98 protein-coding genes, 3 tRNA genes, 8 pseudogenes and 1 riboswitch (2 of these 110 only partly in view) are annotated in these 115,343 nt (G+C 69.4%); of the genes and pseudogenes, 49 read left to right on the forward strand and 60 right to left on the reverse strand.

Annotated features, from left to right (window positions below):
• The 3 genes from BN1555_RS15940 to BN1555_RS15950 form a co-directional block, all read right to left on the reverse strand.
• Window positions 1-227, reverse strand: the beginning of a protein-coding gene (locus tag BN1555_RS15940) for a hypothetical protein (protein WP_093800018.1). The gene continues 619 nt to the left of window position 1, outside the view; the window shows 227 of its 846 coding nt (coding positions 1-227); the start codon lies at window positions 225-227; its stop codon lies off the left edge, out of view.
• Window positions 155-1,057 carry a hypothetical protein gene (locus BN1555_RS15945; RefSeq protein WP_141662858.1) on the reverse strand — a complete coding sequence of 301 codons (903 nt, stop codon included), beginning with the start codon at window positions 1,055-1,057 and terminating at the stop codon, window positions 155-157. Before BN1555_RS15945 ends, BN1555_RS15940 begins: the two co-directional genes overlap by 73 nt.
• A 125-nt stretch (window positions 1,058-1,182) precedes the next feature.
• Window positions 1,183-1,265 (reverse strand) — tRNA-Leu (locus tag BN1555_RS15950).
• 413 nt (window positions 1,266-1,678) lie between these two features.
• Between BN1555_RS15950 and BN1555_RS15955 the strand changes: the two genes are divergently transcribed.
• The 6 genes from BN1555_RS15955 (at window position 1,679) to pknB (ending at window position 9,828) form a co-directional block, all read left to right on the forward strand.
• The gene (locus tag BN1555_RS15955) at window positions 1,679-2,539 is read left to right on the forward strand and encodes an FHA domain-containing protein (protein WP_093800020.1); all 861 of its coding nucleotides are present in this window, start codon (window positions 1,679-1,681) and stop codon (window positions 2,537-2,539) included.
• 10 nt (window positions 2,540-2,549) lie between these two features.
• Window positions 2,550-3,059 carry an FHA domain-containing protein FhaB/FipA gene (locus tag BN1555_RS15960; protein ID WP_093800021.1) on the forward strand — a complete coding sequence of 170 codons (510 nt, stop codon included), beginning with the start codon at window positions 2,550-2,552 and terminating at the stop codon, window positions 3,057-3,059.
• A 128-nt stretch (window positions 3,060-3,187) separates the two neighbouring features.
• On the forward strand, window positions 3,188-4,726 hold the full coding sequence (locus tag BN1555_RS15965) for a PP2C family protein-serine/threonine phosphatase (protein WP_093803427.1): 1,539 nt from the start codon (window positions 3,188-3,190) through the stop codon (window positions 4,724-4,726).
• Between the two features lie 22 nt (window positions 4,727-4,748).
• The gene (locus tag BN1555_RS15970; protein WP_093800022.1) at window positions 4,749-6,146 is read left to right on the forward strand and encodes an FtsW/RodA/SpoVE family cell cycle protein; all 1,398 of its coding nucleotides are present in this window, start codon (window positions 4,749-4,751) and stop codon (window positions 6,144-6,146) included.
• Window positions 6,143-7,606, forward strand: a complete 1,464-nt coding sequence (locus BN1555_RS15975; RefSeq protein WP_093800023.1) for a peptidoglycan D,D-transpeptidase FtsI family protein — start codon at window positions 6,143-6,145, stop codon at window positions 7,604-7,606. Before BN1555_RS15970 ends, BN1555_RS15975 begins: the two co-directional genes overlap by 4 nt.
• A gap of 167 nt (window positions 7,607-7,773) precedes the next feature.
• The gene (gene pknB, locus BN1555_RS15980) at window positions 7,774-9,828 is read left to right on the forward strand and encodes a Stk1 family PASTA domain-containing Ser/Thr kinase (RefSeq protein WP_093800024.1); all 2,055 of its coding nucleotides are present in this window, start codon (window positions 7,774-7,776) and stop codon (window positions 9,826-9,828) included.
• 354 nt (window positions 9,829-10,182) lie between these two features.
• Here the strand turns inward: pknB and BN1555_RS15985 are convergent, their stop codons facing one another.
• From BN1555_RS15985 to BN1555_RS16005, 5 genes are all read right to left on the reverse strand, one after another.
• Window positions 10,183-10,923: a class E sortase gene (locus BN1555_RS15985; RefSeq protein WP_093800025.1), complete on the reverse strand. Its 741-nt coding sequence runs from the start codon at window positions 10,921-10,923 to the stop codon at window positions 10,183-10,185.
• A gap of 48 nt (window positions 10,924-10,971) precedes the next feature.
• Entirely contained in the window at window positions 10,972-12,339 is a 1,368-nt protein-coding gene (locus tag BN1555_RS15990; RefSeq protein WP_093800026.1) for a class E sortase, read from the reverse strand.
• Complete coding sequence (locus BN1555_RS15995; RefSeq protein ID WP_093800027.1) at window positions 12,336-12,974, reverse strand: aminodeoxychorismate/anthranilate synthase component II; 639 nt, start codon at window positions 12,972-12,974, stop codon at window positions 12,336-12,338. The genes BN1555_RS15990 and BN1555_RS15995 overlap by 4 nt, the downstream gene beginning before the upstream one ends.
• Complete coding sequence (locus BN1555_RS38980) at window positions 12,971-13,141, reverse strand: hypothetical protein (protein ID WP_093800028.1); 171 nt, start codon at window positions 13,139-13,141, stop codon at window positions 12,971-12,973. Before BN1555_RS38980 ends, BN1555_RS15995 begins: the two co-directional genes overlap by 4 nt.
• Window positions 13,142-13,231: 90 nt before the next feature.
• Window positions 13,232-13,999 (reverse strand): DUF881 domain-containing protein, encoded by a 768-nt coding sequence (locus BN1555_RS16005; RefSeq protein ID WP_093800029.1) that lies wholly within the window; start codon window positions 13,997-13,999, stop codon window positions 13,232-13,234.
• Window positions 14,000-14,143: 144 nt separating this feature from the next.
• Here BN1555_RS16005 and crgA point away from each other — a divergent pair, with 144 nt between their 5' ends.
• Complete coding sequence (crgA, locus tag BN1555_RS16010; protein ID WP_093800030.1) at window positions 14,144-14,404, forward strand: cell division protein CrgA; 261 nt, start codon at window positions 14,144-14,146, stop codon at window positions 14,402-14,404.
• A 284-nt stretch (window positions 14,405-14,688) separates the two neighbouring features.
• On the opposite strand, the gene BN1555_RS16015 is transcribed toward crgA, so the two are convergent.
• On the reverse strand, window positions 14,689-15,534 hold the full coding sequence (locus BN1555_RS16015) for a rhomboid family intramembrane serine protease (protein ID WP_093800031.1): 846 nt from the start codon (window positions 15,532-15,534) through the stop codon (window positions 14,689-14,691).
• A gap of 142 nt (window positions 15,535-15,676) precedes the next feature.
• Window positions 15,677-16,204: a peptidylprolyl isomerase gene (locus tag BN1555_RS16020; RefSeq protein WP_093800032.1), complete on the reverse strand. Its 528-nt coding sequence runs from the start codon at window positions 16,202-16,204 to the stop codon at window positions 15,677-15,679.
• A gap of 268 nt (window positions 16,205-16,472) precedes the next feature.
• Here BN1555_RS16020 and BN1555_RS16025 point away from each other — a divergent pair, with 268 nt between their 5' ends.
• Window positions 16,473-17,177: a DUF5324 family protein gene (locus BN1555_RS16025; protein WP_093800033.1), complete on the forward strand. Its 705-nt coding sequence runs from the start codon at window positions 16,473-16,475 to the stop codon at window positions 17,175-17,177.
• Window positions 17,178-17,386: 209 nt separating this feature from the next.
• On the opposite strand, the pseudogene BN1555_RS16030 reads toward BN1555_RS16025, so the two are convergent.
• A pseudogene (locus tag BN1555_RS16030) lies at window positions 17,387-18,632 on the reverse strand (IS110 family transposase).
• A 339-nt stretch (window positions 18,633-18,971) separates the two neighbouring features.
• A tRNA-Ala gene (locus BN1555_RS16035) sits at window positions 18,972-19,044 on the reverse strand.
• A 161-nt stretch (window positions 19,045-19,205) separates the two neighbouring features.
• Between BN1555_RS16035 and BN1555_RS16040 the strand changes: the two genes are divergently transcribed.
• Both BN1555_RS16040 and BN1555_RS16045 read left to right on the forward strand, forming a co-directional pair.
• Complete coding sequence (locus BN1555_RS16040; protein ID WP_093800034.1) at window positions 19,206-19,754, forward strand: helix-turn-helix domain-containing protein; 549 nt, start codon at window positions 19,206-19,208, stop codon at window positions 19,752-19,754.
• A 31-nt stretch (window positions 19,755-19,785) separates the two neighbouring features.
• Entirely contained in the window at window positions 19,786-21,159 is a 1,374-nt protein-coding gene (locus BN1555_RS16045; protein WP_093800035.1) for a serine/threonine-protein kinase, read from the forward strand.
• A gap of 21 nt (window positions 21,160-21,180) precedes the next feature.
• Here the strand turns inward: BN1555_RS16045 and BN1555_RS16050 are convergent, their stop codons facing one another.
• The 3 genes from BN1555_RS16050 to BN1555_RS41610 all read right to left on the reverse strand — a co-directional run bounded on the left by BN1555_RS16050 (window position 21,181) and on the right by BN1555_RS41610 (window position 23,873).
• On the reverse strand, window positions 21,181-22,560 hold the full coding sequence (locus BN1555_RS16050; protein ID WP_176710047.1) for a hypothetical protein: 1,380 nt from the start codon (window positions 22,558-22,560) through the stop codon (window positions 21,181-21,183).
• A 265-nt stretch (window positions 22,561-22,825) separates the two neighbouring features.
• On the reverse strand, window positions 22,826-22,960 hold the full coding sequence (locus BN1555_RS39655; protein WP_003958712.1) for a DLW-39 family protein: 135 nt from the start codon (window positions 22,958-22,960) through the stop codon (window positions 22,826-22,828).
• A gap of 421 nt (window positions 22,961-23,381) precedes the next feature.
• Window positions 23,382-23,873, reverse strand: coding sequence for a WGxxGxxG family protein (locus BN1555_RS41610; protein WP_369688977.1), 492 nt, complete (start codon window positions 23,871-23,873; stop codon window positions 23,382-23,384).
• A 150-nt stretch (window positions 23,874-24,023) separates the two neighbouring features.
• Here BN1555_RS41610 and BN1555_RS16060 point away from each other — a divergent pair.
• The 3 genes and pseudogenes from BN1555_RS16060 to BN1555_RS16070 form a co-directional block, all read left to right on the forward strand.
• Window positions 24,024-24,233: pseudogene (locus BN1555_RS16060) on the forward strand (replication initiation protein); the annotation flags it as partial.
• A gap of 35 nt (window positions 24,234-24,268) precedes the next feature.
• Entirely contained in the window at window positions 24,269-24,454 is a 186-nt protein-coding gene (locus BN1555_RS16065; protein ID WP_093800038.1) for a helix-turn-helix domain-containing protein, read from the forward strand.
• A gap of 329 nt (window positions 24,455-24,783) precedes the next feature.
• A complete protein-coding gene (locus tag BN1555_RS16070; protein WP_255306052.1) occupies window positions 24,784-25,611 on the forward strand; it encodes a tyrosine-type recombinase/integrase in 828 nt (275 codons plus the stop codon).
• 55 nt (window positions 25,612-25,666) lie between these two features.
• Here the strand turns inward: BN1555_RS16070 and BN1555_RS16075 are convergent.
• The 9 genes and pseudogenes from BN1555_RS16075 to dnaA all read right to left on the reverse strand — a co-directional run bounded on the left by BN1555_RS16075 (window position 25,667) and on the right by dnaA (window position 37,900).
• Window positions 25,667-25,743: transfer RNA gene (locus BN1555_RS16075), tRNA-Ile, on the reverse strand.
• Window positions 25,744-25,804: 61 nt separating this feature from the next.
• Complete coding sequence (locus BN1555_RS16080) at window positions 25,805-26,392, reverse strand: DUF3566 domain-containing protein (RefSeq protein WP_093800039.1); 588 nt, start codon at window positions 26,390-26,392, stop codon at window positions 25,805-25,807.
• A gap of 93 nt (window positions 26,393-26,485) precedes the next feature.
• Entirely contained in the window at window positions 26,486-29,155 is a 2,670-nt protein-coding gene (gene gyrA / locus BN1555_RS16085; RefSeq protein WP_093800040.1) for a DNA gyrase subunit A, read from the reverse strand.
• A 49-nt stretch (window positions 29,156-29,204) separates the two neighbouring features.
• Window positions 29,205-31,286: a DNA topoisomerase (ATP-hydrolyzing) subunit B gene (gyrB, locus tag BN1555_RS16090; protein WP_093800041.1), complete on the reverse strand. Its 2,082-nt coding sequence runs from the start codon at window positions 31,284-31,286 to the stop codon at window positions 29,205-29,207.
• Between the two features lie 270 nt (window positions 31,287-31,556).
• A pseudogene (locus tag BN1555_RS16095) lies at window positions 31,557-32,101 on the reverse strand (DUF721 domain-containing protein).
• Entirely contained in the window at window positions 32,098-33,228 is a 1,131-nt protein-coding gene (gene recF, locus BN1555_RS16100) for a DNA replication/repair protein RecF (RefSeq protein WP_093800042.1), read from the reverse strand. The pseudogene BN1555_RS16095 and the gene recF overlap by 4 nt, the downstream one beginning before the upstream one ends.
• Window positions 33,229-33,258: 30 nt before the next feature.
• Window positions 33,259-34,137: a phosphogluconate dehydrogenase (NAD(+)-dependent, decarboxylating) gene (gnd, locus tag BN1555_RS16105; protein WP_093800043.1), complete on the reverse strand. Its 879-nt coding sequence runs from the start codon at window positions 34,135-34,137 to the stop codon at window positions 33,259-33,261.
• Between the two features lie 67 nt (window positions 34,138-34,204).
• Window positions 34,205-35,335, reverse strand: coding sequence for a DNA polymerase III subunit beta (gene dnaN, locus BN1555_RS16110; RefSeq protein WP_093800044.1), 1,131 nt, complete (start codon window positions 35,333-35,335; stop codon window positions 34,205-34,207).
• An 819-nt stretch (window positions 35,336-36,154) separates the two neighbouring features.
• A complete protein-coding gene (dnaA, locus tag BN1555_RS16120) occupies window positions 36,155-37,900 on the reverse strand; it encodes a chromosomal replication initiator protein DnaA (protein WP_093800045.1) in 1,746 nt (581 codons plus the stop codon).
• A 356-nt stretch (window positions 37,901-38,256) separates the two neighbouring features.
• On the opposite strand from dnaA, the gene rpmH reads away from it, so the two are divergent.
• From rpmH to BN1555_RS16165, 9 genes and pseudogenes are all read left to right on the forward strand, one after another.
• Window positions 38,257-38,394: a 50S ribosomal protein L34 gene (rpmH, locus tag BN1555_RS16125; protein WP_078606731.1), complete on the forward strand. Its 138-nt coding sequence runs from the start codon at window positions 38,257-38,259 to the stop codon at window positions 38,392-38,394.
• An 18-nt stretch (window positions 38,395-38,412) separates the two neighbouring features.
• A complete protein-coding gene (gene rnpA, locus BN1555_RS16130) occupies window positions 38,413-38,787 on the forward strand; it encodes a ribonuclease P protein component (protein WP_093800046.1) in 375 nt (124 codons plus the stop codon).
• Complete coding sequence (gene yidD / locus BN1555_RS16135; protein ID WP_093800047.1) at window positions 38,784-39,125, forward strand: membrane protein insertion efficiency factor YidD; 342 nt, start codon at window positions 38,784-38,786, stop codon at window positions 39,123-39,125. Before rnpA ends, yidD begins: the two co-directional genes overlap by 4 nt.
• Before the next feature lie 3 nt (window positions 39,126-39,128).
• Entirely contained in the window at window positions 39,129-40,373 is a 1,245-nt protein-coding gene (gene yidC / locus BN1555_RS16140) for a membrane protein insertase YidC (RefSeq protein ID WP_093800048.1), read from the forward strand.
• A 15-nt stretch (window positions 40,374-40,388) separates the two neighbouring features.
• Window positions 40,389-40,901, forward strand: coding sequence for a Jag family protein (locus BN1555_RS16145; protein ID WP_093800049.1), 513 nt, complete (start codon window positions 40,389-40,391; stop codon window positions 40,899-40,901).
• A gap of 105 nt (window positions 40,902-41,006) precedes the next feature.
• A pseudogene (gene rsmG, locus BN1555_RS16150) lies at window positions 41,007-41,722 on the forward strand (16S rRNA (guanine(527)-N(7))-methyltransferase RsmG).
• Window positions 41,723-41,975: 253 nt separating this feature from the next.
• On the forward strand, window positions 41,976-43,052 hold the full coding sequence (locus BN1555_RS16155; protein ID WP_093803429.1) for a ParA family protein: 1,077 nt from the start codon (window positions 41,976-41,978) through the stop codon (window positions 43,050-43,052).
• Window positions 43,049-44,146: a ParB/RepB/Spo0J family partition protein gene (locus BN1555_RS16160; RefSeq protein ID WP_093800050.1), complete on the forward strand. Its 1,098-nt coding sequence runs from the start codon at window positions 43,049-43,051 to the stop codon at window positions 44,144-44,146. Before BN1555_RS16155 ends, BN1555_RS16160 begins: the two co-directional genes overlap by 4 nt.
• A gap of 297 nt (window positions 44,147-44,443) precedes the next feature.
• On the forward strand, window positions 44,444-45,061 hold the full coding sequence (locus BN1555_RS16165) for a GNAT family N-acetyltransferase (protein WP_093800051.1): 618 nt from the start codon (window positions 44,444-44,446) through the stop codon (window positions 45,059-45,061).
• Window positions 45,062-45,135: 74 nt separating this feature from the next.
• Here BN1555_RS16165 and trxA read toward each other — a convergent pair whose 3' ends face one another.
• The 7 genes and pseudogenes from trxA to BN1555_RS16200 form a co-directional block, all read right to left on the reverse strand.
• Window positions 45,136-45,483: a thioredoxin gene (gene trxA / locus BN1555_RS16170; protein WP_093800052.1), complete on the reverse strand. Its 348-nt coding sequence runs from the start codon at window positions 45,481-45,483 to the stop codon at window positions 45,136-45,138.
• 46 nt (window positions 45,484-45,529) lie between these two features.
• Entirely contained in the window at window positions 45,530-46,504 is a 975-nt protein-coding gene (gene trxB / locus BN1555_RS16175) for a thioredoxin-disulfide reductase (protein WP_093800053.1), read from the reverse strand.
• Window positions 46,505-46,627: 123 nt separating this feature from the next.
• Entirely contained in the window at window positions 46,628-47,518 is an 891-nt protein-coding gene (locus BN1555_RS16180; RefSeq protein WP_093800054.1) for an anti-sigma factor family protein, read from the reverse strand.
• Window positions 47,515-48,218: pseudogene (gene sigM, locus BN1555_RS16185) on the reverse strand (RNA polymerase sigma factor SigM). Before sigM ends, BN1555_RS16180 begins: the two are co-directional and overlap by 4 nt.
• 28 nt (window positions 48,219-48,246) lie before the next feature.
• Complete coding sequence (locus tag BN1555_RS16190; protein ID WP_093800055.1) at window positions 48,247-49,965, reverse strand: protein kinase family protein; 1,719 nt, start codon at window positions 49,963-49,965, stop codon at window positions 48,247-48,249.
• A gap of 120 nt (window positions 49,966-50,085) precedes the next feature.
• Window positions 50,086-52,302, reverse strand: a complete 2,217-nt coding sequence (murJ, locus tag BN1555_RS16195) for a murein biosynthesis integral membrane protein MurJ (protein WP_093800056.1) — start codon at window positions 52,300-52,302, stop codon at window positions 50,086-50,088.
• 157 nt (window positions 52,303-52,459) lie between these two features.
• Window positions 52,460-54,763: a DUF6049 family protein gene (locus BN1555_RS16200; RefSeq protein ID WP_093800057.1), complete on the reverse strand. Its 2,304-nt coding sequence runs from the start codon at window positions 54,761-54,763 to the stop codon at window positions 52,460-52,462.
• 182 nt (window positions 54,764-54,945) lie between these two features.
• On the opposite strand from BN1555_RS16200, the gene BN1555_RS16205 reads away from it, so the two are divergent.
• Window positions 54,946-56,388, forward strand: coding sequence for a CCA tRNA nucleotidyltransferase (locus BN1555_RS16205; RefSeq protein ID WP_093800058.1), 1,443 nt, complete (start codon window positions 54,946-54,948; stop codon window positions 56,386-56,388).
• Window positions 56,389-56,483: 95 nt separating this feature from the next.
• On the opposite strand, the gene BN1555_RS16210 is transcribed toward BN1555_RS16205, so the two are convergent.
• The 3 genes from BN1555_RS16210 to BN1555_RS16220 form a co-directional block, all read right to left on the reverse strand.
• Complete coding sequence (locus BN1555_RS16210) at window positions 56,484-57,761, reverse strand: MFS transporter (protein ID WP_093800059.1); 1,278 nt, start codon at window positions 57,759-57,761, stop codon at window positions 56,484-56,486.
• Window positions 57,762-57,870: 109 nt separating this feature from the next.
• Window positions 57,871-58,953: an inositol-3-phosphate synthase gene (locus tag BN1555_RS16215; protein WP_093800060.1), complete on the reverse strand. Its 1,083-nt coding sequence runs from the start codon at window positions 58,951-58,953 to the stop codon at window positions 57,871-57,873.
• 50 nt (window positions 58,954-59,003) lie between these two features.
• A complete protein-coding gene (locus BN1555_RS16220) occupies window positions 59,004-59,690 on the reverse strand; it encodes a PadR family transcriptional regulator (protein ID WP_093800061.1) in 687 nt (228 codons plus the stop codon).
• 365 nt (window positions 59,691-60,055) lie between these two features.
• On the opposite strand from BN1555_RS16220, the gene BN1555_RS16225 reads away from it, so the two are divergent.
• Both BN1555_RS16225 and BN1555_RS16230 read left to right on the forward strand, forming a co-directional pair.
• A complete protein-coding gene (locus tag BN1555_RS16225) occupies window positions 60,056-62,770 on the forward strand; it encodes a transglycosylase domain-containing protein (RefSeq protein ID WP_093800062.1) in 2,715 nt (904 codons plus the stop codon).
• An 87-nt stretch (window positions 62,771-62,857) separates the two neighbouring features.
• Window positions 62,858-64,345 (forward strand): glycosyltransferase family 87 protein, encoded by a 1,488-nt coding sequence (locus BN1555_RS16230; protein ID WP_093800063.1) that lies wholly within the window; start codon window positions 62,858-62,860, stop codon window positions 64,343-64,345.
• A gap of 47 nt (window positions 64,346-64,392) precedes the next feature.
• Here BN1555_RS16230 and BN1555_RS16235 read toward each other — a convergent pair whose 3' ends face one another.
• The 3 genes from BN1555_RS16235 to BN1555_RS16245 form a co-directional block, all read right to left on the reverse strand.
• Entirely contained in the window at window positions 64,393-65,424 is a 1,032-nt protein-coding gene (locus BN1555_RS16235) for an alanine racemase (RefSeq protein WP_093800064.1), read from the reverse strand.
• Window positions 65,425-65,494: 70 nt separating this feature from the next.
• The gene (locus BN1555_RS16240; protein WP_093800065.1) at window positions 65,495-66,613 is read right to left on the reverse strand and encodes a lipid II:glycine glycyltransferase FemX; all 1,119 of its coding nucleotides are present in this window, start codon (window positions 66,611-66,613) and stop codon (window positions 65,495-65,497) included.
• Between the two features lie 111 nt (window positions 66,614-66,724).
• Window positions 66,725-67,039, reverse strand: coding sequence for a hypothetical protein (locus tag BN1555_RS16245; RefSeq protein WP_093800066.1), 315 nt, complete (start codon window positions 67,037-67,039; stop codon window positions 66,725-66,727).
• Between the two features lie 271 nt (window positions 67,040-67,310).
• Between BN1555_RS16245 and rpsF the strand changes: the two genes are divergently transcribed.
• From rpsF to rplI, 4 genes are all read left to right on the forward strand, one after another.
• Window positions 67,311-67,601 carry a 30S ribosomal protein S6 gene (gene rpsF / locus BN1555_RS16250; RefSeq protein ID WP_006604399.1) on the forward strand — a complete coding sequence of 97 codons (291 nt, stop codon included), beginning with the start codon at window positions 67,311-67,313 and terminating at the stop codon, window positions 67,599-67,601.
• 75 nt (window positions 67,602-67,676) lie between these two features.
• Entirely contained in the window at window positions 67,677-68,261 is a 585-nt protein-coding gene (locus tag BN1555_RS16255; protein ID WP_093800067.1) for a single-stranded DNA-binding protein, read from the forward strand.
• A 43-nt stretch (window positions 68,262-68,304) separates the two neighbouring features.
• A complete protein-coding gene (gene rpsR, locus BN1555_RS16260) occupies window positions 68,305-68,541 on the forward strand; it encodes a 30S ribosomal protein S18 (RefSeq protein WP_003949403.1) in 237 nt (78 codons plus the stop codon).
• A gap of 18 nt (window positions 68,542-68,559) precedes the next feature.
• Complete coding sequence (rplI, locus tag BN1555_RS16265; RefSeq protein WP_093800068.1) at window positions 68,560-69,006, forward strand: 50S ribosomal protein L9; 447 nt, start codon at window positions 68,560-68,562, stop codon at window positions 69,004-69,006.
• A gap of 80 nt (window positions 69,007-69,086) precedes the next feature.
• Here the strand turns inward: rplI and BN1555_RS16270 are convergent, their stop codons facing one another.
• Window positions 69,087-70,424 carry an MATE family efflux transporter gene (locus BN1555_RS16270; protein WP_093800069.1) on the reverse strand — a complete coding sequence of 446 codons (1,338 nt, stop codon included), beginning with the start codon at window positions 70,422-70,424 and terminating at the stop codon, window positions 69,087-69,089.
• 476 nt (window positions 70,425-70,900) lie between these two features.
• Here BN1555_RS16270 and dnaB point away from each other — a divergent pair, with 476 nt between their 5' ends.
• Entirely contained in the window at window positions 70,901-72,358 is a 1,458-nt protein-coding gene (dnaB, locus tag BN1555_RS16275) for a replicative DNA helicase (protein ID WP_176710278.1), read from the forward strand.
• A gap of 207 nt (window positions 72,359-72,565) precedes the next feature.
• On the opposite strand, the gene BN1555_RS16280 is transcribed toward dnaB, so the two are convergent.
• Window positions 72,566-73,132 (reverse strand): dihydrofolate reductase family protein, encoded by a 567-nt coding sequence (locus tag BN1555_RS16280; RefSeq protein WP_093800071.1) that lies wholly within the window; start codon window positions 73,130-73,132, stop codon window positions 72,566-72,568.
• A 770-nt stretch (window positions 73,133-73,902) separates the two neighbouring features.
• Here BN1555_RS16280 and BN1555_RS16285 point away from each other — a divergent pair.
• Window positions 73,903-75,279 (forward strand): serine hydrolase domain-containing protein, encoded by a 1,377-nt coding sequence (locus BN1555_RS16285; protein ID WP_093800072.1) that lies wholly within the window; start codon window positions 73,903-73,905, stop codon window positions 75,277-75,279.
• A gap of 134 nt (window positions 75,280-75,413) precedes the next feature.
• Here BN1555_RS16285 and BN1555_RS16290 read toward each other — a convergent pair whose 3' ends face one another.
• A complete protein-coding gene (locus tag BN1555_RS16290) occupies window positions 75,414-75,866 on the reverse strand; it encodes a GNAT family N-acetyltransferase (RefSeq protein WP_093800073.1) in 453 nt (150 codons plus the stop codon).
• 10 nt (window positions 75,867-75,876) lie between these two features.
• On the reverse strand, window positions 75,877-76,344 hold the full coding sequence (locus tag BN1555_RS16295; protein WP_093800074.1) for a MarR family winged helix-turn-helix transcriptional regulator: 468 nt from the start codon (window positions 76,342-76,344) through the stop codon (window positions 75,877-75,879).
• Between the two features lie 144 nt (window positions 76,345-76,488).
• Here BN1555_RS16295 and BN1555_RS16300 point away from each other — a divergent pair, with 144 nt between their 5' ends.
• On the forward strand, window positions 76,489-77,709 hold the full coding sequence (locus tag BN1555_RS16300; protein WP_093800075.1) for an MFS transporter: 1,221 nt from the start codon (window positions 76,489-76,491) through the stop codon (window positions 77,707-77,709).
• A 70-nt stretch (window positions 77,710-77,779) separates the two neighbouring features.
• Window positions 77,780-78,220 (forward strand): GlcG/HbpS family heme-binding protein, encoded by a 441-nt coding sequence (locus BN1555_RS16305; protein WP_093800076.1) that lies wholly within the window; start codon window positions 77,780-77,782, stop codon window positions 78,218-78,220.
• 30 nt (window positions 78,221-78,250) lie between these two features.
• On the opposite strand, the gene BN1555_RS16310 is transcribed toward BN1555_RS16305, so the two are convergent.
• Window positions 78,251-79,105 (reverse strand): GNAT family N-acetyltransferase, encoded by an 855-nt coding sequence (locus BN1555_RS16310; protein ID WP_093800077.1) that lies wholly within the window; start codon window positions 79,103-79,105, stop codon window positions 78,251-78,253.
• 4 nt (window positions 79,106-79,109) lie between these two features.
• Window positions 79,110-79,641: pseudogene (locus tag BN1555_RS16315) on the reverse strand (DUF2269 domain-containing protein).
• 77 nt (window positions 79,642-79,718) lie between these two features.
• On the opposite strand from BN1555_RS16315, the gene BN1555_RS16320 reads away from it, so the two are divergent.
• Together BN1555_RS16320 and BN1555_RS16325 are read left to right on the forward strand one after the other, a co-directional pair.
• The gene (locus BN1555_RS16320) at window positions 79,719-80,369 is read left to right on the forward strand and encodes an HAD family hydrolase (RefSeq protein WP_093800078.1); all 651 of its coding nucleotides are present in this window, start codon (window positions 79,719-79,721) and stop codon (window positions 80,367-80,369) included.
• Between the two features lie 398 nt (window positions 80,370-80,767).
• Window positions 80,768-82,198, forward strand: a complete 1,431-nt coding sequence (locus BN1555_RS16325) for a globin domain-containing protein (RefSeq protein WP_093800079.1) — start codon at window positions 80,768-80,770, stop codon at window positions 82,196-82,198.
• Window positions 82,199-82,236: 38 nt separating this feature from the next.
• Here BN1555_RS16325 and BN1555_RS16330 read toward each other — a convergent pair whose 3' ends face one another.
• The 4 genes from BN1555_RS16330 to BN1555_RS16345 all read right to left on the reverse strand — a co-directional run bounded on the left by BN1555_RS16330 (window position 82,237) and on the right by BN1555_RS16345 (window position 85,436).
• Complete coding sequence (locus BN1555_RS16330) at window positions 82,237-82,752, reverse strand: NUDIX domain-containing protein (protein WP_093800080.1); 516 nt, start codon at window positions 82,750-82,752, stop codon at window positions 82,237-82,239.
• A 71-nt stretch (window positions 82,753-82,823) separates the two neighbouring features.
• Window positions 82,824-83,720, reverse strand: a complete 897-nt coding sequence (locus tag BN1555_RS16335; RefSeq protein WP_093803431.1) for a LysR family transcriptional regulator — start codon at window positions 83,718-83,720, stop codon at window positions 82,824-82,826.
• 195 nt (window positions 83,721-83,915) lie between these two features.
• Window positions 83,916-85,055 (reverse strand): cystathionine gamma-lyase, encoded by a 1,140-nt coding sequence (locus BN1555_RS16340; protein WP_093800081.1) that lies wholly within the window; start codon window positions 85,053-85,055, stop codon window positions 83,916-83,918.
• Between the two features lie 3 nt (window positions 85,056-85,058).
• Complete coding sequence (locus BN1555_RS16345) at window positions 85,059-85,436, reverse strand: phage holin family protein (RefSeq protein ID WP_093800082.1); 378 nt, start codon at window positions 85,434-85,436, stop codon at window positions 85,059-85,061.
• A gap of 69 nt (window positions 85,437-85,505) precedes the next feature.
• Here BN1555_RS16345 and BN1555_RS16350 point away from each other — a divergent pair, with 69 nt between their 5' ends.
• From BN1555_RS16350 to BN1555_RS16365, 4 genes are all read left to right on the forward strand, one after another.
• Window positions 85,506-85,823 (forward strand): cupin domain-containing protein, encoded by a 318-nt coding sequence (locus tag BN1555_RS16350; RefSeq protein ID WP_093800083.1) that lies wholly within the window; start codon window positions 85,506-85,508, stop codon window positions 85,821-85,823.
• A gap of 133 nt (window positions 85,824-85,956) precedes the next feature.
• On the forward strand, window positions 85,957-86,169 hold the full coding sequence (locus BN1555_RS16355) for a DUF5326 family protein (RefSeq protein WP_093803432.1): 213 nt from the start codon (window positions 85,957-85,959) through the stop codon (window positions 86,167-86,169).
• Between the two features lie 284 nt (window positions 86,170-86,453).
• Entirely contained in the window at window positions 86,454-87,224 is a 771-nt protein-coding gene (locus BN1555_RS16360) for an IclR family transcriptional regulator (RefSeq protein WP_093800084.1), read from the forward strand.
• A 99-nt stretch (window positions 87,225-87,323) separates the two neighbouring features.
• Window positions 87,324-87,761, forward strand: a complete 438-nt coding sequence (locus tag BN1555_RS16365; RefSeq protein WP_093800085.1) for an SsgA family sporulation/cell division regulator — start codon at window positions 87,324-87,326, stop codon at window positions 87,759-87,761.
• A 62-nt stretch (window positions 87,762-87,823) separates the two neighbouring features.
• Here BN1555_RS16365 and BN1555_RS16370 read toward each other — a convergent pair whose 3' ends face one another.
• Entirely contained in the window at window positions 87,824-89,143 is a 1,320-nt protein-coding gene (locus BN1555_RS16370; protein WP_093800086.1) for a YibE/F family protein, read from the reverse strand.
• 71 nt (window positions 89,144-89,214) lie between these two features.
• Window positions 89,215-89,352: riboswitch (TPP riboswitch) on the forward strand.
• Between BN1555_RS16370 and thiC the strand changes: the two genes are divergently transcribed.
• Complete coding sequence (gene thiC, locus BN1555_RS16375; protein ID WP_093800087.1) at window positions 89,345-91,120, forward strand: phosphomethylpyrimidine synthase ThiC; 1,776 nt, start codon at window positions 89,345-89,347, stop codon at window positions 91,118-91,120. (Overlaps the previous riboswitch by 8 nt.)
• Window positions 91,121-91,359: 239 nt before the next feature.
• Here the strand turns inward: thiC and BN1555_RS16380 are convergent, their stop codons facing one another.
• The 3 genes from BN1555_RS16380 to BN1555_RS16390 form a co-directional block, all read right to left on the reverse strand.
• Window positions 91,360-92,190 (reverse strand): hypothetical protein, encoded by an 831-nt coding sequence (locus tag BN1555_RS16380; protein WP_093800088.1) that lies wholly within the window; start codon window positions 92,188-92,190, stop codon window positions 91,360-91,362.
• Window positions 92,191-92,372: 182 nt separating this feature from the next.
• The gene (locus BN1555_RS16385; RefSeq protein WP_093800089.1) at window positions 92,373-93,464 is read right to left on the reverse strand and encodes a metallophosphoesterase; all 1,092 of its coding nucleotides are present in this window, start codon (window positions 93,462-93,464) and stop codon (window positions 92,373-92,375) included.
• Window positions 93,465-93,640: 176 nt separating this feature from the next.
• Window positions 93,641-94,753 (reverse strand): LacI family DNA-binding transcriptional regulator, encoded by a 1,113-nt coding sequence (locus BN1555_RS16390; RefSeq protein ID WP_093800090.1) that lies wholly within the window; start codon window positions 94,751-94,753, stop codon window positions 93,641-93,643.
• Between the two features lie 349 nt (window positions 94,754-95,102).
• Here BN1555_RS16390 and hisC point away from each other — a divergent pair, with 349 nt between their 5' ends.
• From hisC to BN1555_RS16420, 6 genes are all read left to right on the forward strand, one after another.
• Entirely contained in the window at window positions 95,103-96,197 is a 1,095-nt protein-coding gene (hisC, locus tag BN1555_RS16395; RefSeq protein ID WP_093800091.1) for a histidinol-phosphate transaminase, read from the forward strand.
• A 228-nt stretch (window positions 96,198-96,425) separates the two neighbouring features.
• Window positions 96,426-97,931: a cytochrome ubiquinol oxidase subunit I gene (locus tag BN1555_RS16400; RefSeq protein ID WP_093800092.1), complete on the forward strand. Its 1,506-nt coding sequence runs from the start codon at window positions 96,426-96,428 to the stop codon at window positions 97,929-97,931.
• Window positions 97,932-97,951: 20 nt separating this feature from the next.
• Entirely contained in the window at window positions 97,952-98,953 is a 1,002-nt protein-coding gene (gene cydB, locus BN1555_RS16405; RefSeq protein ID WP_093800093.1) for a cytochrome d ubiquinol oxidase subunit II, read from the forward strand.
• Between the two features lie 15 nt (window positions 98,954-98,968).
• Window positions 98,969-102,571: a thiol reductant ABC exporter subunit CydD gene (gene cydD, locus BN1555_RS16410; RefSeq protein ID WP_093800094.1), complete on the forward strand. Its 3,603-nt coding sequence runs from the start codon at window positions 98,969-98,971 to the stop codon at window positions 102,569-102,571.
• Between the two features lie 61 nt (window positions 102,572-102,632).
• Complete coding sequence (locus BN1555_RS16415) at window positions 102,633-104,348, forward strand: GAF domain-containing sensor histidine kinase (protein WP_093800095.1); 1,716 nt, start codon at window positions 102,633-102,635, stop codon at window positions 104,346-104,348.
• Window positions 104,349-104,447: 99 nt separating this feature from the next.
• Window positions 104,448-105,560 (forward strand): M23 family metallopeptidase, encoded by a 1,113-nt coding sequence (locus BN1555_RS16420; protein ID WP_093800096.1) that lies wholly within the window; start codon window positions 104,448-104,450, stop codon window positions 105,558-105,560.
• Between the two features lie 44 nt (window positions 105,561-105,604).
• On the opposite strand, the gene BN1555_RS16425 is transcribed toward BN1555_RS16420, so the two are convergent.
• From BN1555_RS16425 to BN1555_RS16445, 6 genes and pseudogenes are all read right to left on the reverse strand, one after another.
• Window positions 105,605-106,489: an HAD family hydrolase gene (locus BN1555_RS16425; protein WP_093803433.1), complete on the reverse strand. Its 885-nt coding sequence runs from the start codon at window positions 106,487-106,489 to the stop codon at window positions 105,605-105,607.
• 414 nt (window positions 106,490-106,903) lie between these two features.
• A pseudogene (locus BN1555_RS41615) lies at window positions 106,904-107,032 on the reverse strand (hypothetical protein); the annotation flags it as partial.
• A gap of 347 nt (window positions 107,033-107,379) precedes the next feature.
• A complete protein-coding gene (locus tag BN1555_RS16430) occupies window positions 107,380-107,781 on the reverse strand; it encodes a DNA-binding protein (RefSeq protein ID WP_093800097.1) in 402 nt (133 codons plus the stop codon).
• Window positions 107,778-108,026, reverse strand: coding sequence for a type II toxin-antitoxin system CcdA family antitoxin (locus BN1555_RS16435; RefSeq protein WP_093803435.1), 249 nt, complete (start codon window positions 108,024-108,026; stop codon window positions 107,778-107,780). The genes BN1555_RS16430 and BN1555_RS16435 overlap by 4 nt, the downstream gene beginning before the upstream one ends.
• A gap of 55 nt (window positions 108,027-108,081) precedes the next feature.
• Window positions 108,082-109,290, reverse strand: coding sequence for a selenoprotein S family protein (locus BN1555_RS16440; protein ID WP_255306053.1), 1,209 nt, complete (start codon window positions 109,288-109,290; stop codon window positions 108,082-108,084).
• A 39-nt stretch (window positions 109,291-109,329) separates the two neighbouring features.
• Window positions 109,330-109,641: a hypothetical protein gene (locus BN1555_RS16445; protein WP_093800099.1), complete on the reverse strand. Its 312-nt coding sequence runs from the start codon at window positions 109,639-109,641 to the stop codon at window positions 109,330-109,332.
• A 100-nt stretch (window positions 109,642-109,741) separates the two neighbouring features.
• Here BN1555_RS16445 and BN1555_RS16450 point away from each other — a divergent pair, with 100 nt between their 5' ends.
• Together BN1555_RS16450 and BN1555_RS40380 are read left to right on the forward strand one after the other, a co-directional pair.
• Window positions 109,742-110,638, forward strand: a complete 897-nt coding sequence (locus BN1555_RS16450) for an LLM class flavin-dependent oxidoreductase (RefSeq protein WP_093800100.1) — start codon at window positions 109,742-109,744, stop codon at window positions 110,636-110,638.
• 89 nt (window positions 110,639-110,727) lie between these two features.
• Window positions 110,728-111,276, forward strand: a pseudogene (locus BN1555_RS40380) (maleylpyruvate isomerase N-terminal domain-containing protein); the annotation flags it as partial.
• Between the two features lie 176 nt (window positions 111,277-111,452).
• Here BN1555_RS40380 and BN1555_RS16460 read toward each other — a convergent pair.
• From BN1555_RS16460 to BN1555_RS16470, 3 genes are all read right to left on the reverse strand, one after another.
• Entirely contained in the window at window positions 111,453-111,995 is a 543-nt protein-coding gene (locus BN1555_RS16460; RefSeq protein ID WP_093800101.1) for an RNA 2'-phosphotransferase, read from the reverse strand.
• A gap of 123 nt (window positions 111,996-112,118) precedes the next feature.
• Window positions 112,119-113,111 (reverse strand): MerR family transcriptional regulator, encoded by a 993-nt coding sequence (locus tag BN1555_RS16465; RefSeq protein WP_093800102.1) that lies wholly within the window; start codon window positions 113,109-113,111, stop codon window positions 112,119-112,121.
• A complete protein-coding gene (locus tag BN1555_RS16470; RefSeq protein ID WP_093800103.1) occupies window positions 113,108-114,907 on the reverse strand; it encodes an SDR family oxidoreductase in 1,800 nt (599 codons plus the stop codon). Before BN1555_RS16470 ends, BN1555_RS16465 begins: the two co-directional genes overlap by 4 nt.
• A gap of 295 nt (window positions 114,908-115,202) precedes the next feature.
• Here BN1555_RS16470 and BN1555_RS16475 point away from each other — a divergent pair, with 295 nt between their 5' ends.
• Window positions 115,203-115,343, forward strand: the start of a protein-coding gene (locus tag BN1555_RS16475) for an ABC transporter ATP-binding protein (protein ID WP_255306423.1). The gene runs 903 nt beyond the window's last position; only the first 141 of its 1,044 coding nucleotides appear in the window; the start codon lies at window positions 115,203-115,205; its stop codon lies beyond the right edge, outside the window.

Raw genomic sequence — 115,343 nt, forward strand, 5'->3', positions numbered from 1 at the left:
CGCACCCGCCGCAGCGCCGCCCCCGACGCCCACAGGCCCGCGACCATCACCACCGCGCCGAGGTCTCCCGCCAGCCGGTAGGGGAAGACCGCCAGGTAGTAGACGAGCCCGTCACCCACGTACGCGCGATTGGCCTGCGACGTCGCCGAGAGGATCATCCCGAGCGGCCGCCCCGTCTCCCGCACGGCATGCACGAAGTGCGGTACGAGCCCGAGCGCCAGCAGCACGGCCGCTCCCGCCAGCCGCCGCCCCTGTGCGGCCCACGCGCGCGGGCCGTACGCGAAGAGCGCGGCGAGCCCCAGGGCCAGCAGGTTCCCACCACCCCGTAGCGCAGGCAGAACGCGGCCAGCGCGGCGGCCGGCACCCCCCACAGCGCCCGCGACCCCTCCTTCTCCTGCGTCCGCACCAGCAGGAAGACGACGATCAGCAGCAGCCCCGTCGCCCCGATGTCGTTGAGGTACTCCGGCACCCTGCGTAAAAACCCCAGCCCGCTCAACAGCACCAGCAGGACCACCACCGCCCGCCGCCGCGAGGTCCAGGCGGCCGCGACGAGATACGTCACCGTCAGCGTCCCCAGCACCAGCACGAGCGCCACCGCGCGCAGGGCGCCCTCCCCACCGCCGCCGCCGTGCAGCCACAGGGCGAGCGCGCCGAGCGCGGGAAGCCCCACGGGCCGGTAGACGCCCCAGCCCGCGTCGGGCGTCCCGTCCACCCAGGAGCGCGCCTTGTTCGCGTACACCGCTTCCTCGTGACCGAGGTACGGTTCGAAGTCCTGAAGCGCCGCCCACACTCCGGCGGCGAGCACCAGCACCCCCAGGACGTACGCCCGGGAAGGCACCCGCCGCAGCGCGCCCACCGCCGGCCGCGGGCCGGCGGAGACCCGCTGCGCCCACAGCGGCCGGGAAACCAGCCAGGCCGGCGCCGCGACAAGCAGGTACGGCCACGGCTGCCACCCCGGCAGCCACCCCCCGAACCCGGCCACCAGCAGCACCTGCTGCACACCTGCCAGAGCCGTGAACACCACGGCCACGACGAAGGCGGCCTTCCTACGGGTCACCACGAGATCCCCCCACCGCAGACGGCCCGCCGGACTCACCGCACGCCAGACCGCACGACGGACCGCAAAAAGAAACGGACCCCATCGTGGTCAACGATGAGGCCCGGATCATGGGTCCTGCTAAGTGCGCGAGGGGGGATTTGAACCCCCACGTCCCTAAGGACACTGGCACCTGAAGCCAGCGCGTCTGCCGTTCCGCCACTCGCGCATGAGTGGTGCCGTTCGAATCTCTCACTGGTTTGTGCGAGCGCCTGACGACATGCAGAAGATTAGCACGGCGGCGAGGAGGGATTCACACCCGTTGTTGCGGGGGACCTGGGAAGAAGCGGATCACGGGACGGAAGACGGATCCGAGGGCCGGACGGAGGCCGGACGGAGGCCGGACGGGGCAGTGAACGGGAGGGGGAACAGCGAGGGAACAGGGAGAGGGAACGACGACGCCCCTCACCCACTCCTCCAGAGTGCCGCCCGGGTGCGGGACACTGTCAGGAGGCCACCTCTACGATCCCTGTGAGAGGTGACACTCATCCACTGTGCAGACAAGGGGAACCAGCCGATTTCCCGACGCGTGGATACGATCAGTAAGCAGTACCAGGACGACAACGACGGAGGAGGTGCCCCATGGGAGTCCTGAAGCGTTTCGAGCAGCGTCTCGAAGGTCTGGTCAACGGCACCTTCGCCAAGGTCTTCAAGTCCGAGGTCCAGCCCGTCGAGATCGCCGGCGCCCTCCAGCGCGAGTGCGACAACAACGCCACGATCTGGAACCGCGAGCGGACCGTCGTCCCCAACGACTTCATCGTCGAGCTCTCCACCCCGGACTACGAACGCCTCAGCCCGTACTCCGGCCAGCTCGGCGACGAACTCTCCGGACTCGTCCGCGACTACGCCAAGCAGCAGCGCTACACCTTCATGGGCCCCATCAAGGTCCACCTGGAGAAGGCCGAGGACCTCGACACCGGTCTCTACCGCGTGCGCAGCCGCACCCTCGCCTCGAGTACGTCGCAGGCAGTCGCCCCCCAGTCCCCGGCCCCCGGCCGCTCCCCCTCCGCACCGGCCGCCCCCCGCGGCGGCGGCTACGGCTACCCGCCGTCGGCCTCCCCCGGAGTGCCCCCCATGCCCGTGGCCCCGCCCCCCGGCGTGAGGCCCGGACCGGCGGCAGCGTCCGCCAGGTCGGCCGGCGCGGGCCCCACGCCGGGCGCCCAGACGCGGCGCTGGATCGAGATCAATGGCACACGCCATCAGATGTCCCGCCCGACGCTGGTGCTGGGCCGCAGCACCGAAGCAGACGTGCGGATCGACGACCCCGGCGTATCGCGCCGGCACTGTGAGATCCGGACCGGAACGCCCCCGACGATCCAGGATCTCGGGTCTACCAACGGCATCGTGGTAGACGGACAGCACACCACCCGCGCTACGCTCCGCGACGGCTCGCGGATCGTCGTGGGCAGTACGACCATCGTTTATCGGCAAGCCGAAGGGTGAAGCGGGGGCAATGTCAGAGCTGACCCTGACGGTCATGCGGCTAGGTTTCCTGGCTGTTCTGTGGCTGTTTGTGATTGTGGCCGTCCAGGTCATCCGCAGCGATCTGTTCGGTACGCGGGTCACGCAGCGCGGCTCACGCCGTGCTGCGTCCGCCGACGCCAGGCCGCAGCAGACCGGACGCCAGCAGCAGGCTGCGGCACCGCCGCAGCAGCGCCAGCGCCGAGGCGCCCCCACGAAACTGGTGGTGTCCGAAGGCACGCTCACCGGCACGACGGTGGCCCTCCAGGGGCAGACCGTCACGCTGGGGCGGGCGCACGACTCGACGATCGTGCTGGACGACGACTACGCGTCCAGCCGTCATGCCAGGATCTACCCGGACCGTGACGGCCAGTGGATCGTCGAGGATCTCGGGTCCACCAACGGCACGTATCTCGACCGGACCCGTCTCACCACCCCGACCCCCATTCCGCTGGGCGCGCCGATCCGCATCGGCAAGACCGTCATCGAGCTGCGGAAGTAGTGCCACGTCATGATTGAGCGCGAGCGGAGCGAGCGAGCCGCGGCGGTCCCCACAACGGATCCCCGAAGGCTCCCGACCGGAGGGTGGGCACCGTGCGGATGTACCCGGAGCCGACGGGCGAGGTGCGCATGAGTCTGTCACTGCGCTTCGCCGCCGGATCGCACAAAGGCATGATCCGGGAGGGCAACGAGGACTCCGGTTACGCCGGCCCGCGCCTTCTCGCCATCGCCGACGGCATGGGCGGCCAGGCCGCGGGCGAGGTGGCGAGTTCCGAAGTCATCTCCACCCTGGTCACGCTGGACGACGACGTGCCCGGCTCGGACATCCTCACCTCGCTCGGCACCGCCGTGCAGCGTGCCAACGACCAGCTGCGCATGATGGTCGAGGAGGACCCCCAGCTGGAGGGCATGGGCACCACGCTCACCGCCCTCCTCTGGACCGGCCGGCGCCTGGGCCTCGTGCACGTCGGCGACTCACGGGCGTACCTCCTGCGCGACGGCGTGCTGACGCAGATCACGCAGGACCACACCTGGGTGCAGCGCCTCGTCGACGAGGGCCGCATCACCGAGGAAGAGGCCACCACCCACCCGCAGCGCTCCCTGCTGATGCGCGCGCTGGGCAGCGGCGACCACGTCGAACCCGACCTCTCCATCCGTGAGGTCCGGACCGGCGACCGCTATCTGATCTGCTCCGACGGCCTGTCCGGCGTCGTCTCCCACCAGACGATGGAGGAGACGCTCGCCGGTTACCACGGCCCGCAGGAGACCGTGCAGGAGCTGATCCAGCTCGCGCTGCGCGGCGGCGGTCCCGACAACATCACCTGCATCGTCGCGGACGTCCTCGACGTCGACGGCAACGACACCCTGGCCGGGCAGCTCAACGACACCCCGGTCGTCGTCGGCGCGGTCGCCGAGAACCAACTCCAGCTGAACGACGGCGGCGCCATGCAGACCCCCGCGGGCCGCGCGGCGGGCCTCGGCCGGCCCGTTCCCCCGCAGCCCGCGCCCGGGGGCTCCTTCGGCCCGCCCGGCAGCGGTGACGACAGCGGCTACGGAGCGGCCCCCGACGGCGCCTTCGGCGCGTACAGCGACGAGGACTTCGACAAGCCCCGCGCCGGCCGCAGGTGGTTCAAGAGATCGCTCTACATCGTGCTCGCGCTCGCCGTCGTCGGCGGCGGTCTGTACGGCGGCTACCGCTGGACCCAGACCCAGTACTACGTCGGCGCCAACGACGAGCACGTCGCGCTCTACCGGGGCATCAGCCAGGACCTCGCCTGGGTCTCCCTCTCGAAGGTCGAGAAGGACCACCCCGAGATCGAACTCAAGTACCTCCCGCCCTACCAGCGCAAGCAGGTGGAGACGACCATCGCCGAGGGCAGCCTCGCCGACGCGCGCGAGAAGGTCACCGAACTCGGCACCCAGGCCTCCGCGTGCAGGAAGGACGAGGAGCGCCGCCGGGCAGAACGCGCGAAAGCGGAACGCGAGCAGGCAGAACGCGGGAAGGACGCGCGTACGGGCGAGGGCGGGGCGGGCGGCACGACCGGTTCCGGCGCCACGACCCAGACCACCACGACCAAGAAGATTCCGACGGCCACAGCTCCGCCCACTCCTGGCCCCAGCCTCTCCGAGGAAGAGCAGAAGCTCGTCTCGCAGTGCGGTAAGCCGTAAAGCCGTAGGGGGCCTTACCACCATGAGCGTTGTCACCAACACGACCACCATCGGCGCGATCGAAGCGCCGAGCCGCCGCAACACCGAGCTCGCGATGCTCGCGTTCGCCGTCATCATCCCGGTCTTCGCGTACGCCAACGTCGGCCTCGCCAAGGACGGCAGCCTGCCCGCCGGCATGCTCGGCTACGGCATCGGGCTCAGCCTGCTCGCGGGCGTCGCTCACCTGATGGTGCGCAAGTTCGCGCCGTACGCCGACCCGCTGATGCTGCCGCTGGCCACCCTGCTCAACGGGCTCGGACTGGTGCTGATCTGGCGGCTCGACCTGGAACCGTCGATCACCACCGACGCCCTCGGCGGCGCGATGGCACCCAAGCAGATGATCTGGTCGGCGCTCGGCGTCGCCCTCTTCCTGGGCGTCCTGCTGTTCCTCAAGGACCACCGCGTACTCCAGCGCTACACGTACATCTCCATGGTCGTGGCCCTCGTGCTGCTGATCCTGCCGATGTTCTTCCCGGCCAAGTTCGGCGCACGGATCTGGATCACCATCCCCGGCGTCGGATCGCTCCAGCCCGCCGAGTTCGCGAAGATCATCATCGCGGTCTTCTTCGCCGGCTACCTGATGGTGAAGCGCGACGCGCTCGCCCTCGCCAGCCGCCGCTTCATGGGCATGTACCTGCCCCGCGGCCGCGACCTCGGACCGATCCTCGCCATCTGGGCGATCAGCCTGATGATCCTGATCTTCGAGACCGACCTGGGCACCTCGCTGCTCTTCTTCGGCCTCTTCGTGATCATGCTGTACGTCGCCACCGAGCGCACCAGCTGGGTCGTCTTCGGCCTCACCCTCAGCGCCGCCGGCGCCGTCGGCGTCGCCTCCTTCGCCGGCCACGTGCAGTCCCGCGTCAACAACTGGCTCAACCCCCTCGCCCTCCAGGACGGCGGCGTCACCGAGACCGCCCAGGCCGTGTACGCCTTCGGCTCCGGCGGCCTCTTCGGCTCCGGACTCGGCCAGGGCTACTCCCGCCTCATCGGCGGCATCGCCCCCAAGAGCGACTACATCCTCGCCACCGTCGGCGAGGAAATGGGCCTGACCGGCCTCATGGCGATCATCCTGGTGTACGGCCTCCTCATCGAGCGCGGCGTACGCACCGCCCTCGCCGCCCGCGACCCCTTCGGCAAGCTCCTCGCGATCGGCCTCTCCGGCGCCTTCGCCCTCCAGGTCTTCGTCGTCGCGGGCGGCGTCACCGGTGTCATCCCGCTGACCGGCATGACCATGCCGTTCCTCGCGCAGGGCGGCTCCTCCGTCATCGCCAACTGGGCGCTCATCGCCATCCTGCTGCGCATCAGCGACACCGCGCGCAGGCCCGCACCCGCACCCGCTCCCACCTCCGATGCCGAAATGACCCAGGTGGTCCGACCGTGAACAAGCCCCTGCGCCGGGTCGCCGTCTTCTGCGGCCTGCTCGTCCTCGCCCTGCTCGTACGCGTCAACTGGGTGCAGTACGTCAAGGCCGACGAACTCGCCAAGGACCCCAACAACCGCCGCGTCCTGATCGACCGCTACGCCCACAAGCGCGGCGACATCATCGTCGACGGCAAGGCGATCACGGGGTCCAAGGAGTCCAAGAGCGGCGACTTCAAGTTCCAGCGGACCTACAAGGACGGCCCGATGTGGGCGCCCGTCACCGGCTTCACCTCGCAGCGGATGGGCTCCAACCAGATCGAGTCCATCGAGGACGACATCCTCACCGGCACCGACGACCGGCTCTTCTTCGACCGCACGCTCTCCATGTTCACCGGCGACAAGAAGCAGGGCGGCCACGTCGTCACCACCCTCAACGGCGCCGCCCAGAGGGCCGCCTTCGAGGGACTGGGCAGCCGCAAGGGCGCCGTCGCGGCCATCGACCCGCAGACCGGCGCGATCCTCGCCCTGGCCAGCACCCCCTCGTACGACCCCTCGAAGGTCGCCGGCAACACCGACGAGGACGTGAAGAACTGGCAGAAGTACGAGAAGGACCCGGACAAGCCGACGACGAACAGGGCCCTGCGCGAGACCTACCCGCCCGGCTCCACGTTCAAGGTCGTCACCGCGGCCGCCGCCCTGGAGCACGGCCTGTACGACGAAGCCGACGAGAAGACCGACTCGCCGCTGCCGTGGCGCCTGCCCCTCTCCACCAAGAACCTGGTGAACGACGGCAACCACCCCTGCGAGAACGCCACCCTCCGGGTCGCCCTCCAGTGGTCCTGCAACACCGTCTTCGGCAAGATCGGCGCCGACCTCGGCAACGACAAGATGCTGGAGACCGCGGAGAAGTTCGGCTTCAACGAGCAGCAGTTCGTGCCCGTCCGTTCCAACGCGAGCGTCTTCTCCAAGGACATGGACGGGGCCCAGACCGCGCTCTCCTCCATCGGCCAGTTCAACACCGCCGCCACCCCGCTCCAGATGGCCATGGTGACCGCCGCCATCGCCAATGACGGCTCGCTCATGCAGCCGTACATGATCGACCGGCTCACCGACCCGAACCTGGACGTGCTGGAGAAGACGAGCCCCGAGGAGATGAGCCGCCCGCTCTCTCCCGAGAACGCCCAGAAGGTCCAGGAAATGATGGAGACGGTCGTCGAGGAGGGCACCGGCAAGAACGCCCAGCTCCCCGGCGTCACCGTCGGCGGCAAGACCGGCACCGCCCAGCACGGCGTCGACAACAGCGAGAAGCCGTACGCCTGGTTCATCTCATATGCCAAGACCGCCGACAACGGATCCCCCGTCGCCGTCGCCGTCGTCGTCGAGGACGACAACGCCAACCGCGAGGACATCTCCGGCGGCGGCCTCGCCGCTCCCATCGCGAAAGACGTGATGAAGGCGGTCCTGGAGAGCAGGAAGTGACACCGGTCACCTGACGACCGCGTACGCCCACGTCGTGGTACCGGACGGGTATCAGGTGACCGTCACGGGCCGACCAGGTACGGCGTGCCCGGTACCGTATGCGCGGACAGCACACCGCCGGACCACACACAGGTGCGGTCGGGACAGACGGAGAGGGCTGGAAAGCTATGGAAGAGCCGCGTCGCCTCGGCGGCCGGTACGAGCTGGGCTCGGTGCTCGGCCGTGGTGGCATGGCCGAGGTCTACATCGCGCACGACACCCGGCTCGGCCGCACCGTCGCCGTGAAGACGCTGCGGGTGGACCTCGCCCGCGATCCGTCCTTCCAGGCCCGGTTCCGCCGCGAGGCCCAGTCGGCGGCCTCGCTCAACCACCCGGCGATCGTCGCGGTCTACGACACCGGTGAGGACTACGTCGACAACGTCTCCATCCCGTACATCGTGATGGAGTACGTCGACGGGTCGACCCTGCGCGAGCTCCTGCACTCCGGCCGCAAGCTACTGCCCGAGCGCACCCTGGAGATGACCGTGGGCATCCTCCAGGCGCTCGAGTACTCGCACCGCGCCCAGATCGTCCACCGCGACATCAAGCCGGCGAACGTCATGCTGACGCGCACCGGCCAGGTCAAGGTCATGGACTTCGGCATCGCCCGCGCCATGGGTGACTCCGGCATGACCATGACGCAGACCGCCGCGGTCATCGGCACCGCCCAGTACCTCTCGCCCGAGCAGGCGAAGGGCGAGCAGGTGGACGCCCGCTCCGACCTGTACTCCACCGGCTGCCTGCTCTACGAGCTGCTGACGGTACGGCCGCCGTTCATCGGCGACTCCCCCGTCGCGGTCGCGTACCAGCACGTACGGGAAGAGCCGCAGCCGCCCAGCAACTTCGACCCCGAGATCACGCCCGAGATGGACGCCATCGTCCTGAAGGCCCTGGTCAAGGACCCGAACTACCGCTATCAGTCCGCCGACGAGATGCGCGCCGACATCGAGGCATGCCTCGACGGCCGACCCGTGGCGGCCACCTCGGCGCTCGGTGCGGTCGGCTACGGCGGCTACCCGGACGACCAGCCCACGACGGCGCTGCACGCGGCCGACGCGAGCGGCGGCCACACGTCGATACTGCCGCCGGTCAACCCGGACGACGGCGGCTACGGCTACGACGACCGCCCGGACCGCCGCAGGCAGCAACAGCAGAAGAAGAGCAGCCTCTCGACGATCCTGCTCGTCCTCGCGGGCATCCTCGTCCTCGTCGGCGCGATCCTGATCGGCAGATCGCTCTCCGCCGGCGACAACAGCACCGAGGGCGTCCCCGTGCCGACCCTGATCGGCGAGAACGTGGCCGATGCCAGGGGCCTGGCCAAGAACGCCGACCTGACGCTCGAGGTCGGCGACCGCAAGGAGTGCGAGGACCAGCCCGAGGGCAAGATCTGCGAGCAGACCCCGGCCGGCGGCGAGGAGGTCGAGCCCGGCTCGTCCATCAAGGTCGTCGTCTCCACGGGCGCTCCGAAGATCGAAGTCCCCGACGTCATGGACCAGTCGAAGGACAGGGCGACGGAGAACCTCGAAGCCAAGGGCTTCGACGTCGAGACCAAGTCGGTCGAGTCCGAGAAGACGGTCGGCACGGTCATCGACCAGGACCCCGAGGGCGGTACGAAGGCGGAGAAGGGCGAGACGATCACCATCTCGATCGCCAAGACCTCCAAGGCCGACGTTCCGGACGTGGTCGGCCAGGACTTCGAAGCGGCCAAGAAGCAGCTCTCGGACCTCGGCTTCGTCGTCGCCCGCGAGGAGGAGGAGTCGGCTCAGACCCCGAACTCGGTCCTCAAGCAGACCCCGGTGGGCGGCAGCCGGACCGACGAGGGCGGCACCATCACCCTGACCGTCGCCAAGGCCCCCGCCCAGGAACAGGTCGCGGTGCCGGGCGTGACCGGCCAGAAGCTCAAGGACGCCCGCAAGGCGATCGAGGACGCCGGTCTGACCGTCGGCACGATCACCGAACCGCAGGACGACGAGGCCATCGTCGTCCTCACCCAGCCCGCGGCCGGCCAGCAGGTCCCCAAGGGCACGCCGGTCAACTTCACCACCGCCGCTGCCCCGGGCGACAACAACGGCGGCGGAGACAACAGCGGCAACGAGAACGGCGGCGGCAACAACGGCGGCGGCAATGACGTCGGCGGCCTCTTCGGCGGCGGCTTCGGCCGCAACCGCGGCGAAGGCGACTAGCCCCTACAGCACCGGGAAGGGCCGTGGCTTCGGACGAAGTCCACGGCCCTTCCCGTTTCCCGTAGAACACAGCACAGCACCACACACAGATCCGGAAGCCGAGAGTGCCTTCAGGGGGCCGGCGGGATCCATCGCGGCCCAAAGGCCCTCTTCACGACCTCGGGCGAGCAGCGGAAGGAGCTCACCGCCCTCCGGCAGGGCGTGCGGCGGGACGAGCGGGAGCCGTCCGGCACGACGTACGGCTCCCGCGCCCGGAGCGCCGGCACGGTGCCGCACGTGCCGCGCTGACGCTTCGGCTTCGGCTTCGGCTTCGGCTTCGGGAGTGACGACGCGCCACTCCCGCTGAAAGGCAGGTCAGCGCAGCTCCGCCGGCGGCGTCCGCTTCGCGTCGACCTTCTCCGTACGCTCCAGCTCGCCCCACACGATGTACCGGTGCTCCGACGTGTAGACCGGCGTGCACGTCGTCAGGGTGATGTAGCGGCCCGGCTTCTTCTTCCCCGACTCCTTCGGGACCGGCTTCAGCACGTCCACGTTGTACTTCGAGGTCTCGGGCAGCTTCGCGTACACCTTGTAGACGTACCAGGTGTCCTTCGTCTCGAAGACGATCGTGTCGCCGTCCTTGAGCTTGTCGATGTTGTGGAACTTCGCGCCGTGTCCGTCGCGGTGCGCCGCCAGTGAGAAGTTGCCCTGCTTGTCCGACGGCAGCGCCGACTCGACCGGGTCCGTGTAGTAGCCGGCGACGCCGCGGTTGAGGCTCTTGGGGTCGGTGCCCTTCTTGACCAGCACCTCGCCGTTCCTCATCGCGGGTACGTGCAGGAAGCCGATGCCGTCCTTGGTGTCGAGGGCTCCGGGGCCGCTTGCCCAGCGGTCGCGCACCTCGTTGCCCTGCTTGTCGGCGTCGCGGTCGGCGAGCACGTTCGTCCACCACAGCGAGTAGACGACGAAGAGGCCGAGGATCAGGCCCGCGGTGATCAGCAGTTCGCCGAAGACGCTGACCGCTCCCGCGACACGTCCGCGCCTGCGCCGCGCCGGCGCGGGTGCCTGCGCGGGCACGGGCGTGCCGGTCTGCTCGTCCTGCTCGGTCCTGGCTGCCACCGCACTCGTCCCCGTCCCTCGGTACTCTTACGTCCGGCCGACCCCGTCTCAGCCGACGAGTGCGTCGGGCTGCCCCTCACTGCGCGGCCGTTCGTCGACCATCTTGCCCCACACGATCATTCGGTACGTACTCGTGAATTCCGGTGTGCAGGTCGTCAGGGTGATGTACCGGCCGGGCCCGGTGAAGCCCGACCCCGGCGGCACCGGCCCGATCACGCCCACGTTCGAGGGCGGGGTCTGCGGCAGGATGCTCGCCATCTCGTACGTGTAGTACGTGTCCTGCGTCTCGACGACGATCGGGTCGCCCGGCTTCAGCCGGTTGATGTACCGGAACGGCTCGCCGTGGGTGTTGCGGTGCCCCGCGACCGCGAAGTTGCCCTGCCTGTCCGACGGCATGGCCGTCCTGAGCTTGCCCTCCGCGTAATGGCCGACCATGCCGTTGTCGAGGACCTTCTCCTTGTCGATGCCCTCGGCGATCGGCACGACGACGTCCAGCTTGGGGATGTGCATGATGGCGAAGCCCTGGCCCGGCTCGAACGCCCCGGCGGGTTTCCTGCCCTTCGCCCAGCCGTCCTGGATCTTGTCCGTCTCGTTGCCGGCGAACAGATCGGCCCGGACGTTCGTCCACCACAGCTGGTACGTGACGAACAGCAGCATCAGCACGCCGAGCGAGATGAAGGCCTCTCCGAAGAAACGGCTGGCGATGACGCCGGGGCTGTCTTTCGCGGCGCGGGCGGCGCGCCTGGCCTCCAGGCGGGAGCGCGGCGCCTCGGTGTTCCCCGCAGGAGCGCCCTTCGCCGGGGCGCCCCCGGCCGGGGTCCGGCCGCGGCTTCCCCGCCCCTTGGCGGCTCTGCGGCGCTCCGCGCGGCCACCGGTGGCCTCGACCGGCGGGGCGGGCGGTGCGACGGGGTCCGGTCCGGCCCCTGTCCCGGCTATCCGCCGGGTGTCGTCCGTCCGCAGGGCCACGGTCTCGTCGTCGTACACGGGCGCGGCGACGGCGGTGGGGACCGGCGTGGGCTCAGGGGCCGGTGCGGGCCGCCGGCCGCCGTACCAGTCCTGCGGGTGGTCCGAGTGGGGGTACCACTCCTGGGGCTGCTGGAGGGCCTGCTGGGGCTGTTGTACGGGCTGCTCGTACTGCTGCTGGGGGTGCTGCGACTGTTCGTGCTGCGGATGCGGCGCCCGGGACGGGGCCGGGGCCTGCTGCACCGTCGCCGACCGGAACCACGGCGAGGTCGGTCCCGAAACCGGGTCCGGGTCCGGCCCCGGGCCCGGCGGCTTCGCCTGCCCCGGCAGCGGATCGTTCAGCGGATCCGCGAGCTGCTCCACCGCCGCCTCGAACGCGCCTGCCGCCTCGTACGCGCCTTGCTCGTACGAGGCTCCCTGGCCGGCGTCGGGTTCGGGGCGGAGCGCTGTCACGCGGCGGCCTTGCCCACCACCGGCGCGAGCCCGGCCGACCGCTCCACCGCTCCCGGATCCCCGCACCGGGCGAGCCAGTTGGCCAGCATCAGGTGCCCGTGCTCGGTCAGCACCGACTCGGGGTGGAACTGCACGCCCTCGACCGGCAGGTCCCGGTGGCGCAGGCCCATGATGATCCCGTCGGCCGTCCGCGCGGTGACCTCCAGCTCGGCGGGCAGCGCCGCCGGCTCGGCGGACAGCGAGTGGTAGCGCGTCGCCGTGAAGGGAGAGGGCAGGCCGGCGAAGACGCCGGCGCCCTCGTGCGTCACCAGGGACGTCTTGCCGTGCAGCAGCTCGGGGGCCCGTCCCACCACACCGCCGTAGGCCACCGCCATCGACTGCATGCCCAGGCAGACGCCGAAGACCGGCACGTCCGTCGCGGCGCAGTGACGCACCATGTCGACGCACACGCCCGCCTGTTCGGGGGCTCCCGGACCCGGCGAGAGCAGCACGCCGTCGAAGCCGTCCTGGGCGTGGCTCAGCTCCACCTCGTCGTTGCGCAGCACGTCGCACTCGGCCCCGAGCTGGTACAGGTACTGGACCAGGTTGAAGACGAAGCTGTCGTAGTTGTCGACGACCAGGATCCGCGCGCTCACCGGCCCGACCCCCCGTCGACCGTCACGTCGTTGAACGGGAGCAGTGGCTCCGCCCACGGGAAGACGTGCTGGAACAGTGCGTAGACGACCGCCAGGATCAGTACGAGCGCGATCATCGCCCGTACCCATGCGTTGCCCGGCAGATGCCGCCAGATCCAGCCGTACATGCTGTCCCTTCCGTTCGGTCGAAACCCAGAGTAAAGGGCGACGGCGGGGACATGTGGGTCAGCTGCGCAATGCGCGTGGCTACTCGGCGGCTATCCGGCCGGCTTCGCGTAGTGGAGGTCCACCGCGCCCGAGTAGCCGGGGAGAGTCGTGGCCTCGTGCTCGTCGACCTTCCAGCCGAGACCGTACGCCTTCACGTACAGCTGGTAGTTCTGGAGCGCCGTGGAGGCCGTGAGCGCGCGCTGGAGCTCGTCCCGGTCGCCGACCGCCGTGACCTTGTACGGCGGCGAGTAGACGCGCCCCTGGAGGATCAGGGTGTTGCCGACGCAGCGCACCGCGCTGGTGGAGATCAGCCGCTGGTCCATGACCTTGATGCCCTTGGCACCGCCCTGCCAGAGAGCGTTGACGACGGCCTGGAGGTCCTGCTGGTGGATGACCAGGTCGTTGGGCTGGGGCTCGGGGTAGCCGGGGTTGGCCGTGGCGTTCGGCGGGGCGTCGTCGAGGGTGACGGTGAGGCCGGAGCCGGTGAGCTTCTTGGTGCCCGCGGAGCGCTCCAGCGCGTCGAGCTTCGCGTCCTCGGCCTGCGTACTGCTGTCGCCGCGCTGCGCGAGGGAGTCGACCCGGTCGCGTACGGACGCTGTCGACTCGTCCAGTTCCTTGTTCTTGTGGCTGCGCTGATCAATGAGGTCGGAGAGCTTCAGCAACGAGGCGTCTGTGCGGATGTTGGTGCCCTTGGCAGTATTGAAGCTGGTGACGAAAATGAGCCCGGCGAGCGCGAAGACACCGGCCGTCAGCAGCCTGACCGGCCGCAGGGCGGGACGCCGGGCGGGTTCGGTGGAGGAGTCGGCGGAATTGCTCAACGTACCCTTATCTCCTTCGGCGCCTCGGAAGCACTACGCTAACGGACGCCCGGGGGAGGCAGTGTTGTTCCCCGTCGCTCCCGCCCCAAGCGCCCGCCACAGTTACCTGCGCGGTCACGCAGCGCATCGACAGGAGAGTCCCTCGTGCCGAAGTCACGTATCCGCAAGAAGTCCGACTTCACGCCGCCCCCGCCCGCTGCGAAGCAGGCGACGAGCATCAAGCTGACGAACCGCAGCTGGGTGGCCCCGGTGATGTTGGCGCTCTTCCTCATCGGACTGGCCTGGATCGTGGTCTTCTACGTGACCGAGGGCGACCTCCCGGTCCAGAGCCTCGAGAACTGGAACATCGTGGTCGGGTTCGGCTTCATCGCCGCCGGCTTCGGAGTCTCGACCCAGTGGAAGTAGGGCTGCGCAAGCCTTGACCAGAGGTTATCCACAGCGTTGTCCACACGGTGGGGAAAGGTCAGACGATCTGTGGATAACTCACGGAGACGCTGATCACGGCGTGACTGCCCGAACCTTCCGAAGGCATACGGCCTGCCTCCTGTCGCCCCTTGTCCTGTCTGGGAAAACCCAGTTCAGCGACGAGGGGCACAGCTGTTCCCAGGCTGCTTCCGGACGCTTCCGCAGGCTTCCGCCCGAGTGCACAAGCTTCAGCACCCACTGTGGACAACCGACGCTGCTGACGCTCAGGTGAGCGTCGCTGTTCTCGCCACGATCAGGCCGACGGACACGAGCAGCACCAGCCCGCAGGCGCCGTACTGCACCAGCGCCCGGCGCTCGCGCGGGGCGTGCACCAGGGCGATCGCGACGAGGGTGCCGGCGACGAGGCCGCCGACGTGGGCCTGCCAGGCGATGTTGGCCCAGGTGAAGGTGAAGAGCAGGTTCAGCGCGAGGAGCACGAGAACCGGCTTCATGTCGTAGTTCATGCGGCGCATGAGGACGGCGGTCGCGCCGAGCAGCCCGAAGACGGCGCCGGAAGCGCCGAGAGAGGGCTGGTTCGGGGCGGCGATCAGATACGTGAGCGCGCTGCCCGCCAGACCCGACAGCAAGTAGAGCGCCAGGAAGCGGACACGTCCCAGAGCGGCTTCCAGTGGCCCGCCGAGCCACCACAGGCCCAGCATGTTGAACGCGATGTGCCAGATCTCCTGGTGCAGGAACATCGCGGTGAGCAGGCGGTACCACTCGCCGTCCGCGACCCCGACCACCTGCGAGGCCGCAGGGTCGATCGCGAGCCCGACGAGGTCGAGATCGTGGACGAGGTTCTCGCGCGAGCTCACGGCGATGAACAGCACCACGTTGATGGCCAGCAGGATCTTGGTGACCAGCCGCGGATCGGCGGATACGGCGCCTCCCGCCAGCGTGCGCGGCCGGCTCGCGTCCGGGGCGTGGCCCGTACCCGATCCTTCGCGGACGCAGTCGGGGCACTGGAAACCGACCGACGCGCTGATCATGCACTCCGGGCAGACCGGTCGCTCGCAGCGCGTGCAGCGGATGCCCGTCTCGCGGTCCGGGTGCCGGTAGCAGTGATCCATCGGTCCGTCCCCAGTTCCCTAGGTGTGGCTCTTGTCGGCGCGGCTCCGCTCGGCGCGCCACCCCGCCTATCCAGTACGGACGGGCGGGGCGGTTTGGTTCCCGGCCCCCGGTACTCGGCGGTCTCCGTGGTCCCAGCGGGTCTCAGCGGGTCTCGACGACGACCGAATCGATGACGACGTCCGTGACCGGGCGGTGGGTGCGCGCGTTGGTCTCCGTGGCCGCGATGCCGTCCACGACCTTCCGGCTCGCGGGGTCCGTGACCTCGCCGAAGATGGTGTGCTTGCGCGTCAGCCACATCGTCGGCGACACGGTGATGAAGAACTGCGAGCCGTTGGTGCCCGGCCCCGCGTTGGCCATCGCCAGCAGGTAGGGCCGGTCGAAGGCGAGATCGGGGTGGAACTCGTCCGCGAACTCGTAGCCGGGGCCGCCCGTGCCGTTGCCCAGCGGGTCACCGCCCTGGATCATGAAGTCACTGACCACCCGGTGGAAGACAGTGCCGTCGTACAGCCGGTCCGTGCTCTTGTGACCGGTTTCCGGGTTTGTCCACTCCCGCTCGCCCCGGGCGAGTTCGACGAAGTTCCTGACCGTTTTCGGCGCGTGGTTCGGCAGAAGCCGGATCTGGATGTCGCCCCGGTTGGTCTTCAGGGTGGCGTAGAGCTGCTCGGCCACGTTCTGCCTTCCATAAGTCTTCGATGACGGCTCCCGATCCTCCCACGGGCCGGTTTGCTACGAGTAACCGCCGAACCGGCACGCGAGACGGCGAAGCGTGACATCGTCGTTCAGAGGTTCCCCTTGCTCGGCATTGCCCTGAGATCACCCGAGTCGCCACCCATGACCCGGATGCCCGCTCGCACGTGCCGTGATGGGCCCCGGAAGGCATGATTTCGACATGTGTGGATAGGCGATATAGCGAAACGCCACCAAGGAGGAGGATCCAGTGACCCGCATCGACAGCGTGCGCGCCGCATCCGAATCGGCGAAGGAAAGCGTGCTGCACGCCGCGGAAGTGGTGGCGCCCTACGCCGGTACGGCCAAGGAACAGGCCACGCAATACGCGAACGAAGCCCGCGTACGGCTCGCGCCCAAGGTGTCCCAGGCAGCTCGCCAGGCCCGTGTCCAGTACGGCGCGCATGTGGCACCGCGCGTGGAGCAGGCCCTTGCCCAGGTGCCGCCGAAGGTCGACGTGGCCGCGCACCGGGCCGCCGTACGCACCCGGCACGCGGTCCGGCAGGCCGCCGACTACACCGTGCCGCGCGTGGAACACGCGATGGCGGTCGCGCAGCCCGTACGCGAGCAGGCAGCCGCGCGCAGTGCGGCCGCCGTGGCCGCGCTGCGCGGGCAGATCACGCAGAAGGAACTCCGCAAGCTCGTCAAGAAGCATGAGCGGCGGGCCAGGGCCGGCCGGCTGGCCAAGGGGCTCGCGGTCCTCGGCATGGTGGCGGGCGGCGCTTTCGCGGCCTGGAAGTGGTGGGACAAGCAGGCCAACCCGGACTGGCTGGTCGAGCCCCCCGCCGCCACCGAGGTCTCGGACCGCGCGCCGCTGACGTCGGTCGACGGCAGCGGTGAGGCGGCGCTGGACCCGGAGGTCGAGGCCAAGCAGGCCGAGGCCGAGACGGCGGAGCGCGACAAGAAGGACAACTGACGTCACGGCCCTGCGGGCCGGATGTGCACACGCAGCGCACGGGTGCCGGGCGGCCTTCGGGCCGCCCGGCACCCGTGCGCTGCGGCCGAAGTGGCCCACGTATCAAAAAATGCCCCTCTGACGCGTAAATAGCAGCAGGTCAGGGTGGGTGTGGGCAGGACTGGGTGCCCGCTGGCCGTTGAGGGCTGGCGGGTGTCCGGGTCTGCCGGTCAGGCTGCGGTCTCCCTTGGGTTGAAAGTGACGGTGTAGCCGAGCTGGTTGAGCTGGGTGATGGCCCGGCGGGTGGCGCGTTCGGGGTCGCGGCGGGTGAAGTAGTCGCCGCCGAGCTCTTGATAGGCGACGTTGTCGGTGAGCATGTGCCAGATCGCGGTGATGATCGAGTGTTCGACGGCGACGAGGGCCCGCAGGGGGCCGCGGCGGGCGGTGAGCCGTTTGTAGCGGGCGGCGAGGTAGGTGTCCTTGGTTCTTGACCGCGCCGAACGCGGCGAGGCCGAGGGCGCCTTTGAGGTAGGGGTTGCCGGGCCGGACCTTGGTGTTCTTGGTGCGGCCGGCGGACTCGTGGTGGCCGGGGCAGACTCCGGCCCAGGAAGCGAGGTGCTTGGCCGTCGCGAACCGGGTCATGTCCCCGCCGGTCTCCGCGATGATCACCTCGGCGACGTGCTGATTGATGCCAGGGACGGTGTCGAGCAGGTCGAGGGCGCCACGAAAGGGTGCCATCGCCTCCTCGATGCGCCCGGTGAGCTGGTCGATCATGACGGTGAGCTGGTCGTACTGGTCCAGGTGGAGGCGGGCCAGGAACGCGTGGTGCTCGCGGAAGCGTCCGGTCAGGGCCTCGGTGAGTTCGGGGATCTTGTTGCGGAGCTTGCGTTTGGCCAGGTCCGCGAGGACGTGCGGGTCGGCTTCGCCGCGGATGAGGGCTTCGAGCATGGCCCGGCCGGAGACGCCCATGATGTCGGCGGCGACCGCGGAGAGTTTGATGCCGGTGTCTTCCAGCAGCTTCTCCAGCCGCTGGACCACACGGCTCCGTTCGCGGGTGGCGGTGGTCCGGGCGCGAGTGAGGTCCCGTAGTTCACGGACCGGTTCGGGCGGCACGAAGGAGGGCCGGACCAGGCCGTGGGCGCCGAGTTGGGCCAGCCAGGCCGCGTCCGAGACGTCCGTCTTGCGGCCGGGCAGGTTCTTGACCTGCCGGGCGTTGACCAGGATCACGTTCAAGCCCTCGGCCAGCACGTAGTAGAAGGGCTTCCAGTAGTCCGACGTCGCCTCGATCACCACCAGCGTCACCCGTGCGGCGAGCAGATGGTCCCGCAGATCCAGGACCGCGTTGGTCGTCGATCCCCACGTCGTGGTCTCCGTTGTGAAAGACCCCCGCCGCTTCGTACTCGGGGTACGGACACAAGCCTTGGCGTCTTTCTTGCTGATGTCGAGGCCGGCGCAGCGTTCGTGCAGCACGTCCACGGCACTTGCTCCCTCCCTGGCTGACGGACCCGTCGTATGCCGTTCCGGGAGGGCCAGGGTGAATCAGGAATTCTGACGCACGTGCTTCGCAGCAACACTCCACGGTTCCCGTGGACGGCCCCCAGCACCACGCTGACCTGCGAGCTCAGGGGCATCACAGAGGCATCGGTTTCGGCCGGAACGAACCCCACCACGATCCCGAACCGAGACCAGCCCGCGTCAGGGCAGACAGAAGCACCTCCGGCGCGCGCCACGGGATTTACCACGCCCCCGGCGCGCACCGAAGGTGCGCTGGATCGCTGACCTGCGGAAACAGGCCAGAGGGGCATATCTGCGACGTGGAGCCTAGGAGATTCGAACTCCTGACATCTGCCTTGCAAAGGCAGCGCTCTACCAACTGAGCTAAGGCCCCGGGACGGGTGGACGTGACCGGCTGAACCGCACCGTGACCACCGCCGCAGAACAGAGTACCGGGTCTCCCCCCGGATCCTGCAAAAAGATATGGGACTCCCCGTCCGCGACCACGCTCCGTAAGATGCTCGGCGAGGTTCGCAGCAGCGAAGGGGAGACGCAATGGATACAGCGCAGCAAGAGGCGACGGCCAGAGCCAGAGAGCTTCAACGCAGTTGGTACGGCGAGCCGTTGGGGGCGCTCTTCCGTCGGCTGATCGACGATCTGGGCCTGAATCAGGCCAGGCTCGCCGCGGTGCTCGGGCTGTCCGCGCCCATGCTGTCCCAGCTGATGAGCGGCCAGCGCGCCAAGATCGGGAATCCGGCCGTGGTGCAGCGTGTCCAGGCTCTGCAGGACCTGGCCGGCCAGGTCGCCGACGGCAGCGTCAGCGCCGCCGAGGCCACCGGCCGAATGGAAGAGATCAAGAAGTCCCAGGGCGGCTCCGTGCTCAACAACACCAGCCAGACCACCGCGAGTTCCGGAGCGCCGACCGTGCGCCGCGTGGTGCGCGAGATCCAGTCGCTGCTGCGCTCGGTGGCGGCGGCCGGCGACATCATAGATGCGGCGGACACCCTCGCCCCGACCCATCCGGAACTGGCAGAGTTCCTCCGGGTCTACGGCGCCGGACGCACCGCTGACGCGGTCGCCCACTACGAGGCACACCAGAGCTGATCCGAGCGGACCGGGGAGCGGGAGCAGCGCAATGGGTGAGGTCTTCGCCGGTCGGTACGAGCTGATCGACCCGATCGGACGCGGTGGAGCGGGAGCCGTCTGGCGGTCGTGGGACCACAGACGCCGCCGGTACGTGGCGGCCAAGGTTCTCCAGCAGAGCGACGCGCACGCCTTGCTGCGCTTCGTGCGCGAGCAGGCACTGCGGATCGACCACCCCCATGTCCTCGCCCCGGCCAGTTGGGCCGCGGACGACGACAAGGTGCTGTTCACCATGGACCTGGTGAGCGGCGGCTCGCTGGCCCATCTGATCGGGGACTACGGCCCGCTGCCGCCCCGCTTCGTCTGCACCCTCCTCGACCAGCTCCTCTCCGGTCTCGCCGCGGTGCACGCGGAAGGCGTCGTGCACCGCGACATCAAACCGGCCAACATCCTGCTGGAGGCCACCGGCACCGGGCGGCCGCACCTGCGGCTGTCCGACTTCGGCATCTCGATGCGCAAGGGCGAGCCCCGCCTCACCGAGACCGACTATGTGGTGGGGACGCCCGGCTACTTCGCGCCCGAGCAGATGACGGGCGCGGAGCCGGACTTCCCGGCCGACCTGTTCGCGGTCGGCCTGGTCGCCCTCTACCTGGTGCGGGGCCGGAAACCCGACTCCCGGGCCCTGGTGGAGCACTTCGCCGCGTACGGCACACCGGGCGCCCCGCAGGGCGTCCCGGAGCCGCTGTGGCAGGTCGTCGCCGGGATGCTGCAGCCCGATCCGCAGGCCAGGTTCCGGACGGCGACGGGCGCGCGCAAGGCGCTGACCGCCGCCGTCGAGATGCTCCCCGAACCGGCCCCCGACGAGGAGCCGGTGGAGGTCTTCGACCAGATCGGCCCGCTCCCGCCCGGCTTCGGCCCCCAAGGGCCTTCCACGCCCGCCCCCGGCCCCCAGGACTCCGTACAGGACAGCCACCGGGGCCACCAGCAGGCGCAGCCCGTACAGCGGCCGTCCTCCATGTCGGAGACGGGCAGCTTCCACCTGGCGCCTCCGCCGCGGCGGCAGCCCGCACCGCCGTCCCCGGCGGCGCAGCCGCCGGCTCCCCCCGGGCCGGTGCCCGTGCCGGCGTCCCCTTCCGCCCCCGCGTCCGCGCATGCGGCCTCCCCCCTCCCCGACGCGGCGCAGGGCCCCTCTCAGATCCCCGTGGGCGCGGCGCAGCACGAACAAGCCCTTACTCGTCCTTACACCGCTCGCGGTCCGGAGGTTCCCGCTCCGGCTCCACCTGCCCCGTCGGCCCCGCACGGCGCCCACGCCTTCGTCCAGACCCCGCGCAGGCGGCCGGGACCGCCCCCGAAGGTGACGGTCCCGGTGCTGCTGCTGGCACTGGCCTGTTTCGCGGTGGGCATCTGGGCCCTGGCGCAGAGCTGACCGGCTCAGGGCCGGGACCGCCTACCAGGCGGCAGGCAGCCCGTACCCCGCAGGCTCCTGGCTGTCCTGGCCCGGGCCACCGCCCGGCTCCGCGCCAGGGCCCCCACCGGGCCCCGCAGGCTGCGGCCCTGCCGCCGCGCGCCGCCTGGCGACGAGCGTCCACACCCCGAGCCCGAGCACCAGCACGGTGCCCGTACCGATCCCGGACACCCCGACGAGCCGCATCGTGGCGCTCCTCTCCGCCGCGGAGGTGCTCTGTCCGCTCTCCGCCGCGCTCAGGTCCTCGTCGGTGACCTGGAAGTCACCGGCAGGCCCCTCATAGGCGGGGGCGCCCTTCCCCCTGCCGCCCTCGACGTTCAGCCGCAGGGAGAGCCCGAGGGCTTGTGGCCCGAACTCCTTCTCCACCTCCGGACTCAGACTGACCCTCAGGTAGTACCAGCCCGCGAACCGCATCCCGTTGACGGAATCCGACGAGTCGAAGCGGTTCTCGTACGCCACGGGCGGCAGCGGATCCAGTACGGACGACTTCTGCCTGCCGTCGTACGCCACGTCGGTCGCACTGTCGACGAGCCCCCGCGCCGGGTTGTACAGCGCCATGGTGAGCGCGTGGGACACATACCCCTCGCCGGCCGCGCTGCCGAGGTCCGCACTGGCGAAGAGCTGCTGTCCCCAGTCGACCGGCACCTTGTAGAACAGCGTCTCGCCGGGCTTGATCCTGTCCTGCCATTCGCCCTGTTCGAGCCCGGGCGCGCTGAAGAAACTCGTCCCGCCCCTGCGCTCCCGGGGCCCGGCGCCGGGCGGCGCCGGCGAGCCGCTGGGCCAGTTCTCGGGTGCCGCCGTCGCTCCGCCCGCCTTCACCCGGGGTTCCGTCAGGTGGCGGATCTCCAGCTCCCACGGCTCGCTCGACGAGGTGTCCGCGCCGGTCCGCTCGACGAGCGCGTAGTACGTGTCGGCCCCCTGGCAGGAGGCGTCCTCCTCGACGGTCCGGTGGGCGTACGTCCCGATCGGCCGCGCGAACTCCGCGGAGCCGAACCGCGCGGTGTCGGAGCTGCACGAGTTGCCGTCGCGGTCCTGCAGCGTCACCTTGAGCTCGTCGGCGTACGCGACCTTCGTGCCCGTTCCCGGCACGGCCGTCGCCGACACATAGGCGTTGGACTCCGCGCCGAGTTCCAGCCGGTAGAAGAGCTTGCCGCCCGGCCCGATCGAGTCCCGGTACGTCCCGCCCGGCTCCAGCCGCTCGGCTTCGGTGCTGATCGCCGCGCCCTCGACCGGCTTCGCCGACGGTTCGTAGGCGTACGGGCCGGGCCCCTCCGCGGCCCCGGCCTGCGCCGGCAGCGTCACCACCGCGCACAGCGCCGCCACCGCGCCGAGCCCCGCCCTGCCCATGCTGCGCCGCCTCATCACGCGCCACCCCTCGTCGTCCGCAGTGCCCGACCATCCTGCCCCGCGGGCCCCGGTGCTGTCTGCGTGAGCCACCGGTCGCACCGCGCACACCCCCGGGCCGCTTGCTTTCGCACACAGGAGATGCGCTCAGGCGGGTTGAGGAGAAAGTGCGTCACGGCTCCGCGGCGACCCACGCGACCCACGCGACCCGTTCGGCCGTCCCCCGGACAGCACGAAGCCCCGGCCGCTCAGCGACCGGGGCCCGTGCTGGGACTACTGGGTCTCACACACCCGAACCTGCGGGCACGGAGTCAGTCGCCTCCGTCCACAGATCCTGCTCGGCGCGATCCGCCTGGATCTGGCGGTACACGAGGAGCCCGCCGATGGCGGCCAGTGCGACCAGGAGAAGCTTCTTCACCGCGCGACCTCGTCTTTCCTTGACGTAGGGGACTTCTGGCGCCCGACTATACACACCGACCGATATCGATCGGTTACCTAGTTCCCACCCAACTGAGGCGTGGCACACAGCAGTCAATCCGCCCCGCGTCGCCCCGACGCGTACACATCACCACGGCACGGGAGGGCGGAACGCGGAAGGCCCGGCAGATCTTTCGATCTGCCGGGCCTTCGACCTTTTCAGGTCCGTGGTGGGGCCAACAGGATTTGAGCCTGTGGCCTCGTCCTTATCAGGTCGATCATGAGGGCGGATCGACGCCGCTCGGCCTGAGCCACGCTGGTAAGAGCGGTGCACAGAGACACGTCGTCAACCGGCTCCATTCGCCCCTGTTGGTGTCAGGCACTGAGGACAGCCAGGAGGACAGTCCTGACGGGCGCCCGACTCAAGGACGATCATCCGGGTACGCGCCACCGGTCCCTGTGCCGCGACGGGTTCCCGTGTCGTGTGTCTTACGCCGACGGGGGATGAGACCGAGCAAACCCAGAAGACCGGTGAGACCCCAAAGACCCCACCCCCCATCGTCATCGTCCTTGTTGTCATCCTGCGCTTGACTCTGGGTGGCCTGCACGGTGGCCGCCTGGGCCACCACCGGCGTCTGCGCTTCCGCGGTGACCGCAGCGGGTCCCGCAAGAAGAGCGGCGGACAGGAGAGCACCGATAGTCACGCGACGCATAGTTCCTCCTTGAGTAACCCATAAGATGGGTCTTGTTCTCATATCACGTGATTTCGGAGAGGTGCGCAACCCCGGCAGGCACCACGGCTCCTTCCGAAGCGCGGTGGAGCCCATTTCCCGGGCCCTGCGTCCAGCAGGGCCATTCGGCCGAATGGGTGACCGAGTGGAGCGCCCCCGCCCACCACTCATCCCAGCTCCCATCCCGTCCACCGTCGACCCACACACCGTGGAGCGGGCGTGGTTCACAAGGGCGTCCAGGTGGAGCGCGCCACTGTACGAACGACCTGGACGCCCTGGGCCGCGTCTGCTCGGCTCTGCCTGGGTCGACGGCGGACGGGGTGGGAGCTTCCCCGCGCCGACTACCGCGCCGCCCAAGGGCGGCGCGAACGCGGCTTACCAGACCCGGACGACGACCAGGAGGGCTCCACCCTCGTGATCGCCCACTGGGCCTACGCCGGACACGGCCGCACACCCGGCGAATCCTGGCTCGCCGCCAGCATCGCCCGCGACATCGAGACCAACCGCGACACCGCACGGGGGGGCCACCGCACGGGGGCCTGAGGGACCTTCCCGAGCACGACGGCATGGGGGCTGGGATGACTGACGAACTGCTGACCGTCCCGGAGGTCATGGCTCGGCTCAAGGTCGGCCGCACGACGGTCCACGACCTGATCCGCACGCACCGCCTGCCCTCGCTGACGATCGGACGGAGCCGTCGCATTCCGGCTGAGGGCCTGCGGGTGTATCTCGCTTCGCGACTCCAGTACGAGGAGGCTGCCTGATGGCCAAGCGTCGCCCCGACGATGGGGAACGGTCACCAAGCGGAAGGACGGCCGCCATCAGGGAGCTGCCTACGTCACCAACACAGACGGCCACCGCGTCCGGAAGTTCGTCTACGGCGCCACGTATGACGAAGCCTCCGAGAAGCTCGGCACGTCGCAGGACCAGGAGCGGAACGGAATCCCTGTGCCCTCCCGCTCGTGGAGCCTCGGCGAGTGGCTGACCTACTGGCTTGAGCACATCGTAGAGCCGGAACGCGAGCACAACACCTACGTGAAGTACGAGTCCAAGGTCCGGCTCTACCTGATTGCCCCACCTTGGCAAGAAGCCCTTGGTCAAGCTCACGCCCGCCCGGATCCGTACGTTCATGGCGACGCCGAAGCGTCAGGAGGTCGGCGTCGCTACCCGCTTCGAGGTGCTGCGCATCCTCAGGAACGGGTTCAACCGGGCGATGCGTGAGGAGCTGCTGACGCACAACGTCGCACTGCTCGTAGACATGCCCAAGGTCAGTAAGGACAAGGCCAAGCCCTGGAACGCCCATGAGGCGATCACCTTCCTGCGGTCTGCTCGGGTTCACCGCTTCTACGCGGCCGGCGTCCTGGTGCTCGTCCTCGGGTTACGGCGGAGCGAGGTTCCCGGTCTGCGTTGGCAGGGCATCGACTTCGGGAATCGGCAGTTCACTCCGGTCAAGCAGGTGCAGCGCGAGAAGGGCGTGGGCCTGGTCCTCAAGGACCTCAGGACCGAGTCCTCACAGGCCGTTCTGCCCCTGCCCGAACTCTGTGCTCGCGCCCTGGAAGAGCGCCGGGAGCCGCAAGAACTGGAGCGGAAAATCGTAGGTGCCGACTGGACTCGGGAGCCGGACCATGACGTGATCTTCTCGTCGGAGCGTGGCGGCCTGACCGACCCGCTGGGCTTCTCCCGGACCTTCGACCGGTTGGTGACTCGGGCCGGTGTCCGCCGTATCACGGTCCGCCTCGCCCGGCACACCTGTGGCACTCTGCTCGCCTTGCTGAAGGTGCATCCCAAGGTCGCTTGGGCGATTCTGCGCCACACCCGGATCAGCATGACGATGGATGTCTACACCCATGGGGTCGGCGACGGGGAGCGGGAAGCCGTATCCATGCTCGCCGGGCTGCTGGAAGACCCACTCATCGGCTGATGTCAGCCGGAGATGTCAAAGACCCCCAACCGTGATCGGCTGGGGGTCTTTGCGCTGGTGGGGCTAACAGGATTTGAACCTGTGGCCTCATCCTTATCAGGGATGCGCTCTAACCAACTGAGCTATAGCCCCGCGCTGCCCCTGAAGATTAGCGCACCTCGGGGGCAGTACCAAAATCGGCTCCGTCGCCCGTCTACTCGTCCTCGGCCAGCGTCAGCTCGACGCCGCCCACGAAGCCCGCCGACAGGTTGTAGATGAACGCACCCAGCGTCGCGAGCGCCGTGGCGAGCACCACGTCGATCATCGCGATGACCGACGCGAAGATCAGCACGCGCGGCAGCGAAAGGAAGGACTGCAGGTCGAAGCCGTTGCTCTCGTTGGAGCCCGTCGCCTCGCTGATCGTCCCGCCCACCGTGGAGAAGACGCCCATCGCGTCCATGACCATCCACAGCACCGCGGCGGCCACCACCGTGCAGATGCCCAGCGCGATGGAGAGCAGGAAGCTCACCTTCATCACCGACCACGGGTCGGCCCTGGCCACCCGCAGCCTCGCCTTGCGCGTACGCGGCGTCGTACGCGCCCCGGTCCGCGGCAGGCGCACCGCGGCGGCGTCCGGCTGCTGCCCGCCCTGCGTACCGCCGCCCTGGGGCGACGGGTACGCCTGCGGCGGGTGATACGGCTGCGCTGTCTGGTCCTTCCCCTGCGGCTCGCGCTCACCGGGCAACGGCCCGCTCGCGTACCCGTCGTAACCCTGGGGCTGAGGCCCTCGCGTATCGGTCACAGTCCCCCCCTGGGAGTCCGTGGCAGAGCCACGGGCACGGGGTGCTCCAGATTCGGAAGCGGCCGCTCCGGCGCCCGTGGCTCCACTCACGCTTTACTCCTCGTGCTGCCCGGCCGAAGGCGCTGCGCCCTCGGCGGATGAGGGCACTGTGCCCTCGACGGATTCGGCAACCTCGACCGCGACACCTTCGGACCCGTCGACATCGGCCGCATCGACATCGGCCCCTTCGGAGCCTTCGACCTCTTCAGCCTCACGACCGGCCTCGGCGTTGCGCGCGATACCGACAACGGCATCGCGCTTGCCCAGGTTGATCAGTTGGACGCCCATGGTGTCACGGCCCGTCTCCCTGACTTCGTTGACTCGCGTACGAATCACACCACCGCCGAGCGTGATGGCGAGGATCTCGTCCGTCTCCTCGACCACCAGCGCGCCGACCAGCGAGCCCCGGTCCTCCACGATCTTGGCGGCCTTGATACCCAGGCCACCACGACCCTGAACGCGGTACTCGTCGACGGGAGTCCGCTTCGCGTACCCACCATCGGTGGCAGTGAAGACGAACGTACCGGCCCGCACGACATTCATCGAGAGCAGTTCGTCCCCTTCGCGGAAACTCATGCCCTTCACACCGGAAGTCGCACGCCCCATCGGCCGCAGCGCCTCGTCGGTCGCCGTGAACCGGATCGACTGCGCCTTCTTGCTGACCAGCAGAAGATCGTCCTCGGCCGACACCAGCTCCGCGCCGATCAGCTCGTCGTCGGCACCGTCCGCGGTCTCCCGCAGGTTGATCGCGATGACACCACCCGAACGCGGCGAGTCGTAGTCCTTCAGCGGCGTCTTCTTCACCAGGCCGCCCTTGGTGGCCAGGATCAGGTACGGCGCCGCGTCGTAGTCACGGATCGCGAGGATCTCCGCGATCTGCTCGTCCGGCTGGAAAGCGAGCAGGTTCGCGACGTGCTGCCCGCGCGCGTCCCGGCCGGCGTCGGGAAGCTCGTACGCCTTCGCCCGGTAGACCCGGCCCTTGTTCGTGAAGAACAGCAGCCAGTGGTGCGTCGTCGACACGAAGAAGTGGTCGACGATGTCGTCCTCCTTCAGCTTCGTCCCGCGCACACCCTTGCCGCCGCGCTTCTGCGACCGGTAGTCGTCCGTCTTCGTGCGCTTCACATAACCGCCACGCGTGATCGTGACGACGATGTCCTCCTCGGCGATCAGGTCCTCGATGGACATGTCACCGTCGAAGGGCACCAGCTTGGACCGCCGGTCGTCACCGAACTTGTCGACGATCGCGGCCAGCTCCTCGCTGATGATCTGCCGCTGACGCTCCGGCGAGGCGAGGATCGCGTTGTACTCGTTGATCTTCGCCTGAAGCTCGTCGTGCTCCGCGACGATCTTCTGGCGCTCCAGAGCCGCCAGCCGGCGCAGCTGCATCTCCAGGATCGCATTCGCCTGGATGTCGTCGATCGACAGCAGGTCCATCAGGCCCCCGCGCGCCACATCCACGGTCTGGCTGCGCCGGATCAGCGCGATGACCTCGTCGATCGCGTCCAGCGCCTTGAGCAGGCCGCGCAGGATGTGCGCCCGCTCCTCCGCCTTGCGCAGGCGGAACCGCGTACGCCGGACGATGACCTCGATCTGGTGCGTCACCCAGTGCCTGATGAAGGCGTCCAGCGACAGCGTGCGCGGCACACCGTCCACCAGCGCCAGCATGTTCGCACCGAAGTTCGTCTGCAGGTCGGTGTGCTTGTAGAGGTTGTTCAGGACGACCTTCGCGACCGCGTCCCGCTTCAGCACGATGACCAGGCGCTGCCCGGTACGCGAAGACGTCTCGTCACGGACGTCCGCGATGCCGCCGATCTTGCCGTCCTTCACCAGGTCGGCGATCTTCTGCGCGAGGTTGTCCGGGTTGGTCTGGTACGGGAGCTCCGTGACCACCAGGCACTGGCGGTTCTGGATCTCCTCGACCGCCACCACCGCGCGCATCGTGATCGAGCCGCGGCCCGTCCGGTACGCGTCCTCGATGCCCTTACGGCCCACCACCAGCGCACCGGTCGGGAAGTCGGGGCCCTTGATGCGCTCCATCAGCGCGTCGAGCAGCTCCTCGTGCCCCGCGTCCGGGTTCTCCAGGAACCACTGCGCGCCGGCCGCCACCTCCCGCAGGTTGTGCGGCGGGATGTTGGTGGCCATACCGACCGCGATACCCGCCGAACCGTTGATCAGCAGGTTCGGGAAGCGCGCCGGCAGGACCGTCGGCTCCTGGTTGCGGCCGTCGTAGTTGTCCTGGAAGTCGACGGTCTCCTCGTCGATGTCCCGGACCATCTCCATGGCCAGCGGCATCATCTTGCACTCGGTGTACCGCATCGCCGCGGCCGGGTCGTTGCCCGGAGAGCCGAAGTTGCCGTTGGAGTCCACCAGCGGCATCCGCATCGACCAGTGCTGCGCCAGGCGCACCAGGGCGTCGTAGATCGAGGAGTCGCCGTGCGGGTGGTACGTACCCATGACGTCGCCGACGACACGGGCGCACTTGTAGAAGCCCTTCTCGGGCCGGTAGCCGCCGTCGTACATCGCGTACAGCACACGGCGGTGCACGGGCTTGAGACCGTCCCGCACGTCGGGCAGCGCACGCGACACGATGACGGACATCGCGTAGTCGAGATACGAACGCTGCATCTCCGTCTCGAGCCCCACGGGCTCGACACGCATGCCCACGCCCTCGACGGCGGGCACCTCTTCGGGCGTCACAGGGGCAGGGGTGTTCTCGTCGGCCATTACTGGTCAAAGTCCTTTCGAGCTGCGGCTGGTGGCGTACACGGCCGACTCAGATGTCGAGGAAGCGGACGTCCTTGGCGTTGCGCTGGATGAACGAGCGCCGCGCCTCGACGTCCTCACCCATCAGCACCGAGAACAGGTCGTCGGCCTGCGCCGCGTCGTCCAGGGTCACCTGGCCGAGGACCCGGTGGTCCACGTCCATCGTGGTGATGCGCAGCTCTTCGGCGTTCATCTCGCCGAGACCCTTGAAGCGCTGGATCGAGTCGTCCCGCACCCGCTTGCCGTTCTGCTTGCCGAGCTCGACGAGCGCGTCGCGCTCACGGTCCGAGTACGCGTACTCGAAGTCGTCCCGGCCCCACTTGATCTTGAACAGCGGCGGACGCGACAGGTACACGTGTCCCGCCTCGACCAGCGGCCGCATGAAGCGGAACAGGAACGTCAGCAGCAGCGTGTTGATGTGCTGACCGTCGACGTCGGCGTCCGCCATCAGAATGATCTTGTGATAGCGGAGCTTCTCGATGTCGAAGTCCTCGTGCACACCGGTACCGAACGCCGAGATCAGCGCCTGCACCTCGGTGTTCTGCAGGATCTTGTCGATCCGCGCCTTCTCGACGTTCAGGATCTTGCCGCGGATCGGCAGGATGGCCTGGTACATCGGGTTGCGCCCGGACTTCGCCGAACCACCGGCCGAGTCGCCCTCGACGATGAAGATCTCGCACTGCGTCGGGTCGTTCGACTGGCAGTCACTGAGCTTGCCCGGCAGCGACGCCGACTCCAGCAGGCCCTTGCGACGCGTCAGGTCGCGCGCCTTGCGGGCCGCGACACGCGCCGTGGCCGCCTGGATCGCCTTGCGGATGATGTCCGCGGCCTCGTTCGGATTGCGGTCGAACCAGTCGTTGAGGTGCTCGTGCACGACCTTCTGCACGAAGGTCTTCGCCTCCGTGTTGCCCAGCTTGGTCTTCGTCTGGCCCTCGAACTGCGGCTCGCCCAGCTTCACCGAGATGATCGCCGTCAGGCCCTCGCGGATGTCCTCACCGGCGAGGTTGTCGTCCTTCTCGCGCAGGAACTTCTTCTCGCGCGCGTAGCGGTTCACCAGACCCGTCATCGCCGCGCGGAAGCCCTCCTCGTGCGTACCGCCCTCGTGCGTGTGGATCGTGTTCGCGAAGGAGTACACACCCTCCGTGTACTGCGAGTTCCACTGCATCGCGATCTCGACCGAGAGCATCCGCTCCTTGTCCTCGGCCTCGACGTCGATGACGGTCGGGTGGATCAGCTCACCCTTGCGCGAGTTCAGGTACTTCACGAAGTCGACGATGCCGCCCTCGTAGTGGTACTCCACCGTCCGCGCCGGCTGCTCCTCCGCCGCCTCGGCGTCGGGGTCGTCGGCGCCGACCGTGGCCTTCGCGGACTCGCGCTCGTCGGTGAGCGTGATCGTCAGGCCCTTGTTGAGGAAGGCCATCTCCTGGAAGCGGCGCGAGAGCGTCTCGAAGGAGTAGTCGGTCGTCTCGAAGATGTCCGGGTCGGCCCAGAACGTGACCGAGGTGCCGGTCTCGTCGGTCTCCTCGTGTTGCGCGAGGGGCGCGGTGGGGACGCCCATCTTGTAGTCCTGCGTCCAGCGGTGGCCGTCGGTCCTGACCTCCACCGAGACCCGGGTGGAGAGGGCGTTGACGACGGAGACGCCGACGCCGTGCAGACCGCCGGAGACCGCATAGCCGCCGCCGCCGAACTTGCCGCCCGCGTGGAGGACCGTCAGCACGACCTCCACGGCCGGCTTGCCCTCGGACGGGACGATGCCGACGGGGATGCCGCGGCCGTTGTCGACGACGCGGACGCCGCCGTCGGCCAGGATCGTCACGTGGATGGTGTCCGCGTGGCCGGCCAGGGCCTCGTCGACCGAGTTGTCGACGACCTCCTGCACCATGTGGTGCAGACCACGCTCACCGGTCGAGCCGATGTACATGCCGGGGCGCTTGCGGACCGCGTCCAGACCCTCGAGCACGGTGATCGCGCTGGCGTCGTACGGCGAGGAGCCCTGCGGTGCGGCCTCGCCGTTCTCACCGGCATCAGTGGACGGAATGTTCTCGTTGGGGTCGCCGGAATCGGCCACGAAGCGCCCTTTCTGGCACAGCACGAGCCGAAACCCCGACAAACGGGACCGGCCGCGTCGTTCTGTATAAGTCGACGTGTCCCGCAAGCGAGCGGGATTCCGTACCAGTCTACCGGTAGCACTGACACTCATGGGGGTTTGCCGGTACCTGAGTACCCATGTGCCGTCCTGAACCGGCGTCGTCCGACTCCCCATATCCAGGAAGGGGCTCCAAGAGGCTCACGCGGGCACCCAGCGCTTCCGGCTGTCAAGGACCCATCACCGTGAGGGACACCTCACGCGCGCACCGGCTACTCAGCCGTAGGTATCCCCGGGGCCCGTACTCCCCGGCGCCCTCAGCGCACCGAAACGACGCGGCGGACCACCCGGTCCCCAGATCTTGATCGTCCGCACCGTGTCCCGGCCCAGATCCTTGTTCAGCCGCGTCAGCAACTCCCGCTGCATGAGCCGCAATTGCGTCGCCCACGCCGTCGAATCGCACTGCACCGTGAGGACCCGCTCGTCCTCGTCGTAACGCTGCGGCACACAGTGATTCGCCAGGTCCCCGCCCACGATCTCCGGCCACCGGCCCATCACCCCGCCGACCGCCATCGGCATCTCCCAGCCGCGCTCCGTCTTCAGCCGGTCCAGCGCCGCACCCAGCGCCAACGGATCACGGCCGTCCGCCCCCGCCCCGACCGCAGCCCACCCCCATGCCTGGCCTGCGTCCTCTGCTGCGCCGCCGCGCCCCGGGCCCGCGCCTGCTCCTTCGCCGCCCGCAACGCCACCCGCGCCAGATCCACCCCGGACGGCTCGGGCACCTTCGGCTGCCGCGAAAACTCCCCACTCACACCCGTCATACCCGCGCCACCTCGCCACCGGCCACCACACACCGCGCGCCCGCCAGCACCCCCGGCACATCGTCGTCCACCGCAGCCGTCACCAGCACCTGCTCCCCCGGCGCCACCAGCTCCGCCAGCCGCTCCCGGCGCCGCGCGTCCAGCTCCGCGAAAACATCGTCGAGCACCAGCACCGGCTCATTGCCCTCGGACCGCAGCAAGTCGTACGAAGCGAGCCGCAACGACAGCGCGTACGACCAGGACTCGCCATGACTCGCATAGCCCTTCGCCGGCAGCTGCCCCAGCTTCAGCACCAGATCGTCCCGGTGCGGGCCCACCAGCGTCACACCCCGCTCGATCTCCTGCTTCCGCGCACCCGCCAGCGCCTCGATCAGCTGCCCGTACAGCTCCTCACGCGTCCGCGCCGACCCGACGCCCCCGCCGACCGAACTCCGGTACTCCAACGACACCGGCCCCCCGCCCGGCGCCAGCTGCTCGTACGCCTTGTCCGCCATCGGCTGCAGCGTCGCGATCAGATCCAGCCGCTGCGCCAGCAGCTCCGCACCGACCTGACCCAGATGCTGGTCCCACACGTCCAGCGTCGACATGTCCATCGAACGCCCGCCGTGCCTGCGCGCCATCGCCGCCGACTTCAAGAGCGTGTTCCGCTGCTTCAGCACCCGCTCGTAGTCCGATCGCACCCCCGCCATCCGCGGCGAGCGCGCCGTGATCAGCTCGTCAAGGAACCGCCGCCGCTCGCCCGGATCACCCTTCACCAGGGCCAGATCCTCCGGCGCGAACAGCACCGTCCGTACGATTCCCAGCACATCACGCGGCCTGACCTGCGAAGACCTGTTGATACGCGCACGATTCGCCCGACCCGGATTCAGCTCCAGCTCCACCAGCTGCTGCCGCTCGCCCTGCGTCACAGCGGCCCGTATGACAGCCCGCTCCGCACCCATCCGCACCAGCGGCGCATCCGAGGACACCCGGTGACTGCCGAGCGTCGCGAGATAACCGATCGCCTCGACCAGGTTCGTCTTGCCCTGACCGTTCGACCCCACAAAAGCAGTGACGCCCGGGTCGAGAGGAACTTCGACCCGGGCGTACGAGCGGAAGTCGGCCAGCGACAGATGCGTGACATGCATGGTGTACGCCGACCTTCTTCCAGCTCTGAACTACTTCTTCGACTCGACCGCGTGACCACCGAACTGGTTGCGCAGGGCAGCGATCATCTTCATCTGCGGGGAGTCGTCCTGACGCGACGCGAACCGCGCGAACAGCGACGCGGTGATCGCCGGCAGCGGCACGGCGTTGTCGATCGCGGCCTCGACCGTCCAACGGCCCTCGCCCGAGTCGGCGGCGAACCCGCGGAGCTTCTCCAGGTGCTCGTCGTCGTCCAGCGCGTTGACCGCCAGGTCCAGCAGCCAGGAACGGATGACCGTGCCCTCCTGCCAGGACCGGAAGACCTCGCGCACGTCCGTGACGGAATCGACCTTCTCCAGCAGCTCCCAGCCCTCGGCGTACGCCTGCATCATGGCGTACTCGATGCCGTTGTGAACCATCTTCGCGAAGTGGCCGGCGCCGACCTTGCCCGCGTGCACCGAACCGAAGTCGCCCTCGGGCTTCAGCGCGTCGAAGATCGGCTGGACCTTCGCCACGTTCTCGGCGTCGCCGCCGTACATCAGCGCGTAGCCGTTCTCCAGGCCCCAGACACCACCGGAGACGCCGCAGTCGACGAACCCGATGCCCTTGCGGCCCAGCTCCTCCGCGTGCTTCTCGTCGTCCGTCCAGCGTGAGTTCCCGCCGTCCACGACGACGTCGCCGGGCTCGAGCAGCTCGGCCAGCTCGTCCACGGTGGACTGGGTCGCGGCACCGGCCGGAACCATCACCCACACGACCCGCGGGCCCTTGAGCTTGGCCACAAGCTCCTCAAGGCTGTGGACATCGGCGACGTCCGGGTTGCGGTCGTAACCGATGACCGTGTGGCCTGCGCGGCGGATGCGCTCCCGCATGTTGCCGCCCATTTTGCCGAGGCCGACGAGACCGAGCTCCATCAGAGATTCCTTAAGCGTCGTGGCGATTCTTACCCGGGAACGAGCCTACGCCCGGCCCGCGAAGACCTCAGCCCGAGAGCCGCACCGGCATGATCAGGTACTTGTACGCCTCGTCCGCCTCGGCATCGACCGCGGGCCTGCCACTGAGCAGCGCCGGCTTGGTGGACGTCGTGAAGGAGAGCTGGGCGACCGGAGAATCGATCGCGCTCAGGCCGTCCAGCAGGAAGGTCGGGTTGAAGGCGATCGAGATGTCGTCGCCGTCGAGGTTCGCGTCGACCCGCTCCACAGCCTGTGCGTCGTCGCTCGATCCCGCTTCGAGGATCAGCACGCCCTGCTCGAAGCTGAGCCGCACCGGGGTGTTGCGCTCGGCGACCAGCGCCACACGCTTGACGGCCTCGACGAACGGGGCGGTCTCGATGACGGCGATCGAGTTGAACTCGGTCGGGAAGAGCGTCCGGTACTTCGGCAGGTCGCCTTCGAGCAGCCGCGTCGTCGTCCGACGGCCGGCACCCTCGAAACCGATCAGGCCCTCACCGGCACCCGAGCTGGAGAGCGCGATGGTCACCGTGTCACCGCTGGTCAGCGACTTGGCGGTGTCCAGCAGAGTCTTGGCGGGCACCAGGGCGACGGCGGAGGCCTCCGGGTCCTCCGGCTTCCACAGGAACTCGCGGACCGCGAAGCGGTAGCGGTCGGTGGAGGCCAGCGTGACGGTGTCGCCCTCGATCTCGATGCGCACGCCGGTGAGGACGGGCAGCGTGTCGTCGCGGCCGGCGGCGATGGCCACCTGGGCGGCGGCGGAGGCGAAGACCTCACCGGGGACGGTGCCGGTCGCGGTCGGCATCTGCGGCAGCGCCGGGTACTCCTCCACAGGCAGTGTGTGGAGTGTGAACCGCGAGGAGCCGCAGACCACGGTCGCCCGTACACCGTCTGTGGAAATCTCCACCGGCCTGTTCGGCAGGGCGCGGCAGATGTCGGCGAGGAGCCGGCCGGAGACGAGAACGGTGCCGTCCTCCTCCACGTCCGCCTCGACCGAGACCCGCGCCGAGACCTCGTAGTCGAAGCCGGAGAGGCTCAGCGCGCCCTCCTCCGCCTTCAGAAGAAGGCCCGCGAGAACGGGCACCGGCGGACGGGCCGGGAGGCTGCGCGCCGTCCAGGCCACCGCCTCCGCGAGTACATCGCGCTCAACCCGGATCTTCACCGGAACCGCCTCCTGCTTGTTGCTGGCTCGCCCTGCTGGCCGTCGTCGTCTGGCTGTGTTGCCGGGGACCAGTCTGACGCACCGCACCGACAGTCCGTGCGGCTCGGGGTCAAGTCGTGGCGAGAGGCGTCGCCGGCTCCGGGCCCGAGTTGTGCACAGGCCCTTCTTCCAAGCGATTTCCGAGCTATCTCTAAGTGGGAGTAGTAGTAGGGCCTGTGGAAACGGTGGATAACCCTGTTTCCACAGGTCAAGCCCACTTTTTTGTCCACCGGCCCTGTGGGCGGGCCCCGTGGAAAACCAAGGGGTTCTGTGGACACGCGAAAGTTCTGCACACCCCATGCACAGGCAGGAGTCACTTCTCCCCAGTGCTGTCCCCAGCTTTACCCGCGTTCCCCACAACCCAACCCAGCTTCTTGGTGTGACCGCTTTCACTCGATGCGGTGAGTGGGCGCGTTTCGTTGCCGAACAGTGGACAGGGGTGTGGATTAGCTGTGCACAACGTGGTCCTGCCTGTGGGTTTCCGGTGGACAACCAAGAGTGAACCCTGTGGACAGTTCCATTGTCCACAGGCTGTGGATGAAGGTTGGACACAAATCCACAACCACCTGACCTGGGGTGATGAGCCCCCACGATCCGCGCCTGTGGACCCGGTCTGGACAACCCGGGAGTCCCCAGGCTGTGGACAAGGCATTCCGCCCTCCTCTGTGGAGAAGAGAGCCGTGTGGCCCGGCATTCGAACACCACAGAGCCGCGGAGCCGCGAAGGGCGCCCCGGGAGTACGTCCCTGGGCGCCCTCCGGGCGGTGTTTCCGGTGCCGGGTCAGCCGTTCTTGATGCGGTTCGTGAGCTCGGTGACCTGGTTGTAGATGGAGCGCCGCTCCGCCATCAGTGCCCGGATCTTGCGGTCGGCGTGCATCACGGTCGTGTGGTCGCGGCCGCCGAACTGTGCGCCGATCTTGGGCAGGGAGAGGTCCGTCAGCTCACGGCACAGGTACATCGCGATCTGCCGGGCCGTCACCAGCACGCGGCTGCGGGACGAACCGCAGAGGTCCTCCACCGTCAGCCCGAAGTAGTCCGCTGTGGACGCCATGATGGCGCCCGCCGTGATCTCGGGAGACGCGTCCTCGCCACCGGGGATCAGGTCCTTGAGCACGATCTCGGTGAGGCCGAGGTCCACGGGCTGCCGGTTGAGTGACGCGAAGGCCGTCACACGGATCAGCGCGCCCTCCAGCTCGCGGATGTTGCGCGAGATGCGGGACGCGATGAACTCCAATACCTCGGGCGGCGCGTTGAGCTGCTCCTGCACCGCCTTCTTGCGGAGGATCGCGATGCGCGTCTCCAGCTCGGGCGGCTGTACGTCGGTGGTCAGGCCCCACTCGAAGCGGTTGCGCAGCCGGTCCTCCAGGGTCACCAGCTGCTTGGGCGGCCGGTCCGAGGACAGCACGATCTGCTTGTTGGCGTTGTGGAGCGTGTTGAAGGTGTGGAAGAACTCCTCCTGCGTCGACTCCTTGCTCGCGAGGAACTGGATGTCGTCGACGAGCAGGATGTCCACGTCGCGGTAGCGCTTGCGGAAGGCGTCGCCCTTGCCGTCGCGGATGGAGTTGATGAACTCGTTGGTGAACTCCTCGGAGCTCACGTAGCGCACGCGCGTGCCGGGGTAGAGGCTCCGCGCGTAGTGCCCGATCGCGTGCAGCAGGTGCGTCTTGCCGAGCCCTGACTCTCCGTAGATGAAGAGCGGGTTGTACGCCTTCGCCGGCGCCTCGGCGACGGCCACGGCGGCCGCGTGCGCGAAGCGGTTGGACGAGCCGATGACGAAGGTGTCGAAGAGGTACTTCGGGTTGAGGCGGGCGTGCGGTTCGCCGGGGCCCGGCGTCGAGGGCTGTGCGGCCAGGGGCCCGGGGGCGCCGCCGGCGGACATCATCGAGGAGCCGGGGCCGCCGCGGTGCGGGGCGGGCTGGTCCTGGTGGTCGCGGCGCTCGGGGCGGTCGGGACGCTCGTGACGCGGGGACTGGTCGTAGTGAGGCTGCTCGTACTGCTGGTGCTCGGGCGGCTGCTGCCGGTAGTCGTGCTGCGGAGGGCGCGAGGCGTACGGGTCGCGTTCCTGGAACCCGCCCAGCCGGGGCTGCTGCCAGCCGTGGTCGTCCTGCGGGCGGGGCCAGGAGCCCTGCTCGTGGCGGGGCTGCCGGTAGTCGGGGTAGGCGGGCCTGGCGGTCGGCAGGTCATCGGCCTGGGGCCGGTGTCCGTAGCTGTCGTACGACTCGTGCTGGGGCTGCTGCTGCGGGGCGGGCTCTCCCGCGGAGTCGTCGACGGTGATCGCGATCCGGATCGGACGGCCGCACTCGCGGCTCAGGGTCTCGCTGATGAGGGGGGCGAGCCGGCCTTCGAGGACACGCTTGCCCCACTCATTGGGGACGGCGAGCAGCGCGGTGTCGGCGACCAGTGCGAGCGGCTGGCAGCGCTCGATCCACTGTTTGTCCTTGGGTTCGATGCCCTGCTGGCCCTCTTTGAGGAGGTGCTCCAGCACTCGCGGCCACACTGCGGCAAGATCGGCAGGTACGTCAGCCACAGGGCACGCTCTCTCACAGGTCCCACGAATGTGTGGTTCTAGGGACGGGATGGAAGGACAGGCAGGAAAGGAATCCAAGTTCAGTCACGGTAGTCGCGGCGCCTCGCACGGTTCAAGTTGTTGTCCACAGGCTGTGCATAGTCACCCGGCAACAAGGTGTCGGTTTGACCGGATGGCGTAGCCGCGCGTACCGTGACCAGGTCGAGTTGTCGATGGCTGCTGCCGCCTGCCTCCGATGGGCAAAGATCACGGTCTGTGATCGTGAAGCGGTGCACACGGGCGTTGCGAGCTTCCTCGTGGGCGCACGGTGACAGCCAGGCGATGCCCCGCCACCACACCACTTCTGGAGCCCCCGAGTGAGCAAGCGCACCTTCCAGCCGAACAACCGTCGTCGCGCCAAGACCCACGGTTTCCGTCTTCGCATGCGGACGCGTGCCGGTCGCGCCATCCTGGCGACTCGCCGTGGCAAGGGCCGCACGCGCCTTTCCGCCTGATCACCTACAGGTCATGACGTGCTGCCTACCGAGAATCGGCTGAGGCGGCGCGAGGACTTCGCGACCGCGGTACGCCGAGGACGCCGGGCCGGACGCCCGCTCCTCGTCGTCCACCTACGCAGTAGCGGTGCAACGGACCCGCACGCGCCTGGGGAGAGCGTTCCCCAGCCGCGTGCGGGTTTCGTCGTCAGCAAAGCCGTTGGCAATGCTGTGGTGCGCAACGTGGTGAAGCGGAGGCTTCGCCACCTTGTCCGGGACCGTCTGCCGGAGCTGCCCCCCGGTAGCCTGGTTGTCGTACGGGCATTGCCCGGAGCAGGCGATGCCGACCATGCACAGCTGGCCCGAGACCTGGATGCCGCGCTTCAGCGGCTGCTGGGAGGGGGCGCGCGATGAAGTACCCGCTGCTGGCTCTGATCAAGCTGTACCAGTGGACGATCAGTCCGTTGCTCGGGCCTGTCTGCCGGTACTACCCGTCGTGCTCCCACTACGGGTTTACGGCCATCGACCGGCACGGTGCGGTCAAGGGCACGGCCCTGACCGCCTGGCGCATTCTGCGGTGCAACCCGTGGTCGCCGGGCGGTGTGGACCATGTCCCGCCGCGCAGACGTCCGCGTTGGCACGAAGCGCTGCGCAATGCGTGGAGCGGCAACCGCGGCAGCAAGGGCGGGCAGCACTCCGCCGCTGAGATCAGCCCGGCCGCAGAGACCTCGCCCAATGCTCAAGGAGCCTGATTAGTGGACACGATTGCCAGTCTCTTCAGCTTTATCACCACCCCGGTTTCCTGGATCATTGTCCAGTTCCACACGATGTACGGCGCGCTCTTCGGGCCTGACACGGGCTGGGCCTGGGGTCTGTCCATCGTGTCCCTGGTGGTGCTGATCCGGATCTGTCTGATCCCGCTGTTCGTCAAGCAGATCAAGTCGACGCGTGGCATGCAGGCGCTCCAGCCTGAGATGAAGAAGATCCAGGAGCGCTACAAGAACGACAAGCAGCGTCAGTCCGAAGAGATGATGAAGCTGTACAAGGAGACGGGTACCAACCCGTTGTCCTCGTGCCTTCCCATCCTGGCGCAGTCACCGTTCTTCTTCGCGCTGTACCACGTGCTGAGCAAGATCTCCTCGGGTGACGAGATCGGTGTTCTCAACCAGAACCTGGTGGACAGTGCCCGTGAGGCCCACATCTTCGGCGCCCCGATCGCGGCGAAGTTCATGGACAGCACGGAGAAGGTCGCTGCCCTGCAGGCTTCGCTGACCGATGTCCGCATCGTCACCGCGGTCATGATCGTCCTGATGTCGGCGTCGCAGTTCTACACACAGCGCCAGCTGATGACGAAGAACGTCGACCTGACGGTCAAGACGCCGTTCATGCAGCAGCAGAAGATGCTGATGTACATCTTCCCGGTCATGTTCGCCGTCATGGGCATCAACTTCCCGGTCGGTGTCCTCGTCTACTGGCTGACCACCAACGTGTGGACCATGGGCCAGCAGATGTATGTGATCCACGGCAACCCGACCCCGGGCAGCAAGGCGCAGGCTCAGCTGCTGGAGCGGATGCAGAAGTCGATCGTCAAGCACGGCAAGGTGCGCAGCAGGCGCGAGCGCAACGTGATCAAGCAGATTGCCGCCAAGGGCCGTGAGCGCAACGAGGCCGAGCGCAAGTTCGTCAAGGGTCTCGGCATGGCGCGCCTGACCGTGCAGCCTGACGGCACCGTGGTGAAGGGTGAACCCGAGGTCGTCGAGACCGAGGGTGGCGCTACGGCCGACTCCGGCCCGAAGCGGCAGCAGCCCAAGCGGCTGACCAAGGCACAGCGTCAGGCCGGCGCCGAGCCTGTGGCGGCGAAGACCTCGCTGCAGAAGGAAGAGCCGCAGCAGGCCGACAAGCCCAAGACGGCCGGCAAGCCTGCTTCCGGTTCCGCACGCCAAGCCAAGTCCGGGCAGCGCAAGGGCCAGCAGCGGCCCAAGCACCCGTCCAAGAAGTAATAAGGAGTCCATCCCGTGACGGAAGGCACCACCTCCGTGGCCGCTGAGGGTGTCGACACCCTGACCCGCCTCGAGCAGGAAGGGGAGATCGCGGCCGACTACCTTGAGGGTCTGCTCGACATCACCGACCTCGACGGTGACATCGACATGGATGTCGAGGCCGATCGGGCTTCGGTCTCGATCATCAGTGACACGGGTAGCCGTGATCTTCAGAAGCTCGTGGGTCGCGACGGTGAGGTGCTGGAGGCGCTTCAGGAGCTGACGCGTCTCGCCGTGCACCGTGAGACCGGGGACCGCAGCCGGCTGATGCTGGACATCGCGGGCTTCCGGGCCAAGAAGCGCGAAGAGCTCGCAGAGCTCGGCGCCAAGGCCGCGAATGATGTGAAGAGCACGGGCGAGCCGGTGAAACTGGACCCGATGACGCCCTTCGAGCGCAAGGTCGTGCACGACGCGATCGCGGCGGCGGGACTGCGCAGCGAGTCCGAGGGCGAGGAGCCGCAGCGCTTCGTCGTCGTGCTCCCGGCCTGACCGGTCCATCGCCTGTCGGCCCCGTCTGTTCGCAGGCGGGGCCGATCTTTGTCAGCCTGATAGTCAGCCACCAGTGCGGTAGTGCGGTACGGAAGGACGGTCCCCGTGACGGAGGAAGCAGAGCTTCCCCAGGCGCCTGAAGAGGCACGGGCGGTATTCGGTGAGTGCTTTCCAAAGGCCGTCCGGTACGCGGAACTGCTCGCGGATGCCGGAGTCGAACGAGGCCTGATCGGTCCGCGTGAGGTACCGCGATTGTGGGAGCGGCACTTGCTGAACTGCGCGGTGCTCTCCGAGGTCGTTCCCGAAGGGGTCACGGTCTGCGACGTGGGGTCGGGGGCCGGGCTCCCGGGTATCCCGCTGGCGCTGGTGCGTCCGGACCTGAAGATCACTCTGTTGGAGCCTCTTCTGCGGCGCACGAACTTCCTTCAGGAAGTGGTCGAGCTGCTGGGCCTGGAGCACGTGACGGTGGTGCGCGGCCGCGCGGAGGAAGTCCTCGGGAAGCTGCCGCCCGTTCATGTGGTGACGGCGCGGGCCGTAGCGCCGCTGGAGCGGCTGGCCGGCTGGGGGGTCCCCTGTTGCGTCCGTACGGGGAGATGCTGGCGCTCAAGGGTGACACCGCCGAGGAGGAGCTCAAGAGCACCCGCTCCGCGCTGAGCAAACTCGGTGTGGTGGAGACGGAGGTGCTGCACGTCGGTGAGGGTGTGGTGGACCCGTTGTCCACGGTGGTGCGCGTGGAAGTCGGGGAGAGCCCTGGCGGGGTGCGGTTCGCGGCCAAGCGGGCCAAGGCGGCACGGACAGGGCGTACGCGTCGGCGCCGGTGATCTGCGTTGTCTGTCAATAATGCTGCGCACGATCTGCCATATGTACGTATTTCGGAGTGTCGTGAGGGCGTAGCCGTGGAGCAGGTGCATCGTGTTTCACGTGAAACACCGCTCTCTGCTGCATGGAATCATCAGTCGCACCCGTGCGACTGCCGCGCCGCGCGACCGCAGGCCCGCCAGGGTTACGGAGTTGTTCACAGAGGTGGATTTCTCCACAGAAGAACAGGCCTCGCTGGTTCATGACCCCGGAAGCATGGCAGGCTCTGTGCATTGCGAGCCTGAAGTCGAGGAGAGTGAATCCTTGCGGTCCGACGCCAACATCGCGGGACCGATGACCGACCCGGTCCCCGGTCCCCGAACCGAATCGGCGGGGGAGGACGTTTCACGTGAAACGCCGCCCCCGATGGACGACACCCCCATTGGTCGTGCTGCTCAACTGGCGGTAGAGGCTTTTGGTCGCGCCGGTGAGGGGATGCCCCGGCCCGAGCAGACCCGCATCATGGTGGTGGCCAACCAGAAGGGCGGCGTCGGGAAGACCACGTCGACGGTCAACCTTGCTGCTTCGCTCGCGCTGCACGGCGCGCGTGTCCTGGTGATCGACCTCGACCCACAGGGCAACGCTTCCACGGCGTTGGGGATCGACCATCACGCCGAAGTACCTTCGATCTATGACGTCCTGGTGGACAGCAGACCGCTCTCCGAAGTGGTTCAGCCGGTCCCGGACGTCGAAGGCCTCTTCTGCGCCCCGGCCACTATCGATCTCGCTGGTGCGGAGATTGAGCTGGTGTCGCTGGTGGCGCGGGAGAGCCGCTTGCAGCGGGCCATCCAGGCGTACGAGCAGCCGTTGGATTACATCCTCATCGACTGCCCGCCTTCGCTGGGTCTGCTGACGGTCAATGCCATGGTCGCCGGTGCGGAGGTACTGATCCCCATCCAGTGCGAGTACTACGCGCTCGAAGGTCTGGGACAGCTCCTTCGGAACGTCGATTTGGTGCGGGGGCATCTCAACCCGGACCTGCATGTGTCGACGATTCTGCTGACCATGTACGACGGAAGGACGCGACTCGCCTCCCAGGTGGCTGACGAAGTGCGTACTCACTTCGGCAAGGAGGTGCTCAGGACGAGCATCCCGCGGTCCGTGCGTATCTCCGAAGCACCGAGTTACGGGCAGACCGTGCTCACCTACGACCCGGGATCCAGTGGGTCACTGTCGTACCTCGAAGCGGCCCGTGAGATCGCACTGCGGGGCGTCGGGGTGCACTACGACCCGCAGCATGCCCACTCGGGCAGCCAGAACAGTCAGCAGAGCATGTCGGAGGGGATCCAGTGAGTGACCGCCGTAGAGGATTGGGGCGTGGGCTCGCCGCGCTGATCCCGCCCGCTTCGCCGGAGAAGCCGAGCGTGTCCGTAGGGCTGGCTTCGACGTCTCCCGGGGCAGTGCCGGTGCTGACCGCGGAGCGGGGAGTGGCTGCCGCGAAGGTGGCTTCGCTTCCTGCGGCTTCTGTTTCACGTGAAACAGAAGCTCCCGTGCAGGAGCAGGAGCCGGCGGAGCTTGATGAAGTCGCCGGGGTTCATTTCGCTGAGCTGCCGCTGGACCTCATCAAGCCGAATTCGAAGCAGCCCCGCAAGGAGTTCGACGAGGAAGCCCTCGCCGAACTGGTCACCTCTATCAAGGAGGTGGGTCTCCTTCAGCCTGTCGTCGTACGGCAGCTGGGGCACGAGCGCTATGAGCTCATCATGGGTGAGCGCCGTTGGAGGGCCTGCAAGCAAGCAGGGCTGGAGAGGATCCCCGCGATCGTCCGGGCCACAGAGGACGAGAAGCTGCTCCTGGACGCGCTGCTGGAGAACTTGCACAGGGCTCAGCTCAACCCGCTGGAAGAGGCGGCGGCATACGACCAGCTGCTCAAGGACTTCAGTTGCACGCATGACCAACTGGCCGACCGGATCGGGCGCTCACGTCCGCAGGTCTCCAACACGCTGCGCCTGCTGAAGCTGTCGCCTTCGGTGCAGAGCAAGGTTGCGGCGGGTGTGCTGTCCGCCGGCCATGCGCGGGCCCTGCTCGGCGTGGAGGACTCGGAGGAGCAGGACCGCCTGGCGCACCGCATCGTGGCCGAGGGGCTGTCGGTGCGTTCGGTCGAGGAAATCGTCACTCTGATGGGCTCACGTCCAGAGGGCTCTCCCAAGGTGAAGAGTCCGCGGGCGGGTGCCAGGGTGTCGCCCGCCCTGACCGGTCTCGCTTCCCGGCTCTCGGACCGGTTCGAGACCCGGGTGAAGGTCGACCTGGGGCAGAAGAAGGGGAAGATCGTCGTCGAGTTCGCGTCGATGGACGATCTGGAGCGGATTCTCGGGACGCTTGCCCCCGGTGAGGGGCGGGTCCTGCAGAAGGGCCTCACCGAAGAGAACGCGGAGGACGGCGAGAGCTGAGCTCTCGGCCGGGCCATTGCAGGGCGGGTCGTGTTCCGGAACACGACCCGCCCTTTGCTTTCCCACGGTGTCCGTCCGATCGCATGGTGGATACGATGTGTCCTGGTATGGCATATCCACCTTGGTTCACTTGAGAGGGAGGTTGGGGGTCATGCGATCGGTGAGCCGCAGCCGGCTGGTGACAGCAGGGCTGAGTGTCGGGGCAGTCGGTGGGTTCGTCGGCAGTCTGCTCCGGGAACGGGGCGCGCTGGCAGCCGCCCGCGATGCGGCAGGCGAAGGAAGCGAGGAACATCCTTCATGGGGCGTCGGCTCGTACCGCTCACGCTGGACAATCTTCCGGACCTTCCCAAGCGCTGCCGGTCCTGTGTCTTCTGGGAGCTTGATCCGGTCAGTGGAGAAGCAGCCGTAAAAGCAGGCACTCCCGAGCTGGAGAAGGAAGCCTGGATTTCGGCCGTTCTGCTGGAGTGGGGGTCCTGCGGGCGGGTGGTCTACGTCGACGAGGTCCCGGTGGGCTTCGTTCTGTACGCGCCGCCGGCGTATGTACCGCGGTCGACGGCGTTTCCCACCAGTCCGGTGTCCCCGGACGCCGTACAGCTGATGACGGCCTGGATCATGCCCAGTTATCAGGGTCAGGGGCTGGGGCGGGTGATGGTGCAGACCGTTGCCAAGGACTTGCTGCGGCGGGGATTCAAGGCCATCGAGGCATTCGGCAACGCCCGCTGGACGGAGCCCGCGTGTCTGTTGCCGGCAGAGCACCTGCTGTCGGTCGGCTTCAAGACCGTCCGCCCTCATCCGCTGCATCCCCGGTTGCGACTGGAGTTGCGTACGACGCTGTCTTGGAAGGAAGACGTCGAGCTTGCTCTCGACAGGTTGCTGGGGGCAGTCCAGAAGGAGCCGGTGCTGCGTCCGCTGTGAGAGCAGGAAGACGTGTGGGGTCCATCCCTCACAGGGATGGACCCCACACGTTTCACGTGAAACAGGAGATGCGATCAGGCCTTGGAGCCCTCGTCGCCGATGAAGTCACCGAGGTCGCGAACGATCGCGGCCTTCGGCTTGGCACCGACGATGGTCTTGGCGACCTCGCCGTTCTGGTAGACGTTCAGCGTCGGGATGGACATCACGCCGTACTTGGCAGCGGTGGCCGGGTTCTCGTCGATGTTGAGCTTGACGACCTCGATCTGGTCGCCGTGCTCGGCCGCGATGGCCTCGAGCGACGGAGCGATCTGGCGGCACGGACCGCACCACGCGGCCCAGAAGTCGACCAGTACGGGCTTGTCGCTCTTGAGGACGTCCTGTTCGAAGGATGCGTCAGTCACGTTCTTCAAGGTGCCGGCCACGGCAGCCTCCTTAACTTCGGGTGGGGTGTGGGGTGGGGAGGGAAGGTCAGACGGTGGCGGTCTTCTCGGGCTCGGCCACCTTCTCGGTGTCGGCGAGAGAGGCCAGGAAACGCTCGGCGTCGAGTGCGGCCGAGCAACCGGTGCCCGCAGCCGTGATGGCCTGCCGGTAGGTGTGGTCGACGACGTCACCGGCGGCGAAGACGCCGGTGAGGTTCGTGCGCGTCGACGGCGCGTCGACCTTCACGTAACCCTCGTCGTCCAGCTCCAGCTGGCCCTTGAACAGCTCGGTGCGCGGGTCGTGGCCCACGGCGATGAACAGTCCGGTGACGGGCAGCGGCGTGGTCTCACCGGTCTTGGTGTCCCGCAGCGTCACACCCGCGAGCTTCTGATCGCCCTGAAGGTCGGAGACGGCGCTGTCCCAGGCGAACTTGATCTTCGGGTCGGCGAAGGCGCGGTCCTGCATGGCCTTGGAGGCGCGCAGAGTGTCCCGACGGTGGACGATGGTGACGGACTTCGCGAAGCGGGAGAGGAAGGTTGCCTCCTCCATCGCGGTGTCGCCACCACCGACCACGGCGATGTCCTGGTCCTTGAAAAAGAACCCGTCGCAGGTGGCGCACCAGGAGACACCACGCCCGGAGAGCGCGTCCTCCTTGGGCAGGCCGAGCTTGCGGTGCTGGGAGCCCGTCGAGACGATGACCGCCTTGGCGCGGTGGACCGTGCCGGCGGTGTCGGTGACGGTCTTGATGTCGCCGGTGAGGTCGACGGACACGATGTCGTCCGGGATCAGTTCGGCGCCGAAGCGCTCGGCCTGGGCGCGCATGTTGTCCATCAGGTCGGGCCCCATGATGCCGTCGCGGAACCCGGGGAAGTTCTCCACGTCGGTGGTGTTCATCAGAGCACCGCCTGCGGTCACCGCACCTTCGAACACCAGCGGCTTCAACGACGCACGCGCTGTGTACAGCGCGGCGGTGTAGCCGGCGGGCCCGGAGCCGATGATGATCACGTTTCGGACGTCGCTCACGGGTTTTTCCTCGTCTCTGCGGACTGCCTGCTGTCTACTGGGGCCTGTCTAGGACTCTCACCCCACCCAACGGATCCTACGGGGCATGCATTCCCGAGGTGTCCGGCCCGTTCCACCGTGATGTCAGCGGCGGGAATAGGCGTGCGTCAGCAGAATCTCACCCTTGGCAGGGGGATCCGCCTCGACACAAGAGGCGTCGACGACATAGGCCTGCACCCGGGTGGTGTCGGTGGCGTGCGGCAGTACGACGAGGAAGGCGCTCTTGCCGTTGTACGTGCCCTTCTCCGCGGCAAGCGGCACGGTGTTGCGGCCGGTGCCGTCCTGGACGCACTGAGGCACGATCGTCTCGATCGCCCGTTTGGGAGAGTTGGACTCGATATCCATGGACGGGCCGTTCTCGGCCGTCTCGCGCTGAGACATCGGCTGCTTGGTGATCAGGTCCCGCACCCGGTCCTCGAGAGGGGTCTTGGAGAACTTGTCCTCCGACCTTTTCGTTGCGGAGACGCCACTGTCGGCGGAGGCGTCCTTGTCGTTCGATGACTGGAACGGCTGCAGCAGGAGTACACCCATGCCGAGGGTGGCCGTGCCGAACACCGCGCCGATGACGGCATTGCGCCGACGACGCTTGGCCCGACGGTCACGGCCGGGACCGGTCGTCGCACGGGGGCGGCCGACGGGGCGGTCCGTGACGGAGGTTTCGGCGACTCGCGGTGCGGGCGGTGTTTCACGTGAAACATGCGCGCTCTCTTCGGGCGCGGTGCAGTCCAGGAGTGCTTCGGCGGCCAGAGTGGCGTCGATGCGGCCTGCGACATCGACAGGCATGTGCAGCGGGCCGGGCAGGGTGCCGAGCAGCCCGCGAATCTCGTCCAGAGAGGCCTGTACGCCGGCGCACAGCACGCACGCGTCCAGATGGCGGCGTACCTCTTCCGTGCGGGAAGGCGACAGGAGGCCCTCGGCGAGATCGGAGATCTCCGAGACGTCCGGGTGCTGAGTCGTGCCGGCCGTTGATGTCATGCGCGCCCACCTCCGCCCTTCACAGCAGCAGGATCACTCGGCCCTGCGTCCTTTGGCCCCGATGCCGGTGGGACGGATGCCCCGGGCGTCCGGTTCCTTTCCCCACCGAGGTGATTGCTATCCCCGCCACCGGTGCGCAGATGGGTGAGAAGCGGCAGCAGTCGGGCGCGGCCGCGTGCGCAGCGGCTCTTCACCGTCCCTGCCGGTACACCGAGGACGTCGGCGGCTTCCGCCACCGGGTAGCCCTGCATGTCCACGAGCACCAGGGCGGCCCGCTGCTCGGGGGCAGGGTGGCCAGGGCCGTGATGAGTTCTCGGTGGAGGTCCTGGCGCTCCGCGGGGGCCTCGGCGGACTCGTGGGGCTCCAGGAGCTGGTCGAGGCGGTCGGCGTCGTCGACCGGTGCGGTCTTGCGGGAGGCCGCTTTACGGGCCCGGTCGAGGCAGGCGTTGACGGTGATGCGGTGCAGCCAGGTGGTGACGGCGGACTGGCCGCGGAAGGTGTGAGCGGCGCGGTAGGCGGACACCAGGGCGTCCTGGACCGCGTCGGCGGCCTCCTCGCGGTCGCCCAGCGTGCGCAGGGCCACGGCCCACAACCGGTCGCGGTGGCGTCGTACGAGCTCACTGAAGGCGTCCGGGTCGCCTTTGACGTGGGCGGCCAGGAGATCCTGGTCGCTTGTGGCGCTGAGCGTGACGTCGTCCAACGGTGAGCCCCCTCCCCTGCTGTACAGGTCAGCCGCTGATCCTGATCTCCGAGATTCCGCCACGGAAGGCGCTGGGTGATCCGTCGGTCGGCAGTGCCGTGATGTGGATCAGGATGTACCGGGTGCGGACCGGCTTGTCGAGCGTGGCTTCCAGCTTGTCTGCCACCGGCTCGAGTTCGGTCATCTGCTGGGGGAAATCGGAGACGGCGGACGGGGCCGAGGCGTCTTCGCCGGCGGCGAGCACTTCGACGGTCTGCCCGCTGCGGTACATGTCGATGTCGATGCCGGACACGTCCTTGACGCTGCCGAGATCGACGATGATCCCGCTGCCGTCCTTGCGCTGCGGGAGATTGCCGAAGTTGGCGAAGCCCCGGTACTGCCCGGTGATCCAGGCGGTACTGGTTTCGCCGTCGGTGGCGTTCGGTACGTCTTCCGGCTCTATGCCGGAACCGTTCGGGGCGAACACCGTGGCGCCGGAGATCCGGAGCGGCTTCGGGTCCGGCTTCTTCCGGGAGGCCTCGTCGTCGTTCGGCTGCGAGGTCTTCGTGTCGCCGAAGTCCTTGTTGCGCTCCAGGAGCGTGTCGGCGAGCTGCCAGCTCCCGAGGCCGAGCGCGGTGATGAGCAGCGCGGCGACGCCCCACTTGAGGGCTCTGCCGGTGCGGCTCTGGAGCGGGCGGGGCGGGGCGGCGGCGATGTTCTGGGTGACGGGCGTGCCCGGGTGCGGGCCCGGCCTGCCGTAGGTGCCCTGCTGGTAGGTGGTGCGCTGGTACTCGGGCGGCGCCGTGAAGGCGGGCTCCGGCGGGCGGATGCGGGGCATCGCGGCGACGGCCTTGGCCAGCTCGTCGGGGGTGGTGCAGGGTGGTTCCTGGCGTGAGGCGGTGGCGCCGTCGTTGACCAGGGCCCGCATGGCGAGCTCCGAGAGGCCCCGGTGGATGCCGGCCCGTACCTGGTCGGGGGCGATCAGTCCGACGCCCTTGGGCAGACCGGAGAGGCCGTAGGCGTCCCTCTCGTACGGCCAGCGCTGTGTCAGGGCGGCGTACAGCAGCGCGCCGATCGCCTCGGTGTCGGTGCGCTGCGGACGGTCGGAGGTGATGCCGCGGAGGGCGGCGTTCACCGCGAGACCGCGGATGCGGTACTGGCCCGAGGAGGTCCGCAGGATGGCGCTCGGGGTGAGCCTGAGGTGGGCGAGGCCCTCGCGGTGGGCGGCGGCCATGGCCTGGGAGATCTGGCTGACGAGCTGGTACGCCTCGTGGGCCTCCAGGGGGCCCGCTGCGAGGAGCGCCGTCAGTTCGGTGGCGTCGGGCAGCCACTCGTGGACGACGTAGACGAGGTCGTTCTCCTCCACGGCGTCCAGGACCTGCACGAACCGGGGGTCGCCGAGCAGTGCCGAGGAGCGGGCCGCGGCGAGTACGGATCTGGCCCGCGGGTGGTCCGCGGGCAGCAGGTGCACGCCCACGGCGCGGCGAAGCTTCTCGTCGACCGCGCGCCAGCTGCTGAAGCCGTCTAGGCGGGTCACGCATTCTTCGAGCCGGTAGCGCCTGGCGAGCTTGTGCCCGCTGTGCAGCTCGGGTGTGGCGATGGGGGATTCGGCGCCTTGGCGCTCGCCGTCCGCGTCGTCCTTGTTCTTGTCCGCTGGCTCCTGGGCTTTTGCCACCCCGTCGGCCGTGGCCTCGTCCGCCTTGGCGGCCAGCGGTTCATCACCGCTGTTGTCAGCCACGTCGACGGCAGCCGTGCTACGTTCCGCCACCGTCGTTCCTGCCTCCCCATCCGTTGCGCGCTGTTGAACAGCCATGCCAATTGTGCCCACAGTCCGGCGCTATGCACGACACGCGGCGGCCGGTGATGGTTGTGCGGGGTCGCCGGACCGTCAGCGACCGAGACGTCCGCGCACCATGCCGACCATGGCGTTGAGTTCCACGATCCGCATCCTCTTCGCGGCGAGGAAGAAGACGCCGAGGAGCACGATGCCGCCCACGACCAGCGCGGCGAGCGACCCGAGGGCGTCGCTGCCCAGGACCCGCATGATGCCGAAGGCCGCTGCTCCACCGAGGATCGCCGCCGGTACGGAGGCACCGGAGAGCCTGGCGTACGTACGCAGGACGTGTGTGCCGTCCAGGTCGCCCCCCAGCCGGTTGCGCAGGCGCCGCCAGGCCACACCGACACCGATGGCGTAGGCCAGTCCGTAGGAGGCGGCCATGCCGACCACGGCCCACTGGGCGGGCAGGACGAAGTAGCAGACGGCGGAGGCCGCGGCGTTGACCGCGGCGACGATGACGGTGTTGTAGAAGGGGGTCCGGGTGTCCTCGTACGCGTAGAAGCCGCGCAGGATGACGTACTGCACGGAGTACGGGATGAGGCCGAGCCCGAAGGCCATCAGGGTGAAGCCCATGGCCTGGGCGCCCTCGTGGCCGGTGGAGGCGAACAGCAGGGTGCACATGGGAACGCCGAGCGCCAGGAACGAGAAGGCGACCGGGACGATCGCGACGGCCGAGTTGCGCAGTCCCTGGGAGATGTCGTCGCGGACGGCGCCCGGGTCGTTGTCGTGCGCGGCGCGGGAAATGCGGGGCAGCAGGGCGGCCATGACGGAGACCGTGATGATGGCCTGCGGCATGCCCCAGATCAGCTGGGCGTTGGAGTAGGCGAGGATGCCCGCGCCGTCCTTGTCGGAAGCCTTGCCCGCCGCGGTCGCGAGCTGGGTGACGACGAGGACGCCGGCCTGGTTGGCGAGGACGAACAGGACGGTCCACTTGGCGAGCTTGACGGTCTTGCCGAGCCCGTGGCCCTTCCAGTCGAAGCGGGGACGGAAGCGGAAGCCGGTCTCACGCAGGTACGGGAGCATGGCCAGGGCCTGGACGGCGAGGCCGAGCAAGGTGCCGATACCCAGCAGTCTGATGCCCTCGTCCGGGATCGTCTGCACGCCCATCCGGGTCTCGGCGGAGGTGCCGTAGACCCAGATGAACAGGCCGAAGGTGACGATCATGACGATGTTGTTGAGGACGGGTGTCCACATCATCGCGCCGAACTTGCCACGAGCGTTGAGGATCTGCCCCATCACGACGTGCACGCCCATGAAGAAGATCGTGGGCAGGCAGTAGCGGGCGAAGGTGACGGCGACGCTGTTCGCCGCCTCGTCGTCGGCGATCGGCAGGGACATCAGACGGACCAGCAGCGGCGCCGCGAAGACCGCGACGGCCACGATCACGCCGAGCGCCACCATGACGAGGGTCAGGAGGCGGTTGGCGAACGCCTCGCCGCCGTCCTCGTCGTTCTTCATCGCACGCACCAGCTGCGGCACGAAGACCGAGTTCAGGCCGCCACCGACGGTGAGGATGTAGATCATCGTCGGCAGGGTGTACGCCACGGTGAAGGTGTCACCGAGGAAGGAAGCGCCCAGAGCCGCGGTGATCACCAGGGAGCGCACGAAGCCGGTGAGGCGGGAGACCAGCGTGCCCGCGGCCATCAGCGCGCTCGACTTCAGCACGCTCGCCGCGCGGCCGGCGGGCTTCTTCGGCGGGGCGGGGGCCGGGGCCGGTTCGGGGGCGGCCACGGGGGCGGGCTGCCCCGGTGCCTGCTGGTCGCGGTAGAGGTGGGCGAAAGCGTCCTGCTCGGCGGGTTCCTCGCCCGCCTTGGTGACCAGTTCGTCCACGCCCACGAACTCGGTGGTCGCGGCATCGTCCCCGTACGGCAGGCGGCGCGAGAAGCCTTCCGGCTCGGGCGGCGGGGTCTGCGCCCACACGTGCGGATCCGGCGCGTACTGCGGCGCGGACGGCTGCTGGTACAGCGGCTGCGGCTCCTGGTAGGTGCCGGGCGGCGGCGGGGGGTGCGAGGCGCGGTCGTAGAGCGCCTCCGTCACCGGGTCCTGCGCGGTGAGGTCCTGGGAGCGGTACGGGTCGTAGCTGTAGGCGTCCTGGACGTACGGGTCCGGGGCGGCATAGGGCTCCTGGCCGGACTCGGGGTGCAGGGCGGACTCGGGATGCTGCGGCGATGGCACATGGCCTGCTGCCGAGGGCTCCGGGGGCGCCCCCCGGAAGGGCGTGGTGCCACCCGCGCCCTGTCCACGGTCACCGTCGTACGGCGCGTTCACTGGTGCTCCCCTCGAGCTTCCTGTTCCGGCGAGCTGTGCCCCGCTGGCCGGCCATGCTGATCCTGTGGGCCGGCCGGAGATCCGGGGACTCTCTCCCGGGAAGACGCTGCATTGCAACCCCACCTCATCGTCCCCGGCCGCCCGGTCACGGTGTTGCTCAACGGTCCACTTTCTCACCCGTGCCCGACGGGTTGCTGCTTTCGGGACCGGTGTCCGGTGTCGGGTCACTCGGCTGCTCGGAGTCGTCGCCCTCGCCGTCGCCCCCGTCGGCGGCCTCACGGGCCGCCGCGCGCTTGCGCTGGGTGTACATCCTGATGCCGGCGAGAACCAGCAGCAGCACACCTCCGGCGATGACAAGCATCACGGTCGGGGTGAACTCGTTGACGTCGACCGTGAACACCATGCTGCGGCCGTACGGCGTGCCGTCCTCGGTGTAGAGCTGGGCGATCACCGGGACGGGGCCGTTGGCGTTGGCGGTGGCGGTGAACTTCACCGACTGGCTGTGGCCGCCCGCGACCTTCACCGGCTGCTCGGCGACGGTCTGCCCGCCGTCCATGTTGAGCCGGGTGGGTTTGGTCGACGTGAGCCGCAGCACCAGGTGATCGACCCCCTGCACCAGCTTGTTCTGAACGGTCACCGGCACCGTCGCGCTGCGCCCCGACAGGGTCGCGTCGGACTTCTGGATGAGCTGCACTTCGTCGGTGAGGCTCGCCAGGTAGCTCTGCACCCCGGTGCGGTACGTCTGGGCCTTCGGCCCGTTCCCGCGCCAGGACGCCGACATCGCGCGGTTGATCGCGTTGCCGAAGGGGGTGACCACCCGGTCGGGAGCGGTGAGTATCACCTTGAAGTTGTCCAGCTTGGCCTGCGTGGCCTTGATGTCCTGGAACGCCTTGGCCGCGAGCTCCTGCTTGCTCAGCGACCGGGGGTACGAGGACGGGCCCGGCACGTCGGTCGTGGCACGGGCGTCGGGCTTGGTCTTCGACGCGGCCTCCAGGTCCAGCGGCTGAGACCAGCGCTGGGCGTCGAGGCTGTGCAGGGCGCGCGCCATCGACTGCGCCTGGCTCGCGGACGGAAGCCGCTGCGGGGCGACCACGACGCTGCGTTGCTTCTCCTCGTCCTGGAGCGTCACCGCCAGGGTCTGGGCGAGGAACTTCTGTATGGCGAGGGTGGACTCCCCGGCCTTCGACATGTCGCCCTCGAAGGCGGTGGAGAGCCGGGCGTCGGCGACCACCGCGGTGGTGCCGCCGCCGATCGGCCGGGCCGCGGTGGGCGTGTACGGCAGGCCGCTCGTCTCCTGGAGGCTGTCGCTGCGGGCGATCACGTTGTGTGCGCCGGCCGAAGTGGCGACATCGACGACCGACGGGTCGACGGCGCCGTTCACCGGCCAGGAGAAGTCGGTGGAAGGCTCCGTGTGGAGGATCGACTTCACGGTGGTGGCGGCGACATCGGTCGCGCGCCGCAGGTGGCTGAGAGAACCGGGCACGTCCTTGCCGCGGTGCGCCAGCGAGGCCAGGTCGGGATCGGCGAACGGCAGGGCGACGACCTTTTTGCCTTCCACCGCCTTCTGGAGATCGTTCAGCCACCGGTTGGCGACGGCCTGGTTCTTGCCGGCGACGGTTGTTTCGCCGTCCTCGGACTTGACGTCGTAGCTCTCGGTCATCGCGTTGACCGTGGCGAGCAGGTCCGGGTCGATGACCCAGGTCACCGGCAGTTCCCTGCCGAGCGAGACGAGCTGTTCCAGCCGCCCGCCCGGGGCGAGCTCCGCGCCGAGGTCGTCGTTCTCGAAGACCGGGGTCTGCTGCTCGTCCGAACCTGTCTCGGCGGTGAGATGCGTCGAGGAGATCAGCGGCCAGAGATAGGTGAGCTGGGTCTTCTTCTCCGTGGCTTCGGGCTGCCAGGGGAGGAAGGTCCGCTGGATGCCCAGGGTCTGCTCGTACGGCCGGCTCGGGGTCTGTCCCGACAGGGACACCCCGAGCCGGTAGATGCCCTGATCATCGAGGTCCAGTTTGTCGATCGGCACGGTGATGCTGAAGCTCTCGCTGATGCCGACGGGGAGGGTCGCGAACTTTTTGGTGAATTTCCCGCCGAGCTCCGCGCGGTCGCGGACGTTCGCATCCCGGCTGTGCCGGTCCGCGGCATCGATCGCCGCTCTGCCCGACAGGCGCGGCCCCACGCTCAGGCCGACATGCGCGTCGGTGACGGCTTCCTTGCCCCGGTTGGTGACCGTGCCGGAAACGGTGATTTCCTCACCCTCCACCGGGGCGCCGGGGGTCAGTGCGTCGAGGGACACATCGACCGTGTGCTGGCCGGCGGCCTTCTCGGTGGCCTGCGCGGGCGCGGCGGCCGGGAGGTACAGAAGGCCCGCCACCAGCGGGGCGCCGGCGAGCAGTCCTGCCGTGCGCCGCAGCCACCGGCGGGCAGGTGAGGGAATCATCCCCTGAAAGTCTGCCGCCTTGGCCACGCTCTCGCCCGTCCCTCGTCATCGTCTGCTGCCGGTGTTGGTTGTCGGTTCCTGCGTCCACGCATGGTAACGAGGTGTGCTGTGGCAAAGTGCTGCCGAGTGCTCCACGTGACCGGAGGGCTCTTCGGGGTGGCGGTAAACAGGGACGCTCCGGCCGGCCGGGGCACGTACTCTTTTCTGTTGTGCCGAACGCCAACGAAGACAATCCCAGTGCCCTGAATCAGGTGCAGCGCCGCGCGGTCAGCGAACTGCTGCGGGTCTCTCCTGTCGCCGACGATCTCGCGCGCCGTTTCCAGGAGGCGGGCTTCACCCTCGCGCTCGTCGGCGGATCGGTCAGGGACGCGTTGCTCGGCCGCCTCGGCAACGACCTGGACTTCACGACCGATGCCCGCCCCGAGGACGTACTGAAGATCGTCCGCCCGTGGGCGGACTCGGTGTGGGAGGTCGGGATCGCCTTCGGCACGGTGGGGTGCCAGAAGGCGGGCTACCAGATCGAAGTCACGACGTACCGCTCCGAGGCGTACGACAGGACCTCCCGCAAGCCGGAGGTGTCCTACGGCGACTCCATCGAGCAGGACCTCGTACGCCGCGACTTCACCGTGAACGCGATGGCTGTCGCGCTTCCGGAGAAGGAGTTCATCGACCCGCACGGCGGCCTCGACGACCTCGCGGCCCGCGTGCTGCGCACTCCCGGGACCCCCGAGGAGTCGTTCTCCGACGACCCGCTGCGCATGATGCGCGCCGCGCGGTTCGCCGCCCAGCTCGACTTCGAGGTGGCCCCCGAGGTCGTCGCTGCGATGAAGGCGATGTCCGAGCGCATTGAGATCGTCTCGGCGGAGCGGGTACGGGACGAGCTCAACAAGCTGATCCTCTCCACGAACCCGCGCAAGGGCCTGAGGCTGCTCGTCGACAGCGGTCTCGCCGGACACGTGCTGCCCGAGCTGCCGGCGCTGCGCCTGGAGAGTGATGAGCATCACAGGCACAAGGACGTCTACGAGCACTCGCTGACCGTTCTGGAGCAGGCCATGGACCTGGAGCAGGACGGGCCCGACCTGGTGCTGCGGCTCGCTGCGCTGCTGCACGACATCGGGAAGCCGCGGACGCGGCGCTTCGAGCAGGACGGCCGGGTCTCCTTCCATCACCACGAGGTGGTGGGCGCGAAGATGACCAGGAAGCGCATGACCGCCCTGAAGTACTCCAACGACATGATCAAGGACGTCTCGACGCTGGTGGAGCTCCACCTGCGCTTCCATGGGTACGGCACCGGCGAGTGGACCGACTCCGCCGTGCGCCGGTACGTACGCGATGCGGGCCCTCAGCTGGAGCGGCTGCACAAGCTGACCCGCTCGGACTGCACCACGCGCAACAAGCGCAAGGCGAGCGCGCTGTCGCGGGCGTACGACGGGCTCGAGGAGCGCATCGCGCAGCTTCAGGAGCAGGAGGAGCTGGACTCCATCAGGCCGGACCTGGACGGCAACCAGATCATGGAGGTCCTTGGCACCGGCCCTGGTCCGGAGATCGGCAAGGCGTACAAGTTCCTGCTGGAGCTGCGGCTGGAGAACGGGCCGATGGGCCACGACGCGGCGGTCGCGGCACTCAAGGAGTGGTGGGCGACGCAGAGCTGAGGTCATGTTTCACGTGAAACATGACGGTGGGCGAAGGCGGTGAGGGGGCGGTGTTTCACGTGAAACACCGCCCCTTCGCGTGTCCGCTGCTCCCGCTACAGAGTGCTTTTGATCCGGCTCCAGCGGAACATGGCCGCGGCAACCGCCGCATAGAGGAGGGCGACCGCGACCACCAGGGCGGCCGAGCGGCCGTCAGCAGGCAGCACCACCGCGGCTGTGGCCGCGGCGCCCACGAACGCGACGTTGAACAGCACGTCGTAGACCGAGAAGATCCGTCCGCGAAAGGCGTCGTCGACCGACGACTGCACCACCGTGTCCGTGGCGATCTTCACGCCCTGTGTCGTGAGGCCGAGCACGAAGGCGGCGATCATCATCGGGACGGGTGCGAACGGCAGGGCGAGGGCCGGCTCCAGCACGGCGGCCGCCCCCGCGCACATGACCGTCCACCCGTGCGGTCCGAACCGCCTCGCCCCCCACGGTGTCAGTACCGCGGCCGTGAAGAACCCCGCCCCCGAGATCCCGACGGCGATGCCGAGCAGCGCCAGTCCCTCGGACCCGTCTCCCGGACCGTCGGCCCAGGCGTACCGGCACAGCATCAGCACCATGACCGTCAGTGCGCCGTAGCAGAAGCGCATCAGCGTCATCGCGGCCAGCGCGCGTGCCGCGGCCCGGCGCTCGGCCAGGTGCCGCAGGCCGTCGGCGAGACCCCGCGCGGTGGAAGCCAGTGCGGCACCCAGTCGCGGCTGCACCTGCTCGGGGTCGGGGCCGAGCAGCTCGCGGCTCATGAGCAGCGACGACAGGGCGGCGCAGAGATAGAGGGCCGCTCCCAGGAGCACCACCGCCGCATCGGAGTCCGGCCCCACCAGCCGTACGGCGAACGCGAGACCGCCGCCCGCGGTGGCGGCGAGCGTCCCGGCGGTCGGAGAGAGCGAGTTGGCCACGACGAGCCGGTCGGTGTCGACGACGCGCGGCAGTGCGGCCGAGAGCCCGGCCAGTACGAAGCGGTTGACGGCGGTGACGGAGAGGGCCGAGGCGTAGAAGAGCCAGTCGGGCACGGACGCGAGGATCAGCAACGCCGTGCCGCAGGCGAGCACGGCCCGCAGCAGGTTTCCGTACAGGAAGACCTGGCGGCGCTGCCAGCGGTCGAGCAGTACGCCCGCGAAGGGGCCGACCACCGAGTAGGGGAGCAGCAGGACGGCCATCGCCGAGGCGATCGCGCCGGGCGAGGTCTGTTTCTCCGGGGAGAAGACGACGTACGCGGCGAGCGCGACCTGGTACACGCCGTCCGCGCACTGGGAGAGCAGCCGGACCGCCAGCAGGCGGCGGAAGTCGGTCAGGCGCAGGAGTACGCGCAGATCACGTACGACGGACATGCGAGCAAGCGTCACACACGTCGAGGGTCCCCGGGCGGAATTGCCCGGGGACCCTCGACGATCGGCCTGCGGTGGAGCTTCGGACGCGGCAGGCGCGCCAGGCGGAGCTCTAGCGCTCGACCTCGCCCTTGATGAAGCTCTCGACGGCGCGGTGGGCCTCGTCGTCGAAGTACTGGACCGGCGGGGACTTCATGAAGTACGAGGACGCGGAGAGGATCGGGCCGCCGATACCGCGGTCCTTGGCGATCTTCGCGGCGCGCACGGCGTCGATGATGACACCCGCGGAGTTCGGGGAGTCCCAGACCTCGAGCTTGTACTCCAGGTTCAGCGGAACGTCACCGAAGGCGCGGCCCTCGAGGCGTACGTACGCCCACTTGCGGTCGTCCAGCCAGGCCACGTAGTCCGACGGGCCGATGTGGACGTTGTCCGCGCCGAGGTCGCGGTCGGGGATCTGCGAGGTGACGGCCTGCGTCTTCGAGATCTTCTTGGACTCCAGGCGCTCGCGCTCGAGCATGTTCTTGAAGTCCATGTTGCCGCCGACGTTCAGCTGCATCGTGCGGTCCAGGACGACGCCCCGGTCCTCGAACAGCTTCGCCATGACGCGGTGCGTGATGGTGGCGCCGACCTGCGACTTGATGTCGTCGCCGACGATCGGGACGCCCGCCTCGGTGAACTTGTCCGCCCACTCCTTGGTGCCGGCGATGAAGACCGGGAGAGCGTTGACGAAGGCGACCTTGGCGTCGATGGCGCACTGCGCGTAGAACTTCGCAGCGGCCTCGGAACCGACGGGCAGGTAGCAGACGAGGACGTCGGCCTGCGTGTCCTTGAGGACCTGGACGATGTCGACCGGCGCCTCGGCGGACTCCTCGATGGTCTGGCGGTAGTACTTGCCCAGGCCGTCGAGGGTGTGACCGCGCTGCACGGTGACGCCGGAGTTCGGCACGTCACAGATCTTGATGGTGTTGTTCTCGCTGGCGCCGATGGCGTCCGCGAGGTCGAGGCCGACCTTCTTCGCGTCGACGTCGAAGGCGGCGACGAACTCGATGTCCTTCACGTGGTAGTCGCCGAACTGCACGTGCATGAGACCCGGCACCTTGCCCGCCGGGTCGGCGTCCTTGTAGTACTCGACGCCCTGCACCAGCGAGGCGGCGCAGTTGCCCACGCCGACGATGGCTACGCGAACCGAACCCATTGGCGGTTGCTCCCTGTGTTCTCGACGAAGCCCTGCGGATGCGCAGGACTTCACTTTGCGGTGTCGTCGGACGGATCCGGCCCGGTGTCGTCCCGGTGCGGGAGCAGGCCGTCCGTCTTCTCTTCAGATGTGATGTCGTGACGAGCCGGGCTTTCGGGGTCGGATCGTCGCTGATCCCTCCCCGCCCGCTCGCTCTCGATGAGCTCGTTCAGCCAGCGCACTTCGCGCTCCACGGACTCCATGCCGTGACGCTGCAGCTCAAGCGTGTAGTCGTCGAGCCGCTCACGGGTACGGGCCAGGGAGGCGCGCATCTTCTCGAGACGCTCCTCCAGCCGGCTCCTGCGGCCCTCGAGGACCCGCATCCGCACTTCGCGCTCCGTCTGCCCGAAGAAGGCGAAACGAGCGGCGAAGTGCTCGTCCTCCCAGGAGTCCGGGCCCGTGTGGGAGAGCAACTCCTCGAAGTGCTCCTTACCTTCGGCCGTCAACCGGTAGACGATCTTGGCCCGGCGTCCCGCGAGCGAAGCGGCGAGCGCGTCCTCCGGAGCACTGCCGGTCTCTTCGATCAACCAGCCGTTCGCCACGAGCGTCTTGAGGCAGGGGTAGAGCGTCCCGTAGCTGAAGGCGCGGAAGATCCCCAGCGAGGTGTTGAGGCGCTTGCGCAGCTCGTAACCGTGCATCGGGGACTCGCGCAGCAGACCGAGCACGGCGAATTCGAGGATGCCTGAGCGCCTGCTCATCCTTCGCCTCCTCAGTCGCCGTCGGTCTTTATGCCGAGCTGATGTATCGACTCGATACATCCAGACGATAGAACGGGAGCTTCGATGCGACAAGGGGGGTCATGGTGAACGGCGTCACATCACCATTTCGATGCGCGTAACTTGCCTGTTTTGAGGCGAACCTCGGCGCTGGGCGGGTTTTGACGGTGCGTAGTCTGTGCGGCATGCAGACCACCGGGAACCAAGTGACGCCAGGGAGCGTCCTCGTCCTGGATGTACATGAGGCCGTACGGATGAGCCCCACCCCGGGTTGTTCCGTACTTCGGGGGACCGGAACTCACCTGCCGCTTCCAGGCGCTCTCGCCTGCCCGAGGAGTAGTCGTTCGATGAGCGAGCACCGTCGCAAACCGTCGCAGCCGCAGGACGGCGGACGCGCCGCGGCCCGGCGAGCCGCCCAGCAGCCATCAGGCCGCCGCGCGGCACCCACGCGGGACACCCACGCCAGTACCACCGAGTCGCCCTCCGGTCCGTACGGAGACGAGCGGCCGCCCGGGGGCAGGGCCGAAGCCCGCCGTGCCGCCCAGCGCGGCGCGGCCGGCGGTTCACGCCGGCGCGGCGCCGAGGCCGGCGGCCGCGGCGGCGCCGGGCGGGGGCGCGGAGGACCGCCGGCCAAGAAGCGGTTCATCGACTACCCGCGCTCGGACAAGTACGGGTGGCGGCGGTTCGTACCGTCCTGGAAGCTGATCGGCGGTACCTGCCTCGGCTTCTTCGCGGTCCTGGTCGCGGGGACGGGGGTGGCCTTCGCCTGGGTCGATACGCCAGACCCGCAGAAGATGGCCCAGGCGCAGAACAACGTCTTCTACTGGTCCGACAAGTCGCAGCTCGCCGCGACCGGCGGTGAGCGCAACCGCCAGAACGTCACCATCGAGCAGATCTCGAAGTCCATGCAGGACGCGGTGATCGCGGCGGAGAACGCCTCCTTCTACGACGACTGGGGCGTCGATCCCATGGGCATCGGCCGGGCCGTGTTCAACATGGCCACGGGCGGGGAGACCCAGGGCGGCTCGACCATCACCCAGCAGTACGTGAAGAACAACTACCTGGACCAAGAGCAGACGCTTAAGCGCAAGTTCACCGAGCTGATCATCTCGCTCAAGGTCGGTGTGCAGGAGGACAAGAGGAAGACCCTCGCCGGTTACCTGAACACCGCGTACTACGGCCGTAGCGCCTACGGAATCCAGGCCGCGTCCCAGGCGTACTTCGGCACGGACAGCAAGGACCTGAAGCCGGACCAGAGCGCGTTCCTCGCCCAGATCCTCAAGGGGCCGAACCTCTACAACCCCGACGGCGGCATCGGCACCAACGCCACCCCCGAGGCCAACACCGAGCGTGCCAAGGAGCGCTGGGAGTGGATCCTCGACCGTCAGGTGGAGGTGGGCCTGATGACGAAGGAGGAGCGGGCGAAGTACACGACGTTCCCCGAGCTCGAGGACTCCGCGGAGGCCACCGGCCTCACCGGCCAGAAGGGCTATCTGGTCGAGACCGCCAAGAAGTACGTGATGAAGCAGACCGGCCTCAGGGTCGAGGACCTGGAACGCGGCGGCTATCGCATCTACACGACCTTCGACAAGGAGAAGGTCAACGCGATGGAGAAGGCGGTCAACAAGACCCGCAAGGAGTTCCTGGACACCAAGGAGCGTCCGGAGAAGGACAAGTTCGTCCAGTTCGGCTCTGCTTCGGTGGACGTGAAGTCCGGCGCGATCGTGGCCCTCTACGGCGGTGAGGGCTGGGACAAGAAGCACTTCACCAACAACGCCGACACCTCCGGCGTCCCCGTCGGCTCGACGTGGAAGCCGTATGTTCTCGCCGCGGCGATGCAGCACGGCACCCAGAACACCGCCGAAGGCGAAGGACTCTCGCCGGACAGCAAGTACAACGGCAACGACCTCACCGTCATCAAGAACCGCGACGGCGATCCCCTGATGAACAACAAGGGGCAGCCGTTCAGGCAGAAGAACGAGAGCCCCACGCCGTACGGCTACGTCACGCTCACCGAGGCGATGGAGAAGTCCATCAACACGCCCTTCGCCCAGCTCGGCCTCGACGTCGGCCTGGACAAGGTGCGCAAGGTCGCAGAAGACACCGGCATCCTCAGGGATTCCATGGATCCCAACAACAACGCCTCGTTCTCCCTGGGTACGTCCACCCCGAGCGCCATCCGCATGGCTGACTCGTACGCGACGTTCGCCGCCTCGGGCAAGCACCACGAGCCCTACTCCGTCGTGAGCGTCGTCCGCAACGGCCAGGAACTGGCCGGCTTCGAGGCGCCCAAGGGCCAGCAGAACCTGGAGAACGACGTCGCGGACAACGTCACCAAGGTCCTCGAGAACGTCATCGAGAACGGCACCGGAACCAAGGCCAAGAAGCTGGGCCGCCCGGCCGCGGGCAAGACCGGCACCACCGACAAGAACAAGTCGGCCTGGTTCGTCGGCTACACCCCGCAGCTGTCGACCGCGGTCACCCTCTTCCGCACGGACCCCGAGTCCCGCAAGCTGCTCTCCATGAACGGCACCGGCGGTGTCCCGTCCATCCACGGTGGTGACATCCCCACCGAGGTGTGGACGAACTACATGAAGGAAGCGCTCAAGGGCACACCCGTGAAGGACTTCCCCGAGGCCGGACCGATCGGTGAGAAGGCCGACTCGGTCGGTGCGCCGAGCCCGACGCCTACGCCCACGCCGTCCCAGACGCCTTCCGAGACACCGTCCCAGACGCCCTCCGCGACCCCCTCCGAAACGGAAACGGTCAAGCCGTCCGAGTCCGTCACCCCCTCCAGCGACGAGACCTGCTCACCGCTCGACTGGGCCTGCGACGGCGGTGACAACAACGGCGGCGAGAACAACGGCGGCAACGGCAACGGCGGCACGGACGCAGGCGGTACCGATACAGGCGGTACGGACGTGGGCGGCACCGACACGGGCGGTACGGACGCAGGCGGCACCGACACGGGCGGGACCACCGACGGCTCGACCACCGGCGGCAGTACCGAGGGCAACGGCAACGGCAACAACGGTGGCCTGTTCGGAGGAGGCGACGGCTGACGCCACGCGCCACCCCCACCACCCCTGACGAGGGCCGTCGCACCCGGTGCGGCGGCCCTCGCCGCATGCACAGCCCCGTACGGCAGGATGACCCCCATGACGAGCGTGCACGAGGACCGGCCCGTAGTACGGCCCACGCAGCAGGACGGAGTCGCCGCGGCGGGCAGCGAGCTGATCGGCGGGCCCGCCGGCCGGTGGGCCGGGCTCGGCGCCGGACGCCTCACGCCGGTCCGCGTCGTCGCCCTGGTCGCGCTCGGCATGTTCGCGCTCGGCATGGTGCAGAAGATCCCCTGCTACGAGTGGGCATGGTTCCGCGGCACCAGCTCGCAGTACACGCACGCCTGCTACTCCGACATCCCCCACCTGTATCTGGGACGGGGCTTCGCCGACGGCCTCGTACCGTACTTCGACCGCTTGCCCGGCGACATGCAGTTCCTCGAGTACCCCGTCCTGACGGGGCTCTTCATGCAGGTCGCGGCCTGGCTGACCATGCCCTTCGACGGCTCCGTGCAGGAACGCGAACAGGCCTACTGGATGGTCAACGCGGGCATGCTGATGATCTGCGCCGCGGTCATCGCCGTCTGCGTCGCCCGTACGCACCGACGACGCCCCTGGGACGCGCTGCTCGTCGCTCTCGCTCCGGCCCTCGCCCTCACCGCCACCATCAACTGGGACCTGCTCGCCGTCGCCCTCACCGCCGCCGCGATGCTCATGTGGTCCCGGGGACGTTCACTGGCCTTCGGTATCCTCATCGGGCTCGCCACCGCCGCGAAGCTCTATCCCGTACTCCTCCTCGGACCGCTCCTCGTACTGTGCTGGAGGGCGGGCAGGTACCGCGAGTACGGGGCCGCGCTGCTCGGCGCGGTGGGGGCCTGGCTCCTGGTGAACCTGCCCGTCATGCTCTTCGCTCCCGAAGGGTGGAAGAAGTTCTACACCTTCAGCCAGGAACGGTCCGTCGACTTCGGGTCCTTCTGGCTGATCATCACGCAGCGCACCGGGAAGCCGCTCGACGTCGAAGCCGTCAACACGTACGCGACACTGCTGATGATCCTGCTGTGCGCGGGCATCGCGGCCCTGACCCTGACGGCACCCCGCCGGCCGCGCTTCGCCCAGCTGGCCTTCCTGGTCGTCGCCGCGTTCATCCTCACCAACAAGGTCTACTCGCCGCAGTACGTCCTGTGGCTCATCCCCCTCGCCGCCCTGGCCCGGCCGCGCTGGCGCGACTTCCTGATCTGGCAGTCCGGCGAGGTCATGTACTACCTCGGGATCTGGATGTACCTCGCGTACACCACCAGTGGCGACAAGCAGCGCGGGCTGCCCCCCGAGGGCTACCAGCTCGCCATCGCGCTGCACCTGCTGGCCACGCTCTACCTGTGCGCCGTCGTCGTACGCGACATCCTCGTGCCGGACCGGGACCCCGTGCGGCGCGACGGAACGGACGACCCCTCGGGCGGTGTCCTCGACGGGGCCCAGGACACGTTCGCCCTGGGCCGGGCTGCGCACCCGCCGCGGCATGCCGCGCACCACTCCGAGGCGCCCCAGGTGGAATGGGGCGCCACCGCGTCCGGCGGCTGACGCCGCGGGCCGTCAGCGGTCGATCCGGCGGCTGACGCCGCGGGCCGTCAGCGGTCGACGAGACGGTCGAACTGCGTGGTCGTGTGCCGCAGGTGGGCCACCAGCTCGTCGCCGACCTTCGGCTCCTGGGCGTCCGCGGGGACGAACAGGATCGACACCTGCATGTGCGGCGGCTCGGCGAACCAGCGCTGCTTGCCCGCCCACACGAACGGCGCGAGATTGCGGTTCACCGTGGCGAGTCCGGCCCGCGCCACACCCTTCGCGCGCGGCATCACACCGTGCAGCGCCTTAGGAGCCTCCAGCCCGACACCGTGCGACGTACCACCGGCCACCACCACCAGCCAGCCGTCCGATGCCACCTTCTGCTGGCGGTAACCGAACCGGTCGCCCTTGGACACCCGGGTCACATCCAGCACCGCTCCCCGGTACTGCGTCGCCTCGTGGTCGCCCAGCCACAGCCGGGTACCGATGCGCGCGCGGAAACGGGTCTGCGGGAACTGCTGCTGCAGCCGCGCCAGCTCCTCGGCCTTCAGGTGGCTGACGAACATCGTGTGCAGCGGAAGCCGGGCCGCCCGCAGCCGGTCCATCCAGCCGATGACCTCCTCGACCGCGTCCGAACCGTCCATGCGGTCCAGCGGGAGGTGCAGGGCGAAGCCCTCCAGGCGTACGTCCTCGATGGCCGCGTGGAGCTGCCCGAGCTCCTCCTCCTTCACTCCGTGACGCTTCATCGAGCTCATGCACTCGATGACGACACGGGCGCCGACCAGGGCGTGCACCCCGTCGACGGACGACACCGAGCGGACCACCCGGTCCGGCAGCGGAACCGGTTCCTCGCCACGCCGGAACGGCGTCAGGACGAGCAGGTCACCACCGAACCAGTCCTTGATGCGGGCCGCTTCGTAGGTGGTGCCGACGGCGAGGATGTCCGAGCCGAAACGGGTCACCTCGTCCGCGAGCCGCTCATGGCCGAAGCCGTAACCGTTGCCCTTGCAGACCGGCACGATTCCCGGGAACTGATCGAGCACGGACTTCTGGTGCGCCCGCCAGCGCGCGGTGTCGACATAGAGGGTGAGCGCCATGGCCGGTCCGGAACCTTTCTCGGGGCTGCGGTGTGTCAGAGGTATGAAGGGGTGCGGAGACGAGCGGGAATCAGCGGCGCGACATGTAGATGTCGAGCGCCTTGTGCAGGAGCTTGTTGAGCGGGAAGTCCCACTCACCGAGGTACTCGGCGGCCTGCCCGCCCGTACCCACCTTGAACTGGATCAAGCCGAACAGGTGATCCGTCTCGTCCAGCGAGTCACTGATGCCCCGCAGGTCGTAGACGGTCGCGCCCATGGCGTACGCGTCGCGCAGCATCCGCCACTGCATCGCGTTCGAGGGCCGGACCTCGCGCTTGTGGTTCGCCGACGCACCGTAGGAGTACCAGACGTGACCACCGACGATGAGCATCGTCGCGGCCGCCACGTTCTCGCCCTCGTGGCGCGCGAAGTACAGCCGCATCCGGTTGGGGTCCTCGGAGTTGAGGGCCGTCCACATGCGCTCGAAGTACGAGAGGGGACGCGGCCGGAAGCGGTCGCGCTCCGCGGTGATCTCGTACAGCCGCTGCCACTCGGCCAGGTCTTCGTAGCCGCCCTGGACGACCTCGACACCGGCCTTCTCGGCCTTCTTGATGTTGCGTCGCCACAGCTGGTTGAAGCCCTTGTGGACGTCCTCCAACGAGCGGTTCGCCAGCGGCACCTGGAAGACGTAACGGGGCTGCACGTCACCGAAGCCGGCGCCCCCGTCCTCGCCCTGCTGCCAGCCCATCTTCCGCAGCCGGTCCGCGACTTCGAAGGCGCGCGGCTCGATGTGCGTCGCCTCGATGTCGCGCAGGCGCTTCACGTCCGGGTCCTGGATGCCCGACTTGATCGCCGTCGCGTCCCAGCGGCGGATCACGACGGGCGGCCCCATCTTCACGGAGAACGCGCCCTGGTGCTTCAGGTGCGCCAGCATCGGCCGCATCCAGTCGTCCAGGTTCGGTGCGAACCAGTTGATGACCGGGCCCTCGGGCAGGTACGCGAGGTAACGCTTGATCTTCGGCAGCTGGCGGTAGAGCACCAGGCCCGCGCCCACCAGCTGGTCGCTTCCGTCGAACCAGCCCAGGCTCTCCGCGCGCCACTCCGCCTTGACATCGGCCCATGCCGGGACCTGCATGTGGCTTGCCGCGGGCAGGCTCTGGATGTACGCCAGATGCTGCTCTCGGCTGATGGTCCTCAGGGTCAGGCTCATGCGGGGCGCTCCTCGGCAGGTCTGTCCCCATGGGATCAGGGGCTCCGGCTCTCGCGCCGAAGCCTACTGCGCCATGGGAGCGCCCCGACTGGCCCTCCGGCCGAGCCGGCCCTATCCCAGCACTCCGCCGAACAGTCCGCCGTGCGCCATACCGAGGTAGAAGCCGATCGCGGACGCTCCCAGACCGAGGGTCAGCAGGGTCCGCTCGCGTGTCGTGGCCGAGATGAACTGGCCGTACGCACCCGTGAGGATCCCCACCAGCCCCGCCCACGAACTGAGCAGGTGCAGGTCGTGGAACATCGCCGAGACAAAGGCGACCAGGCCCAGCACCAGTGTCACCGCGAGCAGCGTGTCCTGGAGCGGATGGGGCTTGCCGTCCGTCTCGAAGAGGGAGGACGAGGAGCGTCGTCGCATTGCATGTGCCATAAGGCACCTCCTGCTGCTCGAAGGCGGCGAACCGTGATGCCGCACACACCCGATGTGTACAGATTGCGGCCCTTCCCGGCCGGATTTCAACCGGAAGGCGGTGAGCAGGTAGTCTGTACGGTCTGCACCGGTGTCTGCCCACCCCAGAAAGCAAGCCTCTTCCCTCGAAGAAGCCGGCTTGTCAGTGGCGGCCGATACCGTTGCGTACGCATCACGACCCTCCTGCCACGGAACGACCGTGGCCGCTGAGTCCAAAGGAGGTGGGTTCCACATGCGTCACTACGAAGTGATGGTCATCCTCGACCCCGATCTCGAGGAGCGCGCTGTCTCCCCGCTGATCGAGAACTTCCTCTCCGTCGTCCGTGAGGGCAACGGAAAGGTCGAGAAGGTCGACACCTGGGGCCGTCGTCGTCTGTCCTACGAGATCAAGAAGAAGCCCGAGGGCATCTACTCGGTCATCGACCTCCAGGCCGAGCCTGCGGTCGTCAAGGAGCTCGACCGACAGATGAACCTGAACGAGTCGGTCCTCCGGACCAAGGTCCTCCGTCCCGAAACCCACTGAGCTCAGTAGCTCAGCGGTAATCGGGTCCGAGTAGCAACAAGCAGCCAGCAGCAATCCCCGCCGAGAGGTTCACCCATGGCAGGCGAGACCGTCATCACGGTCGTCGGCAATCTCGTCGACGACCCCGAGCTGCGCTTCACCCCGTCCGGTGCGGCGGTCGCGAAGTTCCGTGTCGCGTCCACTCCCCGCATCTTCGACAAGCAGACCAATGAGTGGAAGGACGGCGAAGGCCTGTTCCTCACCTGCTCGGTCTGGCGTCAGGCGGCGGAGAACGTCGCGGAGTCGCTCACGCGAGGCATGCGCGTCGTCGTTCAGGGCCGGCTCAAGCAGCGGTCCTACGAAGACCGCGAGGGCGTCAAGCGCACGGTCTACGAGCTGGACGTCGAGGAAGTCGGCCCCAGTCTCAAGAACGCCACGGCCAAGGTCACCAAGACCACCGGCCGAGGCGGACAGGGCGGGTACGGCGGCGGTCAGCAGCAGGGCGGCGGCAACTGGGGCGGAGCCCCCGGCGGCCAGCAGCAGGGCGGCGGCGCTCCCGCCGACGACCCCTGGGCCAGCAGTGCACCGGCCGGCGGCGGTCAGCAGCAGGGTGGCGGCAACTGGGGCGGAAGCTCCGGTGGTTCCGCCGGCGGCGGCTACTCGGACGAGCCCCCCTTCTAGGGCGGGCCCGTACCCCACTTCTTGATCACACAGGAGAAACACCATGGCGAAGCCGCCTGTGCGCAAGCCTAAGAAGAAGGTCTGCGCGTTCTGCAAGGACAAGGTCACGTACGTGGACTACAAGGACACGAACATGCTGCGGAAGTTCATTTCCGACCGCGGCAAGATCCGTGCCCGCCGCGTGACCGGCAACTGCACGCAGCACCAGCGTGACGTCGCCACGGCAGTCAAGAACAGCCGTGAGATGGCGCTGCTGCCCTACACGTCCACCGCGCGATAAGGGAAGGGTGACCGAAAAATGAAGATCATCCTCACCCACGAGGTCACTGGCCTCGGCACTGCCGGCGACGTCGTTGACGTCAAGGACGGCTACGCTCGCAACTACCTGGTCCCGCGTGGTTTCGCGATCCGCTGGACCAAGGGTGGCGAGAAGGACGTGGCGCAGATTCGCCGCGCCCGCAAGATCCACGAGATCGCGACCATCGAGCAGGCCAACGAGATCAAGGCCAAGCTCGAAGGCGTGAAGGTGCGCATGGCCGTTCGCTCCGGCGACGCCGGCCGCCTCTTCGGTTCCGTCACCCCGGCCGACGTCGCTTCGGCGATCAAGGCCGCCGGTGGCCCCGAGGTCGACAAGCGCCGCGTTGAGCTGGGCTCCCCGATCAAGACCCTTGGTTCGCACCAGGTCTCCGTGCGTCTGCACGCCGAGGTCGCCGCGAAGCTGGACGTCGAGGTCGTCGCCGCCTAAGCGCTGCGCATCGCAGAGCAGTCAGAAGGGCCGCACCCCACGGGGTGCGGCCCTTCGCTGTTTCACGTGAAACGCAGCTCTCAGCGCGTGGCGCCCGTGACGACCCACCGGCCCGAGCGGGTGCGCAGCAGGAGCGTCACCATCCGGACCGCCATCATCAGCGTCATCGCCCACCACAGAGCGGTCAGCCCGCCGCCGATCACCGGCACGAGAAGAGCGACCGGTGCGAAGACCGCCAGCGTCACCAGCATGGCCCACGCCAGATAGGGACCGTCGCCCGCTCCCATCAGTACACCGTCCAGTACGAAGACGATGCCCGAGACCGGCTGGGACACGGCCACCACCAGCAATGCGGGCAGGAGCATGTCCCGTACCACCGGATCGCTGGTGAACAGAGGGATGAACAACGGCCGTGACACCACGACCAGCACCCCGAGCACCACCCCGGAGACGATGCCCCACTGCACCATCCGCCGGCATGCCTCCTGCGCACCCTTGGCGTCATTGGCGCCCAGATAACGCCCGATGATCGCCTGACCCGCGATGGCGATCGCGTCGAGGGCGAAGGCCAGCAGACTCCACAGGGACAGGAGGATCTGATGGGCCGCGACATCCGCGTCACCGAGCCGGGCGGCCACCGCAGTGGCGATCATCAGGACGGCGCGCAGCGAGAGTGTACGGATCAGCAAGGGTGCGCCGGCCTGTGCGCAGGCCCGTATGCCTGCGGCGTCGGGACGCAGGGACGCGCCGTGGGCCCTGGCACCCCGCACCACCACCGCGAGATAGGCGGCAGCCATTCCGCACTGGGCGATCACGGTGCCCCACGCGGAACCGGCGATGCCGAGCCCGGCGCCGTACACCAGACCCACATTGAGGGCCGCGTTGGCGGTGAAGCCACCGATGGCGACGTAGAGAGGGGTCCTGGTGTCCTGGAGACCGCGCAGAACGCCTGTGGCCGCAAGTACGACCAGCATGGCGGGGATGCCGAGACTGGAGATCCGCAGATAGATGATGGCGTACGGGGCCGCCGTGTCGGAGGCGCCGAAGGCGTCGACGAGCCAGGGGGCGGCGGGCAGGGCGACCGCGACCACTGCGGCACCGAGGAGCAGTGCGAGCCAGATGCCGTCCATGCCCTGACGGATGGCGGACGCGAGGTCGCCCGCACCGACACGACGGGAGACCGCGGCGGTGGTGGCGTAGGCGAGGAAGACGAAGACACTCACGGCGGTCATCAGGAGTGGGGCGGCGATGCCGAGGCCGGCGAGCTGCGGGGTGCCGAGGTGGCCGATGACGGCACTGTCGACCATCACGAAGAGCGGCTCGGCGACCAGGGCGCCGAAGGCCGGGAGGGCGAGTGCGATGATCTCGCGGTCATGTCGGCGTCGGCTGGTCCCGGCTGCCGTGGAGGCCTGAGTCATGCGTCTAATCTAATCTTCCACAGGTAAGTGATGCAATGGCACTGCGATCCTTACGTGCGGGCGCTTTCCGGATCCGGGTGTGTGCCGTTTGTTCTGATCTTGAACCGGATGGCAAAGTTTTTCTTCCCCACAGCCAGTGGATGGAGAAAAGGCAGGTCAAGGTGGTGTGGGCGGGGCCGTTATGAGTTTGTCCACAGTGCTGTCCCCCGGTCCGTGCACAGGTTCTGGGGAGTTCTCCACAGCAACTGGTCTTTCTTCCACAGGGCCTGTGGATAACCAGATTGGCTGAGGCTGTCCGCGGGCCTACCGTGGTGCGGCGCCCGCCTTCTGTTCCGGCCCTGGACGCGCGTCGAACTCGATGCGCCGGAACTGGAGTCGGGCATCTCATTTGTCAGAGCCGTGCCGTAAGAAAGAGTGGCACAGCGAGGTCCGCGAAGCGGACGGGAGGAGGTGGCCCGGTGAGTATTTCCGAGCCATTGGACGACCCCTGGACCGACAGCGGTCCCGGTGACCGTCTGCCTTCCCGTCGGCGCCGTGGCGAAGGCCGGGGCCGCGACGAGCAGCACGACCGCGGCGGCGAGAGCGGTGGCTGGGAGGGCGGCTCCCCCGCTTTCGAGCGGGTGCCCCCGCAGGACCTCGATGCCGAGCAGTCCGTTCTCGGCGGCATGCTGCTCTCGAAGGACGCCATCGCCGACGTGGTGGAGATCCTCAAGGGCAACGACTTCTACCGCCCGGCCCACGAGACCGTCTATACGGCGATTCTCGACCTCTACGCCAAGGGCGAGCCGGCCGACCCCATCACGGTGGGCGCCGAGCTGACCAGGCGCGGCGAGATCACGAAGGTCGGCGGCGCCTCGTATCTGCACACCCTGGTGCAGACCGTGCCGACCGCGGCCAACGCGGAGTACTACGCCGAGATCGTCCACGAGCGGGCGGTGCTGCGCCGGTTGGTCGAGGCGGGCACGAAGATCACGCAGATGGGATACGCGGCCGACGGCGATGTCGACGACATCGTCAACGCCGCCCAGGCCGAGATCTACGCCGTCACCGAGCAGCGCACGAGCGAGGACTACCTGCCGCTCGGCGACATCATGGAGGGCGCGCTCGACGAGATCGAGGCGATCGGTTCCCGCACCGGCGAGATGACCGGCGTGCCGACCGGTTTCACGGACTTCGACTCGCTGACCAACGGCCTGCACCCGGGCCAGATGATCGTCATCGCGGCCCGTCCCGCCATGGGCAAGTCGACGCTGGCGCTGGACTTCGCGCGGGCCTGCTCGATCAAGAACAACCTGCCCAGCGTGATCTTCTCCCTCGAAATGGGGCGCAACGAGATCGCGATGCGCCTGCTGTCGGCCGAGGCCCGGGTGGCACTCCACCACATGCGTTCGGGCACGCTGACGGACGAGGACTGGACGCGGCTGGCACGGCGTATGCCGGATGTCTCCCAGGCGCCGCTCTACATCGACGATTCGCCGAACCTGTCGATGATGGAGATCAGGGCGAAGTGCCGTCGGCTGAAGCAGCGCAATGATCTGAAGCTGGTGATCATCGACTATCTGCAGCTGATGCAGTCCGGTGGTTCGAAGCGGGCGGAGAGCCGTCAGCAGGAGGTCTCGGACATGTCCCGAAACCTCAAGCTGCTGGCGAAGGAGCTGGAGCTCCCGGTGATCGCGCTGTCGCAGCTGAACCGTGGTCCCGAGCAGCGGACCGACAAGAAGCCGATGGTCTCCGACCTGCGTGAATCAGGTTCCATCGAGCAGGACGCCGACATGGTCATCCTGCTGCACCGCGAGGACGCGTACGAGAAGGAGTCGCCGCGCGCCGGTGAGGCGGACCTGATGGTCGCCAAGCACCGCAACGGCCCGACGGCGACGATCACAGTGGCGTTCCAGGGCCACTACTCGCGCTTCGTGGACATGGCGCAGACGTGACGTACCCGTGTGCAGGGTCTCAGGTCTCGCGGCACCATCTCATCTCCGATGGCACATAGGCGGCACATATGCCGTCTTAGCATCCCCCTCCGGCCACGCGGCGGAGCCAGCCACCGGACCGCCCTACGCGCCGCTGACGAAGCCGAGGCTCTTCCCCATTCCTCCGCAAGCCTTCACCGGCCCCTACGCACGACAGCGGGAAGCTGCTCAGCGCCTCGTCTCGTACCTGGTCAGGACCACGCCGCCGGGAAACGTCCGCGTCTCCACCAGGTTCAGGTTCACCCAGCTGTCCAGCGCGGTGAAGAACGGCGTGCCGCCGCCCACCAGGACCGGATGGGTGGCGATCACGTACTCGTCGATCAGCCCGGCGCGCAGGGCCGCCCCGGCGAGCGTTGCGCCGCCGATGTTCATTGGGCCGCCGTCCCCGGCCCTGAGCCGGGTGATCTCGGCGATGGCGTCGCCGGTGACCAGGCGGGTGTTCCAGTCGACCTTGTCGATCGTCGAGGAGAACACCACCTTCGGCGTGTCCCGCCAGTTCCGCGCGGACTCGATCTCCACCGGGGTGGCGTTGGGCTGCTGGTCGCCGGTCGGCCAGTAGGAGCTCATGGTCTCCCAGAGCTTGCGCCCGTACAGCGACAGGCCACTCGCCTGCTCGTGGTCGAGCCACCACTGGAACAGCTCGTGGCTCGGCGGTCCGCTCCAGCCGATGTCATCGCCGGCCGCGGCGATGTAGCCGTCCAGGGTCAGGTTCATGCCGTAGATCAGTCTCCGCACGGCCCAGCCTTCCGTGCGTGGGTGTCCGACGTAGAGACCAGCGCGGCGCGGGAAACTCATCGGTGCGCGATCTGGGCTCGCCGGTAGTCCTCGTGCTCGGGGCTCAGCGTGGTGTACTCGGCCGACACGGGCAAGCCGCCTGATCTCGACCTCGCCCTCGCGAGGAAATGCCACGGATTTGAGACTGATCATGGGTGACAAGACTGTAGGACAGCCAGGAACGCCCAGGTCACGCAAGATCGACATGCCACGAGCGGCGAGACCCCACAACCCGTAGGTCCTCAAATGCCGTGTCATTTTCTCAGGCGCGATGTCATCTGACCGGCCTGACTGGCACGGGACGGAGAATCGCCGGCCTTTGCCACCACTCGTTCAGGTGGCATTGCCCCCGGTCCGGCATGGGCAGTAGCCGCGAGACGCCCGAGGAGGCCCGGTGCCTGCGCCGGCCGAGTCCCAGCTGACACGCGCCTGTGACGTGCTGGAACAGCTGATCGTCGACGCACCGGACGACTCCTACGCGCGGCTCCTGCTCGGCCGCACCCTTCAGCGCCTGGGGAGGGAAGGCGAGACGGATCCGCATCCGAAGACGGCCGCCGCCATGACGCCCGAGTTCGCCCGGCCGACCGGTGCCGGCGTCGAACGGTGTCGCGGCGTCCGCCGGGCCGGGCACGTGTTCACGGGCCCGTCCTGCGGCAGCGAAATGGTGAACGCGCAACCGAACCTTCTGAAAAGAGGTCGACGGGGTGAGACCGTGCCGGTAGGTCTTGACCATGACCTCACCGCTCGAAGAGCTGCTTCCCGGTACGCAACGTGCCCTTCTGCACCGCATCGCCACCGCACAGGCCGAAGGCAGGGCGCCCTCGCTCGTCGCCGCGGTGGCCCGTGGCGGGCAGACCGTCTGGACGGGCTCTCGTACCTCGGTCGACGGGCACGGGCCGGATGCCGGTACGCAGTACCGGATCGGTTCGATCACCAAGACGTTCACCGCTGTGCTGGTGATGCGGCTGCGTGACGAAGGCCTGCTCGACCTCGGTGACCCCCTGGAGAAGCACCTCCCGGGGACGGGGGTGGGTGAGGTGACCGTTGCCCAACTGCTGAGCCACACCGCGGGGTTGGCGGCGGAGACTCCGGGACCGTGGTGGGAACGGACCCCGGGTTCCCTGCGTCCCGAACTCGGTGATGTGCTGGGCGAGCAGCCGCGCATGCATCCCGTCGGGCGTGTTCACCATTACTCCAACCCGGGCTACACGCTGCTCGGCCGGCTCGTCGAGGCCGTACGCGGGGATTCCTGGGCCGACGTCCTGCGGCGCGAGGTTCTTGAGCCGCTGGACATGCGCCGTACGAGTGTGCAACCCGAGGCCCCGCATGCCGGTGGCTGGGCCGTGCATCCGTGGGCGGACGTGATGCTGCCCGAACCGGCCGTGGATCTCGGGGTGATGGCTCCGGCCGGTCAGCTCTGGTCGACGACCGCCGATCTCTGCCGCTTCGCCGCGTTCCTCGCGGCGGGCGACGAGAAGGTGCTGAGTGCCGAGTCCGTACGGGAGATGCGCACGCCCGCCGCTCCGGCGGGTCCCGGAGAGGCGGGCGGCGGTTACGGGCTGGGGATGCAGATCGTCCACGGCGGTGGACGGACGCTGGTGGGGCACACGGGTTCGCTGCCGGGCTTCGTCGCGGGTCTGTGGATGAGCGTGGAGGACGGGGTGGCCGCGGTCGCGCTCGTCAACGCCACGTCGGGGGTGTCCGCGCCGGCGGTGGCGGCCGACCTGATCCGTATCGTCGTCGAGGCCGAGCCGCGCATCCCGGAACCTTGGCGGCCGCTGGCCGAAGTCGACCAGGAGCTGCTGACGCTGACAGGCCCATGGTTCTGGGGCACGTCGTCGTACGCCCTCTCCCTTGGCGCCGACCGCGCGCTGGAGCTCCAGCCGCTGCGGGGCAGCGGCCGGGGCTCGCGCTTCGCCGCCCGGCCGGACGGGACCTGGACCGGTCTCGACGGCTACTACCTGGGGGAGACGCTCCGGGTGGTACGGCGGGAGGACGGCTCGGTGAGCCATCTCGACCTGGGATCGTTCGTCTTCACGCGTGAGCCGTACGAGCCGGGGGATGTGGTTCCCGGGGGTGTGGACGAAGGCGGCTGGCGTGCGCTGTGATGTTTCACGTGGAACCGGGCTGTGGGTCCTGGATTCCAGCAGGGTGAATTCGTCGGCTCTCTGACGCGTCTCCTTCTGAGCCCTCGGGTCCGTTCGAGCGGGACGACGAGCCGAATCGGACAAAAGAACGGTTGTCAGATGCTCATCTTGAATCCGACATGGGAGGCTTCGAAGCCGAGCCGCTCGTAGAAGCGGTGGGCGTCGGTGCGGGTGGCGTCGGAGGTCAGTTGCACCAACTGGCAGTTCTGGCGTCGGGATTCGTCGATCGCCCACTCGATCAACTGTGTCCCGAGGCCGCTGCCGCGCTCGTCGGCATGGATGCGTACGCCTTCGACGACCGAGCGGGTGGAGCCGCGCCGGGACAGTCCGGGTATGACGGTGAGCTGCAGTGTGCCGACGACTCGGCCCTCGCGTACGGCGACGACCACGTGCTGGTTCGGGTCGTCGGCGAGCCGGGCGAGGGCGGCGGTGTACGGGGCGAGGTCGTCGGGGGACTCGCGCCGGGCGCCCAGTGGGTCGTCGGCGAGCATGGCCACGATCGACGGGAGGTCACCGGGGGCTGCGGGGCGTATCTCAAGATCGCTCATGGAGCGCAGATTACGCAGTCGGCACGGGCATCCGCAGTTCTTCGACGGCCTTGACCAGGGGGGCCAGCTCGGGGTTTTTCGCGGCCTCGTCGAGAGCCTCCCGCAGTGCGGCGTCGTTGGTGGGCCGGGCCTCGGCGAGCAGGGCCAGGCCGGCTTCGGTGACGTCGGTGTAGATGCCGCGCCGGTCGGTGTCGCAGAGGTAGCGGGTCAGCAGGCCGCGGTCCTCGAGGCGGGTGACCAGGCGGGTGGTGGCGCTCTGGCTCAGTACTACGGCGTCGGCGACCTGCTTCATCTGCAGGTGTCCGCCGGTGCCGTTGTGCTGGCGGCTGAGGACGTCGAGGAGCGAGTACTCGCGCACGCTCAGGCCGTGGCGGCTCTGAAGGGCCTTTTCGATGTGGGCGTCGATCCTGCCGTGCAGCAGGGAGAGGGCGCACCAGCCCTGGGAGAGCGCGGTCAGGGCGGGGTCTGTCGCTGTCATGGATCTCTCCTTGTCCGGAGCCGCTGGAGCCCGGAAACCAGGATAGACGACAAGCGCAATAGCCCGCGCTTGCACTTATCCCGCGTCTGCAATTATTGTGGACGCTCTTAAGGTGCATGTGCAATCTATTCGGAAGGTCTGGCCATGCCACTCGCGCTCCTCGCCCTCGCCATCGGGGCGTTCGGGATCGGCACCACAGAGTTCGTGATCATGGGCCTGCTGCCCGAGGTCGCCATCGACTTCGGTGTCTCGATCCCCACCGCCGGCTACCTGGTCAGCGGCTACGCCCTCGGTGTCGTACTGGGTGCTCCGCTGATGTCGGTCCTCGGCACCCGGATCTCCCGCAAGCGCATGCTGATGCTGCTGATGGGACTGTTCATCGCGGGCAACCTGCTCTCGGCGCTCGCTCCCTCGTTCGGTGTGATGCTCACCGGCCGTGTGGTCGCGTCCCTCGCACACGGCGCGTTCTTCGGCATCGGGTCGATCGTCGCGGCCGACCTGGTGGCCCCGGAGAAGAAGGCCGGAGCCATCGCCATGATGTTCACCGGCCTCACCGTCGCCAACGTCGTGGGCGTCCCGCTCGGCACGTTCATCGGCCAGAGCTACGGCTGGCGGCTCACCTTCGCCGCGGTGGCGGCGCTGGGGGTGCTCGGTCTCGCGGGCGTCGCCCGGCTCGTACCGGAGACGCCGAAGCCCGAGGGCGTACGGCTGCGCCACGAGCTGGCCGCCTTCCGCAATGTGCAGGTGCTGCTCGCCATGGCGATGACCGTGCTGGGCTTCGGCGGTGTCTTCGCCGCGATCACCTACCTCGCGCCGATGATGACCGGCGTCGCCGGCTACTCGGCCGGGTCCGTCACCTGGCTGCTGGTTCTCTTCGGGCTCGGCATGGTCGGTGGCAACCTGGTCGGCGGCAAGTTCGCGGACCGTGCGCTGATGCCGCTGCTGTACGTGTCTCTGGGCGCTCTCGCCGTGGTCCTGGCCCTCTTCACGGTCACCGCGCACCACCAGATCGCGGCGGCGGTCACGATCGTGCTGATCGGCGCGCTGGGCTTCGCCACCGTTCCGCCGCTTCAGAAGCGCGTACTGGACCAGGCCGCGGGCGCTCCCACTCTCGCCTCCGCCGTCAACATCGGCGCGTTCAACCTCGGCAACGCGCTCGCCGCCTGGCTCGGCGGCCTCGTCATCGCGGCAGGACTCGGTTACACCGCTCCCAACTGGGTCGGCGCGGTGCTCGCCGCCTCGGCTCTCGGCCTCGCGTTCCTGTCCGGCGCCCTGGAGCGCCGCACGGAGGACCGCAGCCGGATCGTCGCGGGATCAGCCTCCGGACCGGCCGCCGCCACCGCTGCCGCTGACGCCCTTCACTGAACCAGCCGGCCGGCCGGACCAGCCGGACCAGCCGGCCGAACCACCTCCCGAACAACCAAGGAGTTCCCTCATGGGCACCACGACCACCGCGACCGCCACCGCCGTCGTCCCGCTGACCATCCAGGACGCCGAAGCACTCGTCGATGCGGCCCGACGCGCGGCAGAAGAGGCCGGTATCACGGTCGCTGTCACCGTTCTCGACGCGGGCGGTCACCTGCTGGCCTTCCGGCGCGACGACCGGGCCGTGCTGATCGCCGGTGAGACCAGCACGCGCAAGGCGTACACCGCACTCCAGCTGAACGCCCCGACCGCCGGTCTGGTCGACGCGGTCCAGCCCGGCGGGCTCTTCCACACCTTGCCGACCGCGCTGGAGCGCCCGCTCCTGTTCATCGCCGGAGGAGTACCCGTCCGCCGTGACGGCCGTCTGATCGGTGCGGTCGGTGTGGGCGGCGGAGCGCCCGACCAGGACCACGGGTTCGCGACCGCCGCCGTCGAGGCCCTCGGCCGGTAGCCGGACCCGGCCCCGGACACGGGCCCGCCGTCAGCCCGCCGCGACTGTCAGGGGGGCGAAGCGGCGGGTCCAGTCGCCGGGGAGGGCGGGGATCTTGCAGGTCATCACGTCGTTGAAGGCGACCGGTTCCAGGCCACAGGCCTTCACCCACGCCAGCAGTTCCTCGTGGCGTACGTCGATGTCGGTGCGCAAGGGGCGGTCCGTGCCGGCGGCCAGGGAGGTGACCAGTGCCTTGGCGGTCTGCGTGTCTCTGGCGATCAGCGGACCCACGACATGGGTGTGCATGTTGGGCCAGGCGGCGGCGTACCCGATGATGCCGTTCTTGTCCTCGGCGACCCGGATCTGGTCGGCGAAGGCGGGCAACCGTGTGAGCACGGGGGTGCGGTCCAGGCCGAAGACCTCGGTGTCCAGGCGCAGGATCGCGGGCAGGTCGTCGGCGGTGGCGGGGCGGGTCGGTACTCCGGCCGGGGAGCCGGACGGACGGAAGTGGCCGCAGACCATTTCGGCCCTTCCGGTCACGGTGAAGCCGAGCTCCTCGTAGAGCGGGCGGCCGTTGGGGGTGGCGTGCAGAGTGAGGGGGGTGTCTCCGGCTTCCGCGACGAGGTGGCGCATCACGCGGCGGCCGACGCCCTGCCGTGAGTGACGTTCGGCGACGAGCACCATGCCGATCGCGGCGAGTCCGGGTCCGTACGAGGTGAGGACGCTCGCGGCGACGAGGCCTTTTCCTTCCGGTGCGTCGATGCCGTAACCGGCGCCGGAAGCGAGCAGCAGGCCCCATTTGTGCTCCTCGCGCGGCCAGCCCCGGTCTTCCGAGAGGTCGGCGCAGGCGGTGAGATCGCCCAGGGTCAGGCGGCGGACAGGCAGATCGGCGAGGGAAGTCGGCATTGGATCAGGCTGGCTGACGCATCGATCGCGCGTCCACCGCTTTACGTGAAGAGGAGGAGACGGCTCGGAGAAGTCGACCGCGGCGAGTGAGCCCCCCAGGGCTTGAGGACCGAGATCGCGGTCATGAAGAAGTAGGCCGTGGAGGCGACGGCCGGTGCGGCGACCAGGCTGATGTCGGGAAGGCCCAGGGCCGCGGCCGCACTGATCCCGGGGCGCAGCACGAAGATCGTCGCGGCGCCGGTGACGAGAGTCGGCCAGGACTTCACCCACACCCGGCGGTGCCTGACCAGACCCCACGGCGTACCGAGGGAGAGCACCAGCCCGGTGGTCAGGGACAGCAGCGCCGCCGGTGTGACCAGCCATTCACCGAAGACCTTCATGGAGGTGCAGGCGGTCCGCGTCATGGCAGCGGACCCGGTCGTCCAGGCGGTGATGCCGAGGGCGAGCAGTCCGACGCTGAGGCCGAGCCGGCCCACGGAGGCGGCGACATGTGTGGCGAGGAGCGCCCGGCGTGCGGGGCGTGAGAGTGGTTTCACGTGAAACACGGTGCCGGGTGAGGGGCCGGTCCGGCGTCTGGCAGAGGGAGTAACCGCGCGTACTAGCCTCGGCGTACATGACGCGACTTCACCTCTTCGATCTCGACGGAACGCTGATGCGAGGCTCGGCGGCGGCCGTCGAGATCTCCCGTCAGCTGGGTGTGAGCACCGAGATCGCCAAGCTGGAACGGGATTTTCTGCTGTACGGCCTGGCGCCCGACGAGTTCGCCGTACAGGCCAGAGCGCTGTGGGCACAGCTCACGCAGGCGCAGGTGACGGCGGCCTTCGAAGGTGCGCCGTGGCTGTCGGGCATCGAGGAGGTGTGGTCGGACATCCGCTCGCGTGGTGAGTACTGCGCCGTCATCTCCCTTTCGCCGGACTTCTTCGTGGAGCGGCTGCTGGCCTGGGGCGCGCATGCCGCGCACGGTTCCCGCTGGCCCGCGGTGCCTTTTCTGGAGCCGGTGGAACGGGCGGGCATCCTGAACGCGTCTGCGAAGGTGAAGATCGCAGACCGGCTCTGCGAAAAATTCGGGCTGGGGCGGAGCGACTGCGTCGCTTACGGGGATTCGATGTCGGACGCGGAGATCTTCGCGGCGGTTCCGCTTTCCGTGGCCGTCAACGCGGATCACCACGTTTCGGACCTTGCCGTACTCACCTACCGGGGTGGAGATCTGCGCGAGGCGTACGCACTGGTAACTGATGCGGTCCTGCCGGTAATTCCGGAATAGCCGTGGGGGAGCGCGAATTGGAGGGTACGAGCAGCAGGGCAGGGGGCTTGTGTGCCGGGCTACCGCCGGTAGGGTCGACTCCGGTTTACTCCCTGTGCCTTGGTGTCCTAAGACGTGGGGGCAAAGCAGCCTAACCGGAGAACGGGCTCGGATGCCCGGACTTCCTGGTCTTTGTCCGATGCGAGAGCGGTGCCTGCCATGCTGCAACAACGGGAACTGCGGTCAATGTCACATTTTTGCCCGGGTCACCCCGAATGGTGACAGCGGCGCGATTAATGTGGGCAGTCGACATCGGCAGAACTGAAGCACAGGCCAGTAGCAGAGCGGGGAATTGCGAGCACGTTCCGGTCCCGGAAGTGCAAAGACCGACCGAGAGATGTTCGAGGCGAGGCACATCTATGGACGCTCCGACCACCACGTCGGCCGACAGCGGCACCTCCAGTGACGGCGGCGGCTGGTTCAAGCCGCGCAAGAAGCCGGACGCGGGGCTTCGGCAGCCGCCCGGCCAAGGCTCCGAGACCGGCCAGGGCCGGATACCGGGTCCCAGCCGTCCGGTGTCCACGATACGCCCGGTGGGTACCGGCGCATCGCGCCCCCAGCCCGCCCACGTCTCCGCCCCGGCCTCCGACGTCCCGCCCGCAGCGCCGGTAGCCTCCGCGGCGCCGGCGGCCCCCGAAGTGCCCACTGCGCCCACCGTGCCCGCGGCGCCCGCCGCCCCCGTTTCTCCTGACGCCGCCCTCATCCGCCGCACCCTCGCCGACATCGGCCCCGACGCCGGCAAGGTCACGTCGTACTTCTACGCACTCCTCTTCACCCGCCATCCCGATCTGCGCGTGCTCTTCCCCGCCGCCATGGACACCCAGCGCGACCGCCTCCTCAAGGCGCTGCTCACCGCCGCCGAGCACATCGACAACGGGCCCGTGCTCACCGAGTACCTCAGCAACCTGGGACGCGGGCACCGCAAGTACGGCGCCCAGGCCGTCCATTACCCGGCGGTCGGCGAGGCCCTCCTCGGCGCGCTGGCCCGTTACGCGACGACCACCTGGGACGACGAGTCCGAGGCCGCGTGGATCCGTACGTACACGGCGATCTCCCAGGTCATGATCGACGCGGCCGCCGAGAACGAGCTCCGCGCGCCCGCCTGGTGGCAGGCCGAAGTCGTCTCGCACGATCTACGCACCCCCGACATAGCCGTCATCACCCTGCGCCCCGACCAGCCCTACCCGTTCCTGGCCGGCCAGTACACGAGCCTGGAAACCCCCTGGTGGCCGCGGATCTGGCGGAACTACTCCTTCGCCGCGGCCCCCCGACCCGACGGCCTGCTGTCCTTCCACGTCAAGGCGGTCCCGGCCGGCTGGGTCTCCAACGCCCTGGTCCACCGCGCCCGCCCCGGCGACACCGTGCGCCTCGGCCCCCCGGCCGGTTCGATGACCGTCGACCACACCACTGACAACGGCCTGCTCTGCCTCGGCGGAGGCACCGGCATCGCCCCCATCAAGGCGCTCGTCGAGGACGTGGCCGAGCACGGCGCGCGCCGCCCCGTCGACGTCTTCTACGGTGCGCGCAGCGACGACGACCTGTACGACATCGACACCATGCTGCGTCTCCAGCAGTCGCACCCGTGGCTGTCCGTGCGCCCGGTGGTCGACGGCAGGACGCAGTTCCCGGACGCGGTGATCGAGCACGGCCCGTGGAACTCCTACGACGCCTATCTCTCCGGCCCGCCCGGCATGATCCGCAGCGGCATCGACGCACTCAGGAAGCTCGGGATCCCCGGCGACCGCATCCGCCACGACTCCCTCGAAGAGCTGGTGGCGGCGGGCGACTAGCCCGGACCCGGGGCCGGGCCCTCAAGTCCCCGGGCCCGTCACCCCAGGTCGTGGGCGTGCATCGCCCGTACGCCCTCGATGTTGCCGTCCAGGTAGTGCCGCAGCGACAGCGGTACGAGGTGCACCGCCGCGATCCCGACCCGGCTGAAGGGCACCCGCACGATCTCGTACTCTCCGCGCGGTTCGTCGACTTCGGGCCCGTGTCTGCGCGCGGGGTCCATGGACTCCAGCCGGCAGACGAAGAAGTGCTGCACTTTCACGCCCGTCACCCCGCCGTCCGCGATGTGCTCGACCGTGTCGACGAAGCAGGGCACCACGTCGGAGATCTTCGCGCCGAGCTCCTCGTCGACCTCGCGGTGCAGGGCGTCGACGACAGTGGCGTCCTCCGGTTCGACGCCGCCGCCCGGCGTGAGCCAGTACGGGTCGACGCCGGGCTTGGTGCGCTTGATGAGGATCAGGTCGTCACCGTCGAGCAGGATGGCACGTGCGGTGCGCTTGACCACGGGCCTCGGCGGCGCGGGGGTGGTTCCCTCGGGAAAAGAGGTGCCGGTCATGGCAGTACAGTGGCCCGCTCCGCCCGTTCTGAAACTCCCGCACCGCTGTTGTCCGCCGGGTACGGGCCCGCTCAGCACCAGTCGGTGGCGGCGCGCAGCAGCCACTCGTGTGCCCGCGCGATGTGCGCAAGGGTGAGAGTGCCGGTGCGCACCACCAGGAAGTAGGTCCGCAGCGGCGGCACCGGCGGGTCGAGGAGCGCCACCACTTCCCCCCGCTCCAGGGCCTCCTCGCACAGATACCTCGGCAGGACGGCGAGCCCGGCGCCCGCGGCCGTGGCGTGCAGCACCGCCCGCAGGTCCGGCGCGATGACGGTGCCCGCCGCGGCCGGCCGGGCGTCGAAGACGGTGGTCCAGTAGCGGGTGACCAGCGGCAGCGACTCGTGGACCTCCACCACCGGCAGGTGCTCCAGCACCTGCGGCCCCTTGCGGCGCAGCAGTCCGGGGCCGATCCTGCCGGCCCAGCGCGGAGCGGCCACCAGGACGTGCTCCTCGTCGCAGAGCGGGCTTCCGGTGAGCAGGGTGCCGCGCGGCCGGTCCGTCGAGATGGCCAGGTCGTGGTGGCCGGCGGCGAGGCCCTCCAGGGTCTCCTGGGCGTTGCCGAAGGAGATGCGCAGCGCGAGGCCCTGGGCGATGAGCGGGGAGAGCGTGGGCAGGACGCGTACGGACGTGAACTCCGGCGGCCCCGCGAGGTGCAGGGTCCGTACGCCGGACTGTTCGTCGAGTCCGGCCTCGGTGATCTCGACGAGCGCGTCCAGGTGCGGCGCCGCCCGGTGCGCCAGCTCGTCGCCGACGGTCGTGGGCGTGACGCCGCGGGCCTGGCGGAGGAACAGCGGGCGCCCCAACTGGCGTTCCAGGGTGCGTATCTGGCTGGTCACCGCGGGCTGCGACAGTCCGAGGAGGGCGGCGGCGCGGGTGAAGGAACCGGCCCGGTGCACCGTGACGAACGTGCGGAGCAGAGCCAGGTCCACGGCGCGCCCTCCCGTCCCGGCGAAGTCGCCGACGGTCACAACTATAAATATGTCGATAGGTCTCTGCCGTTACTGTGATTGGACACTGACGCAGAGTCAACTAGTTTTGATTGCGCGGTTCTTCGCGTGTGGAACCGGGACGGTCCGAGTCATGAGGGGGGAGACTCGGACCGTCCGCCGTACGCAGGGGACGCGTCAGGGGGCGGCCGCGTCGAGTGCGCGCAGTACGTCCGCCACCAGGTCCTCGGGGTCTTCGGCCCCGACGGAGAACCGGACGAAGCCCTCCGGCACGGCGTCGCCGCCCCACCGTGCGCGTCGCTCGGCGGTGGACCGCACCCCGCCGAAGCTGGTCGCGTCCTCGGCCAGCCGCAGTCCGTCCAGGAAGCGCTCCGCGTACCCGCGGTCGGGCAGCGTGAAGGACACGACGGAGCCGAAGCGGCGCATCTGGCGCGAGGCGACGGTGTACGACGGGTCGCCGGGCAGCCCGGGGTGGCGCAGCCCGCTCACGGCGGGGTGCTCGCGCAGCGCCTCGGCGAGGGCCAGCGCGTTCGCGCCCTGCTTGTCGGCGCGCAGCTGGAGAGTGGCCAGGGAACGGTGCGCCAGCCAGGCCTCCATCGGCCCGGGGATCGCCCCGACGACCTTGCGCCAGCGCCGTACCCGCGCCGCGAGTTCCGCGTCGCGGCAGGTCACGTAGCCGAGCAGGACATCGCCGTGGCCGGTGAGGCCCTTGGTGCCGCTGGCCACGGAGAAGTCCGCGCCGAGCTCCAGGGGGCGCTGGCCGAGCGGGGTGGCGAGGGTGTTGTCGACGGCGACCAGGGCCCCTGCGGCGTGCGCCGCGTCCGCGAGTCTGCGGACGTCGCACACGTCGAGCCCGGGGTTGGACGGCGTCTCGATCCACAGGAGCCGGGCCCCGTCGAGTACGCCGAGCTGCGCGTCACCGCCGGTCGGCGCGGTGCGCACCCGCACGTCGTACGCCTCCAGCTGTTCGCGTACGAGCGCGAGTGCCTGGTAGCCGTCGGAGGGCAGGACCACCGTGTCGCCGGCCCGCGTCTGCGAGAGGAGGACCGCGGAGACGGCGGCCATGCCGGAGGCGAAGACGACCGTCTCGACGCCCGTCTCCTCCGGTGCCTCCAGCTCGCCGATGGCCCGTTCCAGATGCGTCCAGGTGGGGTTCTCGTCGCGTCCGTAGGTGTACGGTCCGGTCGGCTCGCCGGGCAGGTGGTAGTGCGCGGCGAAGACCGGCCCCGGGAGGGTCGGTTCGTACGCGACGGGGTCGGGCAGTCCGGCCCGTACCGCCCGGGTGCCGTCGCCGGTGCGGCTGTTCATGGTGCTCATGGTTCAGTCCTTGTCGGGCAGGATGACGTTCATCGCCCACGAGACGACGCTGATGACGAGGGCGCCGAGCAGGGCCGTCCAGAACCCCTCGACGCGGAAGGCGAGGTCGAACGTGTCGGCCAGCCAGGAGGTCAGCAGCAGCATCAGCGCGTTGACCACCAGTGTGATCAGGCCGAGCGTGAGGATGAAGAGCGGCAGTGTCAGCAGCTTCACGACGGGCTTGACGAGGAAGTTCACCAGGCCGAAGAGGAGCGCGACGACGATCAGCGTCAGCACCTTGTCGCCGGTGCTGTCGCCGGTCAGCGTGATGTCCTGGAAGAGCCAGACGGCTACCGCCAGGGCCGCCGCGTTGGCGATCGTCTTGACTACGAAATTCATCATGTGTCTGATCGTGGCAGACATGATCGGCGCCGGACACCGGCGTACGACGGGCCGAGGGGCGGACGGACGATGAAGGCATTCCGGCTGGACGAACTGGAGGCGGAGCGCGCCGCCAACGAGGGTGCGTATCTGCAGTTCCTGAGGGAAAGGAACATGTCGGTCGGGCTGTACGCCCTGGACGCGGGCGAGAGCGACCCGCAGCAGCCGCACCGTGAGGACGAGGTCTACTTCGTCGTCAGCGGGCGCGCGTCGATCACCGTCGGCATGGAGACGACGCAGGTGGGGCGGGGCAGTGTGGTGTACGTACCGGCCGGGGTGCCCCACAAGTTCCACCACATCAGCGAGGACCTGCGGGTGATGGTCGTCTTCTCCCCGCCCGAGAGCTGATCCGGAAGTCGGGGTTCCCTAGGGGGCCGATCAGGGGTCTTCAAGGGCTCCGGAGCCTTCGTGGGCCGTCCTTCCGCCCCTAGCATCGGGGTCAGGAAGAAAGCTTCGAGCGGGAAGAGGCAAGGCGATGGCCGTGCGGGAGATATTCGCGGGGATGCCGTGGTGGGTGAAGTGGGTCGCGGTGCCCGTCATCGCTCTGGTGGTGTTCGGCGGCGCCATCCTGAGCGCGATCGGTCTGTTGATCGGTCTTCTCTTCAAGGTGCTGGTCTTCGTCGCCCTGGTCGGTGGCCTGATCTACGTCGTGCGGAAGTTCATGGCGTCGTCCTCGTCGGGCGGCGACCGGTAGACCGAACGCGCCGTACGGTACGCCTCCCGAACGCCGTGCGTACGCCGTTCGGGCGCCCTCCGCAGGGCCGTTAGCCCACTCGGGGGACCCGGGTGGCAAACCTCCTGCGCGCCCGGGGCGGGCGGTTAGGGTAACGATTCTCCGCCGCCCCTGGGACCCGTGGCCCGGCAACCGCGCCGGCCAAGGGCGATCCCCACTCCATCGGCCCAGGCCCGCGGCGAACTCGCGGGGGCGGCCCCCGCAGGCGGGCGCACAGCCCGTCACCACGCCTGGGGGTGAGTCCTGTGGCCACGGCACACACCGCCGCTGCCCCGACCCTGATCGGTTCGGTGCAGCGCGCCCTTCGTCTGCTGGAGGCGGTGGGCGCCCATACCGACGGGGCCCCGGCCAAGCAGCTGGCCAGGGAGGCCGGCCTTCCCCTCCCGACCACCTATCACCTGCTGCGCACGCTGGCGCACGAGGGCTATCTGCGCCGCCAGCAAGGGGTGTTCGTCCTCGGCGAGGCGGTCGGGCGGCTGACGTGCTCGGGCGCGCGGCAGAATCGTCGCGGCATGATCACGGACTCGCTGGAGCACTGGCGGGACGCGATCGGCGTCGCCGTCTACTTCGCCCTCTACCGCGAAGGCGAGATCGAACTCGTCGCGGTCGCGGAGGACCCGTCGTCACCCGCCGTGGAGGAGTGGGCCGACTTCCGTGCGACCTGTCACGCCCACGCGCTGGGCCAGTGCCTGCTGAGCCAGCTCGACGAGAGGTCCCGCCGGGACCACCTGGCCCGTCATCCGGTCGAGCCGCTCACACCGCATTCGGTGCGTGACCGGGAGACCCTGCTCGACCGTCTGGCAGCGACGGAACGGATGCGCCCGGTCGTGGAACGCCAGGAGTACGCGGTCGGATCCGTCTGCGCGGCCATTCCGATCACCGTCGGTTCCACCGCCGCCACGATGGCCATTTCCCTCCCCGTCGACCAGGAGCACCGGTTGCTCTGCGCGATCACACAACTACGCAGTGCGGTGGAAGTGTTGCTCGGCTCGTTCGCGTTCTCTATCAGTATCTGAAATATCACTCCTTGTGATCTGGTACTGCTTCGAGCACCATGGCGTCAAGAGGGCCAGGGGGAACGATTCCTGGCCAGTCTCACTAGTGCGGGGTTGAGCATGCGCGAGTCGGTTCAGGCAGACGTCATGATGAGCTTCCTTGTCTCGGAGGAGCTCTCCTTCCGGATCCCGGTGGAGCTCCGGTACGTGACCAGGGATCCGTACGCGGTGCGGATGACGTTCCACCTGCCCGGCGACGCCCCCGTCACCTGGGCGTTCGGCCGGGAGCTGCTTCTCGACGGTCTCAACATGCCGTGCGGCGAAGGTGATGTGCACATCGAGCCGACCGGTCCCGACGGGCTCATGGACGTGCACATCCGGCTCCAGGTCGCCGGGGACCGCGCGCTGTTCCGGGCGAGCGCGGCCCCGCTGGTGGCGTTCCTGGACCGTACGGACCGGCTCGTGCCCCTGGGGCAGGAGTGCACCCGCGGGGATTTCGACGGGGACCTGGAGGACGCGCTCGACCGGATCCTCGCCGAGGAGCAGAGCGCCGGCTGAAGGCGCCGGCAGTGGGCTCCGGCCGCAAGGGGCGCAAGGGCCGAAAGGGGCGCAGGGCTGCTTCAGCGCTTGCGGCGCCGGCCCTTGCCGCCGCCACGTGCGGGGAGAGCCGCAGCGGTCCCGCCGGACCCCGGCCGGTCGGCCGAGACGACCAGCGCCGCGAGCGCGGTGGTCACCGGCACCGACGCGACCAGGCCGATCGAGCCGACCAGTGTCCGTACGATCTCCTCCGCGACCAGCTCGCTGTTGGCGACCGTGCCGACACTGCTCTGTGCGATCGAGAAGAGCAGCAGCAGGGGCAGTGCGGCGCCCGCGTACGCCAGCACGAGCGTGTTGACGACGGACGCGATGTGGTCGCGGCCGATGCGGATGCCGGCCCGGTACAGGGCGCGCGGGCCCATCGACGGGTCCGCCTGGTGGAGTTCCCAGACCGCCGACGTCTGGGTGACCGTCACGTCGTCGAGCACGCCGAGCGAGCCGATGATGACGCCCGCGAGCAGCAGGCCGCTCATGTCGATGTCCGGGTAGAGGCCGTGGATCAGCCCGGTGTTGTCGTCCGTGTTGCCGCTCAGGAACGCCCACCCGATGAAGAGCGATCCCAATAGCCCGATCAGCAGCAGTGAGATGAGCGTGCCGACGACGGCGACGGACGTACGGGCCGTCAGGCCGTGGCAGGCGTAGAGCGCGATGAGCATGATGGCGCTCGCCCCGACGACCGCGACGATCAGCGGATTCGATCCCTGGAGGATCGCGGGGAGGATGAACAGCGTCAGGATCGCGAAGGACACGGCGAGCGCGATCAGTGCCATCAGGCCCTTCATCCGGCCGACGACGATCACCGCGAGCGCGAAGATCCCGGCCAGCAGGGCCATCGGGATTCCGCGGTCCACATCGGTCACCGAGTACTGGAGGTCGCGGGGCGCGTCGGGCGCGTACGCCACCACCACGCCCTGACCCTCGTTCAGCTGTCTCGGCGCGTCGGGCTGGACGATCTCGGTGAACGTGCGGCCTTCGTCCTTGCCGGACGTGACCTCGATCGTGGCCCGCTCGCAGGTGCCCTGCTGGGCCTGCTGGGCCTCGCGACCGGACGGCGTGGACGTGTCGCCGGTAGGGGGCACCTGGGCGGCGTTCACGTCCTTGCAGTCGACCTGCTGCACATCCGTCACCTTGCCCGACACGGTCTGCCGGTCGAAACCGACACCCGTGCGCTCGTGCTCGGGCGCGCCGCCCGGCCAGAGCACGACGAGGCCGACGAAAACGGCCGTGGCGAAGGGGATCAGCACGGCCGCGATGACCTTGCGCAGGTGCTGGGAGACGGGCGCGGCGGGCCCGTGGCTGTGGGTGTGGCCATGGATTTCGGGCGTTGGCTGGGGGGACGTCACCGACCGATCATCGCAAGAACGGAGGGGGCCCTCTGGTCAGCGCGCCAGAGATGACGCTAGCGTGGGGGCACCTTTGCACACGCGGGAGCTCGGAGCACCGGGCTGAGAGGGCGCTGACCTCCGTACGGACATACGTACGGAAGCCGCTGCGCCGACCGCCGAACCTGTTACCGGGTAATGCCGGCGTAGGGAGTAGGTCTCATGACCACAGCGGATGCACACACGCCTGCCACCGGCCAGGACGGCCGCAAGCCGGGCTGGCACAAGGGGTACGTCGCGGGGCCCGAGGGCTCGCGTTCGGACCTCCGCGTGCCGGTCCGTCAGGTGCACCTCACCAACGGGAAGGACGTGACGCTCTACGACACGTCCGGCCCGTACACCGACCCGACCGTCGAGACGGACGTACGCCGCGGACTCGCGCCACTGCGCGAGAACTGGATCATCGGACGCGGCGACACCGAGGAGTACGCGGGCCGCCCGGTCCGCCCCGAGGACGACGGGATCAAGCACACCTCGCCGCGCGGGGGCCTCAAGAACCTCGACGCGGTCTTCCCGGGCCGTCCGCGCCAGCCCCGCCGGGGCCGCGACGGCCAGGCGGTCACACAGCTCGCGTACGCCCGTCGCGGGGACATCACGCCCGAGATGGAGTTCGTGGCGATCCGGGAGAACGTGGCGCCCGAGGTCGTACGGGACGAGATCGCGGCGGGCCGCGCGGTCCTGCCGGCGAACGTCAACCACCCGGAGATCGAGCCGATGATCATCGGCAAGCGGTTCCTGGTGAAGGTCAACGCCAACATCGGCAACTCGGCGGTCACCTCCTCCATCGAGGAGGAGGTGGACAAGATGACCTGGGCGACCAAGTGGGGCGCCGACACGGTCATGGACCTGTCGACCGGCCGCAACATCCACACCACCCGCGAGTGGGTGCTGCGCAACTCCCCCGTGCCGATCGGCACCGTCCCGCTCTACCAGGCCCTGGAGAAGGTCGACGGCCGGGCGGAGGAGCTGACCTGGGAGATCTACAAGGACACGGTCATCGAGCAGGCCGAGCAGGGCGTCGACTACATGACGGTCCACGCCGGCGTGCGCCTGCCGTACGTCCCGCTGACCGCCCGCCGCAAGACCGGCATCGTCTCGCGCGGCGGCTCGATCATGGCCGCGTGGTGCCTGGCGCACCACAAGGAGAGCTTCCTGTACGAGAACTTCGAGGAGCTCTGCGACATCCTCGCGGCGTACGACGTGACGTACTCGCTCGGCGACGGCCTGCGGCCCGGTTCGATCGCGGACGCCAACGACGAGGCGCAGTTCGCCGAGTTGAAGACGCTCGGGGAACTCAACACGATCGCCAAGCGGCACAACGTGCAGACGATGATCGAGGGTCCGGGCCACGTCCCGATGCACAAGATCAAGGAGAACATCGACCTCCAGCAGGAGATCTGCGAGGAGGCCCCCTTCTACACGCTCGGTCCGCTCACGACGGACGTGGCCCCGGCGTACGACCACATCACCTCCGGCATCGGGGCGGCGATGATCGCGTGGTGGGGCACGGCGATGCTCTGCTACGTCACGCCCAAGGAGCACCTGGGTCTGCCCAACCGGGACGACGTGAAGACCGGTGTCATCACGTACAAGATCGCGGCCCATGCCGCGGATCTCGCCAAGGGGCACCCGGGGGCACAGGAGTGGGACGACGCGCTGTCGGACGCCCGCTTCGAGTTCCGCTGGGAGGACCAGTTCAACCTGGCCCTGGACCCGGACACGGCGCGGGAGTTCCACGACGAGACGCTGCCCGCCGAGCCGGCGAAGACCGCGCACTTCTGCTCCATGTGCGGGCCGAAGTTCTGCTCGATGAAGATCAGCCAGGACATCCGGCGTGAGCACGGCGGCACGCAGGACGAGATCGAGGCGGGTATGGCGGAGAAGTCCAAGGAGTTCGCCGCCGCCGGCAACCGGGTGTACCTGCCGATCGCCGACTGAGTGCCCGGCGGGCCCCTGTCGGGGGCGGGGCCCGCCGGCCGGGCGGCAACAGAACAGGCAGGAGCGTTCCGCCACGTGACCTTTTCCGCCCGTGCTCCCCGGCACGGGAGGAATCGATGTGGCCGATGGAGTGGTGGGCGCCGCCGGTCCCGGCGCTGTTCCACCTGGTGCTGGTCCGTGTCCACGGCCCTGCGTCGGTGGAACGCGCGGAGGCGCAGGCGGTGCGCCGGCTGTAGGGCTCACTCGGGTGTGTGGCCCGGGCTGCCGAAGTCGGGGCCAGAGAAGTCCGGGCTGGAGAAGCTCGGGCGCGGCCCCGGCGTGGTGCCGCCGTGCGGGCCCGGACTGCTGTAGTCGGGCCGTGAGTACCCCAGGTCGGGGGTGCGGCCGGCGGACCGGTGCGGCCCCGGGCCGGGCGGGTCCGGCGCCGCACAGGCCAGGGCTTCGCGCAGGAACGGTACGACGCCCCGTTCCAGCAGGGCGTGCCGCCAGGCTTCCCTGGCCCGGGCGACCTCTTCGGGCAGCCCGTTTCCCCGGTCTTCGGAGAACGCCGGCGAGCCGTTGCGCAGAGCTGTCAGCAGCAGTCCGGCCGCGGCGACCAGGATGCCCACCGCCGTGAGCGCTCCGAAGAGCCAGCCCACCGTCAGCAGTGTCCGGGCGAAGGCGGGTTCGGGCGTGAGCAGTGTGAGCAGGTAGCCGACGATCAGGAAGATCGCCGCGGCGGTCCCCGCGAGCAGCGGCGTCAGGACGGCGACGACGGCGACGGCGCCCGCGCCCGTCGTCTCGGCGCTCTCCCCCATGGTGAGGACGGGGCCGGCGCGGCCGGCCGCCGCCGGAGGTGTGCGTACCTCCTCGCGGACCCTCACGTAGTGGTCGTACTCGGCGGCCGCGGCGGCGGCGATGAGCGCGCTGGCGTCCAACGCCATGGTGCGCAGCTGCGCGGTGGTGAGCCGCTGCCCGGCAGCGGCCGGATCCGGACGGTGACGAGCGGTGCGCAGTGCCTCGTCGAGAACGCCTTCGAATGCCGGGCGGTCTTCGGCCAGCAGGTGCGGAGCGCTGCTGTTCATGTGCATCCCCCGATGCTCCGTAGGGCCGGACAGCCCGCTCCGGGCGGGCAGTTGGGCGGAAACGGAGGAGAGCCTGCTACGGATAAGCCGATGGTAGAGCGCTCAGAGCACGGGGTGACAGGGGGTTTCCGGAAATTGGCGCAGTGGTAAGTGCGGCGTGTATATGGCCGCGTCCTCCCCGGCGGGGTTCAGTCGCGCAGGGGGAGCTGGACCACCAGCAGCTTTCCGGCCATGGTCACGCCGCCGTCCATGGCGATGGCGAGCCCGTCGGCGTACACGTGAGGTCCTTCCACGATCGGCCCCGCGTTCTCGTCGCCGTTGTCCGCGCTCTCGTTGCCCACCTCTCCCAGCAGGTAGGGAATGGGGCTGTGACCGTGGACGATGCGTTCGCCGCCGTACGCGCCGAGCAACTCGCGCACCGCCTGGGCGCCGCCCTCGTCACGGAAGGCGAAGCGTTTGGTGAACTTGCGGAAGACGTCCCAGCACTCGTCGGCGTCGTTGCGCGTGAGGATGTCGTGGACGGTGTCGTTCACGTCCTCGATGGTGTGGCCGTAGTCGAGGTAGGCCGTCGTGTCGGAGTGCGTCAGCAGGTGCGCGTCCTCCAGTGCGACCGCGTCGAGACGGGACATCCACTGGAGGTGTACGTCCTGGAGGCGGTCCATGTCGGACTTCTGGCCGCCGTTGAGCAGCCAGGCGGCCTGGAAGGTCGCCGTCCCCGCACCGGAGTTGACGGGGGTGTCGCCGAACCGTTTGGCACCGATGAGCAGCAGCTCGTGGTTGCCCATGAGGGCCTTGCAGTAACCGCCGGCGGCCGCGGCCTCCGCGGACAGCCGCATCACCAGGTCGATGACGCCGATGCCGTCGGGCCCGCGGTCGGTGAAGTCGCCGAGGAACCAGAGCCGGGCGTTGCCGGCGGCCCAGCGGCCTTCGGCGTCGATGAGCCCCTGTTCCGCGAGGGCGGCGAGCAGTTCGGCGAGGTAGCCGTGCACATCGCCCACGACGAAGAGCGGACCGAGTCCTTCGCCGGCGGCCGGCTGTGGCTCGAGCCCGGTCTGTGCGGTCACCTGGACCGTGTCGCCCGGGCCGCCGCGGCTGATCACCGGCAGGTCACGCTGCGTGGGGGTGTACCCCTCCGGCTCCTCGTCGGGGGCGTAGGCGCTCCCGAAGGCGTGCGGGTGCGGCGTGTGCGCGGGAATGGGGGCCTGTGCGTACGGCGGTACGCGGAAGTCCCGCAATGTAGCCGTCCGCACTGCGGGTCCCTGACCGGCCCCCTGTGTCATCGACCCCTCCACCACCGTCGCGCGCCGCCGTACACCTTCCGGCCTCACCTGGTCGTGGTGGGTCCGCAGTGTCGTGCGCCCATCATAGGAATGCGGCTCGTGCTCTGTGACGCACCAGGGGTGGTGAATCCGGACGCGTACGCGGTTCGCCGGTGGTTTCGTCCGAATTGAGGAGGTCAGTCCCTGGAAGGTGAACGCGGTGGGCTCACTTTGGTGCGGTGCGGCCGGCGCTGTGAAGACGTCCGGACGATGAGTTCGGTCGGTATGACCTGCTCGACGGGACCGTCGGTGTTGATGCCCTCGATGGCGTCGATGAGGAGCTGGACGACGGCCGTGCCGATCCTGCGCGGCTTCAGTGAGAGCGTGGTGACGGGCGGTTCGGTGGCGGCGTACACGGTGGACTCGCTGCAGCAGACGAGCAGCAGGTCCTCGGGTACGCGCAGTCCGTAGCGGCGGGCGGCGGCGAGCAGGTCGGTGCCGTTGGGGTCGAAGAGCCCGTAGACGGCGTCGGGCCGGTCCGGGCGGGCGAGCAGCCGGTCGGCGGCGACGGCCCCCGCGCACGGGTCGTGGGCCGGGTAGGACTCGTACACCGGGTCCTGGCCGACGCGCTCGCACCAGCGCAGGTACGCGTCGGTGGACAGGCGGGTGTAGGTGTCGGTGGTGTTGCCGGTGAGCAGTCCGATGCGGCGGGCGCCGGCGTCGGCGAGGTGGTCGAGCAGGCCGAGGACGGCTGCTTCGTGGTCGTTGTCGACCCAGGCGGTCACGGGCAGGGTGCCGGCGGGCCGGCCGTCGGAGACGACGGGAAGGCCCTGGCGTACGAGTTCGGTGACGACCGCGTCCTGGTCGGACGGGTCGATGACGACGGTGCCGTCGAGGGCCACGTTCGACCAGACGTCGTGCCGGGAGGTGGCGGGGAGGATGACGAGGGCGTATCCGCGGGCGAGCGCGGCGGACGTCGCGGCTCTGGCCATCTCGGCGAAGTAGGCGAACTCGGTGAAGGCGAAAGGTTCATCCCCGTAGGTGGTCACGGTCAGACCGATGAGGCCCGACTTGCCGGTACGGAGGGTCCGGGCCGCCGCGGAGGGGCGGTAGCCCAGTCTCTCGGCGACCTCGCGGACGTGGCTGCGGGTGGCGTCCGGGAGCCGGCCCTTGCCGTTGAGCGCGTCCGAGACCGTCGTGATGGAGACACCGGCCGCGGCGGCGACGTCCCGAATGCCCGCTCGTCCTGGCCGGGTGCTCCGCCGGTGGGTTTCCGTCCGGCTCACCTGATGCTTCCCTGCTGCTGTCATGGCGAGCCGATAGTAGGGCTCGGGCGGGTGGTCAGGGCGGGTGCATATGCAGTCGTTGGCAGGTACGTTTCTGCAAGGGCTTAACGCGTTAATCACCTTGGATTACAAGGTAATTGACGGGAAAGGCGAGCCATTGGCACTTGTTGACCGGTGCTGCCCTGCCAAGTGGTCCACGCCTCGAAGAGGTCCCAACTCACCTTCACGGGGGATGCGCGCCACGGAGTGAGCCACGGGCGCGCGCCGGGGCGGGGAGCGCTCCCCCTGTCCTGTGCGCCTGCCATTCGCACGGGGCCGCAATCCTCATAAGGTGTGCAGTATTGGTGGTACGTACGGTCGAGGAGGACCCAGAGTGAGTGAGACGAGCCCCAAGCTGCGCGCGGTGCTGGACGGCATCCCCACTTACAAGCCGGGGAAGCCTGCCGCCGCCGGGGGACCGGTGGCGTACAAGCTGTCCTCCAACGAGAACCCGTACCCGCCGCTGCCCGGTGTGCTGGAGGAAGTGATCGCCGCGGCCGGGAGCCTGAACCGCTACCCGGACATGGCCTGCACCGGCCTGATGAACGAGCTCGCCGACCGGTTCGGGGTGCCCGTGTCGCACCTGGCGACCGGCACCGGGTCCGTCGGGATCGCGCAGTCGCTGCTCCAGGCGACCTCGGGCCCCGGTGACGAAGTGATCTACGCCTGGCGGTCTTTCGAGGCGTACCCGATCATCACGCGGATCAGCGGTGCCACAGCGGTGGAGGTGCCGCTGACCGAGGGGGACGTGCACGACCTGGACGCCATGGCCGACGCGATCACCGAGCGGACCCGGCTGATCTTCGTCTGCAACCCGAACAACCCGACCGGCACGGCGGTGCGCAGGGCCGGACTGGAGCGGTTCCTGGACCGGGTGCCCTCGGACGTGCTGGTGGTGCTGGACGAGGCGTACCGGGAGTTCGTCCGGTCCGTCCCGGGCGAAGAGGACGACGTGCCCGACGGCATCGAGCTCTACCGCAGCCGCCCCAATGTGGCGGTGCTGCGCACCTTCTCCAAGGCGTACGGCCTGGCCGGGCTGCGGGTCGGCTTCGCCGTCGCGCACGAGCCGGTGGCGGCCGCGCTGCGCAAGACGGCGGTGCCCTTCGGCGTGAGCCAGCTGGCGCAGGACGCGGCGGTCGCCTCGCTGCGGGCCGAGGACGAGCTGCTCGGGCGGGTCGGCTCGCTGGTCTGCGAGCGCAAGCGGGTGTACGAGACGCTGGTCAAGCAGGGCTGGACCGTGCCGGACACGCAGGCGAACTTCGTCTGGCTGCGGCTGGGGGAGCGTACGGCCGGCTTCGCGGCGGCCTGCGAGAAGGCCGGCGTCGTCGTCAGGCCCTTCGCGGGCGAGGGGCTGCGGATCACGATCGGTGAGGCGGAGGCCAACGACATCCTGCTGCACACCGCGGAGGCGTTCCTCAAGGAGCTGTAAATCACACGATCTGCCCCGCCTGGGTGCTCAGCCTTGGTTGTGGTGGGCGTTTCGCCACTTCTCCCTTGCTTTCCTGTGCCCTCGTGCACCTTTTCGGAGGTGTTCGGGGGCACAGTTGTACCCCCCGGCTGGATGCCGGGAAACACGCGTGCGCCATACTGGTGCTTGTGAATGTGAACGCGTTCACAAGCTCCACAAGCACCGAGGCGATACGAAGGAGAAGGCGACGTGGACCTAGCTCTGGCGCCGGAGACTCTCGCGCGATGGCAGTTCGGCATCACCACCGTCTACCACTTCCTTTTTGTCCCCCTGACGATCTCGCTGGCCGCGCTCACCGCGGGGCTGGAGACGGCCTGGGTGCGTACGCAGAAGGAGAAGTACCTCAGGGCCACGAAGTTCTGGGGCAAGCTCTTCCTGATCAACATCGCGATGGGTGTCGTCACCGGCATCGTCCAGGAGTTCCAGTTCGGCATGAACTGGTCCGACTACTCGCGCTTCGTCGGTGACGTCTTCGGGGCGCCGCTGGCCTTCGAGGCGCTGATCGCCTTCTTCTTCGAGTCCACCTTCATCGGACTGTGGATCTTCGGCTGGGACAAGCTGCCCAAGAAGCTCCACGCGGCCTGCATGTGGATGGTCTCGATCGGCACCCTGCTGTCGGCGTACTTCATCCTGGCGGCCAACTCCTGGATGCAGCACCCCGTCGGCTACCGGTTCAACGAGGAGAGGGGCCGTGCCGAACTCACCGACTTCTGGCTGGTCCTGACCCAGAACACCACCCTCAACCAGGTCTTCCACAGCTTCTCGGCGGCCTTCCTGACGGGTGGCGCCTTCATGGTGGGCATCGCCGCCTTCCACCTGATGCGCAAGAAGCACGTCCCGGTGATGCGGATGTCGCTGCGGCTCGGCCTGGTCACCCTGGCGGTCGGCGGTCTGCTCACCGCGGTCAGCGGTGACACCCTCGGCAAGGTCATGTACGAGCAGCAGCCGATGAAGATGGCCGCCGCCGAGGCGCTGTGGGACGGCGAGAGCCCGGCGCCCTTCTCCGTCTTCGCGTACGGGGACGTCGACAAGGGGCACAACGAGGTCGCCCTGGAGATACCCGGCCTGCTGTCCTTCCTCGCCCACAGCGACTTCGAGTCCTACGTGCCCGGCATCAACGACACCAATGAGGCCCTGCGGGAGAAGTTCGGTCCCGGCGACTACAAGCCCATCGTCCCCGTCGCCTACTGGGGCTTCCGCTGGATGATCGGCTTCGGCATGGCGTCCTTCTCCCTGGGACTGCTGGGGCTGTGGCTCACGCGGAAGAAGTTCCTGCTGCCGGCCGCCCTGCGGACCGGGGAGGACGAGGTGCCGCATCTGGTGCTGCTGAGGAAGCCGCTCCGGCCGAGGCTCACCCGGCTGTACTGGCTCCTGGCCCTGTGGACGATGGCGTTCCCGCTGATCGCCAACTCGTGGGGCTGGATCTTCACCGAGATGGGACGGCAGCCCTGGGTCGTCTACGGCGTGATGCAGACCCGCGACGCGGTCTCCCCCGGCGTGTCCCAGGCCGAGATCATCACCTCGATGGCCGCCTTCACCCTGCTGTACGCCGTCCTGGCCGTCATCGAGGTCAGGCTGCTCGTCAAGTACGTCAAGGCCGGTCCGCCCGAGCTCAGCACGGCCGACCTGAACCCGCCCACGAAGATCGGCGGCGACGTGCGTGACGCCGACAAGCCGATGGCCTTCTCGTACTAGGCCGAGGGAGCTGCACCGTCATGGAACTGCACGACGTCTGGTTCGTCCTGATCGCCGTCCTGTGGATCGGCTACTTCTTCCTGGAGGGCTTCGACTTCGGGATCGGAATCCTCACCAAGCTGCTGGCCCGCGACCGGCCCGAGAAGCGGGTGCTGATCAACACGATCGGCCCCGTCTGGGACGGCAACGAGGTGTGGCTGCTGAGCGCGGGCGGCGCGACCTTCGCCGCCTTCCCCGAGTGGTACGCCACGCTCTTCTCCGGGTTCTACCTGCCGCTGCTGCTGATCCTGCTCTGCCTGATCGTGCGCGGAGTCGCGTTCGAGTACCGGGTCAAGCGCAGCGAGGAGCGCTGGCAGGCCAACTGGGAGCACGCGATCTTCTGGACCTCGCTGCTGCCCGCGTTCCTGTGGGGTGTGGCCTTCGGCAACATCGTGCACGGCATGAAGATCGACGCCGAGATGGAGTACGTCGGCACCCTCGGGGACCTGCTCAACCCGTACGCGCTGCTGGGCGGGCTCGTCACGCTGAGCCTCTTCACCTTCCACGGCGCGGTCTTCGCGGGGCTCAAGACGCTGGGTGACATCCGGGAGCGGGCGCGCAGGCTCGCGCTCGGGCTCGGCGCCGTCACCGGGGTGCTGGCGCTTGCCTTCCTGGGCTGGACGCAGGCGGACAACGGCGACGCGGCGAGCCTCGTCGCGATGGCCGTGGCGGTGCTGGCCCTGGTCGCGGCGGTCGGGTTCACGGCGGCGGGACGCGAGGGCTGGGCGTTCGGGCTGTCGGGGGTGACCGTCGTGGCCGCGGTTGCGATGCTCTTCCTGACGCTGTTCCCGAACGTCATGCCGTCCTCGCTGAACGACGCGTGGAGCCTCACGGTCGCCAACGCCTCCTCCACCCCGTACACCTTGAAGATCATGACCTGGTGCGCCGGGATCGCCATGCCGGTGGTGCTGCTCTACCAGGGCTGGACGTACTGGGTGTTCCGTAAGCGGATCGGCACGCAGCACCTCGCCGATGCGCATTAGTGGGAGATGTTTCACGTGAAACCGATCGACCCGCGTCTGCTGCGGTACGCCCGTGCCACCCGCTTCTTCCTGGGGGCCGTGGTGGTCCTCGGCCTTGCCGGGGCGGGCCTGGTCATCGCCCAGGCGATGCTCATCGCCGAGGTGGTGGTGGGCGCGTTCCAGCGGGGACTCGACGGCTCGGAGCTGCGTACCCCCCTGATGCTTCTGGCGGCGGTCGCGGTGGGACGGGCCCTGGTGGCCTGGCTGACGGAACTCGCCGCGTACCGGGCGAGCGCGGCGGTCAAGTCCGAGCTGCGGGGGCGGCTGCTGGAGCGGGCCGCCGAGCTGGGGCCCGGGTGGCTGACGGGAGGCGGGGGCTCCTCCGACCGAGCGGATTCGAGAGCTTCGGGGAGGGCGGGGGCGCTGGTGGCGCTGGCGACGCGGGGCGTCGACGCGCTGGACGACTACTTCTCGCGGTACCTGCCGCAGCTCGGGCTCGCGGTCGTCGTACCCGTGGCGGTGCTCGCGCGGATCGTCACCGAGGACTGGATCTCGGCGGCGGTGATCGTGGTGACCCTGCCGCTCATTCCGCTCTTCATGATCCTCATCGGGTGGGCCACCCAGGCGCGGATGGACCGTCAGTGGCGGCTGCTCTCACGGCTGTCCGGGCACTTCCTGGACGTCGTCGCCGGGCTTCCGACGCTCAAGGTCTTCGGGCGGGCGAAGGCGCAGGCCGAGTCGATCCGCTCGATCACGGACGAGTACCGGCAGGCCACGATGCGGACGCTGCGCATCGCGTTCCTGTCGTCGTTCGCGCTGGAGCTGCTGGCGACGCTGTCGGTGGCGCTGGTCGCGGTCGGCATCGGCATGCGGCTCGTGCACGGGGACCTCGATCTGTACACGGGTCTGGTGATCCTGGTGCTGGCGCCCGAGGCGTACCTGCCGCTGCGGCAGGTGGGGGCGCAGTACCACGCGGCGGCGGAGGGGCTGTCCGCCGCGGAGGAGATCTTCGGGGTTCTGGAGACGCAGCCGCGAGGGCCGGCGGGTGACGCGGACGCTCCGGCGGGGCCGCTGCGGGTCGAAGGGGTGACGGTCCGGCACGCGGGGCGGACCGAGGCGTCGCTGGACTCGGCGTCGCTGGTCGTGGGGGAGGGCGAGACGGTCGCCATTGTCGGGCCGAGCGGGGTCGGCAAGAGCACGCTGCTGAATGTGCTGCTGGGGTTCGCCCCGGTGGACGAGGGACGCGTGCTGGTCGGGGACGGGCCTCAGGCGATGGACCTTGCGGACGTGTCGATGGAGCGGTGGCGCGAGCGGATCGCGTGGGTGCCGCAGCGGCCGCACCTCTTCGCGGGAACGGTCGCCGAGAACGTACGGCTGGCGCGGCCGGACGCGGACGACGCGGCGGTGGCGACGGCGTTGCGGGACGCGGGGGCGTACGACTTCGTGGCCGGGCTCCCCCACGGCGCCGAGACGCGGCTCGGGGAGGACGGTGCCGGGCTCTCGGCCGGGCAGCGGCAACGGCTCGCCCTCGCCCGGGCGTTCCTCGCGGACCGGCCGCTGCTGCTGCTCGACGAGCCGACGGCGAATCTGGACGGCGAGACGGAAGCGGGGATCGTCGACGCGGTACGGAGGCTGGCGGCGGGGCGGACCGTGGTGCTGGTCGTGCACCGGCCGGCGCTGCTGGCTGTGGCGGACCGGGTGGTGGAACTGACCCCTCCGTACGGGGCGGGTGCGGGTGCGCGGAACGCGCGTCCCCTCGGGGTGGAAGGGTCTCAGGCCCTCCCGCCCGTCGGGGGAGGGACCGCCGGCGCCCCGGTGACGACCGTGGCCTCCGTGGCGTTGGAGCCGGTGGGTGCGGGCGGCGGCCCCGTGGTGGCAGAGGGCACGGCCGGTTCCGGTGGGCGTGGGGTGCTGGGGCGGGTCCGGAAAACCGCCGGGGAGCTGAGGGGGCGACTGGGGCTCGCCCTGGGGCTCGGGAGCCTCGCGCTCGGATCGGCCGTCGGGCTCATGGCCGTGTCCGGGTGGCTGATCTCGCGTGCTTCCGAACAGCCCCCGGTGCTCTACCTGATGATGGCGGTCACCGCGACCCGGGCCTTCGGCATCGGGCGGGCCGTCTTCCGTTACGCCGAGCGGCTCGTGTCGCACGACGCCGTGCTGCGGATGCTCGCCGAGATGCGCGTCGCCGTGTACCGGCGGCTGGAGCGGATCGCGCCCGCCGGTCTGCGCGAGACCCGGCGCGGTGATCTGCTGTCCCGGCTGGTCGCGGATGTGGACGCGCTCCAGGACTACTGGCTGCGGTGGCTGCTGCCCGCCGGGACGGCGGTCGTCGTGAGCGCCGGGTCCGTCGGGTTCACCGCGTGGCTGCTGCCCGAGGCCGGGGCGGTGCTGGCCGCCGGGCTGCTCGTCGCCGGGGTGGGCGTGCCGTGGCTGAGCGGGGCGTGTGCCCGGCGGGCCGAACGGCAGCTGGCGCCCGCGCGCGGGACGCTGGCGACGCGCGTCGCCGACCTGCTCGGCGCAGCGGCCGAACTGACCGTCGCGGGCGCGCTGAAGCGGCGCATCCAGGGAGTCCGGGAAGCGGACGGGGTACTGACGCGGATCGCCTCGCGAAGTGCGACCGCCACCGCCCTCGGCGGCGGGCTCTCCTCACTGGCCTGCGGGCTGACCGTCGTGTTCGCCGCGCTCGCCGGGGTGCAGGCGGTGCAGGACGGGCGGCTGTCGGGAGTGACGCTGGCGGTGGTCGTCCTGACCCCGCTGGCCGCCTTCGAGGCCGTCACCGGGCTTCCGCTCGCCGTGCAGTACCGCCGGCGCGTCAAGCACAGCGCGGAGCGCGTGTACGAGGTGCTGGACGCGCCGGTGCCGGTGCAGGAGCCGCGGACCGCCGCCGCCCGGCCCGCGTCGCCGTTCCCGCTGGAGGTACGCGGGCTGAGCGCCCGGTACGCCGGGCAGGAGCAGGACGCGCTGTCCGGCCTCGACCTCACGCTGGAAGCGGGCAGGCGCGTCGCCGTGGTCGGTCCTTCCGGCGCGGGGAAGACGACGCTCGCACAGGTCCTGCTGCGCTTCCTGGACGCGCGGGCGGGGACGTACACGCTCGGCGGGGCGGACGCCGCCGGGCTGGACGGCGACGACGTGCGAAGGCTCGTCGGCCTGTGCGCGCAGGACGCGCACATCTTCGACAGCTCGGTGCGCGAGAACCTCAGGCTGGCCCGGACCGACGCGACCGAGGAGCAGCTGAGGGACGCCCTCGCGGCCGCTCGGCTGCTGACCTGGGTGGACGGCCTGCCCGACGGCCTCGACACGATGGCCGGCGAACACGGCGCCCGTCTCTCCGGCGGCCAGCGCCAGCGCCTCGCCCTGGCCCGCGCCCTCCTCGCCGACTTCCCCGTACTCGTACTCGACGAGCCCGCCGAGCACCTCGACCTGGCGACGGCGGACGCGCTGACGGCCGACCTGCTCCGGGCCACCGAGGGGCGTACGACGCTGATCATCACGCACCGGCTCCGGGGGCTGGAGGCCGTGGACGAGGTGATCGTGCTGGACGACGGGCGCGTCGTCCAGCGTGGCGTGTACGCGGCGCTGGTGGAGGCCGAGGGGCCGCTGCGGCGGATGCTGGAGCGCGAACGGGAGGCCGAACCGGTCTGACCGGCCGAATCGCTGCACACCCGGCTTTTCTCCCGAAACAGCACTTACTAGGCTCGGGGGCATGCCAGTGCACGACGTGCCGGAACCGGAAGACCACCGCGAAGCCGCCGCGCAGGCGGCCCGCAGCCTGCAGGGCCTCTCCACCGAACTCACCGCGCGCGTGCCCCGGCTGCTGGAGGCCATGCGGTCCGTCGGCACGGGGCTCGAACTGCACTCCACCCTCGACCGGATCTGCGAGACCGCCGCGGAACTCGCCGACGCCCGGTACGCGGCGATCGGCGTCGTCGACCAGGAGCGCGACGGGCTGTCCGACTTCGTGACGTACGGCGTGACCCAGGCGCAGGCCCAGCGGATCGGGCGGCTGCCGGACGGCCACCAGGGGCTGCTGGGCGCCCTGGTCCGGCACCCCGAACCGGTGCTGCTCGGCGACCTGACGACCGACCCGCGCTTCGCCGGGTTTCCGGCGCACCACCCGGTGATGCGGACCTTCCTGGGCGTCCCCATCCGCGTACAGGGCGAGATCTTCGGCAACCTCTACCTCGCCGAGAAGAACGGCGGAGCCGAGTTCAGCGACTACGACCTGCACATGGTCCGGGTGCTCGCCACGGAGGCCGGCATCGCCATCGGCAACGCCCGGCTGTACGAGGCGGCCCGGCAGCGCGAACGCTGGATCGACGGGTCCGTCGCCGTCACCACCGCGCTCCTGTCGGGCGGCGACGCCGACGACGCGCTCACCGTCGTCGCGGAACAGGCCCGCCACCTCGCCGACTCGGCCGCCGCGATGGTGCTGCTGCCCGCCGAGGAGGGCGGCCTGGAGATCGTCGCGGTCTCGGCCGACGACCCGTCCGAGTCGCTCGGCGTGGTCCTTCCGCCGGAGAGCCCGGTCGTCGCGCGGCTCCTCGACGGCGAGGCCGTGTTCATCGGCGACCCGGCCGGCGACCCCCTCATGATCACGAGGATGGCGCGGCGGTACGGGCCGTGCATGCTGCTGCCGCTGCGCAGTGGCAGCCGGGTGCTGGGTGCCCTCGCCACCCCGCGCGAGCGGGGCGGGAAGCCGTTCACGGAGTCGGAGCGGACGCTGGCCACGCAGTTCGCCTCGCAGGCCGCGCTCGCGCTGATGATGGCGGAGACGCAGCGGGACCGGGAGCGGCTCGCGGTGTACGAGGACCGCGACCGGATCGCCCGCGACCTGCACGACCTGGTCATCCAGCGGCTGTTCGCCACGGGGCTGATGCTGGAGAGCGCCCAGCGCAGGTCCGTCGTGCCCGAGGTGCGGGCCGGGGTGGGCAAGGCGGTGGACGAGCTGGACGTGACGATCCAGGAGATCCGTACGGCCATCTTCGCGCTTCAGCAGGGCCCGGCCGAGGCGCCCGTGGGGCTGCGCACACGCGTACTGCGGGAGATCAACACCGCGGCCGTGCCACTGGGCTTCCGGCCCGCCCACCACTTCGTCGGTCCGGTCGACGTGCTGGTCGGCGAACTCACCGGCAAGAACCTCGTCGCGGCGCTGCGCGAGGCGCTGTCCAACGCCTTCCGGCACGCGCGGGCTTCCCGCATCGAAGTCGTCGTCGACGCCACCGCCGAGATGGCGGACGGCAGCCGCGGGGTGCGGCTCTCGGTCGCGGACGACGGTGCCGGCATTCCGGAAGGCGGCCGGCGCAGCGGACTGCGCAACCTCGAACGGCGCGCCGAGTCACTGGGCGGGACGAGCCGGTGCGGTCCGGGGCTCGGGGAGGACGGCGGGGGCACGACGGTGGTGTGGGAGGCGCCGCTGTAGCGCCGTCGCAGCGGCCCGGATACGCCGTATGGCGGGACGACACCCGGTGGCGTGGCCCGGGTGCACGCAATCGCGAGACGGCCGGGACACGATCCGTGGATGCACCTCGGACCCTGCCAGCGGCTGCTCGTGCCGGTGCTGTGCGTGCTTCTTTGGCTTCCCGCGCCCGCCGCTGTCGCCACCCCTGCTTCCGCCCCTGGCGCTGTCTCTCTTTCCTCCGCTTCCGCAGCGGTCGCACCCGCCGGCGACGCCTCCCCCTCCGACGGGCCCGCCGTCGGAGCCGAGGTGGCGCGGCTGTACGAGGAGGCCGCCCGGGCCGCCGAGACCTACGAGCGGGGCAGGCGCGCGGCGCGGGACCAGCGGACGAAGGCACTGCGCCTGGAGCGGCTGATCGCGAGGGAGCGGCGCGAGATGGAGGGGCTGCGCGGGGACGTGGGCCGGATCGCGCGTGCCCAGTACCGGGCCGGCGGCGGAGGCGTCGTGTACGCGGCGAAGCTGCTGCTCGCCGACGACCCGCGGGAACGGGTGGACGGCCACCGGCTCGTCCGGCAGGCCGGGCTGGCCGTGGCCCGGACGCTGCACCGGGCCGAGCGGGCCGAGCGCAGGCTCGTCGAGGACGAGCGGCGGGCGACCGTTGCCTGGCGCGACCTCGACGTCCGTACGCTGCGGCTCGCGTCGATCAAGCGGGGCATCGCGGCGAAGCTGGAGGACGCCCGGTGGCAGCTCCAGGGCGAGGCGGACCGCAGTGTCGCGGCGGGGCGCTGCGCCGGCGCCGTACGGCTGGAGGAGCGGGAACCGCCCGCCACGCGCGCGTGGGTGACTCCCGTGGAGGAGTACGAGCTGTCCGCCGGGTTCGGCGGTACGGGGGCGCGCTGGAGGAGCCGGCACACCGGGCAGGACTTCGCCGTGGACATCGGCACACCGGTGCGGGCCGTCGGCGCGGGCCGCGTCGTCTCGGTCTCCTGCGGCGGCGCTTTCGGGATCGAGGTGGTGGTCGGCCACCCGGACGGCTACTACACGCAGTACGCGCACCTGGCCGGGGTCATGGTCGACCAGGGGGAGCGGGTGCGTACCGGACAGCGGATCGGGCAGGCCGGCACCACCGGCAACTCCTCGGGACCGCACCTGCACTTCGAGGTGCGGCTCACTCCCCACGTGGGGTCGGCGATCGCTCCGGAGCCGTGGATGCGTGAGCGCGGGGCGGGTTTCTGAGGGGCGGGCCGGGACGGCTGGTCCGGGGCCCGCCCCTCGCGCGGCTACAGGCCGGCCAGGATCCGCTCGATGACCACCGCGACGCCGTCGTCGTTGTTCGCGACGGTACGGCCGGACGCCGCGGCCACCACGGCCGGATGCGCGTTGCCCATCGCGTACGACGTGCCCGCCCAGGACAGCATCTCCACGTCGTTCGGCATGTCGCCGAAGGCCACGACCTCCGCGGGCGAGATGCCGCGCTCGGCGCAGCACTGGGCCAGGGTGCTGGCCTTGGAGACGCCGTAACCGCTGATCTCCAGGAGGGCGGTCGGGCTGGAGCGGGTGACGGACGCGCGCTCGTCCGCCGTGGCGCGGGCCAGGGTGAGGAAGTCGTCGGGGGACAGCTCGGCGTGGTGGGCGAGCAGTTTGATCACCGGGGCCCCGGAGCCGGGAGTCGTCTCGTGGAGGAGCTTCTCGGCGACGGCCACGGTCGCGCCCGGGTCGAGGTGGAACGGCGGGTACTCGGGTTCGTAGTGGATGCCGGTGGAGAGCTCGACCGCGAAGGAGGTGCCGGGGGCGGCGGCCCGCAGCGCGAGCACGACGGCGAGGGCGTCCTCGCGGGCCAGCGGACGGACCTGGATCAGCCTGCCGCCGGCGTGCAGGTCGACGACGGCGGCGCCGTTGGCGCAGATCGCCAGGCCGTGGCCGTGGACGTGGTCGCTGACCACGTCCATCCAGCGGGCCGGGCGGCCGGTGACGAAGAAGACCTCGATGCCGGCCCGCTCGGCGGCGGCGAGTGCGGCGACCGTACGGTCCGACACGGACTTGTCGTCGTGCAGCAGAGTGCCGTCGAGGTCGGTCGCGATCAGCCGGGGGGTGGTGGTGCCGGCCGGTGCCGGCCGGGCCTGCTGGGGGTCGGTAGCTGAGGTCACGGATCCATCTTCCCGCATGAGGTGCACGGGCGTGCGAAGGGGCGCACATGTGAGAGCCTCCCCACAGAACCGGCTCGTCACCTTCCGTCACCGGTCCGCCGTCGTCCGTCGCTGTCCGGAGCCGGCCAGCCGTCGGCCCGTCGTGGTGCGGCCGGGACCGGCCGGACGCAAACGCCTTCGGCGTTGTCGGCACCCGCCTCTACGACTGCCGTCGATTCCGCGCCCTGGGCCTGCGCGCCCACCTCGCCCCGCGCCCCTCGCCCCGGTCTCCGGAACGGCCCCGCCGACGGCCGGGGCGGGCGGCGTAGGGCCGGGGATGGGTCTGAGTACCGTGATCCTTCCCATCCGCCGTTGGTCGGAGGGCGGGCGTGACGCCTGGCAGCGGGCCGAGCGGCGGACCGCAGAGCGGGGGGTGAAGAACTCCCCGCCTCGTTTCCCTGCGCTGTCAGCGAACGTGCCGAGGATCAGGTCATAGGCACGACCGACCTCATCACCGAACTCCAGGTTGTCGTCGCTCAACAGAACGCGGGGGTGACTTCCGCGCTGCCTGGCCCTGCACACACCTCGGGTTGTCAAGCTTGCGGGTGCCCAGTCACGCGCTGCCCCTGAGGAACGCGATACGGGGAGAGACGGGTCGTGTTGCGCGGGGGAAGGATTGGTCAGTGGGCCAAGATCTTGGCGCAACGGAGATCGTGGTGGCAGACGGCTTCGGCCCGCGCAGGCCGGTCACGGCCAATGCGAACGCAGCCAGGCCCGCTGGACGCGGTCGGGGAACTCCCCCGTCCTCCCGAGTCGGGGCGGACACCGCCCCGGCGACCGCTCTCGCGATTTCAGTCGAGCCCTGTTCACCTACCGTCCTGACCTGGGAGGACGTGCGCCAGGGGCACCCTGGCCCCGACTGAAGCGGATCAGAGCGCGATGAGCCGGACGCGACTACCGCACAGCTTGGCCATGTCGTCGATGTCCGACGTGAGCATGGCCACCGGGTCTGGCTGGCGGAGCGCGAGCTCGGCGACGGTGGCATCGATCGCGTACTTGTGGCCGTGCAGGCCGGCCTCTTCCAGCAGGCCGGCGGCGGCTCTGGCCGCCTGCTCGGTCACCGCTCCCACCTTGACCTGGGAGAGCACCCAGTCCAGTCGGGTGGTGTTCACCCGGGCGTGCATGACTTCCACGATGGTGTTGGCACAGACCACGAGATCGGCAGCCATCGAGTGGAAGGATCGCATCATCGCGAGCACGGCCCGGTCCTGTGAGATCCAGGCGGACAGTCCCTGGGAGTCCAGTACGACGGTCTCGACGCGGTGGTTCACGCGGCGCTCGCCGACTCCTCGTGTTCGGCCGCGCCGAAGATTCTGGCCCGGGCCGCGGCCAGCTCCTCGTCGGTGAACGCGCCGTGCTCCTCCTCGTAGCGGCGCAGCTCCTCGCCGAGCAGCTGGTGTCTGATCTGGCGGGCGACCGCCTCCGCGACATAGCCGGAGACGTTGTCCGTGAGCCTCTTCAGCTCCGCCACCTGCTCGGTGGGAAGAGTGACCGTGATGCGGGTCGTACCAGCCATGAAGCCAGCATACTGCGGTATGCGCATCATCTGTTGGGCGTCTCCCCGTACGAGCTCAGCTCCGTCCCGCACCGAGCAGCTCGCGCAGACGGTCGCCGATCACGGACACCCCGGGGCGCGGGTCGCTCTCGTAGTACCAGGGCTTGCGCCGGCGCAGCAGCGTCTCGCCGTGCTCGCTCCAAGAGAATCCGGGCCTCCGCAGCAACTTCCGGAACACGACGTCCGCTGTCTCAGGGTGGGCGGAGACCAGCCGGCGGATCGGCAGTGGTGTGATCGACTCCTCGCGCAGGTACGTGCGCAGCAGGTCCTGGTGCTGTCTGCGGCCCGCGAGGGCGGGCTCCGCGAAGAGGTCCCGCAGCATCCCGTATTCGGCGTAGAAGTTGAGCCCGTCGACCCGGTCGTAGATGACGCCGACGGTGTCCGAGTCCGCCAGTTCTGACGGCAGCTCGAAGAGGGGCAGGTCCAGGCCGGGGAGCTGCTTGCGTCGGGCACGGCTGGGCTGTGCGGCGACGGCGGCCTGTTGGCGGTGGCGGTAGTAGGCGTTGAGGAGGTCCTCGGCTTCGGCAGGCGGAAGGACCAGTTCGTCGCCACCGCAAAACTCGATGAACGCAGCCCGGTCCTCCCGCATCCGCCGCCATCCCTGCTCGATCTTCTCTGGGTTGCGGAAGACCAGCCCGGGGTCGTGCGTGGCCAGTTGCAGAGCTGCTTGGGCGATCTCGGCGGCGCTGGACCTGGGGTAGCTCGTCATCGCCCCGGACACCAACCACGCCCCGCCGACCGAGTGGACGGGTACCAGGCAGGTATGGAGGAATCCCCCCTTGGACACTCCGCGGAACGCCGCCCGCCCGACGTTCGAGTACGTGCGGTACTCCAGGTCGTCGACAAGGTTCAGCAGGATGACAGCATCGCCGTCCTTACGCCGGATCTCGAAGACGCCCCCGACCGGGTCACGCCAGCCGAGCAGCATCTCCCGGTCGGCCGCGGTCAAGTCCTTCCGGCCGGCGATGAAGCGGTCCACCACGGTCGAACCGTCCGGCAACCGGTACCCCAGGGTGAAGTGGTCGGTGATCCGGATCGCCTCACCCTCGTCCAGTCGTCGCGCAGGCCCAGAGGCCTCCAGCAGGAGAGGCGTCAACCACCGGTCGAAGCGAGCGCTCTGAGCGAAGGCGACCAGTTCGCCCTTCAACTCGGCGCTGCGCTCGATGAGATCGTCGAGCGACAGTTCGCCGGCATCCTGATGAGCGCCTTGTGCGGCCTCAGCCACGTTCAGCCCTTCCCTGTCGGCCAGTTCCCGGCGCCAGCCTCAAGCGGCCCAATGACGGTACGCCTCGATCCACTCCGCGCCCCCGGGCGGCGGACTCGGCAACGGCAGCTCCAGGATTCCGATCGACTGCCGGAGGCCGCCGCGGGAGCACAGGGCGACAATCCTGCCATCCGGCGTGAGGTCGACACCGCGAACGGTTACCTCGATGCCAAGAACCGCGGTGGTGAAGGGCAGGTCGAGGTACTCCCCGATCATGGTGAACAGACCAGTCCGCTGCTCGTCCTCGCCGTAGGCGTCCACCGTCGCCTCTTCGACCATGGCCTCAAGCTCGGCCCTGCCCAACGTGCGCATGACGCAACGGTAGCGGCCTGCATCGCGACGCCGGCGCGGATTCCCGAATCTGCTCCGTCGGCACATCCGTGGCAGCGGGAAGCGCGCGTATCGTCGGGGCATGCGTCTGAGCACGGTAATCCTCCCCGTCCACCGGTGGGTCGAAGGACAGAAGATCTGGCGGCGGGCCGAAGACCTCGGGTTCCATGCCGCGTACACGTACGACCACCTCTCCTGGCGGACCTTCCGTGACGGACCGTGGTTCGGTGCCATCCCCACGCTCACCTCCGCAGCGACGGTCACACAGCGCATGCGATTGGGTACGCTCGTGACCTCGCCGAACTTCCGCCACCCCGTGACGCTCGCCAAGGACCTGATCACGCTGGACGACGTGTCCGGCGGACGCGTCACGCTCGGCATAGGCGCCGGCGGCAGCGGATTCGACGCCACCGCGCTCGGCCAGGAGCCGTGGACCCCGCGCGAGCGCGCCGACCGCTTCGGCGAGTTCGTGCCGCTCCTGGACCGGCTGCTCACCGAGCCCGCCGTCACCCGGGCGGGCATGCACTACTCCGCCGTCGAGGCCCGCAACATCCCCGGATGCGTTCAGGGCCCCAGGATCCCCTTCGCCGTCGCCGCGACCGGCCCGCGCGGGCTGAAGCTCGCCGCCCGGTACGGCCAGGCCTGGGTGACCACGGGCGACCCGAAGCTCTTCGAGTCCGGTACGCCCGCCCAGTCGGAGGAGGCCGTCCGCGGCCAGATCGCCAAGCTGGGCACCGCCTGCGCCGAGACCGGCCGGGACGCCGCCGAGCTCGACAAGATCCTGCTCACCGGCTTCACCCCGGAGAGGAACGGTCCGCTGGAGTCCCTCGACGCCTTCGTCGACTTCGCGGGCAGGTACTTCGCACTCGGCTTCACCGAGATCGTGCTCCACGCCCCGATCCCCGACTCGGACTTCGCGGCCGACGAGAAGGTCTTCGAGCGGATCGCGACGGAGGCACTTTCCCAGCTCAGCTCCTGACCGTCCCGGCCGGGGCCCCGGCCGGGACGCCGGCTGAGACGCCACCCCGGCGGGAAAGTGCCGGTGCTCCATGCCGGAGATCATGCGGCGTGCCTGGGCCGGCCCGTAGGGACGGGGGAACGGTTCTGGCGGCCCCCAGGGCCGAATCGCAGCGCCTGTACGAGAAGGTCTGCGGGATCCCGGAAGGGGAGTGGGACCGGCCGAGCCCGTGCGGCCCCCGGACCGTGCGCGAGGTGTTCGCCCACCTGACGACCGTCGTCGACCGGACCGGCGACATGCTGGCCGAGCCCGAGCCGTCGGGTGTTCTGGTGACGGCCGCCGGTTACTGCGCGCCGGACGAGCGCTTCTCGCCGCGGAGCAACGACCCGCGGGTCGAGGCGGCCCGGGAGTCCGCCGCCGTGCACGCCGACGGCCCGGCCCTCGCCGAGCACTTCGACGCCGTCTGGCGCTCCGTGACCGCTGCCTGCGCCGAGGAGCCGCCGGAGCGGCAGGTCCGTACCCGGCACGGCGACCCGATGCCGTTGCCCGACTTCCCCGTCACGCGGGTCGTCGAGGTGTGCGTGCACGGTTTCGGCGTCGCGGCGGGGCTCGGCCACCAGCCGTGGCCGACCGGGGAGGCCGCGGACGTGGTGGCGCGGCTGCTGCTGGACGGACGCCCGTACGACCGGCCGGTCACGGTGGTGGGCTGGGGCCGTACGAAGTTCCCGCGCAAGGCGACCGGCCGGCTGCCGATGTCCGCGACCGAACGCACCGCGACCGAACGCCACGGGCTGCGCCGGCTGACGCGGGGCCGGGGCCGGGGCCGGCCCCGGCCTCAGCGGGGAAAGCGCAGGAACCGCGGCGGTACGGACGCGGTGAGCCATACGCCGTTGTCGCTCACCCGGAACACATGGCCGGCGCGGTGCATGGCCCCGGCGTCGACGCTGATGACGACCGGGCGGCCGCGCCGGGCGCCGACGCGGGTGGCGGTCTCGCGGTCGGGCGAGAGGTGGACGTCGTGGCGGGCCATGGCGCGCAGGCCCTCGGCCCGGATCGCGTCGAGACTGCGGGCGACGGTGCCGTGGTAGAGGTACGCCGGAGGCTCGGCCTCCGGAAGCCCCAGGTCAACCTCCACCGTGTGTCCCTGGACGGCGCGGATCAGGGGGCCGTCGACCGCGAAACGCTGTTTGTCGTTGACGGCGACGACATGGTCGAGCTCGGCCCGGGTGAAGGGGAAGCCGTGCCCGGCGGCGGCCCGGAGCAGGGCGTCGATCTCCACCCAGCCGTGCTCGTCGAGCACGATCCCGATCCGGTCGGGCCGGTGCCGGAGATGGGCCGAGAGGTACTTCGACACCTTTGTGGTGCGTCTTTCATCCATCTCACCAGGGTGCACAGCGAGACGAGCATCACGCCACTTCATTGAGCAAGCAGGTTTGATCCACAGGCAAGTCGTGTTTTACACAACGGATTTGACGCCTCTGTGGATAACTCGCAAGAGGATTCAGGGTATTTGGCCGCCATCGGTACTCCGCGCGCCGTCTGCGGCAAGTGCGTCCAATGTCCTGGCCCGCACCTCCCGTTCGGCTGCCGCGGTGATGAATGCCGCCGCGCGGGCGGGTCCGACCAGTGCGCGGACAGCGCGCACGGTCTCCCCCGGAAGCGTCACCGTGACGGGCTCCGGACCGGCCACGGGCGGGTCGGCCGCGCCGAGGCGCTGCTGGAGGCGGCGGGTGGCGAACAGCCGCATGGCCCGGGCCAGCTCCGCGTCGACCGTCCGCTGGGCGAGCGGCCGCAGGCGCCGCACCAGCGTCGCCGCGTCCGCCGCGTCCGCGTCCGTGGGCGGGTGGTGGCCGGGGAAGTGGGCGAACACGTGCTCGGCGGTGAACTCCAGGAAACGTTCAGCGATGTGCTCCACCTGCCCGCGAAGCTCCCTCAGGTGTCCGGAGATCGCGGGCAGCGGCACCCCCGCCGCGTGCAACTCGGCCGCTACGGCCAGCTCTTGGGGTGACGGCACCAGGAACTCGTCGTCCCGCCCCGGCACGCGCTCCAGCACCCCCAGCTCCACCGCCTCGTCGATCGCCTTCTCCGGCGCCTCGCCGGCCGCCGCGGCGCCGGGCTTCCCGCCGAACCGCTCGCCCAGCTCGGACCGCGAGATCCGGCCCGCCTCCTCGTCCGTCCACGGCCCGCCGACCTCGGTGACGAGCCCGAGCACCCCGCCGAGCCCCTTTCCCGTGTCCCACGCCTCCAGCAGCTCCTTGACGCTCGCCAGCGTGTAACCGCGTTCGAGGAGGCCGGCGATCTGGCGGAGCCCGGCCAGGTGCGTGTCCCCGTACACATTGGACCGGCCGCGCCGCTCCGGTCTGGGCAGCAGCCCGCGGTCCTGGTAGGCGCGGATCGTACGGACCGTGGCTCCGCTCAGATGCGCGAGGTCCTCGATCCGGTACTCCCGGTGTTCCCGGTACCCCTGGTGATCCGGGTGCTCCCCGGTACTCACAGCGGGGGATTCACCCGGGCGATCGCGCGCAGGGCCCTCGGCGCGAAGCGCGACAGGAGGCGGAAAACGCGGGCCTCGGGCGTCACCGGCACGAGCGCCTGGTTGCGTACGACGGCCTTCAGTACCGCTTCCGCGACCTTCTCCGGCGGATAGTCGCGTCGCCCGTACAGCCGCGCGGCCTTCTGCCGCCGGCGCTTCTCCTCCTCCGCCGAGGCCCCGGCGAACCGCGCGGTCGAGGTGATGCCGGTGTTCACGAACCCGGGGCAGACCGCGCTGACCCCGATGTCCCGGCCCGCGAACTCGGCCCGCAGGCACTCGCTCAGCATCAGCACCGCCGCCTTCGAGGTGCAGTACGCGGGCAGTGTCCTCGACGGCTGGTACGCCGCCGCGGAAGCGGTGTTGACGATGTGGCCGCCCTGGCCGCGCTCGGCCATCTGTCTGCCGAAGAGCCGGCAGCCGTGGACGACACCCCACAGGTTCACGTCGAGGACCTCTTTCCAGTCCTCGGAGGTGGTGTCCAGGAAGGAGCCGGAGAGACCGATTCCGGCGTTGTTCACCAGGACGTCGACGACGCCGTACTCCGCGGCGACCTTCTCGGCCAGCTTCTCCATCGCCCGCTCGTCGCTGACGTCCACCGTCTCGGCCCACGCCTCGGGGGCGCCGATCAGCCGGGCCGTCTCCGCGGTACGGGCCGCGCCCTCCGCGTTCCGGTCGACGGCCACGATCCGCGCTCCCGCCTCGGCGAACGCGTGGACGGTGGCCCGCCCGATGCCGCCGGCGGCGCCCGTCACCAGGACGAGCTGCCCGCCGAACCGGTCGGCGTACGGGCCGCTCGCCACCGTGGTTCCGGGCGCCGCCCCCGTCGCGGTCTCCGCGCTCGCGTTCTTCTCGTTCGCGGTGCCCTCGTTCGCCGTGACGAACTCGCCTACCCAGGCCGCCAGCTGATCGGGCCGGGTGCGCGGCACCCAGTGCTTCGCGGGCAGCGTGCGCCGCACCAGACGCGGCACCCACCGCTCCAGACCGTCGTACAGCCGCTCGGAGAGGAACATGTCGCCGGTCGGCGTGATCAGCTGGACGGGCGTGTGGGCGTACGCGTCGGCGCGCGGCCGGCGCAGCCGGGCGCGGACGTTGTCCCGGTAGAGCCAGGCGCCGTGCGCCGCGTCCCGCGGCAGTGACGCCGTCGGGTAGTCACCGGCCTCGACCTTCTCCATGCGCCGGAGGATCCCGGGCCACCACTTGCCGAGCGGTCCGCGCCAGGCCAGTTCCGGCAGGACGGGGGTGTGCAGCATGTACACGTACCAGGACTTGGCGCCCTGCCCGAGCAGCTGGGCCGTCCCGCGCGGGGTCGGCCGCGTCGTCCGCTTCCTGATCCAGTGGCCGAAGTGGTCCAGGGACGGGCCGGACATCGAGGTGAAGGAGGCGATCCTTCCCTCGGTGCGCCCGACCGTCACGAACTCCCAGGCCTGCACGGACCCCCAGTCGTGCCCGACCAGGTGCACCGGCCGGCCCGGGCTCACCGCGTCCGCGACCGCCAGGAAGTCGTCCGTCAGCTTCTCCAGTGTGAAACCGCCGCGCAGCGGCACGGGCGCCGTCGACCTGCCGTGCCCGCGCACGTCGTACAGCACCACATGGAAGTGCTCGGCGAGCCGCGCGGCGACCTGCGCCCACACCTCCTTGCTGTCCGGATAGCCGTGCACCAGCACTACGGTCGGCCGCGCCGCGTCGCCCAGTTCGGCGACGCACAGCTCGATCCCGCCCGTGCGCACCCACCGCTCGGTGGCTCCCTCGATGCTCATGCCGGCTTCTCCCCCGCCCAGTGCCGCACGTGCGGCAGATCGTCGTCGAACCGGAAACCTGACACTCATGAATGTGACCATGCCCGGCGGCGAGGTCAAGGGGCCGGCCGTACCTGTGGAAAACCAAGGCGGAAACGGGCCTTCGAAAGGACCTTCAAACGGTCCGCCGGTCCGGGGGCCGGGCCGGCCGCCGGACCGGCCCCCTACGGGGCCGTACGCCTGGAGGCGGACACCGATCCAGCCTCCAGGTCTGACGCATCCTGTGGTGTGCGCCACTACCTTCGAGAACGTGACTGTGATCGCGACCGAAAGCCTGAGCAAGCGGTTCCCGAGGGTGACCGCTCTTGACCGGCTCTCCCTGGACATCGGACCCGGCGTGACCGGTCTGGTGGGCGCCAACGGAGCCGGCAAGTCCACCTTGATCAAGATCCTGCTG

Source organism: Streptomyces sp. Wb2n-11 (genome assembly GCF_001049855.1).
In the GTDB taxonomy this organism is placed as follows: Bacteria; Actinomycetota; Actinomycetes; order Streptomycetales; family Streptomycetaceae; genus Streptomyces; species Streptomyces altiplanensis.

Bases quoted from the DNA above. Each gene is read 5' to 3' on its own strand.
- BN1555_RS15955 (WP_093800020.1), top strand. From the start codon at position 1,679: ATGGGAGTCCTGAAGCGTTTCGAGCAGCGTCTCGAAGGTCTGGTCAAC.
- BN1555_RS15960 (WP_093800021.1), top strand. From the start codon at position 2,550: ATGTCAGAGCTGACCCTGACGGTCATGCGGCTAGGTTTCCTGGCTGTT.
- BN1555_RS15965 (WP_093803427.1), top strand. From the start codon at position 3,188: ATGAGTCTGTCACTGCGCTTCGCCGCCGGATCGCACAAAGGCATGATC.
- BN1555_RS15970 (WP_093800022.1), top strand. From the start codon at position 4,749: ATGAGCGTTGTCACCAACACGACCACCATCGGCGCGATCGAAGCGCCG.
- pknB (WP_093800024.1), top strand. From the start codon at position 7,774: ATGGAAGAGCCGCGTCGCCTCGGCGGCCGGTACGAGCTGGGCTCGGTG.
- BN1555_RS38980 (WP_093800028.1), bottom strand. From the start codon at position 13,141: ATGTACGGCTGGATCTGGCGGCATCTGCCGGGCAACGCATGGGTACGG.
- BN1555_RS16015 (WP_093800031.1), bottom strand. From the start codon at position 15,534: ATGGATCACTGCTACCGGCACCCGGACCGCGAGACGGGCATCCGCTGC.
- BN1555_RS16040 (WP_093800034.1), top strand. From the start codon at position 19,206: ATGGATACAGCGCAGCAAGAGGCGACGGCCAGAGCCAGAGAGCTTCAA.
- BN1555_RS16045 (WP_093800035.1), top strand. From the start codon at position 19,786: ATGGGTGAGGTCTTCGCCGGTCGGTACGAGCTGATCGACCCGATCGGA.
- BN1555_RS16050 (WP_176710047.1), bottom strand. From the start codon at position 22,560: ATGAGGCGGCGCAGCATGGGCAGGGCGGGGCTCGGCGCGGTGGCGGCG.
- BN1555_RS41610 (WP_369688977.1), bottom strand. From the start codon at position 23,873: ATGGGAGCTGGGATGAGTGGTGGGCGGGGGCGCTCCACTCGGTCACCC.
- BN1555_RS16065 (WP_093800038.1), top strand. From the start codon at position 24,269: ATGACTGACGAACTGCTGACCGTCCCGGAGGTCATGGCTCGGCTCAAG.
- gyrA (WP_093800040.1), bottom strand. From the start codon at position 29,155: ATGGCCGACGAGAACACCCCTGCCCCTGTGACGCCCGAAGAGGTGCCC.
- recF (WP_093800042.1), bottom strand. From the start codon at position 33,228: ATGCATGTCACGCATCTGTCGCTGGCCGACTTCCGCTCGTACGCCCGG.
- gnd (WP_093800043.1), bottom strand. From the start codon at position 34,137: ATGGAGCTCGGTCTCGTCGGCCTCGGCAAAATGGGCGGCAACATGCGG.
- yidD (WP_093800047.1), top strand. From the start codon at position 38,784: ATGAAGTACCCGCTGCTGGCTCTGATCAAGCTGTACCAGTGGACGATC.
- BN1555_RS16155 (WP_093803429.1), top strand. From the start codon at position 41,976: ATGGCAGGCTCTGTGCATTGCGAGCCTGAAGTCGAGGAGAGTGAATCC.
- BN1555_RS16165 (WP_093800051.1), top strand. From the start codon at position 44,444: ATGGGGCGTCGGCTCGTACCGCTCACGCTGGACAATCTTCCGGACCTT.
- BN1555_RS16180 (WP_093800054.1), bottom strand. From the start codon at position 47,518: ATGACATCAACGGCCGGCACGACTCAGCACCCGGACGTCTCGGAGATC.
- BN1555_RS16210 (WP_093800059.1), bottom strand. From the start codon at position 57,761: ATGTCCGTCGTACGTGATCTGCGCGTACTCCTGCGCCTGACCGACTTC.
- BN1555_RS16215 (WP_093800060.1), bottom strand. From the start codon at position 58,953: ATGGGTTCGGTTCGCGTAGCCATCGTCGGCGTGGGCAACTGCGCCGCC.
- BN1555_RS16220 (WP_093800061.1), bottom strand. From the start codon at position 59,690: ATGAGCAGGCGCTCAGGCATCCTCGAATTCGCCGTGCTCGGTCTGCTG.
- BN1555_RS16225 (WP_093800062.1), top strand. From the start codon at position 60,056: ATGAGCGAGCACCGTCGCAAACCGTCGCAGCCGCAGGACGGCGGACGC.
- BN1555_RS16230 (WP_093800063.1), top strand. From the start codon at position 62,858: ATGACCCCCATGACGAGCGTGCACGAGGACCGGCCCGTAGTACGGCCC.
- BN1555_RS16235 (WP_093800064.1), bottom strand. From the start codon at position 65,424: ATGGCGCTCACCCTCTATGTCGACACCGCGCGCTGGCGGGCGCACCAG.
- BN1555_RS16240 (WP_093800065.1), bottom strand. From the start codon at position 66,613: ATGAGCCTGACCCTGAGGACCATCAGCCGAGAGCAGCATCTGGCGTAC.
- BN1555_RS16245 (WP_093800066.1), bottom strand. From the start codon at position 67,039: ATGGCACATGCAATGCGACGACGCTCCTCGTCCTCCCTCTTCGAGACG.
- rpsF (WP_006604399.1), top strand. From the start codon at position 67,311: ATGCGTCACTACGAAGTGATGGTCATCCTCGACCCCGATCTCGAGGAG.
- BN1555_RS16255 (WP_093800067.1), top strand. From the start codon at position 67,677: ATGGCAGGCGAGACCGTCATCACGGTCGTCGGCAATCTCGTCGACGAC.
- rpsR (WP_003949403.1), top strand. From the start codon at position 68,305: ATGGCGAAGCCGCCTGTGCGCAAGCCTAAGAAGAAGGTCTGCGCGTTC.
- rplI (WP_093800068.1), top strand. From the start codon at position 68,560: ATGAAGATCATCCTCACCCACGAGGTCACTGGCCTCGGCACTGCCGGC.
- BN1555_RS16270 (WP_093800069.1), bottom strand. From the start codon at position 70,424: ATGACTCAGGCCTCCACGGCAGCCGGGACCAGCCGACGCCGACATGAC.
- BN1555_RS16285 (WP_093800072.1), top strand. From the start codon at position 73,903: ATGACCTCACCGCTCGAAGAGCTGCTTCCCGGTACGCAACGTGCCCTT.
- BN1555_RS16290 (WP_093800073.1), bottom strand. From the start codon at position 75,866: ATGAGCGATCTTGAGATACGCCCCGCAGCCCCCGGTGACCTCCCGTCG.
- BN1555_RS16295 (WP_093800074.1), bottom strand. From the start codon at position 76,344: ATGACAGCGACAGACCCCGCCCTGACCGCGCTCTCCCAGGGCTGGTGC.
- BN1555_RS16300 (WP_093800075.1), top strand. From the start codon at position 76,489: ATGCCACTCGCGCTCCTCGCCCTCGCCATCGGGGCGTTCGGGATCGGC.
- BN1555_RS16305 (WP_093800076.1), top strand. From the start codon at position 77,780: ATGGGCACCACGACCACCGCGACCGCCACCGCCGTCGTCCCGCTGACC.
- BN1555_RS16310 (WP_093800077.1), bottom strand. From the start codon at position 79,105: ATGCCGACTTCCCTCGCCGATCTGCCTGTCCGCCGCCTGACCCTGGGC.
- BN1555_RS16320 (WP_093800078.1), top strand. From the start codon at position 79,719: ATGACGCGACTTCACCTCTTCGATCTCGACGGAACGCTGATGCGAGGC.
- BN1555_RS16325 (WP_093800079.1), top strand. From the start codon at position 80,768: ATGGACGCTCCGACCACCACGTCGGCCGACAGCGGCACCTCCAGTGAC.
- BN1555_RS16330 (WP_093800080.1), bottom strand. From the start codon at position 82,752: ATGACCGGCACCTCTTTTCCCGAGGGAACCACCCCCGCGCCGCCGAGG.
- BN1555_RS16340 (WP_093800081.1), bottom strand. From the start codon at position 85,055: ATGAGCACCATGAACAGCCGCACCGGCGACGGCACCCGGGCGGTACGG.
- BN1555_RS16345 (WP_093800082.1), bottom strand. From the start codon at position 85,436: ATGATGAATTTCGTAGTCAAGACGATCGCCAACGCGGCGGCCCTGGCG.
- BN1555_RS16350 (WP_093800083.1), top strand. From the start codon at position 85,506: ATGAAGGCATTCCGGCTGGACGAACTGGAGGCGGAGCGCGCCGCCAAC.
- BN1555_RS16365 (WP_093800085.1), top strand. From the start codon at position 87,324: ATGCGCGAGTCGGTTCAGGCAGACGTCATGATGAGCTTCCTTGTCTCG.
- thiC (WP_093800087.1), top strand. From the start codon at position 89,345: ATGACCACAGCGGATGCACACACGCCTGCCACCGGCCAGGACGGCCGC.
- BN1555_RS16380 (WP_093800088.1), bottom strand. From the start codon at position 92,190: ATGCACATGAACAGCAGCGCTCCGCACCTGCTGGCCGAAGACCGCCCG.
- BN1555_RS16385 (WP_093800089.1), bottom strand. From the start codon at position 93,464: ATGACACAGGGGGCCGGTCAGGGACCCGCAGTGCGGACGGCTACATTG.
- BN1555_RS16390 (WP_093800090.1), bottom strand. From the start codon at position 94,753: ATGACAGCAGCAGGGAAGCATCAGGTGAGCCGGACGGAAACCCACCGG.
- cydB (WP_093800093.1), top strand. From the start codon at position 97,952: ATGGAACTGCACGACGTCTGGTTCGTCCTGATCGCCGTCCTGTGGATC.
- BN1555_RS16415 (WP_093800095.1), top strand. From the start codon at position 102,633: ATGCCAGTGCACGACGTGCCGGAACCGGAAGACCACCGCGAAGCCGCC.
- BN1555_RS16420 (WP_093800096.1), top strand. From the start codon at position 104,448: ATGCACCTCGGACCCTGCCAGCGGCTGCTCGTGCCGGTGCTGTGCGTG.
- BN1555_RS16425 (WP_093803433.1), bottom strand. From the start codon at position 106,489: ATGCGGGAAGATGGATCCGTGACCTCAGCTACCGACCCCCAGCAGGCC.
- BN1555_RS16435 (WP_093803435.1), bottom strand. From the start codon at position 108,026: ATGGCTGGTACGACCCGCATCACGGTCACTCTTCCCACCGAGCAGGTG.
- BN1555_RS16445 (WP_093800099.1), bottom strand. From the start codon at position 109,641: ATGCGCACGTTGGGCAGGGCCGAGCTTGAGGCCATGGTCGAAGAGGCG.
- BN1555_RS16450 (WP_093800100.1), top strand. From the start codon at position 109,742: ATGCGTCTGAGCACGGTAATCCTCCCCGTCCACCGGTGGGTCGAAGGA.
- BN1555_RS16460 (WP_093800101.1), bottom strand. From the start codon at position 111,995: ATGGATGAAAGACGCACCACAAAGGTGTCGAAGTACCTCTCGGCCCAT.
- BN1555_RS16470 (WP_093800103.1), bottom strand. From the start codon at position 114,907: ATGAGCATCGAGGGAGCCACCGAGCGGTGGGTGCGCACGGGCGGGATC.